Genomic DNA, 105,071 nt, shown 5'->3' with positions numbered 1-105,071 from the left:
AGGCCAAACAAGCATTTGATGGTCAGGCAAAACTGGATGGAGGCATCAGAGAACGTCTGGTTGCGCCCACGCTTGCCGCTCGCAGGAGCCAGCCACTGCATGTCTTTATCCAGCCAGATGCTCAAGTCGCCTCTAGCCTTCAGTGCTGCGTTGTACGCCTTCCAGTTTGTGGTGCGGTACTTGCGCCGACCCCAGTTCGTCTCACTCATCATCCGAGCCTACTACCGCTGCGGCCCGGATTTGTGCAACAAAGCCCTTTACAACGACTGCTGCTGTTTATGGTCGCATCGCAACTATCCTACTCTCTGCTGCGCCGGAGTGGGAGCAAGGTCTAGGCCTGCTTGGTGCCACGGTATTTTGGTGTGCGGGAGCTGGCGTATCGCGCAAGCTCTATCTACAGCCCTGGAACATATTAAAACGTTCAGGGCCATGCAGGCGAGCAAGCGAATGTCCGGAGTTGAAATCACTTCTTCGTCCTAGACCACCAAAACCGGCCAAAAGCCCTTGGCCATTGATCGACCTGTGGTGTCAAAGCCGCTACCTCTGGCAACCACCTTTGACAAAAACTTTACCTTATGAAATAGTTTCCAGCAATTAATTAACAAATCCAAGGTGTCTTCAGCTATCGCTGTGACATGAGGGGACAGATATATGCGCGCAAGAAAGGCCAGCCCAATTCGTGTTTTCCTCGATTGGGCGGTGCAGAAGACTAGCCAATCTATCAGCTTGTGGGCATTGCAGTTCCTGGCAATTGCCATTGCGATCTATGCATGCTTTCCCTCCCCTACGTTCGCACAAGCAACCGGAAGCCAGCGCTACACCTTGTATATCGATACGGATGGTGGCGCAAATAGCGGCACTACCGGCTGCTCTGCCACGGTTCAAGATGCCTCGGGCTCCCAAAGCCTCTCCGGTATCGACTACCAGGTCCATATCGACACCACCCAGGACACTACGGGCGCAACCGTTAACGCAGTTACCCTTGCCACCTGCAGCAACAATGCCTGGGGCAGCCCCGCTCCGGTAGAGTCCGGCGCCCGCAAGCTCGCCAGCACAACAGCTGCGGGAAAAATCACCGAGCACATTGAAGCGGCCATTCCCATGGCGCAACTGGGCGTCAAGCCAGGCCAGTACCTGACGCTCAACGTGGGTGCCTCGGGCGATTACCTCATCAGTCCGGTTAGTGGGCAGGGGAATGGCTCCATCGGTCTTACGGTACCAAACCCTCAAACCAGCAGCGCCACGCCAGTGCCACTGATGAGCGCAGCACTCATTGCTGCACTTGCCGCCGCCATGGCTGTGGCTGGATGGTGGGGCATCAAAACAGGCCGTATTAAAGGCAACGCCGTTGTGGCGATCTGCACCATCGTGCTGGCATCTTCTGCCTTGGTCACCGGCGTTGTCAGTGCGGCCAATGCACTCTCCAAACTCAGCATCCACGACACCAGCATTGCGGACTGGGCCGGTATATCGGCACTCGCCACTGACCCCGAAGGTGACAATGTTCTCAACACCCCGGATCTGATGGCCCTCTACGGCGCGATCAGCGATGGACAGCTCTTCATCCGAATTGACGCCAATGCAGGGCGCACCGATGGAGGACCTGTTGACCCCGTAAATCCCGATCCCCTGGGGCTCAAAAATCCCACATTGAGTGTTACCCATGCTCAGCAACTGGAAGTCGCAAAGCCGTGGAGTTTGCAGGTCGAAGCCAAAGATGCCGATGGCAAGCCGCTATCCGTCTCGGTGGTTCGCAGTTCTAAAACCCCTGGTGCTTTGACCGCTTCAGGCGGCAACCCAGCACAGTTGAATTGGACGCCTACATCCGTAGATGTTGGCGAACACCTGATCACATTGTCGGCTACCGACGGTCAAGGGCGTACCACCACCCAAAGCCTGCTGCTCTCGGTGACCAACCCAGCGGACATTCCTGCAGACCCTTCCAAAGAGGCGACAACGCTGCAACTGGGAACCCCGTTCGCACAATCGAGCGAATTTCTCTACAAAGGCCCCAATCCGACGCAAAAAGACATTGACCCTACAGTTATTTCTCCGGAAAAGGCGATCGTCTTGCGTGGCAAAGTCACAGACCGCAATGGCAACCCGCTCCCCGGTGTAACGGTGAGCGTTTGGGGTCATCCAGAATTTGGGCACACCCAAACGCGAAGCGACGGCTGGTTCGACATGGCGGCCAATGGACTGGGCATGATGGTGCTGGAATACAGCAAGCCCGGTTACATGAAAGCACAACGCAAGCTCGACACCAACTGGAGAGACTTCAACATTGCAGAAGAAGTAGCGCTGATTACTTTGGATAGCCGTGCCACTGCCATTGCTCTTGGCAGCGAGCAGTGGCAAGTAGGAATGGGCTCCACCACAAACGACATGCGTGGGCAGCGGACAGCATTGGCCCTTTTCCCACCCAACACCCAGGCCCAACTCAAACTGGCAGATGGAAGCGCGCAGCCATTGCCGCAACTGACTTTCCGGGCCACGGAATACACCATGGGCGAAACAGGCCCCAATGCCATGCCTGGCATGCTGCCTATCTCGGTGGGCTACACCTATGCGGTGGAGCTGTCTTCTGATGAAGCCATTGCTGCCGGCGCCAAGTCTGTGCAATTGAGCCAGCCCATACCGCTTTACCTGGAGAATTTTCTGGAATTCCCCATCGGAGAAACGGTTCCCTTGGGATGGTACGACTACGATCAGGCAACCTGGATTGGCTCCGAAAACGGCCGTGTCATCAGCATTTTGAGTATTGATGCAGGCAAAGCCACAGTTCAGGTAAGCAAAGAAGCCCGCCCAGCCACACCTGCTGAATTGAGTAGCTTGGGGCTCTCCGATCAGGAGCTGGCTGTGCTTGGACAAATCTATCCCGCAGGCAAGAAACTCTGGCGCACGCGAATCAGCCACTTTACGCCCTGGGACCTGAATCAGCCCTATGGCCCCCCCAACGATGCAGACGGCCCGCCCGAGCCTCCTGCTGATCCAGACGACGATACCTGCAAGTCTGGCCAGGATTGCTGCGCCAAGGCTGGTTGCGACATCTTCCAGGACCGCTCGCTCGGGCAAGGAATCGCCATTCCAGGCTCACCTTTCAACCTGTATTACGACAGTCGCAAAACCTCTGCTGCCAGCTATCGCGTGCCACTGCTTAAAAAAGACAAACCTGTGCCAGCGAGCCTGAAAAAGATCAAGGTCCGCGCCGATATTGCGGGCCAACGGTTGGAGCACACGGCTTACGGTCCCTTCCAGGAAGGCGCATTCTGGGATTTCGAATGGAACGGAAAAGATGCCTATGGCCGCTTCATGCCGCAAGGCGCAAAGGCGCAAATTGGTGTGCAGCATGTATACCCCTTGGTCTACTACGCATCAGGCGCAGGTGCAGGTTCGGCGTTTTCTGCGCTCTCTTCCCGCGCAGGTGGTGGTGTTGGCATGTCACGAGACTCTGGCAACACAGAGTTTTACGCCACGATGAGCTGGACCACATTTCTCAAAAACGACAGCCCCGACGTATTTGTCAGCAATGCTGGCGGCTGGGTTTTGACCGGATTGAAGTACTACGACAAATCGAATGGACGTCTTTACACCGGAGGGCAGCAGCCAGAAATTGCCAAGGTCAGCCTTCAGGATTTTGCAAAAGTAGCAAAACTAGAAAATCTCCAACCTGGGAATTATTTCTCTAAATTCATTGCCTCAAAAAGTGGTGGGTTCTATGGCATTGCTTCCAGTAATGGTGCAAATAATGATAATTTAATTTATAAAATTTCTACTAGTGGATCGTATGAGCTCATCGCAGGTATCGAAAATCAAATGGGCTATTCCGGTGACGGGGGCCTGGCTAAGAACGCACTTTTTAATCGTGTAAGGAATATTGTTGAGGGAATTGATGGCTCCATCTATCTTGCTGATCAAGATGGAACTGTGGTGAGAGTTATAGAGACATCTGGAACTGTTAGAACACTTAACATTAAGTATGCCACTTCAGGAAAGTTAGATATTCAAAAATTTGCAATCGATGCAGATAACAATATCTTTTATACAGATGTTAATTTAAAATTAAATCAGATAGCTTCGAATGGTGAACGTTCTAATTTGAATATTCAGGATCTTGGTTATATCTATGATGTGAAAAATGATAACCGTGGCGGTATCTGGATATTCTCAAATTCAAACGCTTATAAAATATCCTATATAAGCCCTGGTGGATCCATCAAACTGATGGCAGGTGGCGGTACTGGAGTGGACGATGGGCTTGGGGTTGGTCTGGAGATTAATTTTTCTGAGTCTATGGTTCCAGATAATGAAGGGGGTTTGTATTTTTATGACAATAAAAGAGGCTATTACCGCTACATAAATAGCTCCGGGGTGGTGGGCACCACTGGCATTAAAGATAAATTCTTCCTCAATTCGGCCAAAGAGCTCTGGCGAATTGATAACTATATTTATAAGCAAGCAGGAAAGTTGCCGGGCTATGCCAATGGCGACTCTTATGTTCTGCGCGATGACGGGCTGTTTGCCGATGTCTTTGACTTGAATGGCAAGATAAAGTCCACGGTCAATGCTTTCTCAGGTGCATCCATCATTGAATATGGCTATAACGGAGACCATATTGGGTCGGTAAAAACCGCCGATGGTGATACTGCGCTGATCAACCGCGATGGAGCAGGACGGATCACTTCCATCCGAGGCTTTGATGACCAAGCCACTACGTTTTCTTATGATGCCATGGGCATGTTGTCCAAGGTCAGCCTTCCTGGTGGGGGCGTGCACCAAATGGCATATGGAACTGATTTGGTGAGCCAGAAACGGCTGGCATCTTATACAGACCCGAATGGCCATACGGATAAATTCGGCTGGTCTGACGGTCGTCTTGCCTGGAATAAGGATGCGGCAGGAGGTGGTTGGTCGTTAGGAACCGCCGAGGAGAATTTTGCCGGGCAAAAGAGGAAATTCAACATCCTGACAAGTACTGAAGGCCGTGTATTCAAATACAGCCAACCGCTTCAGCAATACTATAGCTCAGAAAAGATCATCATCAATCCTGATGGATTGACGAAAAAATGGACGTCATCACCGTATTATTCTAATAATTTCTCGACCACGTATGAGAACGGTCTGCGACACAGCTTGAGTGATTACTCTTCAAGAGGATATGGTGCAGATGGATACAATTCCTCGTCCAACACCAAAGATGAGTATATTTATTTCACAGGCAGTTTTGATTCTATATACAATAGAGTTAATGTGTCTAGCAATGTTGGATCTGGGGTATGGAGTGCTTCATGGAATGAGAATGGGATATCAAGCAAGATAGATTATAGGAATGGTTATTTGGAGCTCACAGGGCCGTTGGGAGAGAAGGCCTACGCCTCTGTCGATGACCAAATGCGGCCAACATCCGTTACGCCAACGGATGGTGCAAGTGTTTCTATTGAGCGAGATGGCAAGGGACGGCCAACACGAATTCAAAGTGATGGCTATTCGTCAGTGCAAGACCAGACTCCTGTGTCTTCCACCCGTTTTGCGCAAATGGCCTACCACGCCACTGGCAACGGCAAAGGGCAGCTTGCGAGCATCACCAATGCATTGGGACAAGAGAGCAAGTTTGAATACGATGCCAAAGGCCAATTGACCAATTCCGCTGGGCCTGATGGCAGATCGGTTGAATACCGTTATGACCCGGTAGGCAACATGACCAGCCTGCGCACCCCTGCAGGCGTCGAGCATCGCTTTTCTTGGAACGCTATCAATAACCCTGCAAGCTACGACATCGCATCGAAGGCCACGACTTGGACCTACAACCTTGATCGGGAGTTGACGAAAATCACTCGCCCCGGAGGCCAGTCCATTGCCATCACCTACGACCTGGGTGGACGGCCATCTAGCATTCAGCATGGGCAGGGAACCACCAACATCACCTACGACAATGTTGGAGCACCCACATCCATCGCGCTTGGAAACAACAAGATCGCTATTGACTACACCAACGTCATCCCAAGTGGAACGCGTTGGTCCGGAGACATCAGCGGAAGTGTTCAGAGAACCCTGAACAGAAGCATTCTTGCAACCAAGATCGACATCACGGCGGGCTCATCTGCCTACTCACTGCCCTTTGAATACGACGCGCTTAAAAGGGCCTCCAAGTTTGGAGACCTGAGCATTGGCAGAAAAGCCGACGGCAGACTGAGTACCACTTCGTTCAAAAAATACGCGTCCACATACCACTACAACAGCTTCATGGAAGTGGGCCGGACATCGCATGTCGCACCTGGCTCGATTTTTATACCCAACAAGCAGGCGGACTTGGTCGCCCTTGCATCCAAGGCCAGCTTGTTGACTGCCGCGGTGTTGCCTGAAGTCATCAAGCAAGACAACTGTAGTTCCTCTGGTTGGTGGGACACCACGGACGGTATCCGCTGGGTTCCTGATGACAAGTACCTAGATGCTGATACCCGGAGTCAATACCTGACCCAATACGGCAGTCCCGTCACGCGAGAGCCTAACTATTGTGTGGAGCTGGTTAGGAATGAGCTAGAAAGCATCGAGGTATGGATTGCTCAAGATGGAGCATCGTTGGCTGGAATTCAACAAGCCCTCAGCAGCTTGGAGGGAAGGCTCAAAGGCGGCCCTTGCCTGATCACTGGGTGGGATTATCTGCCCTGTACCAGCTTCGTCAGCCCGGCAATACAGGTGATTTTTGATGAAATGAATGCATTGCTCAACGCAATGCTTGCAAATACATCCACCTATGGTTTTGCTGCCCAGTTTGACTATGAGCGCGACGACATTGGCCGCATCACTGCACAAAAGGAACAGCTCATAGGTGTGCAAAGCACCTACCAATACAGCTACGATAACTCTGGACGCCTTGTCTCTTACACCAAGGATGGTACGCAGACCACATGGTCGTTCGATGCCAATGGCAACCGCACCCATGAAAACGGTACCCCCATTGCCACCTATGACACAGAAGACCGACTGCTTACCTGGAAGGGCAACACCTACCAGTACAACGATGCTGGAGACCTGCTCTCTAAAACCACAGCAGCGGGCAAAACAGACTATGTGTATGACAGCTTGGGCAACCTGCGCAGCGTCAAGCTTGCAGACAACACCAGCATCGAGTACATCATTGATCCAGCGAATCGCCGCATAGGCAAACGAAAGAATGGAGTGCTGCAGTATGGCCTGCTGCACCTGGACAGCCTGCGGCCCATTGCCCAATTGGATGCAGCAGGGGCCATCAAGAGCGTCTTTCTGTATGGCGACAACCTCAACTCGCCATCGGGCATGCAGCGTGATGGAAAGCAGTACAAGTTCATCTCTGATCACCTGGGCAGCGTGCGGCTGGTGATTGATACACAGACAGGAGAAGTCAAACAGCGCCTGGACTACGACGCATGGGGCAATGTGACGGAAGACACCAACCCCAACTTCCAGCCCTTTGGGTTTGCTGGGGGGCTGTACGACCCTGATACGGGCCTGACGCGATTCGGGGCTCGGGATTACGATGCAGAGACGGGGAGATGGACTGCGAAGGATCCGATCCTATTCTATGGGGGAGATTCAAACTTATATGGATATGCACTTAACAATCCAATTCATTTCGTTGATCCAACTGGTGAATTTGGAATACCTGGCGCAATAGCTGGTGGCATTGTTGGTGCCATCAGTGGTGCCGTTGGCGCATCTATCAATGGAGGAAATGTGCTAACAGGTGCGTTAATTGGAGGTCTTGGCGGAGCAGTGGTGGGCGGGTTGGGACCATTGATTGGCCCAAGCCTAGCTGGCCAGGCATTCAGCCGGGCGCTTAGTGGTGCGCTTGGTAATGTTTTGGGTCAGAGTCAGAAAATAGGCTCTGAGAATTTTTGTGGATTCAATATTGGATCTATTATTGGTAGTTCAGTTGGCGGTGCGCTGTCTGCAATATTAGCTCCTGCAACTTATGGTGTGAGTTTCTCTTCTTTTGGCTCGACAATTAACCAAATAATACCTCGTGCAATATCAGGAATTCCTGGGGCATCAGTGAGTTTTACTGGGTCAATGGTTGGCACTCAAGCAGGTAAGAAATAATGCGTAATACTATTGTGGTGGGGCGCGGGAAAAAGCACTTTATTTTGTCGCTTGTTGGGGGGGTGGTATTTTTATATTTGTTGTATAGTTTTTTTTCCTTTCCTTCGAAAGGCAAATTTGATGCAACATGTATTATACTGGCAGTTTCTGGTTTTTTAATGTTGATATTTAGTTTAATCCATGCATTCTTGGCATATCTCATGATTTTTAGATATAACCCTTTGGTGAGAAATTCTGAGAATAATAGGGTGCTAAAGGTATTGAGTTATGAGGATGAGCCTAAAAAGTTATTTGTTGTCAGGTGCTCGGGTCGAACGATAATCGTCAGTGAAATATGAAATTTATTTCAAATGTACGATCTAATAATTACTCGCGGTTTTGTTGCAAAAATTCAGCTGTCCGTTGCGATAGGCTCACTTGATAAGTCAGAAGCGAGTTTGGCTCGTTGAAGAGGTCAATGGTCTAGTCAGTATTATTTCCCACACTGTTAACGACTGCGAATTTAGGTGCTTCAGCGGCTCCGGTGCCATGCCTCAATGATCACTTCGGGTATTGATGACGCTGCTGGTATTTTGGTTTGGTTTATTCCTTATTTCATGGGGGATACTGAGCAGATGATAGGCGACGGGTAACTGGTCAATATTGAATTGGAGCCCACCCAGGAATTAGGGGTTTATTTCTGCGTGGAAATCAATATATAAAAGCAACTATCGGCTAAGAAGCAATGTGACTAGAAGTATTTATTTTATTTGAATTTGCTTTGCAAAATACGTTGCGGCCTTTTTTAAAATGTCGCGCTCTTCGGTCACCCGCTTCAGTTCCTTTTTCAGGTAACGCAGTTCTGCGCTTTGTGAGAGCTGCGACTCCTCTTTCCCGAGAACCGTTCTTTGCACTTTGAGCCACTGGTAAAGGCTGTGCTGGCTGACCCCAAAATGATCTGAGACATCAGCCACAGTGCGGCCGTATTCGTTGATCTGTTTAATTGCTTCACTCTTGAATTCTTCTGAATATCGCTGCTTACTCATGATCGGTTCTATTAGGCATCTGGGTCTGGCGTCAGAGATCGTTCATCTGCCGCTCATGGCCGCCACTCAAGCAAATGCACCAACAGCCATGCGCTTGAGTAATGTTTCAACCTGAGCAAGACCCTCTTCAGTCAGCATGAGATCCGCCGGCTTTGCCATGTTCAAAGATGGCTGAGGCCTGTTCAGCCATTCATCCAGCCACTGCACCGCGTCGAATTGCGCTGCTTGTTCTGGATCTCCATATGTGGTGACAAGTTCGTGCACTACTTCAAATAGTCGTTCTCGTGCTGAGTCCATCCTGGCTGCACCTTTCTGGCATGGCACGAGCACATGCGAAGCCAGCACAGGAGTGCTGAATGTAGGGAGCGGTTAGTCCTCTGATTCGAAGTGATCAGAAGCTGCTCTTGTCATTGTTGCGCTTTTGCTGACGCTGGGACTGCAAGCCATCCCGCCAAGCCTTGGAGAAGCCACTGCTCATGTACCTCACTTGCATCTCGAAGCTCAGGTGGGGAGCGTCGAGTTCAATGATGGAATCAGGCGCAGAGAACTTCGCAAAGTTGTTGCCAACAAAGGGACGCTCCTTCTTGACCATCTTGTATTTGCCAGCCAAGACATCGAATATCTCATCGAATCGATGGTTCTGCATGGTCATCACCACAGCCGTCAATTTCTCATCAGGCGTGAAGATATAGAGCACTGAATTCAGCCCTTGGATTTCATAGCTGCTGCCTGGTACCTCCAGCGTTGGGCCTTCACTCCAGGTGTTGGTGCCGCCGTTTTTTACAGCACCGGAAGCAGCCGCCTGCTTGCGAACCTGCTCTAGCGTCGAGACACCAATTTCTACACCCAGCACTTTGAGGCCTGCGTGTGCAGGGAGTGCCAGGCTGCTCAAAACGAATGCAATGAAGAAGGAAAGCAGCGACAGCCACTTTTGAAACGGGGATGAGAAAGTGCGCATATCTCGATTGCCGGTGAATGAAAGATGACGGATGATCAGCTATTCCAACTATAGTTGGAAGACTGAATGGTAGCGGCTTGATTCAATTTCTCCAACTATTGTTGGAGTTTTGATTGGATCTGCCTCGGGCATTTGGAGATGTGTTGCGCATGTACCGCAAACAGGCGGGCATGACACAAGAACAGCTGGGATTTGAGGCTGGGGTGGAACGCAACTATGTATCCATGCTGGAGCTGGGGCAGCGGCAACCGACAGTAGGAACGCTCTTTAGTCTGGCCAAGGCACTGCAAGTGCGTCCATCTGTTCTGGTGGCCCTGTTGGAGGAGCGATTAGAAGAGTCTTCTGGCCCCTAGCGGGCAGGATAAGGATCAAGGCATGCGTCTGTTCGCTGTAGAGGGTGTAGTGGGGCAGATTCGGGCAGGCTGGTTGTCACCAAAGAAGTGGCTTCAGCCTCTACGCTGGATGACAGCCGTTGGCATGCTGCTTGTCTGCGGTGGTGCTTTTGCATATCAGATTGCTCCTTTAGGCTCGGCCTTTGAATCCGATTTGACCAATGAGAGTGACGCGACGCTTGCGAAGACTGCCGAGCTACTCGGAGTGCTGATCAAGGGCAGAGTGCACGAGGAGATCACGCAACTGGGCAAGGGATGCACGACGAAGGCTGCAGATTTGCTTTCTAACCGTCGTTGCGCTGAAAGAGACCCGCCGTTCGCATCTGTCTATGTCATCTATGGCGTGCGCTGGAACGACCTGCCTCCGTTCAAGCTATCTGAAGGCGAAGGCAATTGCACATACTTGAACAAATCATGTGTCGTGGGTCAGACCATCCGGTTCTCTACCCAGCCGCTGTGCTGGTACTGCCTGTTCAAGGACGCTGAGAAGAAAGCACAGACCAAGAAGATTGTTGGGTGTGGCAAGGACAAGGACTCGATCCATGGAAACCTGATGACCCGTTCCCATTTTGGAGATCTACAGTTCCTGCATGCGATGTCCGGCACAGAAGGGGTGCATCCAGGTGCAACGCGCGCGCAGGTGCTGGACTGGCTGGAATTTGCCTGGAAAGTATCTTCAGGGGAGATCAAAGCGGACACTTTCCTGCGCGACATCCCCATTGCCACCATCCAAGAGCACTTTGGGTGTTCGGGGTGGCGGGTGGTTGACCTGTACATCCTAGGCTATCAGGATACGCTCAGGAGGTATCTGCGTGAGATTGCCTTTGGGTCGGTGTTGCACACCGTACAGGACTCTTTTGCGGGTGCGCACGCCACGCGGGATCCAGTCGCGCCCGGAGGCACATGCGACGGTGCACCCTACGATCGTCCTCGCCGTGTGCAGGAGTTCCATACCTATGGCGCTCAGGATGGGGGACTGCATGATTCTCAGGATAGCCGGGATGCGATGACCCGGGTGAGTGCCGCTGATCGCTGGCCCGATGCTGTGGAGGCAAGTCGCAACCTGTTCCAGTATCACGATGAGGGTGCCCGTTGGAGCGAGGTCGAGCCCTATATGCATTGCCTTTTTGAACTGGCAGATGAGCGCAAGGATTCGTCACCCGGGGATGCGTACAGGCGGCATTGATAGTTGCTCGAAAGACCAGGCCTGCACTTGGCCTGACGCCTCTTATAGGTGTTTTGAGTGTTGCCGCCGACAGGATTCAGGAAGGAAACTGGCCTAGGCCAGACTGTATCAACCCTGATCAGGATGCACGCATGAGTTAGAGCGCACCGATGCAAGCCTAAGTGCTGCCACAGGAAGGCTTGGGCCCAAAAAGGCGAAAGCCAGATCAACGGATCTGGCTTTCAATTCGCATTCGGGAAAACGTATTCGCCCGGTGCTTACAAATCGGAGGCAGATCGCAAGACTGATAGTCCGTGATCCATTGGATCGATGGGCATCTCCGTTGCCCAAAGGGTTAGCCGCTGCCTAACCGTCCCACTATTTGCTCTTTACAAGCTGACCATGGGGAGTGCTACGCGGACCTCTTCATATGTTTAGAGAGCGGGGAGGTTCAAGCACGCTCAAGGCGAATGGTAACCGAAATGTCCATGGACATAAAGCTTGCAAGGCATGAAGAGCACTGTAGGGGTGATTTTTATGGCCTGTCTTATGCGCTTTGGCGCCGAAAGCGCCGGACGAAATACTGGCGGCAACCGTCTACGGTGGGCCCAGTCACAATCTCGTAACCATTCTTGCGGGCCCAGACAGGAGCTTGCTTTGCAGGAATATTGGCAGCTGCTGCCAGTGACCTCAAGCTGATGAAGCTCTCTTGAAAACGCTCAATCTCGTTGCGAAGGAAATATTGCGGTGCCCGTGATTTACGTTGCTTTTCCACAGGAGTGAGAAATCCATTGAAGACCAGAGATTTGATCACTTCGGGTTTGACATGAAGAAGCTTTGCTGCACTTGAGATGTCGAGCTTTAGAGCGGCTGCAAAGTTTGTCTTCCGGAGGGAGGTGAGCCATTCGAGCACCTGGGTTGTGCAGACCTGCAATTGATCTCCCAATGCCTGCGAGTCCCGCTCCGAACTACATGAAAGACTAATTTCCCGGTTCTTGATCGCCCGTACAAAATCAGCAGTCAATGAACGCGATACAAGGTATTTGAAGGCGGAGTTCAGCGATGTTGGTTGTTCCGGCTGCATGTTATCTGCTGTGCCCAGGGCGAGCATGCGCTCCTCAAATGCCTGAATCGATTTTAGGCTGACACCACGATCGAGTGGGGCTACCTCCTTCATGGCAAGTAATGCACGAACGCGCGCAGGGTGCAGCCCTAGCATTCGTGTGGCATGTTTGATCGACACCGCATCCGCTAGCTGCGCTGCAATCCGTTCCTCAATAACAGGAGCTATCACGTGTCTTTGCCGCCCGTCTGGTGTCACTCGCACTACGCCCTGCGCCGCCAGGCGTTTAAGACGGTCAACGGATATTTGGTGCTTACTGGCGATCGATTTTGCGTTGGTTGTGCATCTGACCTTCCTGGAAAGGAGAGCGTTGTCCTGTACTTGGGTACTGGTGATGTAGGCGAGGAACTCGCCCTCAATCTTCGATCGCCAGCCAGTGTCCCGTATGGCTCGGATTCTTTTGGCGAATGCCGGAAACGCACCGCTTGCCAGTGCAACAGACGTTCCACCCTTGACAACGCGGATGTGCGCAAGAAGAGTGTGAAATCCTAGTGGCCAGTGTGCAACGGCATGTGAGCCCAACTCCATGAACTCTGCAATTTCTTGGATACGTCTAGAGCTTGCGCGTTTGCCTGGCTTGCCTTGTAAGCCATACTTGCCAATGACCCCAGCCAGATCAAAATGTCGGAATTGACCTTTTCCGAGTACAGGGTGTTCCATACCAAGCAGCTCACAGGTCCATTCGAGTGTCTTTGATATGCATTGCCGCATTTGCATGCCAGAAACCGGCAGGTCACAAAACTGAACGGTTTGAGGCATGTATTGCAGGTGTCGCTGAGCCAACGCCGATGCTTGCGGCAAATTGGTGGATCGGAATGCCAGGAATCATGCCAATACGGGTATGGCTCATCGAGACACATTGGACAAACGCGCAGGCGCTGATGTTGCCCGACAATTGCTGCACCGAGCCATTTGGGATTGGCCAGGCCGTTGGCCTGGGCCGTGCGCAGAAGGAAGCCCAGGTCTGATTCCTCTGGGTACTTGATTGGGCGGATCAGCATGCTAGGCGGATGGCTCTGAGCTAATTTGGCGAGTGTGAGCTTCTAGATGGGTTTTGATTGAATGAGGTACCTTGATACCCCACAACCCCGGGCACTTGAGGTCATGCCAGACCAGTACCTGCCCCGTGCAGATGTCTGAGAGCAGCTGTGCAACTGCGTTGTCAGCGATTCCTTGATAGAGAGTCGGGTCGTTTAGCGAAAGTGCGCTTTGCCCTTCAAATGGACATGCGTGCCGCGTGAGCTTTTCCAGCATGCCTTCCATCTGGCTACGTAGATAAAATTGGTGCCGTCCGATTTGCCAGTTTCGCAACAAACCACTTCTACGCAGAACTTGTAGCATAGGTGGATAGACGCTGAGTTGAAGGTAATGAAGCGCTTCCTTTGGTATGCAGATGTCTGCTGCCACCATCTCAAGTGAAATAGCTCTATGAAGCTTGAATATGCGACCATGTTTTGGTCGCTCTCGTATTGCTTGAGCAACGGCGCCCTCAAAAATGTCCAATAGGAACTGCCTTTTTTCTGACGGAACGTCCAACTCATCTGTCCTCTGTCGCAACGACGCGCGCTCATAAGCACTCTGTCTGTATGGTGCTAGAGCATCGGAGCCTGTCGCCAGGAGCGATTGCAGCAGAGAAAGCCATCGCTGTAGAGGCAGCTCGCGCATGACCGACCGTTGGATCCTTTCGGCATCCACTACCTCATTGAGAAATCGATAGGCCGCAGCGCGGTGGAGCGAGCTTGGCAATCTCACCAGCAACGCATCGATACCGTATCTGGATGCGCAGATGTCCAGATCAATTGACTTAGCCCAACGGGCCACCTGCACAAGGAATGGTTGCCGCTGAGCAGTGTCTCCATTTTCCGCTCTGACATATGCCAAGCGCTGTAGCAATGTGGCGATGAGCGTGCTTGCAGCGAGAGCCTGCGATCCCACTTTCTGTGGGGCATTGATCCACGGCCAAATGGCTTGAAAGACACTCCATTCTTCCTCTCGGTAGTTGGCGTGACAGGTATTGTCCGAGCGAAATGTCGGATCATCAAGGCGTGAATAGATGGCATCAAAGTTACAGCGTTTGTTATCCAGGTCGTGCGCAGGTCTGAGCAACGTGTGATGCACGTGGCACACTTCCACGAGCTTGATCCTCCATGCCTGCTTGATGTAGCGGTTCTCCCATATGCAATGGATGCACGCGGAGGTGAAATACTCCTTTCCTCGGTACTTCCAAGCCCAAGCTGGTAGCGGATGACCGAACGCATGGGTGCAAACTTTTTGGCGTGGCAAGAGTGGTTCCAACTCTCGGCGTCTGATGCCATTTTGCGCTGCTACTCGTCCATGAAATCCAATGACGCACTCATCCCATTTCCGTGCTGGTCGCACCAGCAGCGCTGTCCCGGATTCAGGGTGCATTTTCTGCAAATCATCCACGTTGTGCCTCCTGGGCAAAGGGCTCCTTCGCGCGAGTAAGTGCGATCCCATTGAATTTGGGATGGAAAGGATTGCGCTCAGGGGTTGCTTCGCGGTAAATCACTTCCACAAAAGCTTGCGCCAGAGTCTCACCATCGATCTTTGGACTTGAATGCTGGGAGGCAATGGCGACGGCACGTCGTAGCAGGTGGCAAATTGACCTCAGGCGGCCATCTGTAGCAAATGCGACTTGACGTGTCACAGCGGCATCGCCCAGGTCGATGCATGGGAGCGGCAACAGCATCCTCTCAAAGCTCTTGAGAACCTTTGAAAATAGCTTGATGTCCTCGCCGTTCGCAGACAGAGCATGAACGAACATCTGCTCTCCGAATCTACTGCGCAGCTGAGCGTTTGTTGCGAGCAGTAGCTCTGCGCGCGGTATGCCCGCAAGCACAAGGACTGGTCCACCTGGACGGCACAGCTGCTTGATCCAATCTCCTACGTGATAGTGCGTTCTGACGCCTCCGCGATCCACCAGGTGATTGACCTCGTCGAAGATGATCATGCGGGTCTTACAAGCAATGATCAATGTTCGCAGCTGGATAGTCCGCTGAGCTTCGTCGCCTTTGTCCCAATATGGCGAGCCCATTTCGCGCAGAACAATGCCAGCCAAGGCTTTGATCGTTGTCCTGGGTGGAATCTCAACATAGACCACGGGTACTTCCGTCCATTCCTCATGAACTACGCTTGGGTGAAGCTTGGTGAAGTGGTTCAGTAGGGTGCTTTTGCCGGTACCCGGCAGCCCCGTAATCAGCAAGTGCTCCGGCTCACCTGGGGACAACGCTGATCGCAGCCTTTCGTCTAGCGTGTTCAACAGGCTTGTGACTTGGGGAAACTTGCCAAACGCGCTGGATACTTTTTGCGAAATTTGGCTGAAGTTAATTTGGCTGGTGTGCAGGGTGTTCACAGTTCAGCCTCCAGCTCAAGCATTTCGAAAACATCGAGGTCATTGCCGTGCCCTATATCGACATCAACTTGAAATTGAAGTGGAGGTACGGGGCCTTGCCGCGATGGCGAGCGCTTCGGAGCGCGGAAGGTACTGCTATTCATTCCAGCCAGACGGGAGCCTGCTTTGCGCTCCTTTAGTCTTTTTGACTTCCGTGCGTCATCCTGCATTTGATTGATAGTCGCGCTTGCGGTAGCTCGTATTGCCCGGTTTTCTGGGAGATCCTGGGCGTGGTGTTTGCGTACGGCCTTTGCTTGCTCAAGGCTGAGGCCGCTGAACTCAGACTCCGTGTTGAACGCCTTGATGGGGCGCTCATCGAGCGGATCCCAAACATAGATGTAGCCGACATCCCTGCGTGGCCACTTAACTTCCGCCTTCTGGTTCGCGGGCAGCATTCGGCGCAATTGCATAAGCTCTGTGGAGGTATATCTGAAAGTGTTGAGATCAATCCCATAGTGCTGCAGTGCCGATTCCTTCCGTTCCGCGAACTCGAAATCCACATGATCAACGTCGCACTTCAGCTTTGGGGGAAAAGCCTTTGCAGACTCGTTCCACAGTTGCAGCGGAGTCTTGTTTCTAAGGCCCCGGTGAGGGCGCGTATGGTATTTCTGCAGCAGCCAGACATGAAGAGCCATGTCGAGCTCTTCAAGGGTGAAGGCAGCTTCTTTTTCAGAGTTCACGCCCTGTCGCTGTTCATATTTCGCAAACGTGGTTCCCGGCAGTTGATGCACAAATGAATAGTTGATGGTTTTTAGCAAGCGCTCGACGAAAGGCTTGTCGTTAGGTTGCCGGGACTTGGCGAACTCGCCGACGATACCGAGATTGAGCAAGGCATCGGTTACCGCACGGGAGTGGAACTCTCTGCCGTTGTCCATCAGCAAGCGCTCAAACCAGCCAAAGCATGGCCAGGTCAGCATGAGCTCTGCAAACCTGCCTTCTCGAAGATAGGTCTTGGGCAACAGCGCGTGGCGCAATGCGGCGAAAACTGAGTGCGCGCCGTAACCATCAAGAGACAGATGAAAGCCCAATACAACCCTTGAGTACCGGTCAATAACCAGGGTAAGAACGGGCCGGCCAATGACGTTGCCGTTTTCATCGACGATTAGGATGTCCAGTAGCGTGTGGTCAATCTCAACGAGCTCCAGTATTCGCTTGGTGCGCCGTGCGACACCATGATTGGCAAACCTGCGCTCGGCTTCTTTAATTCCATACTTGGCTACGGCTACATCGAACTGCGGAAGCGATGCAAGCCTGCGCTGCAATGTGCGTATAGATGGAGCAGTCAGCCGATCGTGCTGAGTCAGGAATTTATTCCTGATGTTGATTTCTGCCCGGATGCTGTCCAAGATGGCCTCAGCGGTCCAGACGTGACTGCGATCGAGGGTCTCCTCGATCTTTTGATGAACGATCGCATCGACCTGAGCCGGTAGTCTGCTTTTGTTGGCACCTCCACAGTTTCCTATCCGACTCAGCAACCCAGAGATGCCATCGGCTCGATATTCCCCTAACCAGCGGTAGACAGTGGACGCGTGCGGCGGGGTTTGCTCGCCACGCTCATGAGCGATTTGATCAATGGCTTTTTGCAGCATTGCTCGGCTGCCGCAAGTGGCAAAGCGCTCATTGAGCTGGGTCACGTACGCGATGTGCCGGTCAGAATTGAACCGCCCAAACGGAGACATCTTGTCAGCACGCACAGCTGCGCCATGCTCTTCGCCATGTATACACATCTGCCTGACAGTAACGGCGAGCTTCAGATCTCCCGTAAGGTACTTCTGAACCAACTCTTGCGAGCCGATAATGACAGTGGCACCCGATTCCTGGTTTTGAAGCAGCACTTGGTCATCATTGGTCACACCCAGGAACTTACACGCTATGTCGTCGAGGTAGACCGTCTTCTTGTTGTCGAAGGGAAGTTCGTATTGCATGACTTCTCCTTAGGCAACTTGGGCGAGTGTTTCGTCAGGACCACGGCGCATCAAGCGCGATAGCAAGGCATCGCACTCCTCGCTTGCCTTACGCCAACGCTCTAAAAATTCTTCTGAGCACTCGTCCGCATCTAAGCCTGGTACGTCGGATGGAAGCTGCTTGCGTGTGCCATAACGCGGCCATGGTCGAGCTTTTAAAAGCTGCTGGACCTCGTCTTGTGTCGACCACTGTTCAATGTCTGAAGAGAGAATCGTTATGAAGGGGATACGCTGCCGTCGGAGTGCTTGGCATATAGACCGGTAACGTGTCTTGGATTTCTGGCTTTTGAGATAGGGAAGGCCTTTGATTTCAATGATTACTTTGCCATTTGCAGTTTCGATTTCTACGTCTGGTGTGTAGAACAGGTCTTTGGTATCTGCGCCGCCGGATAGCAGCAACACATAAGGATGAGTCCTCAGTTGTTTGACTGCTGAAGAGATTTCAAGAATTCCTAAGACGGAGGCCTCCAAATTCGACTCGAATTTCTCCTTGCGAGAATGCGATTTGAGGCTGGGAAAATATCCTCGAACATTTCGCCCGGAACGGGTTATGACCTTTCTTGGTGAACGAGAGGAAATGATTGCTTCAATGCGTTCCGATATTTGAGCTGCGGTAATAGGCCAGTTAATGAAAATAGTAGGCATGTAGATATCCTGCGCACTCATTTCTGAGCACGAATGTTTACTAAAGGACGAGTACATGCCTCCCCTGGCGAACGGGGGAAGTTGACGCTGGCGGCGGAATGAGGGAGACTTCAGGTGCTACCCGGTGAAGCTTCCAGCAAACCGTGACGGCGGCGGGCACTCGCGAGGGTTCTCGCCGTTTGTCATTTATGGGCTCATCTTTAGCTCCGATCGGGGGTTTTCGAGAAGGCTCTTGGCTGTGATGCACTCCTGGATCAATGATGTAATTTTCATCATCTCCCTCTCTGAGAGTGCTGCCTTCGCTTGAAGCACAAGCGATACTATCTCGGCGCTTTGCTCACCGTAACGCTGGGCAACCAAATCTACAATTTGGTCATGGGCCGCAAGTCCCTTGAGTTGTTCGATCTCTTCAGGTCCATTTGCAAGCACCTGGCCAAGACGCTCTACCTGTCCGAGACCTGCCACTCGTCTCCCGTTCTCAATTGCACACAACACTGATTGGGATACATCAGCCCGTTCGGCAACAGTTCGCTGACTTCGGCCTTTGCGGAGGCGAAGCTGACGAATTTTGTCGGGGATGAGCAACAGATTCTTGTACATGTGTCATCCAAGGATAGACCAACTGATGATCAAAATAAATCAAAATAATGCGTATGTTGCATGAGATTTAGCGATTTTAATTTTCTGCCAGAAAATCTGGTTGGCTGGTATTTGGTAAGTGTTTGAATTCTATTGCGACTATAAACCGACGCAACAAGATATTTTCATTATATGGTTGGATTTTGTTTCAATTATTTGTTGTTAATGAGCGTCATTCGATATGGTCTTAATGAGGTCTACGTCTTGCGTGGGGTTAAATCGCCTCGGGTGCGGAGACTGTTTGGTTTAAGTTAGCCCGCCATCGTCGTGGCGGGATGGCGAGTTACAGGTAGAAGTTTTCCTACACCTCTACAGGTTCGATGTAGCCGATGGATGACGTCTCCTCCGAATTACGGAGGTTTTAGAACTAGGGGTAGAGTTGCCTTCGTACATCGGCAATCGGCGCGAAGGATAAGCAATGAAGAGGCCGAAATTTTCTGAACAGCAAATTGCCTATGCGCCGAGCTTTGCTGAGGCGGGCACGTCCGTCGCCGATGTCTGTCGCCGGATCGGTGTGACGGAGGCAACGTATTGCACCTGAAAAAGAAATTCGGTGACTTGGGCGTTCTGAGCTCAAATTACGAAAGGTGCTTTAGGACGAGAATGGCATGTACAGCCAGCCTCGCAATTTGGGGACGTAGGTGAAGTCGCCGACCAGCGGTTGGGCCGCTCGGCACGGAACTCCGGTCCAGCGGGCATAAGGTCCTGGCATCGCTGATGGCGACCTTGCCATGCATCACGCCGCATAGCCCTATGAGGCCATCAGCCGCTCGACCGGACTACATAATCGATGTCTACAGCAGCTATAGGCTGGTTACGGACTTAGAGCGCAGCAGGAATCTTGGCCCGCTCTCGGACCAATAGCGGCCTTCCGGTAAACTGCACAGAATTGTGTCACCTTCGAAGGATCCAGCCATGTCTATCTCTGCCCGTGATGTGGTGCCGTTTACCCAGGCGCGCTCTAACCTTTCAGAGCTGGCCGACCAAGTGAAAGCGGGTGCCGAAAAGATCATCACCAAGAACGGTGAGAGCTATGAAGCACTGATCGATGCAGACAGGCTTGACGACTATCACCGACTGGAGCGCGAGCGCATCCACCTGCTGCTGATTGATGACGCCCGCAGAGGCTTGGAAGACATCGTTGCAGGGCACACCCAAGATGCTGATCAAGCCTTGGCGACCATTCAAAAGCGTCGTTCCCCCGCGCAGTCCGCAACCAAGCCTGTGAAGAGCCGTGGCTGAGGCTGTGTATCGCGTCGAGCTGACCGATGCTTCCTTGCGAGACTCGATTCCATCGAGGCCTTCCTGACGGAGGCCGATGCTGCGATTACCTATGACGACCTGCTGGCAGGCCTGCGCGCGACCGTGGCTCCGAACCTTGCACGCTTTCCGCGGATGGGGCGCCGCTACCTCGACCAGCCGCCGCAGTCGATCGAAGCGCTGGAACAGTTGAGTAAGTTGCCTGCTAGCACGGCAGACAGCCTGCGCGTGTATCTGCATGGCGAATACCTGATGCTTTATGCGGTGATGCATCAGGTGGTGTACCTGCTGTCCATCCGGCATCACCGGCAACTGTCATTCGATTTTTCCGGGCTGTGGCCGACATAAATAGAGAAAACGGGAGTGTTCAGGGATGACACCAGAAGCAAAAGCAAGGCAGACCATTGATGCGAGGCTGATCTCGGTAGGTTGGGTTGTGCAAGACATGAAGCAACTCAACCTGGGCGCGGCACGAGGTGTAGCCGTGCGCGAATACCCCACGGACACTGGGCCCGCCGACTATGTGCTGTTCGTTGACCGGGATGGGGCCAAGACCCGCTTTGTGCTGATCGACGCCGTGGGGGTTGAAAAAAGCCTCGAGACCGAAAGTCGCCCGCTGGAGAAGAAGCCCGGCATGCCCTTGAAGGACTTGCCGCAGGGTGTGGCCATGGGCAGCCGAGACAACGACACCGTGCTCAGCCTTGCCAACCGCCTAGTGCGCTTGGCCAAGCAATTGGACGACAAGGCAAAGGCGCGGATTGAGAAGGCCAGTGGCGGCATTCCCGTGGGGGAGCTGGGCAAGGCCTTGATCACGGCCTTGGATCCTGATGCCATCGTCCAGGCAGCCTTGGCCACAGCCAAAGCGAAAGGCATCACCCGCACGGAAGACGCCCTGCTGCCGCAAGAGATCGAATGGCTGCGCTTGATGAAGGATCACGCTGCCAGCAGTTGCAGCATCAGCCGCGACGACTTTGATTATGCGGTGCTGGCTGACAAGGGTGTGCTTGAGAAGGCGTGGGGCTTATTTGGCAAGGAGCTGGATACCGTGATGCGAGAAATGAATGAGGAGTTGGTTGCGTGAGCGTTGCAAACGAGCAGATTCCTGCCTTGCCAAACGGCTGGGAATGGGTGCCTATTGGTGAAACAGGTGAATACATCAACGGATTTGCTTTCAAGCCCAGCCACCGTGATTCCAGTGGCTTGCCGATTGTGCGCATCCAAAATCTAACAGACGAGTCAAAGGCGCTTAACACCACAAACATCGAAGTGCCAGCCAATTACAAGATCGACACAGGTGACATGCTCATGAGTTGGTCTGCAACTCTTGATGTGTTTGTGTGGCGGCGCGGACCTGCTTTGGTTAATCAACACATTTTTAAAGTTGTTCCGGATGAGCGAGTCATCCGCAAGGAACTGCTTTTCTATTGGCTGAAGCAGGCAATTCAACAGTTACAAAAAACAGAGCACCTGCATGGCAGCACAATGATGCATATAAACCGTGGGCCATTCATGGCGCACAAGGTGCCGCTGCCGCCTGTGGCAGAACAAGTTCGTATTATTTCCAAACTGGGAGAAGTGCTACCCGAGGTTGATGCAGGATTTGCCGAACTCAAGGCCGCTCAGAAAAAGCTGGCGCAGTACCGTCAATCGCTCTTGAAATCCGCGGTGGATGGCGCGCTCACCGCAGAGTGGCGAGCGGAACATTCACCGGATGAATCTGGCGCGCAACTACTCGAACGCATCCTGCAAGAACGCCGCGCCCGCTGGGAAGCCAAGCAACTTGCCAAGTTCGACGAACAAGGCAAGATGCCGCTAAAGGATTGGCAAAATAAATACCCGGTGCCGACACAGCCAGACGCCACCAATTTGCCGGATTTGCCGGTAGGCTGGGTGTGGGCGAGCTTGGACCAGGTTTCTGAGATTCAGGGGGGAATCCAGAAGCAACCGTCTCGTGCACCACTCGAAAATAAGTATCCGTTTCTCAGGGTGGCCAATGTCGCTCGGGGAAAGCTCAAGCTTGATGATGTGCATGAAATTGAGCTCTTTTCTGGCGAGCTTGAACGTTTGGCGTTGGTTGCGGGCGATGTGCTGATTGTTGAAGGAAATGGCAGTCTTACCGAGATAGGTCGCTGCGCCGTCTGGGATGGATCAATTCCGAATGCGGTTCATCAGAATCATTTGATTCGCGTGAGGCCTATTGGTGTTGTCAGTCGATTTGTTGAAACATGGCTTAACTCATTGGGTGGTATTGAAAAGCTGACAAAGCTGGCTGCGACCACAAGCGGGTTGTACACACTTAGCGTTGGGAAGATTTCAAAAATTCCAGTCCCAATCGCGCCCCGCTCAGAGCAAGAGGAGGCAATGCGGGTGCTTATTGAGAGCCTTTCAACGCTGGATTCTCAAGAGCAATCCCTAGAACTAGCTCTCAAACAGGCTACCGCGCAACGCCAAAACATCCTGCGAGCCGCCTTTGCTGGCCAACTGGTGCCGCAAGACCCAAACGACGAATCCGCAGGCGTACTGCTGGGACGTATTCGTGCTGAGCGGTCGGAACGCGGCAAGCAGCCTAAGGCTCGCAAAACCAAACAACAGAAGGAGATTGCCACCGTGGTGAGCAAATTGATCGACGTGCTCGCCGAGGCGGGCGACTGGGTGTCGGCGCAAGAGGCGTTCCGCCGCTGTGGTGTGGGCGATGGAGCGCAGACCGAGCGCGTTGAAGAGCTGTACGCTGAACTGCGTAAGCTGGACCATGACGGCAAGCTGGCGGTTGAGGCAGTCAACGATGAGGACGGCCGCAAGCTGTACGACAAGCTGAAATTGTTGGTGGGCTGAGCATGCGTCTGGACAAGCTCACCATCGGCAGCGCCAAGGACAGCCCGACTCATCGGTTCAAGAACCTCAAAGACGTCACGATTGACTTCGACCAAGATCATTGGGTCACGGTAGTTATCGGTTGGAACGGCACGGGCAAGTCAAATGCGCTCGAAGCACTGGCCATCCTTTTTCGTGACCTGATAGCCAAAGAGAGAAGGCCAGTTTTTGCATTCCAGCTTGCTTATCGCATGGGCGCAGGTGCGTCGCTGCGCCATATCCATATCGACGCGGATCCTGACAGAGTCAACGAACCCTACAAGGTTCATGTGGCGACCGATGACGAGGCGCGCGGTAAGAACTCATTACTGCCGATTCCGGAGGGCGGGCCGACGGTTTCGGCGCTCCGTGGAAGCGAGATCAGGTTCAGCGATCTGGCTGCTGATGGCTCGCCGTATCTGCCGCGCTACGTGTTCAGTTACTACTCGGGTGAAAGCCCGCGTATGCACGAAATCTTCAAGCCTTACTTGGAAAAGTTCGACGGCAAGCTCCGTAATGGAGAAGACCCCGGTCTGAAGCGACTCTTTTACGCCATGCCGGTCCATAGCCAGTTTGTGTTGCTGGCGTTTCTGATTCATCAGCCGGAGTTTGTTCGGAAGTTTCTTGATGAACATCTCGGTATCGATCCCGAGGAGGGGCTGGAATCAGTGCTCTTCGTGCTGAGGCAACCGCCGTGGAAATCTAAAGCACCGGATGGTGATCCCCGATTCTGGAATGCGCGAGGGGTGGTCAGCAGCTTTCTCGCTCGATTGCAAGAGGTGGCGCTGGCGCCCATCGAGCTCAGTCGCCGGGTTTCCACGTCTATCTGGAACGAGAAGACCTTGCAGTTCAAGTACCTCTACGTCAAGAACGTTGAGGCACTCCGCCAATTGGTTGGTAAGCAAGAGCCTGCGATGTTCTTTCGTGATCTGGAGAGCACGTATGTGTCTCAGCTGATCGACGAAGTCCGAATCCGGGTGCGCCTGAAAAAGAATGATGGCAGCGTGACGTTTCGTGAACTGAGCGAGGGCGAACAACAGTTGCTAACTGTCTTGGGTTTGCTACGCTTCACTGCCGAAGAGGAGAGTCTCTTCTTGTTGGACGAGCCTGACACCCACTTGAATCCCCGTTGGAGCGTCGATTACATCCACTACCTGAAACAGTTCATCACGGGCGGGACCAAGCGGGAGGAGACTAGTCACATACTGCTGACCACGCACAATCCTCTCGCAATTGCCGAGCTGGATCGTGAGCAGGTGCAAATTCTGCAGATGCACAAAACGGGGGAGCAGCGGCAAATTGTTTCATGCTTCCCGGAGATGGCGCCCAGGGGCATGGGCTATGCAGCCATTGTGACCAGCGACATGTTTGGCATCGCCTCGTCGCTCGATGGCTCAACGCAGCTTTTGCTAGAGCAACAAAGAGCGCTTTCAGTGGTCGAATCCTTGACTGCAGAGGAGCAAAAAGCCCTTGACAAAGTCAATTCAGAGCTGAATCGCTTGGGCTTCAGATTCTTCCATCCTGATGATGAGTTTTCTCGCTATCTCAGGCTTCGCAACGAAGCGCTACAGGCTATGTTCGGCGACGTCCAACCCATGGAGATTGCTTCGAAAGCCGTGGCGCTGAGTCGGCAAGAACGGGAAGACTTGGCGACGCAGCTGATTGAGCAATTGGTTGCTGAAGAGAAGGCTGAGCGGGGCCGGCAAGCGCAATGAGATACATAGACATAGACTCACTCTCCTTGCCGGACGGGTGGCCAGAGAAGGCCACGGCCGCGGCTAAAGCAGTTCAAGCCGGTGCAGATCTTGAGGATTTCAGCCAGATATGGCGAGACCTCAAGGATGCGTTAGCAACGCTATTCCCTGAGAAAAAGTGCTGGTACTGTGAATCTCTAGTGGATCGGTCGGATAACGCAGTGGATCACTTCAGGCCAAAGGGCAGAGTTAGTGATGCATCACAGCCGCACGCCGGATATCGATGGCTGGCATTTGATTGGCGCAACTATCGCTATGCCTGTACGTTTTGCAACAGCCGCCGCAAGGATGTATTGCATGGTACTGCCGGCGGTAAAGGGGATCGATTCCCACTGCTGGATGAGACGACACGGCTCTACGGACCAGGGCCTTTGGATCAGGAGTCTCCCAGGCTTCTTGACCCATGTGAGCTAAATGACTGGGAGTTGATCGGCTGTAAGCAGGAGAATGGTAAGCCTTGCCCGGCGACAGACGATCCGATCGCCAAAGATAGAGCAATAGATTCGATTGAGATTTATCACCTTGACTACGAGCCCACCTGCAAGCAGCGACATGCAGCGGCTGTGCAGTTGAAGGCAGATGTAGAACTGGCCAAGCTTTTCTTTGCCAAACCTGGAATGAATGCAGAGTTCAACGCGGTAGCGAAGAAAATCCGCCGCGCAATTGACCGCAAGGCGCCCTTCAGTGGCGACATGATTTTTCTACTTAGGGGGCAGCGCACAGATGACCACCCTTGGATTCAAAAGTTAATCGAAGTTTGAGATGAACAGTTCCACCCTGGTCCAGAAAGTCTGGAATTTCTGCAACACCCTCCGAGATGATGGAGTTGGGTATGGCGACTACTTGGAGCAACTTACCTACCTGCTATTTCTGAAGTTGGCGCACGAGTACGCTCAAGATCCCTACAACCGCGATACGCACATCCCGAAAGGTTATGACTGGGCAAGCCTCACTTCGAGGGTGGGCGAGCCGCTGGAAGCGCATTACCTGTCCACCTTGCACAAGCTGGGCGAGCAGTCAGGCATGCTGGGTGCCATCTTCTTCAACGCGCAAAACAAGATCCAGGATCCGGCAAAGCTCAGCCGTCTAGTCCAGATGATCGACGCCGAAAACTGGATCAGCCTCGAAGCCGACGCCAAAGGTGACCTGTACGAGGGCTTGTTACAGAAGAACGCCGAAGACACCAAGAGCGGTGCCGGACAGTACTTCACGCCTCGCGCCATCATTCAGGCCATGGTGGCCTGCCTTCGGCCGCAACCATTGAAGACCATTGCCGACCCCGCTTGCGGCACAGGTGGGTTCTTTCTGGTAGCCAATGAGTGGCTATCGGGCACCGGCAAATGGTTGGACGACAATGCTGTGTGGCTGGGCCGTGATCTGCCCAAGCTCAACCCCAAGCAAAAACGTTTCTTGCGCGATGAGACATTCGTCGGCAACGAGATTGTTCCGAACACCAGGCGCTTGTGCTTGATGAACTTGTTTCTGCACAACATCGGTGAGCTGGATGGCCAGCCTGCCATTGACCGCTCAGATGCACTGATCTCAGAGCCAAAACGCAAGGTCGATTACGTGCTGGCCAACCCGCCCTTCGGCAAGAAGAGCAGCATGACGATTACGAATGACGCGGGCGAGGAGGACAAAGGCTCCCTGACTTACGAGCGTCAAGACTTCTGGGAGACTACGTCCAACAAGCAGCTCAACTTCTTGCAGCACATCGTCAGCATGTTGAAGGTCGATGGCAAGGCTGCTGTGGTGTTGCCTGACAACGTATTGTTTGAGGGTGGCGCCGGAGAAAAGATCCGCCGCAAGCTGCTTGAGACCTGCGATGTGCACACCATCTTGCGCTTGCCCACCGGCATCTTCTATGCACAAGGTGTGAAGGCGAACGTGGTGTTCTTTGACAACGCGCGGAAAGATGGCCGTGTGCACACCAAAGGCATTTGGTTCTATGACCTGCGCACCAACAAGCACTTCACACTGAAGACACGCCAGTTGAAGCTGGACGACTTGCGTGATTTCGTCACCTGCTACAACGCGGCAGATCGCCAGGTACGCAAGGCGACGGACCGCTTCAAGTTCTTTAGCTACGAAGAACTCATTGCCCGCGACAAAGCCAGCCTGGATGTTTTCTGGCTTAAGGATGACAGTCTCGACAACCTCGATGATCTTCCGTCGCCAGATGTACTGCAGCAAGAGATCATTGAGCACCTGGAGGTAGCTCTAGCGGTCTTCCGAGATGTCGCTGCGAGCCTTCCAAGCTTCCCTCAGAAGGATGCTGCATGAGCGAGATCAATCTCTTTCGGCTGGTCGATGGTCGCGCAACAAAGCTGCACGGCCATCAGTCCGATTTGGAGCGACCGCTGCAAAAGCTGATTGAGGGAAACCTCGAAACCATGCTGGGGATCCGATTTCTCGCCTCCGAGTACCGCACGGGTCGGCTGCATGCAGGGCGTATCGATACGCTGGGCTTGGACGAGAACAATTGCCCTGTGATCCTCGAGTACAAGCGGGCAGCGCATGAAAATGTGATCAACCAAGGGCTGTTCTATCTGAATTGGCTCATGGACCACCAATCCGAGCCGTTGAGCTCTATATCAAGCTGGGCAAGCGCGTCAGACCCATCATCCGTCAGCTGGGCTACCCCAGCAAGAATGCATTGAAGGGCTGGCACCTTGAGTATCAGCAGCGCCAGGGCCTTGCGACCGGCTATGCAAGTCGAGAACCGAAGTTCTCTCAGGGGCAACGGTTTATAGATAGTTCACAAGCCACTGACTGCTGTTCACATGAAAGCAGCCATTGGAGGACTCCCCATGTGGCACTCGAGGTAACTGCTAATTGGCAAACGGTAGTCATTCATGCTGCGGACTCGGTAAGCATCAATCGCTGCAATCCCGCCATAACGGAATGTAAAAAAAGAGCTCGGAGGAATCCGAGCTCTTTTTTACTGGCTATGCCAAGACAGACTTACCATTTAACGGCTAAAGATAGGTCTGTCGCTTGGTTTGTGGCGTCCAGTCGCAAAATTGTGTCGTGAGTCGCAAACAATACGGCGCCCTACGACTCGACACAAAATCACACGTCGATATTGCCTGCTCGCAGGGCATTGGTTTCAATGAAATCGCGGCGGGGCTCCACCTCGTCGCCCATTAGCATGGTGAACACGCGGTCGGCTTCGATGACGTCGTTGACCTTCACCTGCAGCAGGCTGCGCACTTCGGGATCCATGGTGGTTTCCCAGAGCTGTTCGGGGTTCATTTCGCCCAAGCCTTTGTAGCGCTGGCGGGCGGTGGTGCGTTCGGCTTCGCTGATGAGCCATTGCATGGCCTGGCGGAAGTCGCTTACCTTTTCCATCTTGGCTTTTTCGCCTTCGCCACGGGTGACTTTGGCGCCTTCTGCGAGCAGGCCGTGGAAGTTCTGCGCTTCGGCAGCCAGGGCTGCGTAATCGTGGCCTTCCACAAACTCCTGCGTGATGATGGAGCTCTTGATGTTGCCGTGGTGGTGGCGGCTGATGCGCAGGATGGGTTTTTCGGTATGCGGATCGAGTTCGCCGCTCACTTCGGCGGGCACGCCGGTGGTGGTCAACTCGCGCAGCTTGGCTTCCAGCACCGGGGCGCAGTCCATGGCGTCCTGCAGGGTGTCGAGCTTGATCTGCACGCCATCGGCAATGGCGCGCAGCGCTTCGGCGTCCAGGTAGGACGAGAGGCGTTCGATCACGGTTTCTGCCGCCAGGTGCATGTTGGCCAGTTTGGCCAGTTCTTCGCCTTCAATGGTGCGTGGAGTGTCGCCACCGGTGGCGACATTGGCGCCTTGCAGCGCCACGCGCAGCAGGAACTGGTTCAGCGCCGGGCCGTCTTTCAGGTACAACTCTTCCTTGCCGTTTTTCACCTTGTACAGCGGCGGCTGGGCGATGTAGATGTGACCGGCCTCCACGAGGTCGGGCATCTGGCGATAGAAGAAGGTAAGCAGCAGGGTGCGGATGTGGGCGCCGTCCACGTCCGCATCGGTCATGATGATGATGCGGTGGTAGCGCAGCTTGGCCAGGTTGTAGTCGTCGCTGTTGCTTTTGCCCGAGTCTTCGCTGGCCTTGCCGATGCCGGTGCCCAGTGCGGTGATCAGGGTGACGATTTCGTTGCTGGACAGCAGTTTTTCGTAGCGGGCTTTTTCCACGTTCAGGATCTTGCCGCGCAGTGGCAGGATGGCCTGGAACTTGCGGTCACGCCCTTGTTTGGCCGAGCCGCCTGCGGAGTCACCCTCGACGATGTAGATTTCAGACAGGGCAGGGTCTTTTTCCTGGCAGTCGGCCAGTTTGCCGGGCAGGCCCATGCCGTCCAGCACGCCTTTGCGGCGCGTCATTTCGCGGGCCTTGCGGGCTGCTTCGCGGGCGCGGGCTGCGTCGATGATTTTGCCGCACAGGATTTTGGCGTCGTTCGGCTTTTCTTCCAGGTATTCGGCCAGGGTCTTTGCGACGATGTCTTCGACCGGCGCACGCACTTCGCTGGAGACGAGCTTGTCCTTGGTCTGGCTGCTGAACTTGGGCTCAGGCACCTTGACCGACAGCACGGCGCACAGGCCTTCGCGCATGTCGTCGCCCGTCACTTCCACCTTGGCCTTCTTGGCTAGCTCGTTCTGTTCGATGTACTTGCCGATAACACGGGTCATCGCGGCGCGCAGGCCGGTGAGGTGGGTGCCGCCGTCGCGTTGCGGGATGTTGTTGGTAAAGCAGAGAACGGATTCGTTGTAGCCGTCGTTCCACTGCATGGCCACTTCCACACCGATTTCGGTGCCGGGAATGCCGCCGTAGGATTCCGCCGGGCGCGAGCCGGTGGCGTAGAAGGGCGTAGGGTGCAGCACCTTCTTGTTGGCGTTGATGAAGTTGACGAAACCTTGCACGCCGCCAGCGCCGGAGAAGTCGTCTTCCTTGCCGTCGCGCTCGTCCTTGAGGCGGATGCGCACGCCGTTGTTCAGGAAGGAGAGTTCACGCAGGCGCTTGGCCAGGATTTCGTAGCGGAACTCGTAGTTTTCCTTGAAGATTTCCTGGTCGGGCAGAAAGTGCACTTCGGTGCCGCGTTTTTCGGTGGTGCCAACGATGCGCATGGGCGAGACTTCGACGCCATCGACGGTTTCGATCAGGCGGTTCTGTACATGGCCGCGCGAGAAGTCGATCTGGTGAACCTGGCCTTCGCGGCGCACGATGAGCTTGAGCTTGACCGACAGTGCGTTGACGCAGGACACGCCCACGCCGTGCAGGCCGCCCGAGACTTTGTAGCTGTTCTGGTTGAATTTGCCGCCCGCGTGCAGCTCGGTCAGGGCGATTTCGGCCGCCGAGCGCTTGGGCTCGTGCTTGTCGTCCATCTTCACGCCGGTAGGGATGCCGCGGCCGTTGTCTACCACCGACAGCGATCCGTCGGCATGGATGGTAACGAGGATGTCGTCGCAGTAACCGGCCAGCGCTTCGTCGATGGAGTTGTCCACCACCTCGAACACGAGATGGTGCAGGCCGGTGCCGTCGGAGGTATCGCCGATGTACATGCCGGGGCGTTTGCGCACCGCCTCCAGGCCTTCCAGAATCTGGATGGCGCCTTCGCCGTAGCCGCCTGCATCAGGGGTGCTTGGCGTGCTGGGAGATTGTTCCGGCTGGTTTTCTGCGGTCATGAAGCTGCCTTGGTACTGCAAAAACAGGAGCTAGAGGCACCTGTCTTGTCTTGAATTCAAATATCTAACTATCACAAAGAGAGTTGCAGAAAGCGCTGCAAGCTCTCTTTTCAGGAGCAATGCGCTTACATGCGCATGGGCATCACCACGTACTTGAAGCTGTCGTTCTCCGGATTGGTGATGAGGGCCGAGTTGTTGTTGTCGGCAAAGTCGATGCGCACCATGTCCTGGCTCATGTTGGAGAGCACGTCGATCAGATAGGTGACGTTGAAGCCGACTTCCACCGATGGACCGCCGTAGTCGATGTCGAGCTCGTCCATGGCCTCTTCCTGCTCGGCGTTGTTGGCTGCAATGCGCAGCGTGCCGGGCTCGATGGTCAGGCGCACGCCCTTGAACTTGTCGCTCGTCATGATGGCCGTGCGCTGCATGCTGGCCAGGAGCGGAGCGCGGCCCAGGGTCACGCTGTTGGGATGGTTGCGCGGAATGACGCGGTTGTAATCTGGGAACTTGCCTTCGACCAGCTTGGTGACGAATTCCATGCCTGCAAAGGTAAAGCGCGCCTGGTTGCTGGCAAACTGCATCTCGATCACGGGCTGGTTGTCGCCGCTCGCGTCGCTCAGGAGGCGCTGCAGCTCCAGCACGGTCTTGCGCGGCAGGATCACTTCCTGCTTGGGCACTTCCACATCCAGCGTGGCGCTGGAGAACGCCAGGCGGTGGCCGTCGGTCGCCACCAGGCTGAGGGTGTTGCCTTCGGCCACGAAGAGGATGCCATTGAGGTAGTAACGAATATCCTGCACCGCCATGGCGAAGGAGACCTGGCTCATCAGGTCCTTGAGCACCTTTTGCGGCACGCTGAACACGGGGCCGAACGAGGGTGCCTCTTGCACCAGCGGAAAGTCTTCGGCGGGCAAGGTCTGCAGGGTGAAGCGGCTCTTGCCACCCTTGAGAATCATCTTGGACTGCTGCGTCTCCAGGCTCACGGTCTGGTCGCCAGGCATGGTCTTCAAGATGTCGATCAGCTTGCGCGCGCCCACGGTGGTGGTGAAGTCGCCCATGTCGCCACCCAGCTCTGCGGTGGTGCGGATCTGGATTTCCAGGTCGCTGGTGGTCAGCTGCAGCGCGTTGCCGGTCTTGCGGATCAGCACGTTGGCCAGGATGGGCAGGGTATGGCGCCGCTCGACAATGCCGGCGACCGATTGCAGAACTGCGATGACTTTGTCTTGTGTGGCCTTGAGGATAATCATTTCAACCTCTTGTCAAATTGCGGAGTTGTTACGGACAGCAGCCATGCAAGGAGCCCCCTCTGCCCCTGTCCCATCTGCCATTGTGCCTGCGCCAAGCAGACGATTTGCGAAAACGATTGTTTCGGGTAAAGCGAAAGTTTCCATTGGTTAACCTTTCAGAGTCTGCTCCAGCACATGCAGTTGCTGGTTGAGCTCGGTCAGCTGCTGGCGTTCGCCACCAATCTTGCGCACGGCGTGCAGCACCGTGGTGTGGTCGCGGCCGCCAAACAGCTCGCCAATCTCAGGCAGGCTCTTTTGCGTCAGCTCCTTGGCCAGGTACATGGCAATCTGGCGCGGGCGGGCAATGCTGGCCGGGCGCTTCTTGCTGTACATGTCGGCCACCTTGATCTTGTAGTAATCGGCGACGGTTTTCTGGATGTTTTCGACGCTGATCTGGCGGTTCTGGATCGAGAGCAGGTCGCGCAGCGCTTCGCGCGCCAGCTGGATCGAGATCTCTTTCTGGTTGAAGCGCGAGTAGGCCAGGATCTTGCGCAACGCGCCTTCAAGTTCGCGGACGTTGGAGCGCACGTTTTTGGCAACGAAAAACGCCACTTCCTCGGGCATTTCGGTGCCTTCGGCGCGTGATTTGTTGATCAGAATCGCCACGCGCATTTCCAGCTCAGGCGGCTCGATGGCCACTGTCAGGCCCGAATCAAAGCGCGACACCAGACGCTCGTGGATGTTGGCCAGCCCCTTCGGATAGGTGTCGGAGGTCATCACGATGTGGCTCTTCTTGGCCAGCAGCGCTTCAAAGGCGTTGAAGAACTCTTCCTGGGTGCGGTCCTTGTTGGCAAAAAACTGCACGTCGTCGATCAGCAGCAGGTCGAGCGAGTGGTAGCGCTCCTTGAACTCGTCGAAGGTGCGGCGCTGGTAGGACTTGACCACATCCGAGACGAATTGTTCGGCATGGATGTAGAGAACCTTGGCGTCCGGGTTGTCGGCCAGCAGCTTGTTGCCCACGGCGTGCACCAGGTGGGTTTTACCCAAGCCCACGCCGCCATAGATGAACAGCGGGTTGTACAGGTGGCCGGGTGAAGCTGCCACATGCATGGCGGCCGAGCGCGCCATACGGTTGGCCGTACCTTCCACCAGGGTGTCGAAGGTGAGGGCGGGATTGAGCCGGTTGCGGAAGTTGCCGCTGCCGTTGATGCTATCGATTTCAGAGCTGTTACCGCTCGCCGCGGCAGGGGCAACCTCGTGCTGTGCCGCATGTTGTGCAGCATTGCCCCGAAAGCCGTCACCGCCATAATCTTGCGCATTTTGCTGGTAACCACCACCGCTGCGGCTGGCCGGGCCATAGGAGGGGCCCAGGCCCATGCCGGACGAGGTGCCGCTCGCGTAACCCGCCGCTGGCGCGCCGGTGCGTACCGGGCGCACCACGGTGCGCACGGCAGCATCGCGCTGGGCAATGGCCAACTCGATGGCGACGGGCTGGCCATAGGTTTCTTCCAGCATGGCGGCCAGGCGCCCGGCATACTGGGCGCGAATCCAGTCCAGCTTGAACCGGTTGGCGACATAGAGCGTGACCTTGGACAAGTCGTCTGACACGACAGCGGTCAGCGGCTTGATCCAGGTGTTGAACTGTTGCTCGGGCATTTCTTGGGCCAGTTGTTCTACAACTGCGCGCCACAGACCTTGGCCCAGGCTGGCTTCATCCATTGCGTATCTCGCGGAAATATTCTTCCCCACCCAATTTTGTTATTGTGGATAAGGGGGAATGTTGATCGACCGGCTATTGTAGCTTGTGCAAAAGTTATCCACATGACGGATGCATCCATGAAAACGCTGACCGCAAAGGCAGGAGGCGAATCGGGTCGTCATGTGGGAAACCCAGCCATATTACCGAAAAACCGCCTAAAAAGCCCAAGCAATTGCCAAGCTTGACAAACACTGCGATAATTTGCGGTTTCCCTGCATGCAGGGCGAATTTTTACGCGCGCGAAATTTGAAAAAGAGGCGGCAGCATGCCGATCTTTGTCAGGTGACGTGCACTATTTCACCGGTGTTGCGCTTGAGCAGGGCTTGAGCTTGGTCACTGTAGCGCCTCCCATACCTTTTGGATGTGGGTGAGCGGCTCGGTTGCCATCAAACCGGAACCAAGCCTCTCTAGGAATTGCATCATGAAACGTACTTACCAACCTTCCAAAGTCCGCCGCGCCCGTACCCACGGTTTCCTCGTCCGCATGAAGACCAAGGGTGGCCGTGCTGTGATCAACGCACGCCGCGCCAAGGGCCGTAAGCGTCTGGCCGTCTAAGCCTGATTGGGTGGCCTAGGCGCTCTGACGAAGGGCGCCAGGTAGTGCTCCGGTGCATCGCCTCAAGACACGACCCCAGTTTCAGGCCGCCATGGCGGGCGGAACCATTGCACGTACAGCGCATTTTGCGCTGCACCGGCTGGATCTGACCGTCGCATCCTCTGGCAGTGAAGCTGCCTCCCCATCAGGGCCTGGTGTCCTGCCTTCCAGTGAGGCAGCACCACAGGCCCTTTTTGCGTTGCCTGGCGTCTGGTTGGGTGCCATGGTGCCCAAGCGCTGGGCGCGCCGCGCCGTTACACGCAACACCATCAAGCGCCAGATCTATGCCGTCGCGGCCGAGCAAGCGCTGCAGCTGCCGGCCCACGCCCATGTGGTGCGTCTGCGCAGCACGTTTGACCGCAAGCAATTCATCAGCCCGAGCTCGGATGTCCTGAAAAAGGCGGTTCGTGCCGAGTTGCTGCAACTGTTTGCCCGGGCACAGAAAAACACACGCGATGCGCTCCCTGAGCGCGACGGCACTGCTACTGGGCAATAGCGTATGATGCAACGTTTGCTGATCGGACTGGTACGTGGCTACCGGCTGCTGCTGAGCCCCTGGCTGGGTTCTGCCTGCCGCTTCGAGCCCACATGCTCGGTCTACTCACTGCAAGCGCTGGAGCAGCATGGCGCCGCCATGGGAAGCTATCTGACCGTGCGCCGCCTGGCGCGCTGCCATCCGTGGTGCCAGGGCGGCCTGGATCCGGTTCCCTCGCACCCTCGTTGGTTCAGCCGTTTGGTAACTCCTGCTGATTCATCCTCTTCCCCCTCCGAGAAGTCTTCATGAACGACATTCGCCGCACCATTTTGTGGGTGATATTTGGTTTCTCACTCGTCCTGCTGTGGGACAAGTGGCAAATCCACAATGGCCGCAAACCCACTTTCTTCCCGACGCCCGAGGTGGCTGCGTCTGCCCCTGCGGATGCCGCCAAGACCGAGGCCGGCGTGCCCGCTGTGGCTCAGGCGGCGCCTGCTGACAGCAGCAATGTGCCTGCCACTGGCGACGCTGCGCCTGCTGCCGCTCAGCGCGAAAAGGTGACGGTGACGACCGATCTGTACCGCCTGACCTTTGATGGCGAAGGCGGCTCGCTGATCGGAGCCGAGCTGCTCAAGTATGCCGACCAGGACGACAAGACCAAGCCTGTGAAGCTGCTGGATGAAAGCGCTGCCCGCGTGTACGTGGCGCAGACCGGCTTGATCGGTGGCAACTTCCCCACCCACAAGACGGTGATGAAGCTGCAGCCAGGCCCGCGCGAGCTGGCAGAAGGCCAGGACAGCCTGAATGTGGTGTTCGAATCGCCTGAGCAGGGTGGCGTCAAGCTGGTCAAGACCTGGACCATCAAGCGCGGCGACTATGCCATCGGCCTGAAGCAGGATGTGGTCAACACCAGCGGCGCGGCAGTCAGCCCGCAGCTGTACCTGCAGCTCACGCGCGACGGCAACAAGCCTTCTGGCGAATCGATGTTCTATTCCACCTTCACCGGCCCTGCGGTCTATACCGAGGCCAAGAAGTTCCACAAGGTCGATTTCAAGGACATCGAAAACGGCAAGACCGACAGCCTGGACAAGCAGGCTGACAACGGCTACGTGGCCATGGTGCAGCACTACTTTGCCAGCGCCTGGCTGCTGCCGCAGGGCACGCAGCGCGACATCTACGCTCGCAAGGCTGGCAACAACCTGTACTCGGTGGGTGAGATTACCCAGTTGGGCCAGATCGCTCCGGGCCAGAGCAAGGCGGTGGAAGCGCGCCTCTTTGTCGGCCCGCAGGTCGAGAAGATGCTTGAATCCATGGCACCGGGCCTGGAGCTGGTCAAGGACTATGGCTGGCTGACGATTCTGGCCAAGCCGCTGTACTGGCTGCTGTCCAAGCTGCACACCTTCATTGGCAACTGGGGCTGGTCTATCGTGGCGCTGGTGGTGCTGCTGAAGATCGCCTTCTACTGGCTCAATGCCAAGGCCTACTCCTCGATGGCCAAGATGAAGGCCATCAATCCGCGCATCATGGAGATGCGCGAGCGCCTCAAGGACAAGCCGCAGCAGATGCAGCAGGAGATGATGCGTATCTACCGCGAGGAGAAAGTCAACCCGATGGGCGGGTGCTTTCCGATCATGATCCAGATCCCTGTGTTCATGGCGCTGTACTGGGTGCTGCAGTCGAGCGTGGAAATCCGCAACGCGCCGTGGATCGGCTGGATTCACGACCTGTCGGTCCCCGATCCGTTCTTCATCCTGCCGATCGTGATGACCCTGTCGTCGCTGCTGCAGACGGCGCTCAATCCTGCGCCGCCTGATCCGATGCAGGCCAAGATGATGTGGATCATGCCGTTGATGTTCAGTGTGATGTTCTTCTTCTTCCCAGCGGGCCTGGTGCTGTACTGGTGCACCAACAACATTCTGTCGATTGCCCAGCAGTGGATCATCAACAAGCGCATGGGTGTGCCGCCGCAGTTCAATCTGCCAAAGTTCAAGTAAGCGCTTTGTCAATGCAGGGATTGCCTAGGCGGGCATTCCCGCATCAGCCCCCAGGACGGCCGCATTTGCGGCCGTTTTTTCGTTAGCATGGTCTGTTCAGATCGTTGTTAAACAACATGGGGGTTGATGTATGGCAAAAGTTTCGGTTTTTCAACGCAGCGCCTTGGCGCTGGCAGTGCTGGTGTGCGCGGGTGCATCACAAGCGGCAACCCTGCGCTGGGCTGGCGCCAACGACATCCTGACCCTGGATCCCCATGCGCAGAACCACCAGACCACGCACGCTTTCCTGCAGCAGGTGTACGAGCCGCTGGTGCGCTATGGCAAGGATTTCCAGCTGGAGCCCGCGCTGGCTACCAAATGGACCGAAGTGAGCCCAACGCAATGGCGCTTTGAGCTGCGCAAGGGCGTCAAATTCCATGACGGCGCACCGTTCACGGCCGATGATGTGGTGTTTTCTCTGACCCGCATCATGACGCCACCATCGAACATGATGAGCTCCACCCAGAGCGTCAAGGAGGTCAAGAAGGTCGACGATTTCACCGTCGATCTGATCCTCAAGGGCCCCAACCCCATCCTGCTGCGCGAGCTGACCGAGGCGCGCATCATGAACAAGGCCTGGGCCGAGAAGAACAATTCCGTCAAGACCCAGGATTACGCAGGCAAGGAAGAATCCTTTGCCAGCCGCAACACCAACGGCACGGGCTCGTTCATTGCGACGGGCTGGCAGCCTGATGTGAAGCTGACCCTCAAGAAAAACCCCAACTGGTGGGACAAACCCACCGGCAACGTGGACGAAGTGGTTTTCACCCCGATCAAATCGGCCGCTACCCGCACTGCTGCGCTGATCTCGAACCAGGTCGATTTCATGGTTGACCCGCCACCGCAGGACCAGGATCGCATCAAGAAGACCCCAGAGCTCAAGCTCCTGGAAGGCACGGAAAACCGCACCATCTACCTGGGCCTGGATGTATTCCGCGACGAGCTGCCAGGCGCTGGCACGGCGGGCAAGAACCCGCTCAAGGACATCAAGGTGCGCAAGGCCATGTACATGGCGATCGACACCGAAGGCCTGCACAAGCGCACCATGCGTGGCATGTCCATCCCAGCGGGCACCATGATTGCACCCATGGTGCATGGCTGGAGCAAGGAGCTGGAGCAGCGTGCTGCCAAATACGACGTGGAAGGCGCCAAGAAGCTGCTGGCCGAAGCAGGCTACCCCAATGGCTTCAACCTGAAGCTGGAATGCCCGAACGACCGCTATGTGAACGACGAGGCGATCTGCCAGGCGGTGACCGCCATGTGGACCCGCATCGGCATCAAGACGAGCCTGCAGGCTACGCCGATGGCCCAGTACGTGACGCGTGTGATGAACTCCGACCCCAACGCCTACCTGTTCGGCTGGGGCGTGGCCACGTTTGACGCGCTCTACACGCTGGATGCGCTGGTCCACAGCAAGGGCAGCGCGGGCGGCGGCGTCTACAACGGCGGCCGCATTGCCGACAAGGAGCTGGATGCCAAGATCGACGCGATGAAGACCGAGACGGACCCGGCCAAGCGTGATGCGCTGATCAACGATGCGTTGAAGATGACCAAGGACAATTTCTACACCATCCCTGTGCACCACCAGATCTTCCCCTGGGCCATGCGCAAGGGCATCGACACCGTGTACCGCGCCGATGCGCGCCCGATTCCGGCCTGGACGACCATCAAGTAAGCAGGTTCAAGCCGCGTACGAAAACCAAATCCCAAAACCAAAGCCTGCGCGAGCAGGCTTTTTCTTTTTTCCTGCAACGGTGAACCTGCTGGGCAGCGCCACTGACCGTGCGCGCCGATAATCAGAGGCATTGAATCCGCTGTTTTGAATGAAAATGGCCTTTGACGCACAACCAACGTGCGCCAAAAGCTATTAAATCTGTAGTGTGCAGCCTTGCGCTGCAGCCTTTTGCCTGAATCTGCCCGAGAATCGCCCATGCTTGCCCGCCACCAAGACCCGATTGTTGCCATTGCCACCGCCCCCGGACGGGGGGCCGTGGGCATCGTGCGGGTGTCGGGCAAGGCCATTGCGCCGCTGGTGCAGTTGTTGTGCGGTAAGGCGCTCAAGCCGCGCGAGGCGAGCTATCTGCCCTTCAAGGCGGCAGACGGGCAGGCCATCGACCAGGGGCTGGCGCTGTATTTTCCGGCGCCGCACAGCTATACCGGCGAAGATGTGCTGGAGCTGCAGGCCCACGGCGGGCCGGTGGTGCTGCAGTTGCTGCTGGCGCGTTGCCTGGAAGCCGCGCAGACCCTTGCTGCCAATGGCCAGACGACCTTGCCGGGCCTGCGCCTGGCCGAGCCGGGCGAGTTCACCGAGCGCGCCTTTCTGAACGACAAGATCGACCTGGCCCAGGCCGAGGCGATTGCCGATCTGATCGATGCCAGCACCGAAGCGGCCGCGCGCAGCGCCAGCCGCTCGCTCACCGGCGCTTTTTCGCAGGAGATTCATCGCCTGCGCGATGCGCTCATCCACCTGCGCATGCTGGTGGAGGCGACGCTCGATTTTCCCGAGGAGGAGATCGACTTTCTGCAAAAGGCCGATGCCTACGGCCAGCTCGATCAGTTGCGTAGCACTCTCCAGGGCGTGATGCAGCGCACGCGCCAGGGCGCACTGCTGCGCGAAGGGATCAAGGTGGTGATCGCCGGGCAGCCCAATGCGGGCAAAAGCTCGCTGCTCAATGCGCTGGCGGGAGCGGAGCTTGCCATCGTCACACCGATTGCGGGCACCACGCGCGACAAAGTGGCGCAAACCATTCAGATCGAAGGCGTGCCCTTGCATGTGATCGATACCGCCGGCCTGCGCGAGAGCGATGACGAGGTAGAGCGCATCGGTATCGCCCGCGCCTGGGAAGAAATCGCCAGCGCCGATGCCGTGCTGTTTCTGCACGACCTCACGCGCATGCAGGAAGACGATTACCGCGCCGCCGATGCACAGATTGCAACCACCTTGCGTGGCCAATTGCCTTCCAGCGTGCCGGTGATGCAGGTGTGGAACAAGGCAGATGCGTTTTCAGCCACCAGCGCCCGCCAGATGAGTGCTGAGGCATCAAAAATTGTAGCTATTCATGCGCCTGCAGATACAGCAGGCGATGAGCCGCTGATTCTTTCGGCCAAGACCGGCGACGGGCTGAATGCATTGCGCAGGCAGCTACTGGCCATGGCTGGCTGGCAAGCGGCTGCCGAAGGCACCTATATTGCGCGCGCCCGCCATGTGCAGGCGCTGCAGCAGGTGCAGGAACACCTGGACAGTGCCCACGAGCAACTGCATGTGGACAGTCCCGCGCTCGATCTGCTGGCCGAGGAACTGCGCCTGGCACAGCAATCGCTCAACGCCATCACTGGCGAATTCACATCCGACGATCTGCTGGGCGTGATCTTTTCCAGCTTCTGCATCGGGAAATAGCCAACACAGCCGCCCTGGTTGCGCAGCGGACAGCGCCGCATTGCTGCCATGGATGGCAGAAAGCACAATGTGCGGATCGGCTGGATAGCCTTTGCATGCCCTTCCCCTCCCTTCTGATGACCACTGCTCCTTTCAACTCCCCGCAGGTTGCGGGCGTCGATCCGATTGCTGCTGCCATTGCGCGCCACCAGCAGGGCCTGGCTGCCGTGCCACAGGCAGCGGCCTTTCATGCATGGCTCGCACAGCACCGTGGCAGCTGGAGCGGCCTGATGCCGGGCCTGCAGCAGGCGCGCACGGGTTATGTCGACCTGCGCAGTGCGGATTCGCCCGTGGCGCGGGCCAGTGCCACCATGGACCGCGCGGGCGCGGTAGCCGCCTATGCGGCGCTGCAGCAGCAAGCCGGTTTTGCCATTGGCGTAGGCGACTGGATGGAGCAGCGCTGCGTCTACCAAAGTGACAACTACCGTTCGAGCCGGCTGGACGGCGTGATGCGCGATTGCCACCTGGGGCTGGACCTGTTTGCTCCTGCCGGCACGGCGCTGACCCTGCCGCTTGCTGCAGAAGTGGTGGTGGCCGAGGTGCGCGACGAGCGGCTCGATTACGGCGGCATGCTGGTGCTGCGCCACGATCCAGGCCAGGGTGATGACCGTTCCGCCTTCTACAGCATCTGGGGCCACCTGAGCCATCGCACGGCAAGGCGCTGGCGACCGGGCGATGCCATCGCGGCTGGTACGCAGTTTGCCAAGCTGGGCGATTTCGACGAAAACGGCTGGTGGCTCCCACACCTGCATCTACAGCTGTGCCTGCTGGCGCTGCCCGACTTCAGCGAAGCGCCCGGCGTAGGCGAGCTGGCATTCGCCCCGGTGTGGCGCGATATCTTTCCCGACCCGACGCCACTGCTGTTCACTGCGCCCTTGGGCAAGGACTGATGTACGCCCATCCAACTTCGTTCTTGACAAAGCTCAGCCGGGCATGCGGTAAGCCAGTACCTTCAGAGCCTTGTCGGGTGATACATCGGCAAACACAGCCGGGTTGGCGACCTGTTCGATGAATTCCAGCTCCGGCACGATCTGTGCCATCTGCTCTGTCAAAAAGGAAAGCGGCAACTCCGGCGCATTGAGGCAGAGCAGCGCATGGCCGCCAGGCACCAGCAGGTCGGGCAGGCGCTTGATCAGGCGGGCGTAGTCCTTGGTGGCGACAAAGCTGCCCTTCTGGTAGCTGGGCGGATCCATGATGACCAGCTGGTACGGCCCCGTGCGGGTGATCTTGCCCCAGCTGCTGAAAATATCGTGCGGCCAGAATTGTCCGCCTGCCAGTTGGTTGAGTCTGTGGTTCTGCTGGCCCGTGGCCAGCGCGCCCTTGCCCATGTCGATGTTGATCGCCTGGCCTGCACCTGCCTGCAGGGCCACCACCGAAAAGGCGCAGGTGTAAGCAAACAGGTTCAGCACCTTGCATTTGCCTGGATCGGGCTGGCGCGCGATGTACTGGCGCACCCACCTTCGGCCCGCGGCCATGTCCAGAAACAGGCCGTGGTTCTGGCCGCGCAGCACATGCACCAGATAGTGGGCGCCGTCTTCCTGCACGGTGTGCGGATCAGGCAGGTTGCCCTGCACCAGCCGGGTCTGTGCCGCGCCCAATGCACGGCACTGGTATACCCAGGTGAGCGGCTCGTCGGGGTGGATCTGTTGCCAGCGCGTCAGCAGCGCGTCGCCAATGGTCTGCAGATCGCTATCCTCCAGCGGGGCAAAGCTGGTCAATACGATGGCGGGCGGAAAGATGTCGAGAGACAGGTGCTCACAGCCGGGATACAGGCCGCCGCGGCCATGGAAGAGGCGCTGCGCATCCTTGCACACGGGCATGGTGGCGATGGCGTCGAACAAAGCATTCATGGGAGGTTGGCAGCCTGCCCCCGCGCGTGACAGGCAGGAGATTGCATGGGAGGTGGGCTGTAGAAGATAATTTTTTACAAACTGTTTCGCTGCTGCAAAAGAAAACATCAGCGAGTCGGTTAGATTGGATGTAACACAAAAATTGAAGCAGATCAGCGCCTTAGCGTGCCTGGATCTGGGAGGAGAGATTGCATGGTGAACACCCCAACCGATATCGGTAGCCTGATCGCTGCCATCAACAATTGCCAGGACGAAGAAAGCATGATCAACCCGCTGACCAATGCGCAGTGGGAGATTTTGGCACCATATCTGGCACCAACGAACCTTGCGGCCTCGCAGGTGCTGTTTCAGCAGGGGAGCCAGGAGCGCACCTTGTTTTTCGTCGAAAGCGGTAGCCTGAGTGTGCATTTTGAAGACGAGCAGCAGCGCATTCGCCTCGCCATCGTGGGGCCCGGCTCCATTGTGGGAGAGGGCGCTTTCTTCTCGCACCGCCCGCGCAACGCCACGGTGCAGGCGGTTTCGGCTACGCGCCTGTGGGGCCTGCCCAATATCCGATTTACAGAGCTGTGCAACCGCCAGCCTACCGTGGCAGTGGCATTGGCCATGGCTGCGGGCTCGGTACTTGCCAAGCGCCTGGGCAACAGAAAACGACGCGTTGCCACCACATAATTGCTGTTGTTGGTCAACGCACAGATAGATTTTTCCGTCATTGATCCAGCACAGGCCTCTACAATTGAAAACGTTTGTTGCGTTAAGAAGCAAACGATTGGGTCTCCATAAAAACAGATTTGGGTAGGGAATCGGCATGTCTCTTTTTGCCAGATGGTTTGGCAAATCCAGCAAGCTGCCTGTGCGGATTGATGCCGCGCAGCCGTCGGTGTTTGCGGAATCATTGCGTACTGCACAGCACGATCCGCAGGCAGCTGCCCCCTTGGGGCCCAAGCCTCTGGTTGCGCCGCATGCTGCAGACATGACCCATCGCCCGGGGGAGCGCTCTGCCCGGCGGGAAATGGTCTATTCGTCCGTGCGTGAATCGATGGTGCGCTCGGGCATTCTTTCTGCTGGCTACAAGTTCAAAGTGCTGGCGCTCGACAAGCGGGCGACGCAGTTCATCGTGATGATCGACCTGTCGGAGCAGTTTTCCGCCAGCCCAGACAAGCTCAGCCAGATCGAGGCGCTGATCGCTTATTCCGCCAAGACCCGATTTGAAATTCTGGTGACATCGGTCTATTGGCGCCTCAACGGCCAGCTGGGGTTGTCCAGTGGCAAGGCCAGGCAGGCATCTGCTTCTGCTGCCAGTACCGTGGGCGCCTTCGCTGGCAAAAACCCGGGTGCAGGATTGGCTGGAAATGCAGGCGCTGCTGGCAATGCAACGGTTCTGCCCGCGACGCACGGCATCGATCCCATCGAAGAGGCGGAAATCGAGGCTTTCAAGAAGGCGTTGCTCGATGCAGCCGTTCGCCCCGTGCCTGAGCTGGAAGGCGGAGCGCCTGTGGTGCCCTCAGCGCCTGCGGCCACACGCCCTGCACCCATCGTGCCGGCGCGTGCGAGTGCGGCCCAGCACGTGGAAAGTGCTCGCCGGGCGGCTCGGCAAGGAGGCGTTCCTGTCCCCACGCCAGATACCAATTTTGGCGGGCTCAGCAATACCCAGTACGGCGATTTGAACTGAGCTGGTCAAAAACATGGCTGGTTGCGCTCATCTGCATTGCCTTTCTGGCAGATTGGGGCGCGAAACCCATCGACAGTGACGCAATCAGCTATGGTTTTTTTGATATGGGGGGCGCGTACGCCACTGCCCTTCAGGGCCTCAATGGCTTGAAAAATCGACCAAGGTAAAGAGCGGCAGCCCCGCATCCCTGAGGCGCTGCGAGCCGCCTAGCTCGGGCAGATCGACAATGGCCGCGCCTTCCATCACGGTGGCACCCAGTTTTTCCAGCAGCTTTTTGCCTGCCATCATCGTGCCGCCGGTAGCAATCAGGTCGTCCACCACCAGCACCCGGTCGCCTGGCTTGACCGCGTCTGCATGCAGCTCGACGGTAGCGCTGCCGTATTCGAGCTCGTAGGTCTCTTCCACGGTGGTGAAGGGCAGCTTGCCCTTCTTGCGGATGGGAACGAACCCCACTTTTAACTGGTAGGCAATGACCGCGCCGATGATGAAACCGCGTGCATCCAGGCCTGCCACCACATCGGGCCGCATGTCGCGGCCCATGTAGCGGTGCACAAAGGCATCAACCAAGACGTGGAAGACCTGCGGATTCTGCAGCAGGGGCGTGATGTCGCGGAACTGCACGCCCGGCGCCGGCCAATCGGGTACGGTACGGATATGGTGGCGCAAAAAGGCGTTGACGTCTGGGGCTTGCATGGTGGGTGGTGGGGGAAGGCGATCCAAGCTGCCATGGTAGTGCAAACGGCTAGGTAGCCTGCCTTTGCGACGTTTGGGATTGGAACAAGTTGACGATTTCCCGACGGTTGCGCTGCAGTGGGGCGGCTCGCGGGCCGTGAACATGCGCTTACTCTGCAACCGGGCGGGGCGCTCCGATAAAATCACCCCAATGAGCACTCTACAAGCCACGCGCCCGGTCCAGGCGGCGCAGATCCTCCAGCTGGCTGTATCCACCTTTTCGATCGAGGCCGAGGCCATTCTTGCCATGGCGCAGCGTCTGGACGACGATTTTGTGCAAGTGGTGCAGCGCATGCTGGCGACCCGTGGCCGCGTGGTGGTCACCGGCATGGGCAAAAGCGGCCATGTGGGCCGCAAGATTGCGGCAACCCTGGCGTCGACCGGTACACCCGCTTTTTTTGTGCACCCGGGCGAGGCCAGCCACGGCGATCTGGGTATGGTGACCGCTGATGATGTGGTGCTTGCCATCTCCAACAGCGGCGAGAGCGCTGAAATTGCGGTGCTGCTGCCCGTGCTCAAGCGCCTGGGCGTACCCGTGGTGGCGATGACCGGCAACCGCGAATCCGCCATGGCACGCCATGCCGACTGGGTGCTGAACACCCATGTCGACAAGGAGGCCTGCCCGCTGAATCTCGCGCCCACGGCGAGTACCACGGCGCAGATGGCCATGGGCGATGCGCTGGCAGTGGCCTTGCTGGAAGCGCGCGGCTTCAAGGCAGAAGATTTCGCCCGCTCCCACCCGGGCGGTGCGTTGGGTCGCCGTCTGCTCACCCATGTGGCCGATGTGATGCGCGCTGGCGATGCAGTGCCCCGCGTGCTGCCGAATGCCACTTTCAGCGCGCTGATGCGCGAGATGAGCGCCAAAGGCATGGGCGCGGCGGCCATCGTGGACGCACAGGGCGTGCTGCAAGGCATCTTTACCGATGGCGACCTGCGCCGCCGCATCGAAGCGGGTGCCGACCTGCGCCATGTGACGGCAGGCGAGGTGATGTATGCCTCGCCCCGGCAGATCTCGCCCGATGCCCTGGCCGCAGATGCCGCTGCGATGATGGAGGCCCACCGCATCACCAGCGTGCTGGTGACCGATACCGACAAGCATCTGGTTGGCATCATTCATATTGGCGATCTGATGCGTGCGAAGGTGATTTGATGGTGACGATGATTTCCCCTGGCCCGATCACGCCTGCCCAGCAATGGCCTGCAGAGTTGTTGCTGCGCGCGCAAGGCATCAAGGTGGCTTTTTTCGATGTGGACGGAGTCCTTACCGACGGTGGCCTCTACATCAGCGAAGCGGGCGAAACGCTCAAGCGCTTTCATACGCTGGATGGCCATGGCATGAAGATGCTGCGCGAAGCGGGCATTACGCCCGCCGTCATCACCGGCCGGGATTCGCGCGCATTGCGGCACCGCCTGGCGGCGCTGGGCGTGGAACAGGTGCGCTATGGCACCGAAGACAAATTGCCTGCCGCGCAGGATATGCTGACCGAGCTGGGGCTGGACTGGCACCAGGCTGCTGCCATTGGTGATGACTGGCCCGACCTGCCTGTGCTGCGCCGCTGTCGGCTGGCATGTGCTCCAGCCAATGCCCATGCCGAGGCGCGTGGCGTGGCCCATTTCACCACCGTGCAGCGCGGCGGGGCAGGGGCTGCGCGCGAGTTCTGCGATGTGCTGCTGGCGGCCTCTGGCGCCTACATCAAACTGCTGGATCGGTACGGACAATGAATTTTCGCTTTCGACGCGTCTGGGACTGGATGTCCATCTACCTGCCCATTCTTCTGATGGGCCTGCTGGCGCTGGGAACCTGGTGGCTGGTGCGCAATGCGCCCAAGGCCCAGGTAGAGGCCGAGGTGGCGGTCAAAGGCCATGAGGTGGATTACTACATGCGGGATTTTTCCGTGCGCAGCTTTGACGACACCGGCACCTTGACCAGCGAAATCCGTGGCACCACGATGCGCCATTACATGGACACCGAGACCCTTGAGATCGACAAGGCCAATCTTCGCTCGGTGCGGCAGGACGGCTCCGAAACCGTGGCCACAGCGGATCGTGCGCTCTCCAACGCCGATGGCTCCGAAGTGCAGCTGTTCGGCAATGCACATGTGGTGCGCAAGGCTGCCAAGCCAGGCGTGCCCCCGATGGAATTCCGTGGCGACTTTCTGCACGCCTTTGTCAATGACGAGCGGGTCAGCTCCAACAAGCCCGTGGAAATCACCCGTGGCAATGACCGCTTCACCGCCGATGCCATGACCTACAACAATCTTTCACAGGTGGCCGAGCTCAAAGGCCGGGTGCGCGGCACCCTCGTGCCGTCCAAGTAAGCCATGGTTGCTCTGCAGCAAACTTCCCTTCCGGTGGCTGGCGCAGCTGCGCCACTGGTGCTGATCACGGGTGCTTCCAGCGGTATCGGCCAGGCCCTGGCGCTGCGCTACCACCAGACTGGCTGGCGGCTGGCACTGGTGGCGCGCCGGGTGGATGCAATCAAGCGATGGGCTGCTGACCATTCCATCAGTGCTGATAGCTATCAAATATATAGTGCAGATGTGGCAGACCGTGACCAAATCATTGCGGCCTGCGAGCAATGCCTCTCCAGCCAGGGCTTGCCTGATGTGGTGGTGGCCAATGCCGGGGTGAGCTTTGGCATCGACACGGCGGAGCGCGAAGACCTGGACGTGATGGCGCAGACCTACGCCACCAATGTGATCGGCATGGCGGCAACCTTTCACGCCTTTGTGCGACCCATGCAAGCGCGCGGCTCGGGTGCGCTGGTGGGTATTGCCAGTGTTGCCGGCATCCGCGGCCTGCCCGGCCATGGCGCCTATTGCGCCAGCAAGGCCGCCGTCATCAGCTATTGCGAAAGCCTGCGCGTGGAGCTGGCGCGCAGCGGTGTCCGGGTGTTGACCATCTGCCCTGGCTTTGTCGCCACGCCGCTTACCAGCCAGAACCGCTATGGCATGCCGTTTCTGATGCAGCCCGAGGCTTTTGCCGATCAGGCCTATGCAGTCATCGCCAAAGGCCGCAGCTACAGCGTGATTCCCTGGCAAATGGGCCTGGTGGCCAAGCTGCTGCGGCTGTTGCCCAATGCCGTCTATGACAGGGCTCTTGCCAACCGCCCGCGCAAACACCGGCATGCCGAGCGCACGGGGAAGCCGGGTGGTTAGAGCAGGTTCTTGGCGATCGCTGCTTGTCTTTAGGAAACCTCTGCAAAACCCTCGCCAGATGGGATGGACGCGGATCGGGATGAGCCGCAAGGCGTCTTTTGAAGGCAATAGCCGTAGCTATTAACGAAAAAGACAACGCAGCGGATCGCCCGAGACCACGTTCAGACCACGGCTGGGAGTTTTGCAGAGTTTCCTTAGCGCATTGAGGCAATAAAAAAGCCCCTTGCGGGGCTGAGAATCAGAGCCAGGGCACGCCATGTGGCGTGCCGGGCGCAGATCAATAGTCGTCGTTGTCGAAGCCTTGGTTACCGCCACGGTTGCGCGAACCATTGCCGTAAGGGCTGCGGAAGCCGCCATCGCGCTCACCGCCACGGTCGCCGCCGCCAAAGCCACGGTCATTGCCGCCACGGCCATAGCCGCCACCGCCTCCGCCATCACCACGGCCGCCACGGTCACCATAGCCGCCGCCACCAAAACCACCACCGCCGCCACCACCGTAGCCGCCGCGATCACCGCCGCCGAAGCCGCCACGGTCACCACCACCGCCAAAGCCGCCACGGTTGCCGCCGCCAAAGCCGCCACCACGTGGGCCGCCAAAGCCGCCACCACCGGTGCGGGGAGGACGTGGCTCCATGGGGCGTGCCTCGTTCACGACGAGGTTGCGGCCGCCCAGGGGCTGGCCGTTCATGCCGTTGATTGCGGCCTGGGCTTCTTCATCGCTGCCCATTTCCACAAAACCAAAACCTTTGGAGCGACCCGTGTCGCGTTCCATCATCACCTTGGCGCTGGTTACGCTGCCAAATTGGCCGAAGGCCTGTTCCAGATCATTGTCGCGCACTTGGTACGGCAAATTTCCGACGTAAAGCTTGTTGCCCATTGAGGGACTCCTGATAACTCTTAAATAACGCGATGGAGTCCCGTAAAACGCAATACCTGAATCATGTGATCATCCAATGCGTCACGACGAAACTGATCATTCACCGCAATAGCCCAGTGGAGGGGTACTCCATCCTTTATTTTCTGGCATAAAAATCCCCTTTGGTGTAGTCGATGCCCCTAGGTGTGGCGCAGAAGCTGCAACAAAACGCAAAAAAGGCCTCAAAGAGGCCTTTTATTCGGGAGATCCCGTTATTTGATCGCCAAAAACCGCAATTGGTTTCTGGCGCAATGATCAGTAGCTGCCGCCGCCGTAGCCGCCGCGGCCACCGCCGAAGCCACCACGATCACCGCCGCCGCCGAAGCCGCCGCGGTCACCACCGCCAAAGCCGCCACGGCCACCACCGAAACCACCGCTACGAGGAGGGCGGGCTTCCATGGGGCGGGCTTCGTTCACGACCAGATTGCGGCCGCCGAAGTTTTGACCGTTCACGCCTTCGATAGCAGCTTGTGCTTCAGCGTCCGAGCCCATTTCCACAAAGCCGAAGCCTTTGGAGCGGCCGGTGTCACGTTCCATCATGACCTTGGCGCTGGAGACAGAGCCGAACTGGCTGAAAGTGCTTTCCAGATCGCTGTCACGGAAAGAATATGGCAGGTTGCCAACGTAGAGTTTGTTGCCCATTTGAGGACTCCGAAAAAAACAATAAAAGCGATGGAGCCTGATGCAATCAACAAACCTGTGACAACTTCCAAGACGGATCACCGCGCGCGCCCCGTGTATCTGACGAGACACAGAGCTCGACCATTATGGGCGAATCAGCTTACGGTGTGTTGACAGTTCACGCAAGTGCACCCTGGTATTTTCCCTCGCGGCAGTATGTGTTGCGGCGCAACATCGGATTTGCGCGTATGATGCGCCCTGTCTTTGGGGAGTAGCCTGCCTGGCGCGCAATGCGCTGCGGAGTGTGCGCCAACAAACTTGGGCCTTCGGCCTATGGCGTACACGGCATCTATACAGATGCTTGGCGAGACCATTGACCACGTTGCGATCCAACAGCCGGAGTCGCGATGCGGTCAATGCTGTCTTGCAACCATCCGGCTACATAAAAGTACCCCACACCATGGAAGCTTTCTTCATCTCGACCGCTGTGGTCGCACTCGCCGAGATGGGCGACAAGACGCAACTGCTCTCGCTCGTACTCGCTGCCAAGTACCGCAAACCCTGGCCCATCGTGCTGGGCATTTTTGTCGCCACCATCGTGAACCACGCATTGGCGGGCGCCGTAGGTGCCTGGATCACCACTGTGCTGGGCCCCGATGTGCTGCGCTGGATTCTGGGCGTTTCCTTCATTTTGATGGCGGGGTGGATGCTGATTCCCGACAAGATCGATGAAGACGAGGCTGGCAAAAGCAGTGGTCGCTGGGGCGTGTTCGGCACGACCTTGCTGCTGTTCTTCCTGGCCGAGATGGGCGACAAGACGCAGTTGGCGACGGTGGGACTGGCTGCCAAGTACCCGGCGCAATACTACGGCGTGGTGGCAGGCACCACGATCGGCATGATGCTGGCCAATGCGCCCGTGGTCTGGTTTGGCGACAAGATTACCAAGAAGCTGCCGATCCAGTGGATCCACCGTGTCTGTGCCGTGATCTTTGCAGCGCTCGGTGTGCTGGCGCTGGTGGCCGGATAAGCAGTCTCTGCGCGATCCGGCACAGTGATGAGCTATGCCGGATTGCTATAGCTGATAGTGGGTGCCAGAGGTTGGCGCCGGGTGCAGCCATGCCGACAATGCTTTGCATAACAGGAGGCAAAGCGCATGGGCACCGTTCCCAACGCCCTCAAGGGCATTTCGTCGATGGCCACCCGGCAGCTGCTGGCGGAACTGGTGGCCAACTGGCACGCGCAAGGCGGCGAGCCGGTCGATATCGAATCGGTAGGCGGCGTCGATGCCGCGCAGCGCGTGCTGAATGGCGAGGCATTCGATGTCGTCATTCTGGCGTCAGATGCCATCACCAAGCTCGAAGCCGCTGGCCGGGTGCTGCCGGGCAGCCGGGTGGACCTGGTGCGCTCCAGCACGGCGGTCGCAGTATCTGCTGGTGCGGCTGCCCCCGATATTTCCTCTGAAGAGGCCGTGCGCGCCGCTGTGCTGGTGGCGCAAGGCATCGGATACTCCACGGGCCCCAGCGGCGTGGCGCTGCAGGCGCTGTTTGCGCGTTGGGGCATCACAGGGCAGATTCGCCCGCGCCTGGTGCAGGCCCGCCCCGGAGTGCCTGTGGCCTCCCTCGTGGCAAGTGGCGAGGTGGCCCTCGGCTTTCAGCAATTGAGCGAGTTGCTCCATGTGCCGGGGATCGCCATTGTCGGCACGTTGCCGCAAACCATTGCCATCGACACCGTCTTCTCCGCAGGCGTGGCGGCTGCTTCGGCACGGGCCGACGCAGCGCGCCGTTTGCTCGCCTTCTTGGCCGCGCCAGGCGCTGCCACGGCCAAACGCCGCCAGGGCATGGAGCCCGTGTGATGCGAGACCGACTGCTTTACCAGTGAATGGATGCCGGGAGCGCATACAGACCGCAGTGCGGCAGGCCTTCCCGGAGCGGATATGAAAAGCCCTGGTACCCGCTGCAGGACACGAATACAGAACCACCGAGAGAGACAACGGAGACAACGACATGATTTCGCCAACCCCTTCCGAGGCGCCGGATTCCGCGGTTGCCAATGTGCAGACCATCCTGAACGAGCATCCCTTCTCCGGGTTCCAATGGGTGATCTTCGCCCTGTGCTTTTTCGTCGTGCTGCTCGACGGCTTCGACACTGCAGCCATCGGCTACATCGCCCCCTCGCTGCTGGCAGAGTGGGGCGTGGCCAAGCCTGATCTGGCGCCCGTGCTCAGTGCTGCGCTGTTTGGCCTGGCAGGTGGCGCCATGTGCTCGGGGCCGCTGGCCGACCGCTTTGGCCGCAAGGCCGTGCTGGTGGGGTCGGTGCTGGTGTTTGCCATTGCCTGCCTGGCTTCGGGCTATGCGCATGACATCCGCACGTTGACGGTGCTGCGCTTCGTCACCGGCCTGGGCCTGGGCGCAGCCATGCCCAATGCCGTCACGCTGATGAGCGAATACTGCCCCGATTCGCGCCGCGCCATGCTCACCAATGCCATGTTCTGCGGCTTTCCGCTGGGCGCAGCGCTGGGTGGCTTTCTGGCGGCATGGATGATTCCGCACTTTGGGTGGCGCAGTGTGCTGCACCTGGGTGGTATTGCCCCGCTGTTGCTGGTGGCGCTGCTGGTGGTGCTGCTGCCAGAGTCTGTGCGCTACATGGTGGCCAAGGGGTATGCGGCAGACCGTATCCGCAAGCCGCTGGTGCGCATTGCAGGCAGTGCGGTGGCTGGCGTGCAGCGCTTTGTGATGACCGAGAACCGGGCGGCCGTTGATGGCAAGAGCGGCCTGGGCGTGGTGCTGTCGCGCCAGTACCGGGTGGGCTCGGCCATGCTGTGGCTGGCTTATTTCATGGGCCTGGTGATCTTTTACGCGCTGGTCAACTGGATGCCGGTGCTGTTCAAGGAAGGCGGCCTCAGCCCCAAAACGGCCACGCTGGTGGCGGCGCTGTTTCCGCTGGGCGGCGTGGGCGCCGTCTTCTTTGGCTGGCTGATGGATCGCTTCAATGCCAACCGCATCATTGCCGCCGGTTACGCACTGACCGCCGTGGCCATCTGGTGGATCGGGCAGGAGGCCGCAAGCCTGGGCTGGCTGGTGGTGTCGGTGTTCGTTGCGGGCACCATCATGAATACCGCCCAGTCTTCCATGCCGGCGCTGGCTGCGGCGTTCTATCCCACCAGCGGCCGTGCGACCGGCGTGGCCTGGATGCTGGGGGTGGGCCGCTTTGGCGGCATTGCGGGCTCATTCCTGGTGGCCGAGCTCACGGCGCGACAGCTGAGTTTCAGCCAGATCTTCACCGTGGTCGCCATCCCCGGTCTCATCGCCATGGCGGCCCTCATCGTCAAGCAGTGGGCCAGCCCCCAGGGCGGGGCCGAGCGGCAAAGCCCGTCTCAGGCCGCAGACGCAGGCATATCTGCAAGCCATTGAATTCATTCATTTTCAAAAAAGGTGTTCCCACCATGATCATCGACGTACACGGCCACTACACCACAGCACCCGCAGCACTGGGCGCCTGGCGCGAGTTGCAGATTGCGGGCCTGCAAAACCCGGCCCAGGCCCCCAAGGCCAGCCAACTGGAGATCAGCGACGATGAAATCCGCGAGACCATCGAGACCAACCAGCTCAAGCTGATGAAGCAGCGCGGCTCGGACCTCACCATCTTCAGCCCGCGCGCCAGCTTCATGGCCCACCACATTGGTGATTTCGAGACATCGAGCACGTGGGCCGCCATTTGCAATGAGCTGTGCTACCGCGTGAGCCAGCTGTTTCCCGATCACTTCATCCCTGCTGCGATGCTGCCGCAGTCGCCCGGCGTCGATCCCAGAACCTGCATTCCCGAACTGGTGAAGTGCGTGGAACAGTACGGCAACGTCGGCATCAACCTCAACCCCGATCCATCTGGCGGCCACTGGACTTCGCCGCCGCTGTCGGACCGGCACTGGTATCCCATCTATGAAAAGATGGTGGAGTACGACATCCCCGCGATGATCCACGTCTCCACCAGCTGCAACGCCTGCTTTCACACCACGGGCGCCCACTATCTGAACGCCGACACCACGGCCTTCATGCAGTGCCTGACCAGCGATCTGTTCAAGGACTTCCCGACGCTCAAGTTCCTCATCCCCCACGGCGGCGGCGCCGTGCCCTACCACTGGGGGCGCTTTCGCGGCCTGGCGCAGGAGCTGAAGAAGCCGCTGCTCGAAGAGCACCTGCTGAACAACATCTTCTTTGACACCTGCGTCTACCACCAGCCGGGCATCAACCTGCTGACCGAAGTGATTCCCACACGGAACATCCTCTTTGCCAGCGAGATGATCGGCGCCGTGCGCGGCATCGACCCGCAGACCGGCCACTATTACGACGATACCCGGCGCTACATCGACGCCACGCAGAACCTAACAGAGGAGGAGAAGCACATGGTCTACGAAAGCAATGCGCGCCGCGTGTTCACGCGCCTGGACGCGGCGCTCAAGGCCAAGGGCCTCTGATCAAAAAAGAGAGCAGCTGGCGCTTGTTGCTGGCTGCTTTCCATATAAAACCATCTGAATGCGATCCCAAAAAGAGCGAGCAGCACATTTTTTTGGGAAGCCATACCCGCGGAGATATTTCCATGTACGAACTCGGAGTCGTTTACCGTAACATCCAGCGCGCCGACCGTGCCGCCGCCGATGGGCTCGCAGCCCTCGGCTCAGCCACGGTGCACGAGGCCATGGGCCGCGTCGGCCTGCTCAAACCCTATATGCGCCCCATCTACCCGGGCCAGCAGGTTTCGGGCACGGCCGTCACCGTGCTGCTGCAGCCTGGCGACAACTGGATGATGCATGTAGCAGCCGAGCAGATTCAGCCCGGCGACATCGTGGTGGCCGCCGTCACCAGCGAATGCACCGACGGCTACTTTGGCGATCTGCTGGCCACCAGCTTCCAGGCCCGGGGCGCGCGCGCGCTCATCATCGACGCTGGCGTGCGCGATGTGCGGGTGCTGCAGGAGATGGGCTTTCCGGTGTGGAGCCGTGCCATCTCGTCCAAGGGAACGATCAAGGCAACGCTGGGCTCGGTCAACATTCCCGTGGTCTGCGCTGGCATGCTGGTGACGCCTGGCGACGTGATCGTGGCCGATGACGACGGCGTGGTCTGCGTGCCTGCGGCACGCGCCGTGCAAACCCTGGAAGCGGCGCAAAAGCGCGAGAGCTTTGAAGGCGAAAAGCGCGCCAAACTGGCCTCGGGCATCCTGGGGCTCGACATGTACAAGATGCGTGAACCACTGGAGAAAGCCGGCTTGCGGTATCTGGATTAACACCCTCTGAGCGGCTGCGCCGCTTCCCCTTCTCTCGCCGCGCAGGAGGGGGACGACAGCCTCGCTGCGGGGCGGCCCTTGCTTGCTGTCGCTTTCGTGGGTTACGCCAGTCTCATGGATGGCGAACAACATGCGGAGCATTGAAAAATTGTGGAGAACACCTATGAGCGCATTTGAGAAAACACCCGGCTGGCTGGACTGGTACGCCGGCCCCAGCAAACCCAGGTTCCAGCTGCCTGCGGGCGCCGTTGACGCGCACTGCCATGTATTTGGCCCTGGTGATGCCTTCCCCTTTGCGCCCGAGCGCAAGTACACGCCCTGCGATGCGAGCAAGGCCCAGCTGTTTGCACTGCGCGACCACCTGGGCTTTGCGCGCAACGTGATCGTGCAGGCGACCTGCCACGGGGCAGACAACCGCGCCATGGTCGATGCCTGCCAGTCGTCCGGCGGGCGCGCGCGCGGTGTGGCCACCGTCAGGCGCAGCATCAGCGACGCGGAATTGCAGGCCCTGCACGCCGCTGGTGTGCGCGGCGTGCGCTTCAATTTCGTCAAGCGCCTGGTGGATTTCACGCCCAAGGACGAGCTGATGGAGATCGCAGGCCGCATCGCCAGGCTCGGCTGGCATGTGGTGATTTACTTCGAGGCGGTGGATCTGCCCGAGTTGTGGGATTTCTTCACCGCGCTGCCCACCACCGTGGTGGTGGACCACATGGGCCGCCCCGACGTGGCCAAGGGCGTGGACAGCGCAGAGTTCGCGCTGTTTCTGAAGTTCATGCGTGAGCACCCGAATGTGTGGAGCAAGGTATCGTGCCCCGAGCGCCTTTCGCTGACCGGCCCCAAGGCGCTGGATGGAGAGCGCAATGCCTACCGCGACGTGGTGCCATTTGCGCGTCGCGTGGTCGAAGCGTTTCCCGACCGCGTGCTCTGGGGTACCGACTGGCCGCATCCCAACCTCAAGGACCACATGCCCGACGACGGCCTGCTGGTGGATTTCATCCCGCACATTGCGCCCACGGCCGAGCTGCAGCGCAAGCTGCTGGTGGACAATCCCATGCGCCTGTACTGGCCTGAGGAGGTGTGACCATGTCGCTTGAAAAACCGTATCTCGATGTGCCCGGCACCACCATCTTCGATGCCGATCAGAGCCGCAAGGGCTATTGGCTCAACCAGTTCTGCATGAGCCTGATGAAGGCCGAGAACCGCCAGCGCTTCAAGGCTGACGAAGACGCCTACCTGGCCGACTGGCCAATGACCGACGAGCAGAAGGCGGCGGTGCGCGCGCGCGATCTCAACTGGATGATGCGCACCGGCGGCAACATCTACTTTCTCTCCAAGCTTGGCGCCACCGACGGGCTTTCGTTCCAGCAGATGGCGGGCAGCATGACCGGTATGACTGAACAGCAGTACCGCGACATGATGATTGGTGGCGGGCGCAGCGCCGAGGGCAACCGCGTGGTGGGCGAAGGCGGCAACGCCCAGGGCGCACCGGTGCAGTCCGAAGCCTGGCGCAACTGGCAAAGCTGGCGCGAGAGCCAGGCGCAGGAGGCGCTGGCCGCGCAGATCGAGAACGCGCAGAACGCATCGAAAGCCCGGCCCGCCACAGGCTCCGCCAACCATGCGCGCATCACCGCATCGGTCTATTCCTCGCATGTGCCCGCCATTGGAGCGGCCATCGACCTGGGCAAGACCGGCGAGCCCTACTGGCAACCGCTGTTCGCGGGCTTCGAGCCCACCAAGCAGTGGATGCGCGAGAATCTGCCGGACGTGGTGTTTTTGGTCTACAACGACCACGCCACCAATTTCGATCTGAGCGTGATCCCGACCTTTGCCATCGGAACGGCGGCCGAGTTCGAGCCTGCCGACGAAGGCTACGGCCCGCGGCCTGTGCCCAAGGTCATGGGCCATCCCGAGCTGGCCTCGCACATCGCGCAGTCGGTGATCCAGCAGGATTTTGACTTGACCATCGTCAATGAACTCAAGGTGGACCATGGTCTCACCGTGCCGATGAATCTGATGTTCGGCAGCCCGGCCCAGTGGCCGTGCCGGGTGATTCCCTTGCATGTCAACGTGGTGCAGTACCCGGTGCCGTCGGGCGGCCGGTGTTTTGCGCTGGGGCAGGCCATCCGCCGCGCGATCGAGAGCTTTGACGAACCGCTCAAGGTACAGATATGGGGCACGGGCGGCATGAGCCACCAGCTGCAAGGGCCGCGCGCGGGCTTGATCAACCGCGAGTGGGACAACCGCTTTCTTGACCGGCTGATTGCAGACCCTGAGGATCTGGCCGAAATGCCGCACATCGAGTACGTGCGCGAAGCAGGCAGCGAAGGCATCGAGCTGGTGATGTGGCTGATTGCCCGCGGCGCGATGGCCGATGTGGCGGGGGGGCCCGCCCCCCGGCTTGCGCACCGCTTTTTTCATGTCCCTGCGTCCAACACGGCCGTGGGCCACCTCATTCTGGAGAACTGAAAATGACCATCAAAGTAGCCCTGGCGGGCGCCGGAGCCTTCGGTATCAAGCACCTGGACGGTATCCGCAACATCGACGGCGTGGAAGTCGTCTCGCTGGTCAGCCGCGATTTGGACAAGACCCGCGAAGTGGCTGCCCAATACGGCATCGGGCATGTGAGCACCGAGCTGGCCGACAGCCTGGCCCTGCCCGAGGTGGATGCCGTCATCCTGTGCACGCCCACGCAGATGCACGCGGCCCAGGCCATCCAGTGCATGCAGGCGGGCAAGCATGTGCAGGTGGAGATTCCGCTGGCAGACAGCCATGCGCAGGCGCAGCAAGTGCTTGATCTGCAACGGCAGACGGGCCTTGTAGCCATGGTGGGCCATACCCGCCGCTTCAACCCCAGCCACCAGTGGATCCACAAGAAGGTCGCGGCGGGCGAGTTCAACATCCAGCAGATGGATGTGCAGACCTATTTCTTCCGCCGCACCAACATGAACGCGCTGGGCCAGCCGCGCAGTTGGACGGATCACCTGCTGTGGCACCATGCCGCCCACACCGTGGATCTGTTTGCCTACCAGGCGGGCAGCCCGATCGTCAAGGCCAACGCGGTTCAGGGCCCGATCCACAAGGATCTGGGCATCGCCATGGACATGAGCATCCAGCTCAAGGCGGCCAATGGCGCCATCTGCACGCTCTCGCTGAGCTTCAACAACGAGGGCCCGCTGGGCACGTTCTTTCGCTACATCGGCGACACCGGCACCTATATCGCGCGTTACGACGATCTGGCGCAATCGACCAAGGAGGGCAAGGAGGAGAAGATCGACGTCTCCCACGTCGATGTGTCGATGAACGGCATCGAACTGCAGGACCGCGAGTTCTTCGCCGCCATCCGCGAGGGGCGCGAGCCCAATTCCAGCGTGCAGAAAGTGTTCAACTGCTATAAGGTGTTGCACGATCTGGAGCAGCAGCTCGATGCCGGCTGATTCAGGCATCTGCCTGGATTGACGAGCCACTGCCCCGCCAGCTGCACCCGCAGCGGCGGGCTTTTGCATTCAGACCCGCTAACACCAAAAGAGCCATGAAAAAACGCACTATCGGCCCCTTTACCGTGGCCAACGTAGCCCTGGGCTGCATGAATTTCTGCCACGCTTATGGCAATCCTGTCTCCACCGAGCAGGCCCATGCCGTGCTGCACGCCGCGCTGGAGGCGGGCGTGACCTTGTTCGACACGGCAGCGCTCTATGGTTTTGGCGCCAGCGAATCACTGATCGGCCCCGTGCTCAAGCCCCACCGCAACCACATCACCCTGGCCAGCAAGGGCGGCATGGCTGGCGTGCGCGGCGATGATGGCGTGATGCGCCGCGTGATCGACGGCCACCCCAGAACCCTGCGCAAGAACTGCGAAGACAGCCTGCAGCGCCTGGGCACGGACGTGATTGACCTGTATTACCTGCACCGCTGGGACCAGCGCGTGCCCATCGAGGAATCCGTGGGCGAGATGGCGCGCCTCCAGGAAGAGGGCAAGATTCGCGCGCTGGGCCTGTCCGAGGTGGGGGCTGACGCATTGCGCCGCGCGCACCGGGAGCACCCGATTGCCGCGCTGCAGAGCGAATATTCACTGTGGTCGCGCAATGCCGAGCTGGGCACGCTGGCGGCCTGCAAGGAGCTGGGCATTGCCTATGTCGCCTTCAGCCCCATGGGTCGGGCATTCCTGAGCGGCAAGTTGCAGCAGGTGGATGGCCTGGTGCAGGGCGATATCCGTGCCTCCATGCCGCGCTTCCAGCCCGAGGCCTATGCGCGCAACCTGCAGTTGCTCGCGCCCATGCAGGCCATCGCCGAGCGGGCGGGCTGCACCCTGGCCGAGCTGGCGATTGCCTGGGTGGTGAACCAGGGCGAGCATGTGATTGCGCTGCCGGGCACGACCAGCGTTGCACACCTGCACGAGAACCTGCGGGGCGGCGCCATTCAACTCGATGCGGCGCTGCTCGCCGAGTTGGACGACCTGTTCCGACCCGGAGGCATTGTGGGCGACCGCTACGCGCTGGCGGCGCAGCGCGAGGTGGATACCGAGAAGTATGCGTTTGAAGCGGTCTGAGATTGCTATCAATAGTGCAGCTATTGGCGCTTTATTTGTAAGCGCTCAATAGCTGTTTGATACTGAAATCTGGCTCAATCCAGCGACATGCCTGCCTGCCGGATCACGTCGCCAAAGCGTTTGCTCTCATTGGCGATGAACTGCTTGAACTCGGCAGGCGTGGGGGCGTAGGTTTCGTAGCCGAAGGCGGCGAACTTCTCGTCCACATCCTTGCCGGTCAGTGCCTGGCGTACGTCGGCGCGGATCTTGTCCTGCACCGCAACGGGTGTGCCGGGGCGCACGGCCAGCGCGTTCCAGCCGGTGACGGCATAGCCGGCCGGGCCGCCGGATTCGGAGACCGTGGGCACGTTCTCGAAACCCGCGATGCGCTGGGGCGCTGCCACCGCCAGAAAACGCAGCTTGCCGCCGCGCATCAGCGGCCCGGCCGTGCCCAGCGAGCCGAGCGCAAAGCTCAGCTGGCCGGTGGCCACGCCCTGGTAGAGCTGGCTGGTTTCCTTGTAGATCACGTGCTCCATCCGGGTGCCGGTCATGCTCTCAAGCAGGGCCGATCCCAGGTGCACGGGGTTGCCGACCGACCAGGAGCCGTAGTTGAGCTGGCCGGGCCGGGCCTTGGCATCGGCGATCAGGTCGCCCATCGTCTTGTAGGGGCTGTTCACCGGCACGCAGACGAAGAAGTAGTTGCGAAACAGCGGCATCAGGATGTCGAAATCCTTATCCAGGCTGTAGGGCAGCTTCTTGAAGAGGTGCGGATAGGCGGCGATGTGCACATTGTCCAGCTGGATCATGTCGGTGCCGTCGGTGGCGCCGCGCTTGAAGGCGTCAATGGCGATGAAACCGTTGCCGCCCGGGCGGTTTTCCACCACCACCGGCTGGCCCCAGGCGCGGCTGAGCTTGTCGGCTACCAGGCGCGAGAGCCCATCAGGGCCCCCGCCGACTGGAAAAGGGTTGATGATGCGAGAAGGCTTGGTGGGCCATTTGGCGTCGCTGCCTTGTCCTTGTGCCAGTGCGGGCCAGGCCGCCAGGGTGCCCAGACTGCCCAGAGCGAGGACTGCGCGGCGGCGGCTCAAAGGGATAGGTTCGTACATGTTTTGTCTCCTGGATCTCGTTGTAATGGCCGCATTGTGGAGAGGACGGCGCAAACCACCTATGTAGCATTGCTGCTAGCAGCTATAGCAAAATGGCATAAGAGCCGCTAACACATCCCTTGATACGTCGTTGCTTCGTCGGGGGCGCCCAGCTGGGGGCGCCTAGCCGGGGGCGCTCAGCCTTGTCGTACGTTTGTACTGCCTAAGGCTTCGCCTGACGCGACCCGGCGCTTCGTCTCAATCGCAAATCTGCGATTTGCTGGGTTGTATTAGCGGCTCTGAGAGCCCGTTCAAAGAATACAGAACCCAGTCCCGGGGAGGCAAGGCGGCAGCGATGAATCTTCAGCAGATCGAAACCTTTGTGCTTGTAGCCGAGACCGGCAGCTTCAGCAAGGCAGCCGTGTTGCTCGATACCGCGCAGCCCGCGCTCAGCCGCCAGGTGCGCGCGCTGGAGACCGAGCTGCGCGAGACGCTCCTGATCCGCACCGGCCGAGGCGTGACGCTGACCGATGCGGGCCGCCGGCTGCTGGAGCATGGCCACGCCATCATGCAGCGTGTGGCGCTGGCCCGTGAAGACCTGGGCGCCCAGCGCGGCGAGCCGGTCGGCCGCATCGTCGTGGGCCTGCCGCCTAGCCTGGCGCGGCGGCTGACCTTGCCACTCATCGACATTTTCAGCCGCGAGATGCCCAAGGCGCGGCTTGCGGTGGTGGAAGGCTTTTCCATGAACATTGCCGAGTGGCTGACCACCGGCCGCATGGATCTGGGCCTGGTCTATTCGCCCGAGCCGCAGCCGCACATCGAAGTCTCGCCGGTGCTGGAGGAACGCCTGTGCCTGGTCGGCCCCAAGGCCGAGCTGGGCGGCCGCGCGTCGGTGCGCTTTGAAGAGCTGGCAGGCTTTCCGCTCATCATGCCGCAGCATGGTCAGATCTTTCGCAAGCTCATGGAGGCCCAAGCCACCTTGTCGCAAGTCAAGCTCCAGGTGGTGTGGGAGGTGTCCAGCGTGCCTGTCATCCTCGATCTGGTGCGCGGTGGCTATGGTTACGCCGCGCTCACCCGCAGCGCGCTCCACAACCACGATGCGGACGCGCACCTGGCCGTGACACCCATCGAATCACCGCATGTGCCTATCACGCTGTGCCTGGCGCAATCGGCCAAGCGGAAGGCCACGCCACTGGTGCGCCGCACCTCCGAGGTGCTGCGCGAACTCAGCCTGCAGGTGTAGTGCTGCGCCATTGCTTCCAAAGGCATGGCTGTTTGCGCGTGATGACGGTGATTTTTAGATAAAAAAGCGCCTGAAAGGTAATGGAGGAAAGCGCAGGCAGCTCTCTGAATTGATGAGATTTTTACAGCAGCGGGCGCAATTCGCGCGCTGCCTCCTGCAGCAGCGGCAGCAGCTGCGCCAGCATGGTGGCAGGCTTCATGCGTTGGGGCGAAGTCACGAGGTTGAGCGCGGCCAGGGTCTGGCCGCCCATGTTGCGCAGCGGCACGGCGAGGGCCTGTACGCCCAGTTCATGCTCTTCGCGCGCCATGCAGTAATCCTGCTCGCGCACCTGCTGCAGCACTGCGCGCAGCGCGGCTGCGTCGGTGGCGGTATGGGCGGTGAGACGCGGCAGCTCGCGCGCGGCCAGCCACAGCTCCAGCTCGGCCGGGGGCAGGGCCGCCAGCAGCACCCGGCCGGTGGAGGTGGCGTGGGCCGGCAGGCGGCTGCCCAGGTGCAGGCCGTGGGCCAGCACGCGCTGGCCGCTTTCATGCACTGCGCTGCGCGCCACGATCACCACCTCGCCGCCATCGCGCACCACGCACGAAAACGACAGCCCCGCCTGCGCTGCCAGCCGGTGCAGCACGGGCTGCACGAGGCGCGGCAGCCGGGCCGTGGCGAGGTAGCTGCCCGAGAGGCGCAGCACCTTCGACGCCAGCCAGAACTGGCGGCCATCCGTCTCCAGATAGCCCAGGTGGGCCAGTGTCAGCAGGTGTCTGCGCGCTGCTGCGCGTGTGATGCCGGCCCGCTGCGCTGCCACCGTGGCATTGAGGCGCTGGCGCTCGGTGTCAAAGCTCTCCAGCACGGCCAGGCCCTTGGCCAGCCCGGCGATGAAATCTTCGGGCGCGATGGGAAAGGCAGGCTGGGGCATGGCGGGTGGAGAGAGTTTTGGGCGATTGTCGCGCAGATTGCGCGGTGATCGCGCAAATCGCGCGACAGCCTCTCGCTTTGATCGGGGTGCTTTCGTAGCCTGAGAGGCATTACCAACCAGGAGACAAACACCATGCGAACCCAAGTCGCCATCATCGGCGCTGGCCCGGCGGGCCTGCTGCTCGGCCAGTTGCTGCACAAGGCCGGTATCGACAACATCATTCTGGAGCAGCGCAGCGCCAGCTACGTGCTGGGCCGCATCCGCGCCGGTGTGCTGGAGCAGGTGACCGTGGATCTGCTGGAGCAGGCAGGCGCTGCCGTGCGTATGCGCGCTGAGGGCCTGCCGCACCAGGGGATCGAGCTGCTGTTTGGCGGCCAGCGCCATCGCATCGATCTGCATGGCTTGACCGGCGGCAAGAGCGTGGTGGTCTACGGCCAGACCGAGGTGACCCGCGACCTGATGGAGGTGCGCGCTGCCGAGGGCTTGACCACCATCTACGAGGCAGCCCAGGTGCAGCCGCTGGATTTTGATGGCCCCAGCCCCCGGGTGCGCTATGAAAAGGACGGCCAGGTGCACGAGATCGCGTGCGATTTCATCGCGGGCTGCGACGGCTTTCACGGCGTGTGCCGCGCCAGTGTGCCGGCCGAGCGCATCCGCACGTTCGAGAAGGTCTACCCCTTTGGCTGGTTGGGCCTGCTGGCAGATACGCCGCCGGTCTCTGATGAATTGATCTACGCCAACACCGAGCGCGGCTTTGCACTGTGCAGCCAAAGAAGCGCGCAGCGCAGCCGCTACTACCTGCAAGTGCCCCTGACCGAGAAGGCGCAAGACTGGAGCGACGAGGCTTTCTGGCAGGAGCTGCGCCTGCGCCTCGACCCTGAGGCGCGCGAGCGACTGGTGACCGGCCCTTCGCTCGAAAAAAGCATTGCACCGCTGCGCAGCTTTGTGACCGAGCCGATGCGCTTTGGCCGCATGTTTCTCGCGGGCGACGCCGCCCACATCGTGCCGCCTACGGGTGCCAAGGGGCTCAATCTGGCGGCGTCTGACGTGGGTTACCTGGCCCATGCGCTGGCGCAGCACTATGGCGAGCGCAGCGACGCTGGGCTGGACGGCTATTCCGGCCGGTGCCTTGCACGCATCTGGAAGGCCGAGCGCTTTTCGTGGTGGATGACCTCGCTGCTGCACCGCTTTCCCGAGGCGGGGGCTTTTGACGCCCGGGTGCAGCAGGCCGAGCTGGACTACATCGTCCGCTCCCAGGCAGCTTCCACCGCATTGGCGGAAAACTACGTGGGCCTGCCGCTCGCGTAATGCAGCAGGAGCGTAGGTTAGCCGAGCGTCATCAGGCTGGCGTTGCCGCCCGCAGCAGCCGTGTTGATGCTGACCGCATGCTCGGCAAGCAGGCGGAAGAGGGGAACGCTGCCGTCCATTGCCTGCGCCGTGATGGGAATGATGGCGCCGGGCCGCGCAGTCAGGCGGCTCCCGGTGGCCATCCAATCGCTGGCGGCATCGGCCACTAGGGCATCAAAGTCCTCGGATTGCAGCAACTCCTCGGTGTTGTGGCCTGCGAGCACCACATGGGCGCGCACATCGGCAGGCAACTGGCCAAGCAAGGCGGCGTTGGCGCTGGTCTGGGGCCAGACGGCGGTGGTGCCAACTGCCAGCACGGCTGCCAGCTGGGCCAGCAACTTGTCGGCGCTGCCCGCCACACAGGCAATGCGCTCGCGGCCACCCAGTACATACAGGTTGCGTTCGCCCGTGGGGCCGGGCAGCTCGGCGGCAAAGCCGTTGCCGGTATGCGCGCCATAGGCAAGGCACAGGCTGGCGAGCTGGGTTTGGCCCTGCTGCTGGGCCCAGGCCTGCAGCGCTGCCAGTGCCGGGGCGGGTGCGGCATCTGCCAGCTCCAGCCCGTGGGCATTGCCGCGTTTGCCTGCAGCGGGCGTGGCGGCTGCGGCGCGGGCTTCACTGCCTCTCATGCGGGGCAGGTGGGCCAGGGCATCTGCAGTGGCAGTGGCGGGCATGCGGGCGAGCAGGCGCAGCATGTACAGGGGGCCGCCTGCCTTGGGGCCGGTGCCCGAGAGGCCTTCGCCGCCAAAGGGCTGCACGCCGACCACCGCACCCACGATATTGCGGTTGACGTAGATGTTGCCTGCATTGGCAGCATTCACCACCTGGGCAATGGTTTCGTCGATGCGGGTGTGCAGCCCCAGGGTGAGGGCGTAGCCGGTGGCGTTGATGTCGGCCACCAGCTGGGCCAGGTTTTCACGTTTGTAGCGCAGGATGTGCAGTACCGGGCCGAACACTTCGCGTTGCAGCTCCGACAGCTTGTGGATGGCGATCACGGTGGGGGGCACGAACGTGCCCTGTGCGGTGCCTTGCGCTGCGCTGCCGACGCTGCCGGGGCGCGCAGCGGTCTGCCATACCTGGTGGCCATTGGCTTTCATCCTGGCAATGTGGCGGTCGATGATGCCTTGCGCCTCTGCGTCGATCACCGGGCCCACATCGGTGTGGAGCTGCGCCGGGTTGCCCACGTTCAGCTCCTGCATGGCGCCGCGCAGCATGGCAAAGAGCCGGTCTGCAGCCTCTTCCTGCACGCACAGCACGCGCAGGGCAGAGCAGCGCTGGCCGGCCGAATCGAAGGCGGACGACAGCACATCGACCACGACCTGCTCGGCCAGGGCCGACGAATCCACGATCATCGCGTTCTGGCCGCCGGTTTCGGCCACCAGGGTGACGGGCTGGCCGTGGGCGTCCAGGCGCTGGGCCAGGGTTTTTTGCAGGATGCGGGCCACTTCGGTCGATCCGGTGAACATCACGCCCTGCACGCGGCTGTCGGCGGTCAGACGGGCGCCCACAGTCTCGCCGGTGCCCGGCAGCAGCTGCAGCACATCGCTGGGCACGCCCGCCTGCCATAGCGCCTGCACGGCAGCGGCGGCGATCAGCGGGGTCTGCTCGGCGGGCTTGGCCAGCACGGTGTTGCCTGCGGCCAGCGCTGCGGCCACCTGGCCGGTGAAGATGGCGAGCGGAAAGTTCCACGGGCTGATGCAGACCACCGGCCCCAGGGCCTGGTAGCCAGACGGGTCTGCGGCATGGCCCCAGCTGCGCACCTGGGCGGCGTAGAAGCGCAGAAAATCCACGGCTTCGCGCACCTCGGCAATCGCGTTGGAGCAGGTCTTGCCTGCTTCGCGCACCAAAACGCCCATCAGCGTGGGCATTTGGGCTTCCAGCAGGTCACCGGCATGCTCCAGGCAGTTGGCGCGTTCGGCCACGGGCGTGGCCTGCCAGCGGGCAGCGGCGGCCTGGGCCGCATCCAGGGCGAATTCAACCTGCTCGGCCGAGGCGTTCGTCACCTGGCCGACCGTGTCGCGGTGATCGGCCGGGTTGACGACGGCTTGTGGCGCGATGGTGGACGCTGGCGCGCCGCTTGTCAGCATGGGCGCGGCGTGCCACGCCATGGCTGCACTGGCCCGCAAATCATGTTGCAGCTGGCGCAGGCGGTCGTCATTGGCCAGATCCAGCCCGGCGGAATTGGCGCGGCTGTCGCCATACAGATCACGCGGCTGGGCAATGTGCGGGTTGGGCAGGCCCAGCTGGCCTTCGCTCTGCGCCCATTGCTGCACGGTGGCGACGGGGTTTTCCACCAGTTTGGAGAGCGGAATGTCCTGGTCGGCGATGCGATTGACGAAGCTGGTGTTGGCGCCGTTTTCGAGCAAGCGGCGCACCAGGTAGGCCAGCAGCGTTTCGTGCGTGCCGACCGGCGCATAGATGCGGCAGGGGCGGCCCAGGTTTTCGGCGGCATTGCGGCCTACCACCTGCTCGTACAGCGGCTCGCCCATGCCGTGCAGGCACTGGAATTCATACTGGCCCGGCTGGTAGGTGGCAGGGTCGGCCAGGTGGTAGATGGTGGCCAGTGTGTGCGCGTTGTGGGTGGCAAACTGGGGGTAGACCGCATCGGGTGCGGCCAGGAGCTTGCGCGCATTGGCGATGTACGACACATCGGTATAGGCCTTGCGGGTGTAGACCGGGTAGCCTTCAAGGCCTTCGACCTGCGCGCGCTTGATCTCGCTGTCCCAGTACGCGCCCTTGACGAGGCGCACCATCAGGCGGTGCTGGCTGCGGCGCGCCAGATCGATGACGAAGTCGAGCACATACGGGCAGCGCTTCTGGTAGGCCTGTACCACAAAGCCGATGCCTGCAAAGCCCGCCAGCTCGGGCGCAAAGCACAGTTTTTCCAGCAGGTCGAGCGACAGCTCCAGGCGGTCGGCCTCTTCGGCGTCGATATTGAGGCCAATGTTGTACTGGCGGGCCAGCTGGGTGAGCTGCAGCACCACGGGGTAGAGTTCGGCCATCACGCGGTCGTGCTGCGCGCGGCTGTAGCGCGGGTGCAGGGCGCTCAGCTTGATCGAGATGCCCGGGCCTTCGTACACGCCACGGCCATTGCTGGCCTTGCCGATGGCGTGGATGGCGTTTTCGTAATCGCGCAGGTAGCGTTTGGCGTCGTCAGCCGTCATCGCCGCTTCGCCCAGCATGTCGTATGAATAGCGGAAGCCCTTGTCCTCCAGGCGTTCGGCGTTCTGCAGCGCCTCGCCAATGGTCTCGCCAGTTACGAACTGCTCGCCCATCATGCGCATGGCCATATCCACGCCCTTGCGGATCAGCGGCTCGCCGCCACGGCCGATCAGGCGCGTGAGCGACTGGCCCAGCGACCCTTCGCTGTGCGTGGCCACCAGCTTGCCGGTGAGCACGAGGCCCCAGGCTGCGGCGTTGACGAACATCGACGGGCTCTTGCCCACGTGGGCCTTCCACTCGCCGTGGGCGATCTTGTCGCGGATCAGCACATCGCGCGTCGCTGCGTCGGGGATGCGCAGCAGGGCCTCGGCCAGGCACATCAGTGCAATGCCTTCCTGTGACGACAGTGCAAACTCCTGCAGCAGCCCCTGCACCAGGCCCGCGCGGCCAGCGTCCGCCTTGCGCTCGCGCAGCTTTTTGGCCAGCGCCAGCGCCAGCGTGTCCCCCGCCTGCGCGACGGCGGCGGGCGGCGTGGCCTGGGGCAGCAACTCGGCCAGCGCATCAGGCTCGGGCTTGCGGTAGGCCGCGGTGATGGCAGCGCGTAGCAGCGTGGCTGGCTGCAATGCCGGGGTGAAATCATCAAAAATAGTAGCTGTCTGCGCTTGGCGGTTAAGCGTTTCGGCCGTATTTTGCTCAGAATCAATGGAGCGAACAGCAGACAGGGTAGGTGCGGTCATGGCGGCCTCTGGGAATACTGGGGTAGTGAATATCGCCAGTGTGCGAGTTTGTGCGATGAATTTCTCTCCATAATTGCTCTATTTCATAGAGAAAGATTCTGCATCCAGGCCGCGTATGACCGATATGATCGCCCCGCCCGAAGACCTCGACCGCATGGATCTGCGCATCCTCGCCGTGCTGCAGCGCGATGGCCGCATCTCCAACCTGAAGTTGGCAGAAGCGGTGGCGCTCTCGCCCACCGCCGTGCTGGCGCGGGTGCAGCGCCTGACCAAGGATGGCTACATCGCCGGTTATGAAGCGCGGCTGAACCCGCAAAAGCTGGGCGCGGCCATGCTGGTGTTCATCGAAATCCTGCTCGATCGCACTACCCCGAATGTGTTCGAGGAGTTCAAGGCCGCCGTGCAGGTGCGGCCCGAAATCATGGAATGCCACATGGTGGCGGGCGGCTTTGACTATCTGGTGAAGATCCGCGTGGCCGACATGAATCATTACCGAACCTTTGCCGGTGAAGTGCTGTGGCAGTTGCCCGGCGTGCGCGAGACGCGGACGTATGCGGTGATGGAAGAGGTAAAAAGCTCCAACCGGCTGTACCTGGGCGGGTTTTGACAGGTGCCGCTTGCGAGCGATTGGTAGTACACTTTGCGCTTCACGGCGCCGATTTGCTTCAGCTTGCGGGCGCTTTATAAATCCAGCTAAAGACTCGGTAGGCGACAGAAAAGCATCGACCCGGCCTCGTTTTTAGCGTTGCCGGGTTTTCTTATGTCATTTGTTGCGACACCTCAATCAATGCATTTCCCGGAGGCGCTCTCTCTCAAAAGTGGCGCTTCCATCCATGATTACCACCTGGCTTTCGAGACCTATGGCGAGCTCAATGCCGACAGGTCCAACGCCATTCTGGTGTGCCATGCGCTCAACGCATCGCACCATGTGGCCGGCAGCTACGAAGGCCAGCCCAAGAGCGAGGGCTGGTGGGACAACATGATCGGGCCGGGCAAGGCGGTCGATACCAACAAGTTCTTTGTCATCGGCGTCAACAACCTCGGCTCCTGCTTTGGCTCGACCGGGCCCATGCACATGAACCCCGATACCGGCAAGGTGTACGGGGCAGACTTTCCGGTGATGACAGTGGAGGACTGGGTCAACGCCCAGGCGCGCCTGCTCGATCGCCTGGGCATCACGCAACTGGCGGCCGTGCTGGGCGGCAGCCTGGGCGGCATGCAGGCGCTGTCGTGGACGCTGCAGCACCCTGATCGCATGCGCCATGCGGTGGTGGTGGCAAGTGCGCCCTGCCTGAGCGCCGAGAATATTGCCTTCAACGAAGTGGCGCGCCGCGCCATCGTGACCGACCCGGATTTTCACGGCGGCCACTTCTACGAGCACCGCGTGGTGCCCAAGCGCGGCCTGCGCATTGCCCGCATGATCGGCCACATCACGTATCTGAGCGACGACGTGATGAACCAGAAGTTTGGTCGCCAGCTGCGCGAGGGCATGGACCTGAAGTACAGCACGCAGGACGTGGAATTCCAGATCGAGAGCTACCTGCGCTACCAGGGTGACAAGTTCAGCGACTACTTCGACGCCAACACCTACCTGCTGATCACCCGCGCGCTCGATTATTTCGACCCCGCCAAGGCCGATGGCGGCGACCTGACCCAGTCTCTCGCCAAGGCCAAGGCCAAGTTCATGCTGGTGAGCTTTACGACGGATTGGCGCTTCTCGCCAGCGCGCAGCCGCGAAATCGTCAAAGCCCTGCTCGACAACCGCCGCACCGTGAGCTACGCCGAGATCGACGCACCGCACGGTCACGACGCATTTTTGCTTGATGATGCCCGCTACATGGGTGTAATGCGCTCCTATTTTGAGAACATTGCCAGCGAACTGAACACCGCCCCAGCCACCAAGGAGGCCGCATGACCGAAAAATCCACCCTGCGCGCCATCGCCTCGCTGGTTCCCCCGGGCTCGCGCGTGCTGGACCTGGGCTGCGGCGACGGCAGTCTGCTGGCCCATCTGCAGGCAGAGCGCGGTTGCACCGGCTACGGCATTGAGTACGACGATGCCAATGTGCTGGCCTGCGTGCGCCGTGGCGTCAATGTGCTGCAGCTCAATCTGGAAGACGGCTTGGCCATCTTTGAGGACAACAGCTTTGATGTGGTGCTGCAGATCGACACCTTGCAACACTTGCGCAATGCTGAGGTGATGCTGCGCGAGACCGCCCGCATCGGCAAGCAGGGCGTGGTGGCCTTTCCCAACTTTGCGCACTGGCCCAACCGCCTCTCGATTCTGCAGGGCCGCATGCCGGTGACCAAGCGCCTGCCTTACCAGTGGTACGACACGCCCAATATCCGCGTCGGCACCTTCAAGGACTTCGAGGTGCTGGCCATCAAGAACAAACTGCGCATTCTGGACAGCTTCGGTCTGCAGAATGGCCATGTGCGGCGCGTATTGCCCAATGCGCTGGCAAGCACGGCGGTGTTCCACTTCGAGCACGCCTGAAGGGCGGTAATGCTGGGTGGAGTGCGAGGGGGAATGTGCGAGAGGCCCTCTCGTGCCGCGCCGCTTGGTGTTCGCGGCGCGTCTTTGGCGCGGTCTGGTGCGCCGTCAGGCGCTCTATCGCACCGGCGGCGCTGAAGTAAAAACGATCTACGAGGGAAAAGGTGCGTTTGGGCACCTTTTATCACTTTTGGTGGTTATTCCACGAACACGGTAAAAGCGTGAGGCTGTGGGCAATGCCACAGTAAATTATTAATAGCTACAATTTATTGATAACAACAATTATTTGTTCATATTTATGGAATGGGGCTTGGTGAGCGTTGCGCTGATGTGGCTGATGGTGGGAATGACCGCCTTGTCGGCGGTCACCTCCATTGCCGTGCTGGGGCGCAAAGGCTGGCGCAAGGGGCTGGGCGCGGTGGCATTGGCCATGTTGCTGGTCGCAGTGCTGGCCGCAGTACAGATGCTGTCGCCACCGGCAGCGCGCTGGAGTGGCGTGCTCACCAGCTGCCTGTTCAGCGTGGCACTGAGCTGCCTCGCAATGGCGCTGCGCCAGTTTCGCCAACTCGATACCGATTGGCGTTGGCTGATGCTTGCGCCTGCCGCTGCTTTGTTGCTTGGCAGTCTGGCGTCGGGCTCCGAGCGGGCAACCCTTCTTCTGTATGCCCTGCATGCCATCTTTGCTTTCCAGCTGGGCTGGCTCGCGCTGGAGTTGTGGCACATGCGCGTACTGCGGCTGGGCACTGGCTATCGCATGCTGTGCGCGGCGCTGGGCGGGTTCCTGCTGGGCATGCCGTATCTGCAATGCGGGTGGGGCCAGGGGTTGGCACAGGAGATGGTGCTGGTAGAGCCGCAGATGCCGTGGTACTGGGCGCGCACGGCGCTGGTGGTGGCGGTGCTGCTGCTGCTGACTCTGGGCTTCATGCGCATGGTGCAGGACCGGCGCGAGGCACGCAGCCGTCGCGCTGCGCTGCGCGATCCCCTCACCCGCATGCTCAACCGCCGTGCACTGGTGAAGGCGCTGGAGCATTGCATTCGGGATGCCAGCCGCCAGGTGCACCCGCTGGCTCTGTTGCTGATCGACGTGGACCACTTCAAGCGGGTGAACGATACACATGGCCATATCTCGGGGGACAAGGTGCTGCGGCATGTGAGCCGGGTGCTGGCCAGCAATGTGCGCTCGGACGTATACCTGGGGCGCTTCGGCGGTGAAGAATTTGTGATCGTCTGTCCCGGCATGGGCATGGAGGAGGCGCAGATCCTGGCCGAAAGGCTGATTCTGGCCGTGCGCTCATCGAGCGTGCACATCAAGGGCCAGGCCTTGCAGGTGACGGTGAGCATTGGCGGTTTTGCGGGCCCCGTGGGCGCGCATACGCAGTGGGAAACTCTGCTGGAAGCCGCGGACAGCGCGATGTACCGCGCCAAGGAGTCCGGGCGCAACCGTGTGGTCATGCATCGCCAGTTGCCCGCCTCATCGACAGAGAGCAGCATGCCGCTTTGGCGGGAAAGCAGCGCCTAGAACGTGAGCACGCCCTGTGATCCACCGCCTGACTGAGACTGGCGAAGGCGCTCCCGTTTGCTTGCTTCCGAAGCAGGGGTTTGGGGGCGGAAAGCGATATTTTCCCGCCGGGGCTGGTACCCTTGAGGCCTTCATGCGCCAGCAGGCGCAGCACGATCAGGAGACCACCCCATGAATGCCCGTATTGACGCTTCCAACCTGCAGGCCGATCCCGCGCTCAGCCACATCAGCGAGCAGTGGGACAAGGATATTCTGCGCCAGCTGACCGATTACATCGCCATCCCGGCCAAATCGCCCGGTTTTGATGGCGATTGGGAAAGGCACGGCTTCATCGATACCGTGGTGCGCAACGCCGCCACCTGGGTGGAGGCACAGAAGGTAGAAGGCCTGAAGCTGGAAGTGGTTCGCATACCGGGCCGCACGCCGGTGTTGTTTTTCGAGGTGCCGGCCACGCTGGCGAACAGCCAGCAGACGGTGCTGATGTACGGCCACCTGGACAAGCAGCCGGAATTCTCGGGCTGGCGCAGCGATTTGGGCCCCTGGACGCCGAAGTATGAAGACGGCAAGCTGTACGGCCGCGGTGGCGCCGACGATGGCTATGCCACCTACGCCAGCATTGCAGCGGTGCAAGAACTCAAGCGCCAGAACGTGCCGCACCCGCGTATCGTCGGCTTGATCGAGACCTGTGAAGAAAGTGGCTCGGGCGATCTGCCGGCCTATATCGACATGCTCAAACCGCGCCTGGGCGATGTGGGCCTGGTGATCTGCCTGGACAGCGGCGCTGGAAATTACGACCAGTTGTGGCTCACCACCAGCCTGCGCGGCATGGTGGCCGGCACCCTGAAGGTCGAGATTTTGACCGAGGGCGTGCACTCGGGCGATGCCTCGGGCGTGGTGCCCTCGTCGTTCCGCATCATGCGCCAGGTGCTCGACCGCCTGGAAGACAGCAAGACCGGGCGCCTGCTGCCTGAGAGCTTCCATTGCCAGGTGCCAGCCGAGCGTCTGGCCCAGGCGCAGGCCACGGCGGCCATTCTGGGCGATGAGCTGTACAAGCGCTTTCCCTGGGCACACTTCGATTGCAATGGCTCCAGCCTGTTTGCGCTGCCCACCACAACCGATCCCACGCAGGCACTGCTCAAGCGCACCTGGGAGCCCACGCTGTCCGTGACCGGTGCTGAAGGACTGCCTGCGCTGCAGGACGCAGGCAATGTGCTGCGTCCTTACACCGCATTCAAGCTCAGCCTGCGCCTGCCTCCGCTGGTGGATGCAGTGCAGTGCATGCAGGAGTTGAAGGGCCTGCTGGAAGACAATGCGCCCTACCAGGCCAAGGTCACCTGGGAAGGCGCCAGCGGTGCCAACGGCTGGAATGCGCCCAGCACCGATGAATGGTTCCTGAACGCGCTCAACCGCTCCAGCCGGGCCTACTTTGGCGCTGACTGCGGCTTCATCGGCCAGGGCGGCTCCATTCCGCTGATGGGCATGCTGAGCGCAGGCTTTCCCAAGGCGCAGATGATGGTGTGCGGGGTGCTGGGCCCCAAGAGCAATGCACATGGCCCCAATGAGTTCCTGCATGTGCCCTATGCCAAAAAGCTGACGGCCGCAGTGGCGCAGGTGATTGCCAGCATGCCTGCGTAATTCTTGCAAAATGCTGGATGGAAATCTCTACCTGGTGCAACTGCGTGTGTACCAGGAGTTTTGCGTTGATTGCCAATAGCCTTGGCCGCCCTAAATAGCTGAATGCACTCTGTCTCCGCAATGCCTGCGAATCCATGCGTATGCCCTTACTGCAACGTTTCCCTGGAAGGGCGCGCGTTGGAACGCAAACCATTACCGGGGCAGCGGAAATGGCTTCCGATGCATGCAGCTCCAGTTTGCCCGGACTGCAGTGGTTTTTTGCAACAACGCGGCGGCGAGCATCCAATGGATCGGTTGGTTCGCTGGTTTCCACTCACCATTGTGTGGATGCAAATCCCGCGTCTGTGGCCTGCGGTCCATGACGGGTTTGTCGTCGTATCAGGCATCGCCCTGGCGGGACTGGCAGTCGCAATGGTTTATCTGTTCATCAAATACAAACGTAGCCCCATTTATTACGAGCGCCATGTCCGAGCCTCACATCCTTTTTGAAACTACCGACCCCATTGGCAACAGCGCCGATTTGGTGGACAACGGAAAACCCATCCTTTTCCAACTGCCCAATGGGCAGAAGGCCTTCGTCATTCGTTGGCAAGGCGGCTTGCATGGCTGGATCAACGAATGCCAGCATGCCAGTGTCCCCATGGATTTTGATGGCGATGTGCTCGAAAGTGGTCGCCAGTTCATCCTCTGCCCCTACCATGGCGCCATCTACCAGCCCGACACCGGCGCCTGCGTGGGCGGGCCATGCCGTGGCTCGCACCTCGATGCCGTGGCGGTGGAGGAGCGGGGAGGGCAGATCTGGCTGAAGGCAGCAGATGGGGCAGAGCGATGAAATCTTCAATCCGTGTGGTGGATGTGGACCGGCTGGAGACCTGGAGCAAGTACAAGCCCGGCATGTGCGACAGCTGCGCGGCCAATTGCTGCACCATGCCGCTGGAAGTGCAACTGCCAGACTTGGTGCGGCTGGAGCTGGTGGATCCGTTCGAGGTGGACAACGTCGACCACAAGCTGATTGCCAAGCGCCTGCTCAAGGCCAGGCTGATCGACCATTACAACCCCAAGCACAATATTTTCACGATGGCACGGCGGGCAGGGGGCGACTGCAACTTCCTCCACCCCACCACACGCATGTGCACGGTGTATGAAAAACGCCCGGAAACCTGCCGCCTGCACCCCAAGAAGGGCCCCAAGCCGGGTTTTTGCGCATACGGTAACAAAAATCTGGGCTAGGACTGTGTTTGCATGCGGGTCGCCTGGATGCAAGGCGCGCGCAGAAGTCCTCTAAAATGGCTTGAAAGCACATGGTGGTGCTGGTTCAAACTGCCCCAGGGCTTGCTCATGGGGCATTTTCTTAGCCGTATCGACGATGCAAAAAACAAAACTGTTCTGGTTTCTAGGAATCGTGGCGAGTCTCCTGGCCGTGGGCGTCATCTATGGGGTCGGACTCCATAACGGCCTGGTATTTGACGACAACCGCTTCACCGACGGCACCATCTTTGGCTCCTATGGCAATCTGGCGCAGCTGAAAGTGCGCATGCTCTCCTATGGCAGCTTTGTGTGGGTGCAGGCGCTGTTCGGAGACAGTTTCGTCGTGCAGCGCGTGGTCAATGTGCTGCTGCACCTGGCAAGCTGCTACGCGATCTGGCTGCTGGTGACCGAGCTGTTCAAGCACGTTCGCTTTTCTGAGGAAACGCTGGCGGAACCTGGTTTTGATACCAATCGCCGGATTGCCATCTTTGCGGCGGTAGCCTTGTTTGCAGTGCACCCCATGGCCGTCTACGCTGTGGGCTACCTGGTTCAGCGCAGCATGGTGATGATGACCTTGTTTGCCGCGTTGGCCTGTTGGACATTTGTCAGGGCGCTTGCTGGCGGAGGCGTCAAATGGGCCCTGCTGGCGTTGCTATGCACCGTGTTTGCACTGCTTAGCAAGGAGCATGCCGTGGTGTTGCCCGCCCTGGCCCTGCCGCTCTATATTTTTGTGAAGCGACCCTCCTGGAAAGTGATCGCGGGTACCGTGGTCGCCATCGCCGTAGTGATGGGCGTGTTCACGGTAGTTCTGTGGCCGCGACTGGGCGCCTTTGTGGGCGCAGTGGCAACCGATGACACATCGTGGGCCTATGTGCATCTGCTGGAAAAGCTGTACCCCGGTATCACGCCATCCATCTATCCCCTGAGCCTGATGAACCAGGCAACGCTCTTCTTCAATTACGGGCTGCTGTGGCTGCTGCCCAATGTGCAGTGGATGGCAATTGATCTGCGGCCGGTGTTCCCGCTTGGCTATTCCAGCTGGCCCCATTGGCTGGGGGCGGTGGGTTATCTGGCTGTGCTGGTTGGTAGTCTGTGCTTGCTGCTGCGCCGCCGTGATGGCTGGGGCCTGGAGGGCCTGGTGCTGCTGTGCACCGCGATTCTGTTCAGCACCGAATTCGTCACCGCCTGGCTGCAGGATCCATTTGTTCTGTATCGCAGCTACATCTGGGCGATGTTCCTGCCAGCCTTGCTGGCGCTGGTGCTGCTGCATCTCCCGCGCAAGGCCATGGTGGCCGTGGCCTTTGTCGTGGGCATGGGCCTGACGGGCCTCGCGGTGGAGCGCAACCTCACCTTCAAGAATGCCTATACCGCCTGGACGGATGCAGCGCAGAAAGTGGACATGCAGGCGCCGTTCAACGCTTTTGGTCGCTGGCGTCCGTTCAACAACCGGGGTGCGTATCTGCTGGAAAACCTGAACTACGAGCAGTCGCTGCAGGATTTCGAGAAGGCCGTCGCACTCAAGGAGCCGCTGGGTTCTGCGCAGTTCAACCGCGGCATGGCTCTGGAGCTGCTCAAGCGCTATCCGGAAGCGCTGCAGGCATTTGCCGAGGCCGAGAAGCAAGGCTTTCAAAACGCAGCGCTGGCCTACCACCAGGCAACGGCTTACAAGCAGACGCAGCAACTGGAGCAAGCCTACCAAAGCTATGCCAAGGCACTGAGCCTGCAGCCTGAATCTGCACTGCTTCCCCAGATCTGGCTGGAGCAAGCCGAGGTGGCCATTCCCACCGGGCACTATGACGCAGCGATTGCGAACTACCAGCAGTTGCTCAAGGGCGCGCCAGACAACACCCGCTTTGAAGTGGGCTTGGGGATTGCCTTGATCGGTAAAAAAGATTTCGCGGCTGCCATGCAGATCTTCGATGCCTCTTTGGCACGGCGCCCCAATCCGCCTGCGTTCTATGGCAAGGCGCTGGCATACAGGGAGCAAGGCGATGCCGCCAAGGCATACGCAGCCATGCAGCGTGCCAGCGAGATGGATCCGGCCAACCCGGTCTACAGAAATCTGCTTGCCCAGATGAAGGCAAAGGCCGGCCAATAACATGCTGCACCGATGGCTGCGAGGGAAAAACCGCAACACTCCTGACAAGAGTGAACAGACGCCCCTGCGCGTTCTGCATGTAGGCAAGTACTACCCACCCTATCGCGGAGGAATGGAGTCCTTCCTGGCAGACCTGATCGAGCAGCAGCGCGCCGGTGGTATCGACGCGCGCACGGTGGTGCACGGTGATCCGCTGCCTGATGATCCCGAGTGGCTGATCCGTGTGCCGGTACAGGTGACGCTTGTTTTCGCGCCCATCGCACTGGGCTTTCCGTTTGCGTTGTGGAAGGCCATTCAGCGCTTCAAGCCCGATGTTCTGCATTTGCACATGCCCAACAATGCAGCGTTCTGGCCGCTGATCATTCCAAGCGCACGCCGCATTCCCTGGGTGGTGCATTGGCACTCGGATGTCCTGGTTTCGGAGTGGGATACGGTGCTGAAGGCCTGCTACCAGCTCTACAAACCGTTTGAGACCAAGCTGCTGCAGCACAGCGAAGCGATTCTGGCCACATCGCCGCCCTACATGGCTGCAAGTGCGCCGCTCCAGCGCTGGCTGTACAAGACCGTGGCGATCCCGCTGGGACTCAAGCCCCTCGATACCGAAACACTCCAACAGGCAGAGGAGGAAGATGTCTCGGAATGGGGCGATGCGCAGTTGCGCATTCTCTCGGTAGGGCGCCTGACCTATTACAAAGGCTTCGATACACTGATATCCGCAGTCGCGGGGTTTGCAGAGGTACAGCTTCTGATCGCCGGCGAAGGAGAGCAACGCAAGGAGCTGGAGGCCCTGATCGAGCGCGAGCGTTCTCACCACGGCTGCGCCAGGGTGAAGTTGCTTGGTCAGGTGAGTGAAGCGAGAAAGTATGCGTTGTTCAACTCCTGCGATATTTTTGCGCTGGCATCGCGCGAGCGTACCGAAGCTTTCGGGCTGGTGCTGATCGAAGCCATGCAGCATGGCAAGCCCTGCATTGCTTCAGACCTGGATGGCTCGGGCATGTCCTGGGTGGTGGGGCAATCTGGAGCCGGGCAGTGCTACGCGCCTGACCAGGTACAGGCTTGGAAAGAGGCCATCCGCCAGGCCTTGAATACCAAGGCGCAACTGGCCTTGCGCGGACAGGTAGCGCTGCGCGCAGCAGATGCGCAATTCACCATCGCTCAGTGCGAGGCGCGTATTCGTGAAATCTACCAAAGCTGCTCGTCGCGTGCCGCGATGCCTGGCACGGAACAGTTGAGCACTCAGCAACTGCTGGTTGCGGTGCTGTACGACATTCGAGATGTAGACCGGCTGGCGCAGTGGCGGCCTGCATTACCGGGCCAGCAACTGGTATGCGTGGACGCCACGGGCGATCCAGATGCTGCTTCCATGCTCCAACAAGCCTCCATTGCCTCCCTGGCACTGCATCATCTGGGTTGGGAAGATACGCTGGCGGTGCTGCAGCGCCTTGTCAGCGAGCAGGCTTATACGGGTTTGGCTCTCATGCCCGCCCACCGGATTCTGGAGCAGGCAGGGGCAGAAGAGGACCGCAGGCCAGGCTGGTGGCAGCGCATGCTGGCGGGCTTGGGGGTTCAGTACCACCACCTGGGCAGGGACACGTGGGTATTGCGAGGCGCCGCTCTCACAGACTGGACACTTGCGGCGCATGGGGCCTTCGGCGCGCGGGTGTGGAGCATCAAAAAATAGAGCAGCTGGCGTGGGCGGGTGTTGGTGCTTCTAGTTTTATGCTGAAGGCCGCATCAGGCCATATGCCGCATACCTTGTGGCCCGGTCAGCAGCCCAGCAATTGCGGTGGGCGGACGACTGCCAGAATACTGGCCACCATGCCCACGCCCAGCAGTGTATACATGGCTACGCGTGGCCAGGTTTTGGTGGCGTTGGCAATGCCAATGGCGGTCACGATGGCTGCAAAGAAAATGCCGTAGTTCAGTACGCGCAAAAACCAATTGGTGTCCAACAGCCACCAAGATGCGGCAATGCTCAGCAATGCAAGCGTGGCGAAGGCAATCAATACCCAGATCAGCAACCGTCCCATGAGGGGGTTGTAGCGTTTGGCGTGCAGCCCGTCGATCAGGCCATAGATTCCGACCACAAAGAAAACGGCGAACATCACGTTGCCCAGCTGAAAAGCCAGAAAACGCAACATCGATCCCCCATAGGGCAACCATGCCTGGGCGGGTAGCAAATAGGCTTGTATCGCCAGGGCAGTAAATACGATGCACAGCAACCCCAAACCTGTTGCAGTGCGCCTGCGCTCCAGGCCGGTAGCCACGGCTTCGGTCCAGCTGGGCCGCCAATGCCACTTGCGCTGTACCCCCATGAGCGCCATGCCGGCAACCAAGGGCAGCGCCGCGAGATAAGGGCCCGCCTGGAGCAGGCGCTGCATCTGGACCTGCTCCAGATCAGCCAGCATGGCCGCGTAGGGGCCGTGAGGCCAGGCATAGACGCCCATGCTGGCAACCACTACCAGCAACAGGCTGAAGTGCCGCCACGTCAAGGGCCGTTTTTCCAGAAAATCGGCAATCACCAGCATGCCGCATAAAAAGACCAGGATGGCGTGGCTCAGTATGTGCGTTACCGCGATGCAGGGAACGATCAGAAAAAATGCCCAGCCGCCTTGGCGGTGCAGCCACAGCCAGGCGCAGATCACGCCCAGAAACACCAGCATCTGCCCCCATTGCTGGGGGCGGGACTCCATCAGCGGTGCCCAGAAATAGCTGGACAACGCCAGCCCGGCCAGAATGGCGGCAGAGCCCGCCAGCGCCAGCTTGCGATAGCCCCATAGCAACAAGAGCATGGAGACGAAGACACCGCCAATGCCCACCATGGATATGGACTGGGTATGGCTGAATTGCAACTGCTCGGAGAGCGCGCGAACCGTGTGGATGAATGCGGGGCCGGAGACGGGCCAGTGCACGCCTGCGTCGAGTTGATGGGCAATGGAGACCCAGTTGACTTCGTCGTTGTGGCAGATGGGGTAGCTGCCCGAGCTCCGCAGTGCCCAGGCCAGCAGCGCAAATGCCAGGGCAGCGGCAGCGCTGCCATACCAGCTTCGCCAGCTGCGGGAGCCCGGGCTCATGCCAGCTGCCTGTAGACGGCCACGGTTTCTTCCACACAGCGATCCCACGACAGGCTGGCCGCTCGGGCCAACCCTTTGGCTCTGGCGTCTGCCTGCCATGCCTCGTTGCCCAGACACTCTTGCAGCGCCTGGGCCATGTCCTCCACATCCAGCGGGTTCACCAGCTTGGCAGCACCGCCTGCAACCTCGGGCATGCACGAGGTGTTGGAAGTCAGCACTGGCGTGCCACTGGCCATGGCTTCGACGATCGGCAGGCCAAAGCCTTCGTAGAGCGACGGGTAGGCCATGAGCCGTGCACCGGCATACAGCGCAGGAAGCCAGCGCTGGTCCACGAACGATACATAGCGCAGCCAGCCTTCGGCTTGTGCCTTTGCCATGCGGGCGTGGACGGCTTCCGAGTTCCAGCCCTTGCCACCGGCGATGACCAGAGGGCACTCGCGGCGCATGTCTTGCGGCAGCAGTTCATAGGCCTGGATCAGCCGCTCCACATTCTTGCGAGGCTCCACGGTACCCACAAACAGGCAGTATTTCCCCGCGCGCAAGCCCAAGGCCTGCATGGCGGGGTCCAGCATTTGGGGGGTATGGGGACGGAACGCTGCATCTGCCGCTTCCAAAATGGCGGTAATGCGATCTGGCGGCATCAGCCGCCGCTCGATCATCTCCTGGCGAACTGCCTCGGACACGGTGATCACATGGCTGGTGCGTGCCAGGCTGGGGCCGAGGGTCAGGTTCAGGTAATCCACCCGTGCGCGTGGGTGGAACTGGGGGTACAGGATGTGCGAGAGGTCATGCACGGTGCTGACCGCTCGCCCCTCGAACGGTGGGACGATGTAATTGGGGGCATGGTAAATCGACTGCCGATTGCCGCGCAGGCGCCAGCCAAAATACATGGGTGTCAAGGCGCAGTACACGCGCACTGCCATGCGGCTCGTTGCCAAGCGGGTACGCAGGGTCGCCCGCTCTCGGGGCGAGGGACCAGGGGCGGCGGGGCTACCATTTTCAGATGGCGGCTTTTCCAGTGCCGCCAGCGGGTCGTCCAGCCATTGCCCCATCGAGAAATAGCGCAGTCGCGCCACCTCCTCATGCCGGGTAAGTCGCCTGGCCACCTCGAAGGTATAGCGGCCAATGCCGGTGAGCGGTGGGCGCAAGGCATCAGCCGCAAGTATGATGTCCAGCTTCATCGTATGGGTTTGTGGATACAAGAAATTAACTGTTTTTGGGTGACGTCCACTATCGTTTTGCCTTTGGCAGCGCTTTGGAAGTCAGGGCAGCCATGCATACAGGCTTGCGCGTCGCCTGCATGCCTTTCATCTGCTCTTTGAAAGAGTCTCGGACACGACCCGTGTGCGAATGAACCTGTTTCATCATATCGGACTTGTTCTCCATGATGCAGGCAACCAGCTGCAGATATTGTGGATGGTGCACAGCCCCCTATGCGCAATTTTTTGATTGAATGGGTTTTTGTCAAGGCCAAAGATGCAGTTGCCATTCTCACCCTGGTCTTGGGTATGCAAACGGCTTGGCTGTGCCCCGCGTTATGACGGCTCAGGCTCAATCTGGTGGTTTGGCCCTTGTAGCCCTCCGTTCTGGTAAAGCTTTCTGACATTTTTGGGCCCCTTTTCCTGCTTGCACCAGTTAGCGTGCAGGTAAAATTTAATATTTTATAAAAGCAAAAATGGTTGTTAAATCGAGTGCAAGAGCAATACCATTAGATATTCTGCGTGTGTTCGCGGCGTTATGGGTACTTGTGCATCACTGGATCAGCCGGGATGGCTTGGCCCGTAACTTGCAGCAGCCTTACGATGTGTCTTGGGTTCCCGGCTGGATCGTTGCTGCTGCCGCGCCCGGGTTTCTGGGAGTGGATCTCTTTTTTATTCTCAGCGGTATCGTTATCAGCCGATCAGCCATCGGGCGGTCCTGGTCGGAGTTCGCGGTAGCCCGATTTTGTCGCCTGTATCCTGCTTACGCAGTTGCTATTGCGCTTGCGATTCTGTTTGCGCCAATCACGCTGATCAACTACCCTCCATTATCCCAATCCATATTAGGCATCACTGGGCTGCAGTGGTTTGTTGGAGCACCGACCATAGTAGGCCCTGCATGGACGCTTTTTCTTGAAGTACAGTTTTATCTGCTGATTACTATACTCTTATTGGTTTTTGGGAAATTGACAAGCCAGCAGTTACGTAATGCAGCGAAGGTATGGTGCTTGGTGCTTCTTCTGGCTCCCAGCTTGCAACTGCCTTGGTTGAATTTTCTTGCGATTTCTGAATTTGGCCCTTACTTTGCACTCGGTATGCTACTGGGGCTGTGTAATTCAAAGGAAGAACTGCGCTCCGATCTGCCAGCAATTCTTGTTTTATTGGCACTCTCGTGTGTAAGAATCGTAGCCAGGCTCTCGGAGGCCAGTTCTGTTCCTCAGCATGAATTGTTTGCCATTTTCATGCTGCTGGGAGTGCTATATATTGTATATCTATGTGCCAAGGCTGATTTTTTTGGCAGATTTCGGAATATCGTGAATCCCTCGGCCTTGATGTCATATCCCATCTACCTATTGCACGAGCCTTTGGGGATGCCCGCTATTGGCGCTTTGGTGGCCTATGGGTTTTCGCCGAAGACATCTTTTCTGATTGCGGGAGGTGTTTTATTTTTCGTGTGCTGGCTTTGTGTTAAATACTATGAGCCTATGGCAAGACGGCTCTTGTCGGAAAAATTATTCAAGAAATCCGAAACCGGGCAATTAAATTAAAAATAAATCGCTAAAATCATGGAGCGTTTCAGTTTTGTGAAGCGCTCCATCAACGGCTTTCATTGTTCCGGATTCTTCAGGCTTACGCGCTGAGGCATCCAAGCAATCCTGCATAACGCATGTATTCAGAGAGAGCATCTTGCCATGGGCGAAGTGGTAGACGCCCTTCATATCGCATTCGATAGGACAAGGCTGCTTCATTTCCTGAAACATCGGCACGACGGTTGAAAGCACTTGAATCAATGGGGCGAACCTCAATGGGTGAGCCTGACAACTCAGCAATCTTCTTTACATAATCGAACCGGCTGGCAACACCTTCATTGACGACATTGTAGATACCCTCACAATCGTCGAGAGTCAGCTCTAGAATGCGGCGTGCACAATCTACCACATAGGTGGGGGAGCCGATTTGTACAAAGTTGGCAGATATAAACCCGGTAGAAGCACGAATTTCATTTATTCTATTTGCAATGAAATTCTTTTTGTTGCTCAACTGTCCACCGAATAGCCAGCCTGTTCGAATGACGAGTGTATTGGGGCAACTAAGCACTGCTTCTTCTGACAACAGTTTTGAACGATGATGAACGGTCGTTGGTTGTACAGAATCATATTCATGGTACGGTTCTGACTTTCCACGCCCATATATGCCTGTGCTTGATATGAAAACGAACTTTTTTTGTCGACGATGGGCATGCCAGAACAGTTGTTCTGTGAGGAACGTATTGTCGAAATAACAGATTTCCGGATCAACTTCGCATTGCTCGACATTGGTATTGGCGGCTGCATGAATAATAATTTCATGGCCGTTGAGCATTGAGGATTGCTCCTTTCTCCCTGCGGCCAGGAAGGCCGTGCGATCGAGCGCAGTTCCCTCGTGCCCCATTTCTGCAAGCCCGCGCAAAAGCTCTGAGCCGAGCATGCCAGTTCCGCCAGTCACTAGCACTTTCATCGGCTGAACTCCCTGGTTACTGACTCTGTGGGGTCATGTTCAATGCTTGCAATATTCAACAATAGATTGGTTGACTGGCCAACTCCCTCAAACGCCATCCAGACTCCAGGAGGAACAAATAGCCGTTGGTAATGGTTTTCTCCTAGCACCACTTTCTCCGCCGATGAGCCGTCTTCGGCTTCAAGGTGAAAACAAATGGAGCCGATAGGCACGAGCAGGTTCATCGACATTCGCAGATGCTTTTTCCAGCCTTTGACCTCGCCACAAGAGACCATCGAGAAATAGGCTTCCCCAAAGTCAATATAGCCCGGAGAGCTCCGTTTGAGTCCATGAAGAATATTCCCCTTGGCGTGGGGAATGACCTTCGATGGGTAGACGATTGCGCCGCAGCTTAGGAGGAGTGGGTCCATCGGTTGCCTCGCTCCGTTGCCAATTGCATGTATTGCTCAATCTGTTGCTCGGTGAGCGTCTGCACATCACGATCCTGGATGTAGAAGCCGGCATACCATTCGCCGACCATGCGCACACACTCCTGATAAAACAGAGTAGGTTCCCAGCGAAGATGAAACAACGCCTTGTCGCAGTTGAGCTTGAGCAGCCCTGCTTCGTGGAAGGGGACATTTCCTGTAATCTGGTAGCAGTCGAAGTCCTTGTTCCAGTACTCGAAAACATCTGCGATCAATTCGATCACACGCCGGTTCTGTTCCGCACGTGGTCCGAAGTTGAAGGACTCACCATTCAATTTTTCGTTGGTGGCAAGATTGGCTCCCAGCCATAGATAGCCAGATAGCGGCTCAAGTACATGCTGCCACGGACGAGTTGCTTCGGGGGAGCGGATCTGTACAGGCTTGTGATCATTCCAACTGAGTACCGAGTCCACAATGATCCGATCCTTGGCCCAGTCGCCACCGCCGATCACATTACCCGCTCGCGCGCTGGCGATGCGAATATCGGGTCGGTGCTTGAGGAACGAGTGGAAATAGGCATGGAAGATCACTTCGGCTGCGCCCTTTGACGCGCTATAAATGTCTTTGCCTCCCAGATGATCAGTTTCGCGGTACCCCCATTCCCACTCCACATTCTCATAGCACTTGTCGGACGTGATGATCACGGCAACGCAAGGCTTGGAGAGCTGTCGAATGGCATCGAGGACGTTGGCGGTTCCAAGCACATTTGTCGAAATCGTGCCCAAGGGATCCATATAGGATGTTGAGACAATGGCTTGCGCAGCCAGATGGAACACGAAATCGGGCTCAAATCCGTGGATCGCCTGGGCTAAGGCGGCGGCATCCCGTATGTCGATAACCCGATGGTGGATCTTTTGTTCCAGGCCCAAGATTTCGAACATCGACGGGGTTGTCGGAATTCCATCCGAAATGCCCATGACCTCGGCTCCAAGCATGGTGAGCCAGCGAGTTAACCAAGTCCCTTTGAAGCCAGTGTGTCCAGTGACAATGACTTTTTTGTCTTTGTATACGTTATTGAACATCACCACACCTTCCAGGGCGCCTGGTTTTTGGCCCAGAGTGATTCGAGCTGCTGCTTGTCGCGCAGAGCGTCCATGGGTTTCCAGAAACCTGTATGCCGGAACGCATTCATCTGGCCATCTTCTGCCAGCCGTCGCAAGGGATCTTGCTCAAACACGAGATCGTCGCCTTCAGGCAGGTAGTCAAAAACGGATTGTTCGCAGACAAAAAAGCCTCCGTTGATCCAGTTTCCATCGCCTTTGGGTTTTTCTGCGAACCGCACAATTTCATTGGATTCATTGATGTCGAGGGCTCCGAAACGGCCTTCGGGTTGAACACTGGTCATCGTAATGGCTTTACCGGATTGGCGATGGGCTTCTGCCAATGCGCGAATGTTGACATCCGCTACGCCATCGCCATAGGTGAGCATGAATGGCTTGCCCTCGGTATAGGCTTTTGCTTTGCGGACTCGAGCCCCAGTCATGGCCAATTCGCCAGTGTCGATCAATGTGATTCGCCATTTCTCAGAGCGATTGTTGTGGACGATAGTTCGATTCTCTGCCAAATCAATGGTGACATCGCTCGTGTGTAAATAGTAATTCGAGAAATACTCTTTAATGACGTATCCCTTATAGCCAAGCAAGATAATGAAATCATTGAACCCGTGCGATTCATAGATCTTCATGATATGCCATAACATCGGCATGCCGCCAATTTCAACCATGGGCTTTGGGCGCACACTCGTTTCTTCTGCGAGGCGCGTGCCAAGACCGCCTGCCAGAATCATTACCTTCATTTTCTACTCCTTAGGCGTTTTTGATGATTTCTTTAAGTTTGGCTGGAATTTGCCCAAAAAGTGATAAAAGCTGACGCATTACTCGCAGCAGTTTGGGCTTTTTGTTGCGAGAATCAAGGGTGCCCGCTAGCTGCACTTTTTCATTCAGCATCAATAGATTTAAATCTCTCCCCTTGAGGTAGGGGGAGTCGGCTTCATGCCAGGAACACGAAAAATGATGGCAAATTGAAGTATTTTCAGTATAGGCATCGATTTCGAATCCGCCTCGATTATTTCGCATAACTGGCGTGAGCGGTGAAAAATATTCTTGAGGATAAATCTTAACCCCATGCTGGATTACTGGCAGATCTAAATGGGGGGTGGTCCCCATTCCATCTACATTATGGCCATTGTGCGCAAAGTAGAGAGATGTCAGTTGTGGTGACATGAAATAGAAGATTTTCCGGCGCCACAGCGAAACTGGACCAAGCCCCTCGTAGACCTCACACATAAAACGGGACAGTGGACTGCCGGCATGGGTTGCCATTGAATGGCCTGTATACCATCCGCCTGCCTTATTATCGATACCTAAAAATGAGTGATGTTTATCACTGACTTCCAGCTCTTCTACGAGATTGCGAAATATAGTGCCGTTAACGATTTCTATATCCGCATCTAAGTAGACGCCGCCGTGCTCGCGAAGAACCCACCAGCGAAAGTAGTCACTCAGAAACGCATGATCGCGTAACTCATACATCATTCTCGAAAAATGACATGCGGCAATGGGCAGATTATCTGCATTCCAGTGTCGGATTTCAAAATCGGGAAGTTTCTCTTGCCAGGTTTTCAGGTATCCAATATAAGGATCCGGCTTTCCATCAAAACCAAAATAGATCCGATGCAGGATCTTCAGAGAGGAATTACTTGCTTTTTGCATAGTCCCAGATTTTCTTCATCATGCCGGTAGGGTCTTTCAGACCATGATTGATGATCTTGCCATAGTCGAAACCACCATTGCTGCGCCGGTAGCCTACAGTTTCTGGGGTCGAGGGTGCTCGTCGACTGGCTAAATCTTCAAGGTACTTGCAATAGTCACTGAAAAGCATCGGCTCTCGACGATGTTTTTCTGCTTCAGGGTCTACTTCCTTTACATTCAGGTTTGCAAAAAGATGATAGATGCAGGTATTTTCAGTGATATTGAGTTTTTTTCCCGTGGTTGTGAACTTTGGTGAAAAATACTCCTGTGGATAAATTTTGACCCGACCAACTATCACCGGCTTTTTCAATTTTGGAAAAAAGCCGTTGTCAGTCTGGTAGCCCTTGTCACGGAAGTACAGGCTCATGAGCTGAGGGCCGATGAGGAGTCGCTCTGCCCTCCAATGCCACAATCCACTGGAAAGCCTGTTCTGGTACATGTCGTACATGAAATCGACAATTTCCGCCCCTTTCTTGGCCGCAATGGTTTGCGCTGTGGGGTACCCATTCTCGAAATCCTCGACACCCACGAAAGCATCGTATTCATCCGACGCCATGAGTTCGTCCACCAGCTGATCGAAAACCTTGCCATTGAGCACTTCGCAATCGCTGTCAAGATATGCTCCACCATATTCCTTGAGTGCAGTCCAGCGCACAAATTCACTCAAGAAGACGGGGTCATTGGCCTCAGCGGAACGCTTCATCCAATCATTGACAGTGACATCAACATTGTCTTTTCCCCATCTCATTACCTTGTAATGAGGAAGCTCCCTGTACCAAGTTTCCAAATAATGGAGAAAAGGATCCTTGAAAGGGCGATAATTCTCGAAATAGACGCGGTGTAGAATTTTTTCCATTACTGAGTCTTCGTTCTGTTCGTGGGTTTAAAGATATATTAATTGGATTGGCTTGTGTCTTCGGGCTCACTATCGATCTTTGCTGATAGTTCACGCACTTTTTGTGCCAAATTTTCCATGCGATTGTCCAAACGTTTGATCAAATCGTCAATACCAATTCCAGTTTCGTAACGAAGAGGATGATCAACTGCTTGGATCAAGCCTTCGGCACCACCAGGGTTCTGAGCGATGAGTCCATAGTCTTTGCTCACACCATAGAAGAGATCTCGAAACGTTATATCCTCTTTGTGATAAAGATTTTTTTCTTCTTGAAGACGTATTATGGAATATTTTTGATAACCAAAATATCGTGCAAGATTGATCATTTGCAGGATTGGAATGGGCCGGATATGGGTATGGTCCAGGTAAAAATTACTTGTTATTACAAATAAATTTTCTGGATTAGGCGTTTCTGCAATGAGTACCCCCCCTGGAATGAGTACTCGCTGGCTTTGCTGAAAGAATTCAATAATCTTGTCGAACGGCAAATGCTCAAGGACGTGGAAGGCAGAGAGTACGGCTATGCTTTGATCAGGAATTTGCTTGAGAAATTCGGACGCATCACCCAGCTGAACATCGAGTCCCTTCTGTTGCGCTGAATTGAGCATGCCTTGGTCAATGTCAAAGCCTTTGGTCCGAAAACCCAATTCACGAAGCATGTCAAGCCACTCTCCGCGCCCGCAGCCAAAGTCGAATGCCAGTGGCGATTCAACAAAGTCCAAAATGGGTTTGACATAGCTTATATAGATGGAACGATATTCTCGAACCTGGTCTTCTGAAGCGTAATTGACGCCTTCGAAGAATTCATAAAAATTGTCAGTCATGCGAAATTTCCAAATGTGGCTCTATCCACGCTACGCCTATAAATTGCTTTTGGGATAGATTGACGACCTTGAAGATGGTTGCCATATCCCGCCATTCGTAGTTCTCGGAAAGATGGCTTTCTGTCTTATGCAGGGCAACGGCTATCGAGTAACTCCCTGGGCCAATGTCGGCCTTGAAGTGATAGCGATAGGTTAGATGGCTCCCGTCACCGAGATCACTCACGACTTGGTCATGGTGGTACGAATTGGTCCCAAAAACTTCCTGTCCAAGGCGGTCCTTGATCAGAAAGCCGGCAACAAGAGTGCTGAGATGCGAGAGTACCTCGACCTGAATCTCCAACGTCAATTCGGCCCCAACACCCACAACCTCGACTTCACGACCAGACGCGTCGCGAAGCGCGACATCGACAATCCGGCTCTTGCCGGTACCAGATATGGTTTGTGCTACGCCGTCTTCGTTGACGGTCTGCGAGATACGGCTGTTCGCATCGTCGACGATCGCCGCATTGTAGTAGTCGAGCACGGCCTCCGGCCGGCCTTCCAGCAGCTTTTGCCCCTTTGACAGCAGAATGGCGCGGTCACAGATGGACTGGATAGCGCCCTTGTCGTGGCTGACAATGAGCAGTGTGGTGCCTAGCCTTCTGAGCTCGCGGATGCGCTCAAAGCTCTTGTGCTGAAAGTAGGCGTCACCCACTGAAAGTGCTTCATCGACGATCAGGATGTCCGGCCGTACGACAGTTGCTACGCTGAAAGCGAGCCGCACCTGCATGCCGCTGCTGTACACGCGCACGGGCTGATCGATATAGTCGCCAATCTCTGCAAAAGCTTCAATGGAGGGCATGCATGCAGCGATTTCATCCTGACGAAGGCCCAGCAACTGCCCGGCCATGAAGACGTTTTGGCGGCCAGTGAAATCGGGGTGAAAGCCCATACCCAGCTCCAGCAGCGCAGCCACACGTCCTTGGCTGCTTACCTGGCCTTGGGTCGGCTGGGTCGTACCGGTGATGATCTTGAGCAGCGTGCTCTTGCCTGCGCCGTTGACACCAACAATGCCCACGGCCTCGCCGGGCTGTACGGTGAAGCTGATATCACGCAGCACCCAGGTTTTCTCATGGGTGGTTCGGCGGGTGATCCATTCCCACGCACGAGCCCATTTGCTGGGGTAGCGCTTGTAGGCCTTGCCTATATTGGTAACAGTCAGCGCGCTCATTACAGTTCGTCCACCAGTTCGCCCACGCGGGCCAGGAAAAAGCCTGCACCGAGCAGCAGGAAGATGACGGTCAAGATGGCAAGCGGCAGCAGCGGACCAAAGGCGGGCAGGGTCTTGTCCAGAAAGATCTGCTGGTAAGCGGCCATCAATGGCTGCATGGGGTTCAGCGCCATGAGGCCGCGTGCTTTTTCAGGCAGTGCGGGCAGGGTGTAGACAATGGGGGTGAGCCAGAACCAGAACTGCAGCACCACGCCGGTGAGTTGGCCTACGTCGCGAAAGAACACATTGAGTGTGCCCAGAAAAATACCCAATCCCAGCGTGAACAGGATCTGCAGCGCCAGCAACGGCACCAGCGCGAGGAGTGCCACGCCCGGCCAATGGCCGATGATGGCCAGAAAGAGCAGGTACAACGTAAAAATGATGCCGAAGTTGATCAGTGCGGACAGTGTGACGATGGCTGGCAGGCAAATGCGCGGAAAGTTCGATTTCTTGATGAGGTTGCCGTGCTCCAGAAACACCCCATTCAGCCGTCCCAACATTTCGGAAAAAAGCCCCCATGTGATGACGCCGGCGCACAGGTAGATGCTGAAGGCAAATGGCGTTTGCTCGTGCCCAGGCAGGGTAGAGCGCATGAGCTGGCCGAACACCACGGTGTAGATGACAATCATGGTCAGCGGGTTCGCCACCGACCAGAAAGCGCCGAGCAGCGATTCGCGGTACTTGCCATGGAACTCGCGCAGCACGCTGCTCCAGATGAAACCGCGGTATGCCCATAGGGCGCGAAGCATAGGTAATCCGGGCATGGTGCTCACTTGGCGGTTTGCACTACTGGCGCGCGGCCGTAGGTGTCTTCAAAGCGGACGATGTCATCTTCACCCAGGTAGCTGCCCGATTGGACCTCGATGATTTCCAGTGGCACCTTGCCAGGGTTGGCCAGGCGATGGGCGTGTCCCAGAGGGATGAAGGTGGATTCGTTCTCGCCCAACAGAAAGGTTTCGTCGCCGTTGGTGACCTCGGCGGTGCCCTTCACGACGATCCAGTGTTCGGCCCGGTGGTGGTGCATCTGCAGGCTGAGCTTGGCGCCGGGGTTGACTACGATGCGTTTGACCTGGAAGCGTTCGCCGCTGTCGATGCTGTCATACCAGCCCCAGGGGCGGTGCACCTTGCGGTGGGTGGATGCCATGCTGCGCTTTTGGGCTTTGAGCTCGGCCACGACCTTTTTCACGTCCTGCGTGCGGCGTTTGTCGGCCACCAGCACGGCATCGGCAGTTTCCACGATGACGACGTTTTCCAGGCCGACGGTGGCGATCAGGCGGCTTTCAGAGAACAGCAGGCTGTTGCGCGTGTCAACGGCGAGTGTTTCGCCGGAGCCGGTGTTACCGTGCGCGTCTTTCGGCAGAACGTCCCACAGTGCATCCCAGGCACCGAGGTCCGACCAGCCGGCATCCAGCGGCACAACGCGCGCAGGCACACCCAGCTCGGGCGTGACGGGCAGCTTTTCCATGACGGCATAGTCAATGGAGTCCGATGGGCAGGCTCCGAAAATTTCGGCGTGCGGGCGGATGAAGTCCATGTCCGTGGTGCTTTGGACCATGGATTGCTGACAGGCTTGCAGCATGGCCGGTTGCAGGGCCGCCATGGCTTTGAGCCACTGGTCGGCGCGCACCATGAAGAGGCCGCTGTTCCACAGGTATTGACCGCTGGCAAGGTATTGCTCGGCCACCTGTGCAGATGGCTTTTCGGCAAAGCTTTGGATGAAAAATGCGCCGTTGTTGTCCGCTGGGCCTTTCTGGATGTAGCCATACCCGGTTTCCGGCCGGTCGGCAACGATTCCAAAAGTCACCATGGCGCCGTCCTGGGCCAGTGCCCAGCCGGTTTCCGCTGCCTGATGCAGTTGCTCGGGGCGTGTCATGACATGGTCGGCAGGCATGGCCAGCAGCACGGCATCGGGTTCTGCCACCAAGGCGGCCAAGGTCAGAGCGGGGGCCGTATTGCGGCCAATGGGCTCCAGCACCAGCTTGGCGCCGGCAATGCCTTGCTCCTGCAGTTGCTGGGCTGCCAGAAAACGGTGTTCTGCGTTGCAGACGAGGATGGGGCCAGTTTGCTGGATGCTGGAATTGAGCCCACTGAGGCGCGATGCGGTGTTTTGCAGCATCGATTTGCCATCGGCGCTCAGGCTCAGGAACTGCTTGGGATAGTGTTCGCGCGATAAAGGCCACAAACGGGTTCCACTGCCACCACACATGATGACCGGCGTAAGCTTTGACATTGGAATGACTTGCTGAAGTTGATGGAGTGAGTGTTCAGGACTTTTCGCTGGCGGCTTGCTGGCTCTTGATATGTAGCAGTGCCAGGCTTTGGTTGAGTCGGCGCACTTGCCGCTCAATCCGCGTATTGACCATGTCGGCGTGCAATGCCTTGATGAATAAGACGGCCACGGCACATACCAACAGCAGTGTGGGCGAGTAGCGGATGCCCAGCTGATCGGCCACTTGATCGAGCATGCGCGGCCATACACCCAGCAACACGGCAAGCATCGCCAACGCAAACCAGAACAAGCCCAACCTCAAATAAAGGCGGTCACCACGGATCAGGTACAGGATGACTGCGGCAAAAAGCACGCCCAGTACCGTGGTAGTAATTTGATAAGTTGCCATTTCAGCCTTGATTCACAGCGACCGTACGCGCCTGGCAGGCATTTGCCCTATGCGTGGTTGCACTGCATGCTTTCCGTGCCGGAAACATGCAGTCTTTTTACCCTGATGAAAAATGGCATCCAATGTGCCCCAAGCGATTCTACTGTGTGGCACGGGTGGCGGGGTATTGCGAAATGTCACGGCTGCCAGGGAGAAAGGGTCGCAGCATCAGCTTGGGTTGAGGGTGTATTTTTTACATTTGTTTGATAAAACCGCTCACACCGCCATTGATACGTCGTTGCCCAGCCGGGGGGGGCAGCCGGGGGCGCCGAGCCGGGGGCACCGAGCCTTGTCGTAGGTTTGTACTGTCTGTGGCTTGGCCTGGCGCGGCCCGGTGCCTCGTCCTGATCCGCGTCCGTCCCATTTGGCGAGAGTTGCGCAGAGGGACCCTAGCGGCTCCAAGTACCGCATAAAACCCCAGTGCTGCCTGCGTGCACCCAAACCATGCCACACTCCCCGGCTATGTCTTCTTCTGAATGGGCGCGCAACGCCGTTTCTGCCTTTGACCGCATGGTGAATGCCGATGGCGGCTTTCGCTCGCGGCCCGGACAGCGCCTCATGGCGGAGAAGGTTGCCGAGACTTTTGCCGCGGCGCAACTGGGCAAGCTGGAAGAAGGCGAAGAGCCGCAACGCGCCATTGCGGTGATCCAGGCGGGCACAGGTGTTGGCAAGTCTCTGGCATATGCGGTGCCTGCCATTGCGATGGCGCTGGAGCGTGGCACCCGCGTGCTGATTTCCACGGCAACGGTGGCGCTGCAGGAGCAATTGGTGAACAAGGATTTGCCAGCGCTGGCGCAGCAGATGCCGCAGCCCTTCAAATATGCGCTGGCCAAGGGGCGCGGCCGCTACGTATGCAAGCTCAAGCTAGAACGCCTGGCGGGCGCGGCCCAGGGTGATGCAGCCGATGGGGGCGAGCCCATCGACGACGATTTCTTTCCGGAAGAGGCAGCGCAAGCGCGCAATGCCCAGCGCAGCCCGCAGGAGCACGCGGCACGCCTGCAGTTCTACACCAGCATGGCCGATGCCCTTGCCACCAGGCGCTGGGATGGCGACCGCGACGCCCTGGATACACCGCCAGAACCCGAGGTCTGGAGCCCTGTAGCTGCGGAAGGTGCATCGTGCACCGGCAAGCATTGCCCGTTGTTTGGCAGCTGTACCTATTACGAACGCCGCAAGGAGCTGGTGCAGGCCCAGGTACTGGTGGCCAACCACGATCTGCTGTTGTCTTCGCTGGGCGCGCGCCTGTTGCCGGAGCTGGACAACTGCCTACTGATTCTGGACGAGGCCCACCACCTGCCCGGCACGGCGCTGGATCAGTTTGCCTGCGAGATGAACCTGAGCCAACTGACATGGATCGACAAGCTCGCAAGCCGTGCGCAGCGCGTGGGAGCGTTAGTGGAGGTTTCGGAGATCGCCGATATTCCCCGCCATTCGTCGCAGTTGCGCCAACATCTGCAGGACATGGCGCGCCTGATCATGGACGAATATGGCGAAGGCATGCGCCAACAGTTGCAAGGCGGCAGCCGGGGCCCGGCGCGCGTACGTCTGCCGCGTGGAGAGCTTCCGCCCGCATTGGTAGAGCCACTGGCACAGGCGGCGCACCACGCAGGGGCCTTTCTGGAGGCATTGCAAGCCATCTCCAAGGCACTGCGCGCCCAGATGCGCGATCAACCCGATGAGGCCAAACGCCTGTCCACCTTGTACGCGCAGGTCGGTACTCTGGCGCCGCGGCTGGAAGCAGTGCACAACACCACACAATTGTTGCTGCAGGATGCACCTGCGGGGAGCGTGCCTGCGGCCAAGTGGTTCACGCTGGATGTGGTGGGCGAGTTTGTTGCCATCAAGGCCTATGCCAGCCCGGTGATCCCCGGATCCACTTTGCGGCACCACTTGTGGAGCCAGGTGCGCGGCGCGGTGCTCACGTCAGCCACGCTTACCAGCGGCGGCCAGTTTGATTTCTTTCTGCGAGAAGCGGGGTTGAACAACGATGCGGCTGTCAGCACGCTCGAAGTGGCCAGCCCCTTCAACTATGCCGAGCAGGGCAGTCTGGTGGTGACCGAAACCCAGGCAGACCCACGCACGCCCGCCCAATACACCAACGAAATGGTAGACGCCCTGCTGGAAGACCTGGCACAGGTACAGGCGGGGGGCCTCGTGCTGTTCACATCGCGCGAGCAGATGCGTCTGGCGGTGGATGCATTGCCTACGGCCATGCGTCAGCATGTGCTGGTGCAGAACACCTTGCCACGCGGTCAGTTGCTGCAGCAGCACCGCGAGCGCGTGGCAGCCGGCCTGCCGTCGATCATCTTTGGCATGCAGAGTTTTGGCGAAGGGCTGGATCTGCCGGGGGCGTTGTGCGAATCGCTGTTCATCACCAAGCTGCCATTTGCCCCCCCTGACGATCCGGTGGACGAGGCGCGTGCCGAGTGGCTGAAGAATTCGGGCCGCGATCCCTTCAGCGAAATTGTGGTGCCAGCTACTGCCATCCGCCTGGCGCAGTGGGTCGGCCGCGCCATCCGTACCGAGGCCGACCAGGCCCATGTGTATTGCTACGACAAGCGCCTGGTGCGCACCGGCTACGGTCAGCGTCTGCTTGCCAGCCTGCCGCCGTTCACGCTGCACCGCCGAACGGCTGCGGCCTGACACTTAAATAAGCCGGGCCGTGCGCAGCCAAAGACCATCAGTAAAGTGTGAATTGCTATATAAATAATAGCATTGGCAGTTGCGATGAATGATCCGTGGGTGGTGCCTACCGCTGGCGCAAATGCACACCATCCAGCGTCGGGGCCGTTAGAGGTGGCAGCGGCGAGGCCACCGCTTCGCCAAAGCCGATGCCTTGGTTCCAGTTGGCCAGAAAGCCTTCGATCTCTTCCTGGCTCTGACCGACAAAATTCCACCAGATCAGCACGCCTCCCTCGTAAGGCTCGCCACCCAGCAGAATGAAGCGACTGTTTGCGCCGCATTGCACATCGACCGTACTGCCGCCTTCGGGCAGGTAGATCAGCTCGTTGGCCGCCGCAGTCTGGCCGTTTACCTGCAGGTCGCCATACAGGCAAAGCACTCCATATTCAAAATCGGGGCGCAGCGCCAGGGTGGCAGAGGCGGGCTGGCCAGCCTCCATGTCAACAGCCACCAGCGGGCTGTGTACCTCGGTCGGCGCACGCTGGCCTTCCCATTCGCCTGCCAGTACGGTCATCTGCAAGCCTTGGCGGCTGAACCGGGGTAGCACCGGGTAGTGCTGAAAGCGCGGGGGCATGAAGCGCTGCTCCTTGGGCAGCGCAATCCACAGCTGCACAGCATGGAAGTCAGGCTTGCCCAGGCTTTCCTCTGAATGCGCAATGCCTTTGCCTGCTGTCATCAGGTTGACCTGACCTGGTCTGATCGGTTGCTCGCTGCCCAGGCTGTCGCGGTGCAGCACTTCGCCTTCGATCATCCAGGTGAAAGTCTGCAGGCAGGTATGCGGGTGTGGGCCCACCTGCATGCCGGGGCCTTCGTCAAAGTGCGAGGGGCCTGCATGGTCCAGAAAGCACCAGGCACCCACCATGCGGCGGGCGCGGTTAGGCAGGGCGCGCAGCACCGGCACGCCTCCCACGTCGGCAACGCGACCGGGGTAGCGGTTCAAGGGGGTGGAATCCATGGTGCCTCTCCTCGTCAGCGAGCCGGAACGAGCAGGCCGCGCTGCACGGCAGGGCGCTGCAGCCACTGGCTGAGCACGCGGCTTACCTCGGGGTACTGGCCCCAGCCGATCAGCTCTTCGGCGTTGTAGCGAACGATCATGTTGCGGATCCACGGGAAGATGGCCATGTCGGCAATCGTATATTCGCTCCCTGCCACCCAATCCTTGCCTACCAGGTGCTTGTCCAGCACAGTGAGCAATCGCTTCGATTCGTTCACATAGCGCATGAGCGGGCGCTTGTCCTCGAAATCCTTGCCGCCATAGATGTTGAAGAAACCTACTTGGCCGAACATGGGGCCGATGCCGCCCATCTGGAACATCAGCCACTGCAAGGTGGTGTAGCGCAGCCCCAGATCCTGCGGGAGGAACTGGTTGTACTTTTCGGCCAGGTACAGCAGGATGGCGCCTGACTCGAACAGCGCGATCGGCTCGCCGCCCGGGCCATTGGGATCCAGGATGGCCGGAATCTTGTTGTTGGGGAAGGTGCCGACGAACTCCGGCGTCAGCTGGTCATTGCTGTCAAAGCTGATGTGGTGCACTTCATAAGGCACGCCCAGCTCTTCCAGCATGATCGACACCTTCACGCCGTTGGGCGTGGCCAGGGAATACAGTTGCAGCAGATCAGGCCGCGTGGCGGGCCATTTGCGGGTGACGCTGAAATCGTCCAGGGAAGGCATGCGGTGGTCTCCATTCCGTGCGCGAGGTGCGCACAATGACCGCAGCATAAATCAATTGAACTCAGTTTGCTGCCTTGGACTTTTGGTCGAAATCAATGCGCAGGCCACTCTTTGTGACCGTGAATGAGGCAGGCAGGCGGTCGGCCTTGTCGAGTTTGGCCAGGTCTTCGTCGCGCAAGGTGTGGACGATCACATCATCCATGGCCTGTTCGGCAGCGCGCGGCGCATAGGCATGCAGCATGCTGGCCAGGCCATCGGGCAGGCCGGTCATCATCAGCGAATTCACATGCACCTGGGTGGCTCGCAAGGTGTGGTCCCTCGGTTCGTAGCGCAGCGCAAAGTCCAGATCCATTGCGCCATCAAAGCTATGGGGCAGCACCTTGCCGTTGAGCTGGGCGGTCATTGTGGCGTTGATGCGGTTGATTTCGGGTTTGAGCCCCAGGGCAGGCGCATTGACGTTGAGAGTCACCAGCCCCAGGAGCGGGTATTGGCGTGGAAAAGCCTTGGCCACCATGGTCTGCAGTTCGTCCTGCGACAAGGTATAGCTGCGGGGCGCCAGAGAGCAGCCCGCAAGTCCGACGGCCATGCATAAAGTAGAGCAAAGAAGTAAGCGGCGACGCATGATGGAGCGATTTTAGATAGTTTGGATCGGGATGGTGGGCCTCATGGATGAGACCTGTGCTCCGTACCGATTTCTTTCAAGTGCTGTCAGTTGGGCAGGGCGATGGGGGCCATTTGCGCGGGCCGCTTCGCATGCCAGGGGATCGCATTGTTGCGCAGCCTGCACAACATCGTTCCGCACACGCATAAAGTGCTTGTTTTCATGGGGTAAATGCCCAGTAAACGGGCTTTGTGCGGCGCCGGGTGGTTGTAATTTCCGTGTAAGAATGTGCCGACTTTTTACCGCAGCGGTGCAAGGCGGGCGTGCGCTTGCCATGGCCTTTCTGCGCAGGCGCCTGTAACCGGTGCCAGAAAACGGGTGCCGCAGTGGTGCCTCATACATCTTGAAGGCAGATATGACTTTCCCTCTGAACAAGCGCGCGCTGGCGCTGGCCGCTGGCGTGCTCATGGGTGCTGCAAACGCGCAGACGCTGACCATCGCCCTGGCTTCCGAGCCCACCGCGGCAGATCCTCACTACCACAAGATGACGACGAACGACTCGTTCTCGGCCCATGTCTATGACTCCCTGGTAGGGCGTACCGCCAATATGGAGCTGGTGCCATCGTTGGCCCTGTCGTGGAAGAACCTGGACGACCTGACCTGGGAGTTCAAGCTGCGCAAGGACGTGAAGTTCTCCAATGGCGCGCCCTTCACCTCGCAGGATGTGCTGTTCACCATCTGCCGCACACTGAACAACGAGACCAACGTGTCGCAGTCGTATATGGACACGACCAAGCTGATCACCGATGTGCAGACGCCCGATGACCTGACCGTGATCGTCAAGACGGCCGAGCCCGTGCCGCTGATCCCGGCCGAGTTTGCGCGCAACCTGCCCATCATCTCCAGCAGCATCGTCAAGCACGACAAGCTCAAGTTTGCGCCCAAGGAAGGCTGTGGCTACAAGGGCCCTTGGCCAACGGTGGCTGATTTCAACAGCGGCAAGATGGCGATCGGCACCGGCCCGTTCAAGCTCAAGTCCTATATCAAGGGCACGGGCATCACCCTGGAGCGCAACGACAGCTATTGGGGCGCCAAGCCGCACTGGCAGACCGTGAAGATGGTATCCGTGCCCAACGCCGGCCCGCGCCTGACGGGCCTGATGTCGGGCGATTACGACCTGATTGAAAACCCCGCCGCGCGCGACCTGGCGCGCATCAAGGAAGACAAGAAGCTGGCTTTTGTGGCCACGCCTTCCACGCGCCTGGTGTTCTTTCAGCCCGACGTTGGCCGCGACAAGTCGCCATTCGTGACTGCGCCGGACGGCAAGAACCCGCTGCAGGACCTGCGCGTGCGCAAGGCCATCAACATGGCGATTGACCGCAAGGCCATCGTGCAGCGCCTGATGGACGGCATGGCAACACCGGCCTACCAGTACATGCCCGATGGCATGTTCGGCGGCCTGGCCAAGGCGCCCGAGATCAAGTTCGACCCCGAGGGTGCCAAGAAGCTGCTGGCCGAAGCGGGCTACCCCAACGGCTTCGAGCTGACACTGTCGTCTACCAACGACCGCTACATGAACGACGCGCAGATTGCGCAGGCCGTGGCCCAGTACCTCACGCGCGTGGGCATCAAGACCAAGGTGGATGCCATGACGGCATCGATCTACTTCCCCAAGCGCGCCAAGCGCGAATACAGCTTTGCCATGGGCGGCTGGCCTTCGGAGAACGGCGAGGCCTCGGGCCTGTTCCAGCTGTGGGTGGCATCGACCGATTCGCCCAAGGGCCTGGGCACCAGCAACTACGGCGGTTTCAGCAGTGCCGAATTCGACAAGGTCTACATCCCTGCGGCCAAGACCGTGGATGCGGCCAAGCGCAAGCCCATGCTGGAGCAGGCAACCAAGATCGCGCTGGACAACGTGCCCCTGATTCCGCTGCACTTTGAAAGCAGCATCTGGGCATTCAAGAAGGATCTGAGCTACGAAGGCCGCCGCGACCAGTACACGCTGGCAACTTCGGTCAAACCTGCCAAGTAGTCGCCGGCATTGCCAACGGATGGGACAGGTTGCGGAAGTCACCTATGGTGCTTTTGTTCCCTTCCCTTCAGCATACGGATCAATCGCTATCGTCCACGTGCCGCAGAGCCGTGCTGTAGCTGGCTTTTAACCAAGGAGGAACGACCTGTGTCTATGAAGAAGATCTCTCGCCGCGCTACCTTGTCGCTGGCAAGCGTTGCAGCATTGGGCCTGCCCGCTGGTATGGTTGCGGCGCAATCGCTCACCATTGGTCTTGCATCCGAGCCGACGGCGGCCGATCCGCATTACCACAAGGTGACGACGAATGATTCGTTCTCAGCCCATATCTTCGAGTCGCTCATCAACCGCAATGCGAAGATGGAGCTGATTGCGGGCCTCGCGGAATCGTGGAAGCCAGTCGATGACAACACCTGGGAGCTCAAGCTGCGCAAGGGCGTGAAGTTCTCCAACGGCGAGCCGTTCACATCGAAGGATGTGCTGTTCACCATCTGCCGTGTGCTGAACAACGAGACCAACGTGTCGCGTTCGTACATGGAGCCCATGCAGAACTTCACCGATGTGCAGACGCCTGATGAATACACCGTCATCATCAAAAGCGACCGGCCCATCCCCACCATGCCCAATGAGCTGGCGCGCTCCCTGCCCATCATCTGGAGTGGTATTGCCAAGTTCGACAAGCTCAGGTTCGCACCCAAGGAAGGTTGCGGCGTAACCTCGCCCTGGCCCACGGTGGCCGAGTTCAACACTGGCAGGCTGTCGATAGGCACGGGCCCGTACAAGCTCAAGTCCTATGTCAAGGGCACAGGCATCGAGATGGAGCGCAACGAAGGCTACTGGGGAGCCAAGCCGCACTGGAAAACCGTGAAGATGGTGCCCGTGCCCAATGCTGGCCCACGCCTCACCGGCCTCATGTCGGGCGACTACGATGTGATCGAAAGCCCTGCTGCGCGCGATCTGCCGCGCATCAAGGAAAACAGCAAGCTCGACTTCGTGGCGACGCCGTCCACACGGCTCATCTTCTTCCAGCCGGATTCGGGCCGCGCACAAAGCCCGTTTGTCAAAGCGGCCGATGGCAAGAACCCGTTGCAGGACCTGCGCGTGCGCCAGGCCATCAGCATGGCGATCGACCGCAAGGCCATCGTGCAGCGTCTGATGGACGGCATGGCTACGGTGGCCAACCAGTACATGCCTGCAGGCATGTTTGGCAGCCTCGACAAGCCCGCAGAAATCAAGTTCGACCCCGAAGCTGCGAAGAAACTGCTGGCCGAAGCGGGCTACCCCAACGGCTTCGAGCTGACACTGACGACCACGAATGACCGCTACATCAACGATGGCCAGATTGCACAGGCCGTAGCGCAGTACCTGACCCGCATCGGCATCAAGACCACGGTCGATGCACAGGCGGCGGCTATCTATTTCCCCAAGCGCGCCAAGCGCGAATTCAGCTTTGCGATAGGCGGCTGGCCTTCGGAAAACGGCGAGGCGTCGGGGCTGTTCCAGTACTGGGTTGCCTCCACGAACAAGGACCAGGGCCTGGGCACCAGCAACTACGGCGGCTTCAGCAATGCCGCGTTTGACAAGGTGTTCGTGCCAGCGATGGCTCTGATGGATTCCGCGCAGCGCAAGGCGGAGTACCAGAAGGCCACGCAGATTGCGCTCGACAACGTGCCGCTGATTCCGCTGCACTTTGAGAGCAGCATCTGGGCGTACAAGAAAGGATTGAGCTATGAGGGCCGACGCGACCAGTACACGCTGGCCATGTCGGTCAAACCGACCAAGTAAGGCCGGTGCACCGGGCAGGTTCGGCCTGGTGCATGGCATGCCCGCATGGGCCCCGGCGGCGGGGCATGCGGGCATTGTGATTTTTCATTGCCGGGCCAGCCCCTTGTGGGTGCAACAACCTCACGGAGTGGGGGAAGCGCGGGGCTTTTGTTGAATAGGGACGCAACGTGATCGTCTATATCCTGCGCCGATTGGTGCAAAGTTTTCTGGTGCTGCTGGCGGTGTCGCTGGTGGTGTTCATGGCAGTCTATGCCGTGGGCGACCCCATCGAGCTGCTGGTGAGCGCCGAGGCCAGCGATGCTGACCGCGAGGCCATGATCAAGCGGCTGGGGCTGGATCTGCCAGTGTGGCTGCAGTACTGGAGCTTTCTGAGCCGTGCCTTCCAGGGCGACCTGGGCACCTCGTTCGTGCATGGCATTCCGGCCATTGAATTGATCGTGCAGCGTTTTCCTGCCACCTTCGAGCTGGTGGTGGTGGCCATCGGCCTGACCTGCCTGATCGGCATTCCGCTGGGTCTGGTCGCCGGGCTCTTCAACGACAAGCCGCTGGGCCGCAGCCTGATGGGCGGCTCGGTGCTGGGCTTTTCGCTGCCCAATTTCTGGCAGGGCATGATGCTGATCCTGATGTTTGCCGTCTGGCTGCAGTGGCTGCCATCGTCCGGCCGGGGCGACACGGTCAGCATTTTTGGAGTGCCGTTTTCTCTCTTTACCGCTGATGGATGGCGCCATGTGATGCTGCCTGCGATCAATCTGGCACTGGGCAATATTGCCCTGGTGCTGCGCCTGACGGCGACCGGCGTGATGGAGGCCAAGACGCAGGAGTACGTCAAGTTTGCGCGCGCCAAGGGCATCAGCGAGCGCCGCATCCTGACGCGCCACATCCTGCGCAACATTCTCATCCCGGTCGTTACCGTGATCGGCATGGAGTTCGGCACATTGATTGCGTATTCGACCATCACCGAAACCGTGTTTGCATGGCCGGGCATGGGCAAGCTGCTGATCGACAGCATCTACAAGCTCGATCGCCCGGTGGTGGTGGCTTATGTGATGCTGGTGACCTTCATCTTCGTGATGATCAACCTGGTGGTGGATCTGCTGTATGCGGTGCTGGACCCACGGGTGCAGCTGCAGGAGGCGCAATGATGCAGCCCGAAAAGAACATGATGAAAATTGACAGCACCCAGCGCGCGCAGCCTCTGCAGGAAACGCCACAACGCGCTGCAATCCTGAAAAAACTGCACAGCAAGCCCACAGTGAAGGGTGCGGTGATTGCACTGGTGGTGCTGCTCGCCGTCGTGCTGCTGTCGCCGTTTCTGTCGCCCCAGAACCCGTACGACCTGGGGGCACTCGATCTGATGGATGGCCGCCTCAAGCCCATGTCCGAGGCAGCATCGGGCATGACCTATTGGCTGGGCACCGATGACCAGGGCCGTGACATGCTCTCGGCGATTCTGCACGGCCTGCGCATCAGCCTGATGGTGGGCCTGAGCGCGGTGGTGCTCGCCACCATCATTGGCAGTCTTGTGGGGCTGATTGCCGCCTATATGGGGGGCTGGGTCGATACCGTGCTGATGCGCATTGTCGACTTTATTCTGGGCTTCCCAACGATTCTGGTGGCATTGGTGCTGCTGGCGATCATGGGGCGCGGGGTGGACAAGGTGGTGATCGCCATCGTGCTGGTGCAATGGGCGCACTACGCGCGCATCATGCGTGGCCGGGCACTGCAGGAGCGCAAGAAGGAGTACATCGAGGCGGCCAAGAACCTGGGCTTTCCCGCCTGGCGCATCATGACGCGCCACCTGCTGCCCAATTGCATGGGCCCCGTGATGGTATTTGCCACCATCCAGATCGCCAACGCCATCGTGCTGGAGGCGACGCTGTCCTTCCTGGGTGTTGGCGTGCCCATCACCGAGCCGTCGCTCGGCCTTTTGATTGCCAACGGCTTTCAGTACCTAATGTCTGGCGACTACTGGATCAGCATGTTCCCCGGCCTGGCACTGCTGGCCCTCATTCTGTCGATCAATCTGATCGGCGACCGACTGCGCGAAGCCCTGGATCCGAGGAAGTAATGACTACCCCTTTGCTTGACGTAAAGAACCTGCAGACGGTGTTTCACACCGAAGAGGGCGCATGGCCCGCGGTCAGTGATATCCATATCAGTCTGCAGCCCGGAGAAATTCTTGGTCTCGTTGGAGAGTCGGGATCGGGTAAATCGGTGACCGGCTTTTCTATCTTCGGCATGATCGACGCACCCGGCGAAGTCACGCAAGGCCAGGTGCTGTTCAAGGGCCAGGACCTGCGCGCACTCCCGCAAGAAGCTATGCGCAAATTGCGTGGCGACCGCATCGCAATGATTTTTCAGGATCCGCTGATGACCCTGAACCCGGTGCTGCGGATCGAGGAGCAGATGCTGGAGGCGATTGATGCGCACCAGAAGATGCCCAAGGCTGAAGCCATTCAGCGCTGTGTGGAAGCGCTGGCCATGGTGGGCATTCCCGCGCCGGAGAAGCGCTTGCGCAGCTATCCGCATGAATTTTCGGGCGGTATGCGCCAGCGTGTGGCCATTGCCATTGCCATGCTCAACAAGCCCGACCTGATCATCTGCGACGAGCCGACAACGGCGCTGGATGTCACGATCCAGGGCCAGATCCTCTACCGCATGCAGAAAATCTGCCAGGAGCATGGAACGGCACTGATCTGGATCACCCACGATCTGGGCGTGATTGCCGAGCTGGCTGACCGTGTGGCTGTGATGTATGCAGGCCGCATCGTCGAGACCGGTGCCGTGGCCGAAGTGCTGGATGCGCCACGCCATCCGTACACACAAGGCCTGCTCAATTCTCTGCCGGCGCAGGCAACGCCCGGTGCGCGCCTGTCGCAGATCAACGGCATGGCGCCCAGCCTGTCGGGCCGTGTGCCTGGCTGCGCATTTGCGCCGCGCTGCACCCGGGCTACGCCGCAGTGTGTGGCAGAGCAGCCCGCCGTCACCACCATTCCCGGCCGCGAATTTCGCTGCTTTGTTCCGCTGGAGGCGCACGCCGCATGACCGCGATGAATACCCCTGTGATTGAGTTGCGCGATGTGCACAAGCGCTTTGTCAGCACACCCGATCTGCTGCAGAAAATGGTAGGTGCGGTGGCTGGGCAGCCCGCGCAAACCCGCACGGTGCACGCCGTCAACGGCGTTAACCTGCAGATTGGCAAAGGCGAAGTGCTGGGCCTGGTCGGTGAATCGGGCTGCGGCAAATCGACCCTGGGCCGTGTGGTGGCGGGCCTGCACCCTGCAACTGAAGGGCAGCTGCTCTACCAGGGCCGGGATGTGAGCGGGCTGGCAGGCAAGGACCGGCTGGCCTACACCCTGGGTGTGCAGATGGTGTTTCAGGATCCGCAGGCATCGCTGAACCCGCGTCAGAAACTGCACCAGATCCTGGGCGAGGCGCTGCACGTGCACAAGCTGGCACCCAGCGGCGATGTGCCGGGCCGCGTTGATGCTGCGCTCGCCGAAGTGGGCCTTGCCACGGAGTACCGCAACCGCTTGCCGCACCAGATATCCGGCGGCCAGCGCCAGCGCATCGGCATTGCCCGCGCGCTGATGGTGACGCCCGATTTTCTGGTGTGTGACGAGCCGGTGGCCGCACTGGATGTGTCCATCCAGGCACAGGTGATCAACCTGTTCATGGACCTGCGCGCGCAGCGGGGCCTGACGTACATGTTCATCAGCCACGATCTGGGGGTGGTGCGCCATATCTCCGACCGCGTGGCCATCATGTACCTGGGCAAAATTGTGGAGATGGCGCCGACTGCCGAGATATTTGGCAAGGCCCAGCACCCCTACACCCAGGCCTTGCTGGCCGAGGTGCCCGATGTGGCACGGCGCAAGCGTGCCTTCGTGCCGATCAAGGGCGAAATTCCTTCGCCGTTGAATCCGCCTTCGGGTTGCACCTTCCACCCACGGTGCCCGCATGCGATGGAGCGCTGCAAGGCCGAGGCGCCTGTACTGCGCGAAACAGCGCCCGGCCACGTCACGGCCTGCCAC

The 105,071-nt window shown here is 58.6% G+C and carries 91 protein-coding genes, 1 pseudogene and 1 riboswitch (1 of these 93 running past the window's edge); of the genes and pseudogenes, 56 read left to right on the top strand and 36 right to left on the bottom strand.

Annotated features, from left to right (window positions below; genetic code table 11):
* Positions 1–209, bottom strand: a 209-nt coding sequence (locus HNP33_RS02005; RefSeq protein ID WP_184704696.1) for a transposase, incomplete at its 3' end; no start/stop codon positions are given.
* A gap of 442 nt (positions 210–651) precedes the next feature.
* On the opposite strand from HNP33_RS02005, the gene HNP33_RS02000 reads away from it, so the two are divergent.
* Positions 652–8,079 carry an RHS repeat-associated core domain-containing protein gene (locus HNP33_RS02000; RefSeq protein ID WP_184704695.1) on the top strand — a complete coding sequence of 2,476 codons (7,428 nt, stop codon included), beginning with the start codon at positions 652–654 and terminating at the stop codon, positions 8,077–8,079.
* A gap of 740 nt (positions 8,080–8,819) precedes the next feature.
* On the opposite strand, the gene HNP33_RS01995 is transcribed toward HNP33_RS02000, so the two are convergent.
* The 3 genes from HNP33_RS01995 to HNP33_RS01985 all read right to left on the bottom strand — a co-directional run bounded on the left by HNP33_RS01995 (position 8,820) and on the right by HNP33_RS01985 (position 9,957).
* Positions 8,820–9,104 (bottom strand): transposase, encoded by a 285-nt coding sequence (locus HNP33_RS01995; RefSeq protein WP_184704693.1) that lies wholly within the window; start codon positions 9,102–9,104, stop codon positions 8,820–8,822.
* A 66-nt stretch (positions 9,105–9,170) separates the two neighbouring features.
* Positions 9,171–9,368 (bottom strand): antitoxin Xre/MbcA/ParS toxin-binding domain-containing protein, encoded by a 198-nt coding sequence (locus HNP33_RS21165; protein ID WP_184704691.1) that lies wholly within the window; start codon positions 9,366–9,368, stop codon positions 9,171–9,173.
* Positions 9,369–9,495: 127 nt separating this feature from the next.
* The gene (locus tag HNP33_RS01985) at positions 9,496–9,957 is read right to left on the bottom strand and encodes a hypothetical protein (protein ID WP_184704689.1); all 462 of its coding nucleotides are present in this window, start codon (positions 9,955–9,957) and stop codon (positions 9,496–9,498) included.
* Positions 9,958–10,202: 245 nt separating this feature from the next.
* Here HNP33_RS01985 and HNP33_RS01980 point away from each other — a divergent pair, with 245 nt between their 5' ends.
* Together HNP33_RS01980 and HNP33_RS01975 are read left to right on the top strand one after the other, a co-directional pair.
* On the top strand, positions 10,203–10,415 hold the full coding sequence (locus HNP33_RS01980; protein WP_325064897.1) for a helix-turn-helix transcriptional regulator: 213 nt from the start codon (positions 10,203–10,205) through the stop codon (positions 10,413–10,415).
* 22 nt (positions 10,416–10,437) lie between these two features.
* Positions 10,438–11,640: a hypothetical protein gene (locus tag HNP33_RS01975; RefSeq protein WP_233464216.1), complete on the top strand. Its 1,203-nt coding sequence runs from the start codon at positions 10,438–10,440 to the stop codon at positions 11,638–11,640.
* Positions 11,641–12,166: 526 nt separating this feature from the next.
* Here HNP33_RS01975 and HNP33_RS01970 read toward each other — a convergent pair.
* The gene (locus tag HNP33_RS01970) at positions 12,167–13,501 is read right to left on the bottom strand and encodes a hypothetical protein (protein ID WP_184704685.1); all 1,335 of its coding nucleotides are present in this window, start codon (positions 13,499–13,501) and stop codon (positions 12,167–12,169) included.
* A 68-nt stretch (positions 13,502–13,569) separates the two neighbouring features.
* Between HNP33_RS01970 and HNP33_RS01965 the strand changes: the two genes are divergently transcribed.
* Entirely contained in the window at positions 13,570–13,710 is a 141-nt protein-coding gene (locus tag HNP33_RS01965) for a hypothetical protein (protein WP_184704683.1), read from the top strand.
* Between the two features lie 34 nt (positions 13,711–13,744).
* Here the strand turns inward: HNP33_RS01965 and HNP33_RS01960 are convergent, their stop codons facing one another.
* The 5 genes from HNP33_RS01960 to HNP33_RS01940 form a co-directional block, all read right to left on the bottom strand.
* Positions 13,745–15,169 carry a hypothetical protein gene (locus tag HNP33_RS01960; RefSeq protein ID WP_184704681.1) on the bottom strand — a complete coding sequence of 475 codons (1,425 nt, stop codon included), beginning with the start codon at positions 15,167–15,169 and terminating at the stop codon, positions 13,745–13,747.
* Positions 15,162–16,115, bottom strand: coding sequence for a TniB family NTP-binding protein (locus HNP33_RS01955; RefSeq protein WP_184704679.1), 954 nt, complete (start codon positions 16,113–16,115; stop codon positions 15,162–15,164). Before HNP33_RS01955 ends, HNP33_RS01960 begins: the two co-directional genes overlap by 8 nt.
* Entirely contained in the window at positions 16,112–18,079 is a 1,968-nt protein-coding gene (locus tag HNP33_RS01950; protein WP_184704677.1) for a Mu transposase C-terminal domain-containing protein, read from the bottom strand. Before HNP33_RS01950 ends, HNP33_RS01955 begins: the two co-directional genes overlap by 4 nt.
* A 9-nt stretch (positions 18,080–18,088) precedes the next feature.
* Positions 18,089–18,763 carry a hypothetical protein gene (locus HNP33_RS01945; RefSeq protein ID WP_184704675.1) on the bottom strand — a complete coding sequence of 225 codons (675 nt, stop codon included), beginning with the start codon at positions 18,761–18,763 and terminating at the stop codon, positions 18,089–18,091.
* Between the two features lie 186 nt (positions 18,764–18,949).
* The gene (locus HNP33_RS01940; protein ID WP_184704673.1) at positions 18,950–19,363 is read right to left on the bottom strand and encodes a helix-turn-helix domain-containing protein; all 414 of its coding nucleotides are present in this window, start codon (positions 19,361–19,363) and stop codon (positions 18,950–18,952) included.
* A gap of 457 nt (positions 19,364–19,820) precedes the next feature.
* On the opposite strand from HNP33_RS01940, the gene HNP33_RS21315 reads away from it, so the two are divergent.
* The 9 genes from HNP33_RS21315 (at position 19,821) to HNP33_RS01895 (ending at position 27,926) form a co-directional block, all read left to right on the top strand.
* Entirely contained in the window at positions 19,821–19,943 is a 123-nt protein-coding gene (locus HNP33_RS21315; protein WP_184704671.1) for a transposase, read from the top strand.
* Between the two features lie 374 nt (positions 19,944–20,317).
* Positions 20,318–20,644: a type II toxin-antitoxin system Phd/YefM family antitoxin gene (locus tag HNP33_RS01930; RefSeq protein WP_184704669.1), complete on the top strand. Its 327-nt coding sequence runs from the start codon at positions 20,318–20,320 to the stop codon at positions 20,642–20,644.
* A gap of 51 nt (positions 20,645–20,695) precedes the next feature.
* Positions 20,696–21,010 (top strand): type II toxin-antitoxin system RelE/ParE family toxin, encoded by a 315-nt coding sequence (locus tag HNP33_RS01925; protein WP_325064896.1) that lies wholly within the window; start codon positions 20,696–20,698, stop codon positions 21,008–21,010.
* Positions 21,011–21,107: 97 nt separating this feature from the next.
* Positions 21,108–21,743: a type I restriction-modification enzyme R subunit C-terminal domain-containing protein gene (locus HNP33_RS01920; RefSeq protein WP_221451959.1), complete on the top strand. Its 636-nt coding sequence runs from the start codon at positions 21,108–21,110 to the stop codon at positions 21,741–21,743.
* Positions 21,740–23,494, top strand: a complete 1,755-nt coding sequence (locus tag HNP33_RS01915; protein WP_184704667.1) for a restriction endonuclease subunit S — start codon at positions 21,740–21,742, stop codon at positions 23,492–23,494. The genes HNP33_RS01920 and HNP33_RS01915 overlap by 4 nt, the downstream gene beginning before the upstream one ends.
* Before the next feature lie 2 nt (positions 23,495–23,496).
* The gene (locus HNP33_RS01910; protein ID WP_184704664.1) at positions 23,497–25,227 is read left to right on the top strand and encodes an AAA family ATPase; all 1,731 of its coding nucleotides are present in this window, start codon (positions 23,497–23,499) and stop codon (positions 25,225–25,227) included.
* Entirely contained in the window at positions 25,224–26,027 is an 804-nt protein-coding gene (locus HNP33_RS01905) for a hypothetical protein (RefSeq protein ID WP_184704662.1), read from the top strand. The genes HNP33_RS01910 and HNP33_RS01905 overlap by 4 nt, the downstream gene beginning before the upstream one ends.
* A 1-nt stretch (position 26,028) precedes the next feature.
* Positions 26,029–27,549, top strand: a complete 1,521-nt coding sequence (locus HNP33_RS01900; RefSeq protein WP_184704660.1) for an HsdM family class I SAM-dependent methyltransferase — start codon at positions 26,029–26,031, stop codon at positions 27,547–27,549.
* The gene (locus HNP33_RS01895; RefSeq protein WP_221451958.1) at positions 27,546–27,926 is read left to right on the top strand and encodes a hypothetical protein; all 381 of its coding nucleotides are present in this window, start codon (positions 27,546–27,548) and stop codon (positions 27,924–27,926) included. The genes HNP33_RS01900 and HNP33_RS01895 overlap by 4 nt, the downstream gene beginning before the upstream one ends.
* A gap of 412 nt (positions 27,927–28,338) precedes the next feature.
* On the opposite strand, the gene gyrB is transcribed toward HNP33_RS01895, so the two are convergent.
* The 3 genes from gyrB to dnaA all read right to left on the bottom strand — a co-directional run bounded on the left by gyrB (position 28,339) and on the right by dnaA (position 33,860).
* Positions 28,339–30,918 (bottom strand): DNA topoisomerase (ATP-hydrolyzing) subunit B, encoded by a 2,580-nt coding sequence (gene gyrB / locus HNP33_RS01885; protein ID WP_184704658.1) that lies wholly within the window; start codon positions 30,916–30,918, stop codon positions 28,339–28,341.
* Between the two features lie 125 nt (positions 30,919–31,043).
* Positions 31,044–32,162, bottom strand: a complete 1,119-nt coding sequence (dnaN, locus tag HNP33_RS01880; protein WP_184704656.1) for a DNA polymerase III subunit beta — start codon at positions 32,160–32,162, stop codon at positions 31,044–31,046.
* A gap of 147 nt (positions 32,163–32,309) precedes the next feature.
* The gene (gene dnaA / locus HNP33_RS01875; protein WP_184704654.1) at positions 32,310–33,860 is read right to left on the bottom strand and encodes a chromosomal replication initiator protein DnaA; all 1,551 of its coding nucleotides are present in this window, start codon (positions 33,858–33,860) and stop codon (positions 32,310–32,312) included.
* 461 nt (positions 33,861–34,321) lie between these two features.
* Here dnaA and rpmH point away from each other — a divergent pair, with 461 nt between their 5' ends.
* From rpmH to HNP33_RS01840, 7 genes are all read left to right on the top strand, one after another.
* Positions 34,322–34,456, top strand: a complete 135-nt coding sequence (rpmH, locus tag HNP33_RS01870) for a 50S ribosomal protein L34 (protein WP_184704652.1) — start codon at positions 34,322–34,324, stop codon at positions 34,454–34,456.
* Between the two features lie 52 nt (positions 34,457–34,508).
* The gene (locus HNP33_RS01865) at positions 34,509–34,991 is read left to right on the top strand and encodes a ribonuclease P protein component (protein WP_184704650.1); all 483 of its coding nucleotides are present in this window, start codon (positions 34,509–34,511) and stop codon (positions 34,989–34,991) included.
* A gap of 3 nt (positions 34,992–34,994) precedes the next feature.
* Positions 34,995–35,279 carry a membrane protein insertion efficiency factor YidD gene (yidD, locus tag HNP33_RS01860; protein ID WP_184704648.1) on the top strand — a complete coding sequence of 95 codons (285 nt, stop codon included), beginning with the start codon at positions 34,995–34,997 and terminating at the stop codon, positions 35,277–35,279.
* Positions 35,276–36,964 (top strand): membrane protein insertase YidC, encoded by a 1,689-nt coding sequence (gene yidC, locus HNP33_RS01855; RefSeq protein WP_184704646.1) that lies wholly within the window; start codon positions 35,276–35,278, stop codon positions 36,962–36,964. The genes yidD and yidC overlap by 4 nt, the downstream gene beginning before the upstream one ends.
* Positions 36,965–37,094: 130 nt before the next feature.
* Positions 37,095–38,678 carry an ABC transporter substrate-binding protein gene (locus HNP33_RS01850; RefSeq protein WP_184704644.1) on the top strand — a complete coding sequence of 528 codons (1,584 nt, stop codon included), beginning with the start codon at positions 37,095–37,097 and terminating at the stop codon, positions 38,676–38,678.
* 255 nt (positions 38,679–38,933) lie between these two features.
* On the top strand, positions 38,934–40,400 hold the full coding sequence (gene mnmE / locus HNP33_RS01845) for a tRNA uridine-5-carboxymethylaminomethyl(34) synthesis GTPase MnmE (RefSeq protein ID WP_184704642.1): 1,467 nt from the start codon (positions 38,934–38,936) through the stop codon (positions 40,398–40,400).
* A gap of 95 nt (positions 40,401–40,495) precedes the next feature.
* Positions 40,496–41,329 (top strand): peptidoglycan DD-metalloendopeptidase family protein, encoded by an 834-nt coding sequence (locus HNP33_RS01840; RefSeq protein ID WP_184704640.1) that lies wholly within the window; start codon positions 40,496–40,498, stop codon positions 41,327–41,329.
* A gap of 33 nt (positions 41,330–41,362) precedes the next feature.
* On the opposite strand, the gene HNP33_RS01835 is transcribed toward HNP33_RS01840, so the two are convergent.
* A complete protein-coding gene (locus tag HNP33_RS01835; RefSeq protein WP_184704638.1) occupies positions 41,363–42,289 on the bottom strand; it encodes a class I SAM-dependent methyltransferase in 927 nt (308 codons plus the stop codon).
* A gap of 192 nt (positions 42,290–42,481) precedes the next feature.
* On the opposite strand from HNP33_RS01835, the gene HNP33_RS01830 reads away from it, so the two are divergent.
* Together HNP33_RS01830 and HNP33_RS01825 are read left to right on the top strand one after the other, a co-directional pair.
* Positions 42,482–42,958 (top strand): Crp/Fnr family transcriptional regulator, encoded by a 477-nt coding sequence (locus HNP33_RS01830; RefSeq protein ID WP_184704636.1) that lies wholly within the window; start codon positions 42,482–42,484, stop codon positions 42,956–42,958.
* Between the two features lie 136 nt (positions 42,959–43,094).
* Positions 43,095–43,958 carry a hypothetical protein gene (locus HNP33_RS01825; RefSeq protein WP_184704634.1) on the top strand — a complete coding sequence of 288 codons (864 nt, stop codon included), beginning with the start codon at positions 43,095–43,097 and terminating at the stop codon, positions 43,956–43,958.
* A gap of 138 nt (positions 43,959–44,096) precedes the next feature.
* Here HNP33_RS01825 and HNP33_RS01820 read toward each other — a convergent pair whose 3' ends face one another.
* Complete coding sequence (locus tag HNP33_RS01820; RefSeq protein WP_184704632.1) at positions 44,097–44,651, bottom strand: adenine phosphoribosyltransferase; 555 nt, start codon at positions 44,649–44,651, stop codon at positions 44,097–44,099.
* A 190-nt stretch (positions 44,652–44,841) separates the two neighbouring features.
* On the opposite strand from HNP33_RS01820, the gene HNP33_RS01815 reads away from it, so the two are divergent.
* The 4 genes from HNP33_RS01815 to HNP33_RS01800 are packed head-to-tail and all read left to right on the top strand — an operon-like array spanning position 44,842 to position 47,848.
* The gene (locus HNP33_RS01815) at positions 44,842–45,840 is read left to right on the top strand and encodes a KpsF/GutQ family sugar-phosphate isomerase (RefSeq protein ID WP_184704631.1); all 999 of its coding nucleotides are present in this window, start codon (positions 44,842–44,844) and stop codon (positions 45,838–45,840) included.
* Positions 45,840–46,412 (top strand): KdsC family phosphatase, encoded by a 573-nt coding sequence (locus tag HNP33_RS01810; RefSeq protein ID WP_184704629.1) that lies wholly within the window; start codon positions 45,840–45,842, stop codon positions 46,410–46,412. The genes HNP33_RS01815 and HNP33_RS01810 overlap by 1 nt, the downstream gene beginning before the upstream one ends.
* Positions 46,409–47,008 carry an LPS export ABC transporter periplasmic protein LptC gene (gene lptC / locus HNP33_RS01805; protein ID WP_184704627.1) on the top strand — a complete coding sequence of 200 codons (600 nt, stop codon included), beginning with the start codon at positions 46,409–46,411 and terminating at the stop codon, positions 47,006–47,008. Before HNP33_RS01810 ends, lptC begins: the two co-directional genes overlap by 4 nt.
* A gap of 3 nt (positions 47,009–47,011) precedes the next feature.
* Positions 47,012–47,848: an SDR family oxidoreductase gene (locus tag HNP33_RS01800; RefSeq protein WP_184704625.1), complete on the top strand. Its 837-nt coding sequence runs from the start codon at positions 47,012–47,014 to the stop codon at positions 47,846–47,848.
* Positions 47,849–48,125: 277 nt separating this feature from the next.
* On the opposite strand, the gene HNP33_RS01795 is transcribed toward HNP33_RS01800, so the two are convergent.
* Both HNP33_RS01795 and HNP33_RS01790 read right to left on the bottom strand, forming a co-directional pair.
* Entirely contained in the window at positions 48,126–48,725 is a 600-nt protein-coding gene (locus tag HNP33_RS01795; protein ID WP_184704623.1) for an RNA recognition motif domain-containing protein, read from the bottom strand.
* Between the two features lie 294 nt (positions 48,726–49,019).
* Positions 49,020–49,406, bottom strand: a complete 387-nt coding sequence (locus HNP33_RS01790; RefSeq protein ID WP_184704621.1) for an RNA recognition motif domain-containing protein — start codon at positions 49,404–49,406, stop codon at positions 49,020–49,022.
* Between the two features lie 233 nt (positions 49,407–49,639).
* Positions 49,640–49,747, top strand: a riboswitch (yybP-ykoY riboswitch).
* A 98-nt stretch (positions 49,748–49,845) separates the two neighbouring features.
* Between HNP33_RS01790 and HNP33_RS01785 the strand changes: the two genes are divergently transcribed.
* From HNP33_RS01785 to HNP33_RS01745, 10 genes and pseudogenes are all read left to right on the top strand, one after another.
* On the top strand, positions 49,846–50,412 hold the full coding sequence (locus HNP33_RS01785) for a TMEM165/GDT1 family protein (RefSeq protein ID WP_184704619.1): 567 nt from the start codon (positions 49,846–49,848) through the stop codon (positions 50,410–50,412).
* A 126-nt stretch (positions 50,413–50,538) separates the two neighbouring features.
* Positions 50,539–51,237, top strand: coding sequence for a substrate-binding domain-containing protein (locus HNP33_RS01780; RefSeq protein ID WP_233464214.1), 699 nt, complete (start codon positions 50,539–50,541; stop codon positions 51,235–51,237).
* 151 nt (positions 51,238–51,388) lie between these two features.
* Entirely contained in the window at positions 51,389–52,795 is a 1,407-nt protein-coding gene (locus HNP33_RS01775) for an MFS transporter (RefSeq protein WP_184704617.1), read from the top strand.
* Between the two features lie 32 nt (positions 52,796–52,827).
* Positions 52,828–53,856, top strand: coding sequence for an amidohydrolase family protein (locus HNP33_RS01770; RefSeq protein ID WP_184704615.1), 1,029 nt, complete (start codon positions 52,828–52,830; stop codon positions 53,854–53,856).
* A 122-nt stretch (positions 53,857–53,978) separates the two neighbouring features.
* Positions 53,979–54,662: a 4-carboxy-4-hydroxy-2-oxoadipate aldolase/oxaloacetate decarboxylase gene (ligK, locus tag HNP33_RS01765; RefSeq protein ID WP_184704613.1), complete on the top strand. Its 684-nt coding sequence runs from the start codon at positions 53,979–53,981 to the stop codon at positions 54,660–54,662.
* A gap of 163 nt (positions 54,663–54,825) precedes the next feature.
* Positions 54,826–55,743 carry an amidohydrolase family protein gene (locus HNP33_RS01760; RefSeq protein WP_184704611.1) on the top strand — a complete coding sequence of 306 codons (918 nt, stop codon included), beginning with the start codon at positions 54,826–54,828 and terminating at the stop codon, positions 55,741–55,743.
* Between the two features lie 2 nt (positions 55,744–55,745).
* Positions 55,746–56,066 (top strand): annotated as a pseudogene (gene ligA / locus HNP33_RS20955) (protocatechuate 4,5-dioxygenase subunit alpha); the annotation flags it as partial.
* Positions 56,067–56,222: 156 nt separating this feature from the next.
* Entirely contained in the window at positions 56,223–57,128 is a 906-nt protein-coding gene (locus tag HNP33_RS20950) for a class III extradiol dioxygenase subunit beta (RefSeq protein ID WP_325064895.1), read from the top strand.
* Between the two features lie 2 nt (positions 57,129–57,130).
* Positions 57,131–58,096 carry a Gfo/Idh/MocA family oxidoreductase gene (locus HNP33_RS01750; protein WP_221451957.1) on the top strand — a complete coding sequence of 322 codons (966 nt, stop codon included), beginning with the start codon at positions 57,131–57,133 and terminating at the stop codon, positions 58,094–58,096.
* Between the two features lie 95 nt (positions 58,097–58,191).
* Positions 58,192–59,208, top strand: coding sequence for an aldo/keto reductase (locus HNP33_RS01745; RefSeq protein WP_184704607.1), 1,017 nt, complete (start codon positions 58,192–58,194; stop codon positions 59,206–59,208).
* A 74-nt stretch (positions 59,209–59,282) separates the two neighbouring features.
* Here HNP33_RS01745 and HNP33_RS01740 read toward each other — a convergent pair whose 3' ends face one another.
* Positions 59,283–60,293, bottom strand: coding sequence for a Bug family tripartite tricarboxylate transporter substrate binding protein (locus tag HNP33_RS01740; RefSeq protein WP_184704605.1), 1,011 nt, complete (start codon positions 60,291–60,293; stop codon positions 59,283–59,285).
* Between the two features lie 334 nt (positions 60,294–60,627).
* Between HNP33_RS01740 and HNP33_RS01735 the strand changes: the two genes are divergently transcribed.
* Positions 60,628–61,515 (top strand): LysR family transcriptional regulator, encoded by an 888-nt coding sequence (locus HNP33_RS01735; RefSeq protein ID WP_184704603.1) that lies wholly within the window; start codon positions 60,628–60,630, stop codon positions 61,513–61,515.
* A 121-nt stretch (positions 61,516–61,636) separates the two neighbouring features.
* Here the strand turns inward: HNP33_RS01735 and HNP33_RS01730 are convergent, their stop codons facing one another.
* On the bottom strand, positions 61,637–62,422 hold the full coding sequence (locus HNP33_RS01730) for an IclR family transcriptional regulator domain-containing protein (protein ID WP_184704601.1): 786 nt from the start codon (positions 62,420–62,422) through the stop codon (positions 61,637–61,639).
* A 132-nt stretch (positions 62,423–62,554) separates the two neighbouring features.
* Here HNP33_RS01730 and pobA point away from each other — a divergent pair, with 132 nt between their 5' ends.
* Complete coding sequence (gene pobA / locus HNP33_RS01725; protein WP_184704599.1) at positions 62,555–63,730, top strand: 4-hydroxybenzoate 3-monooxygenase; 1,176 nt, start codon at positions 62,555–62,557, stop codon at positions 63,728–63,730.
* A 17-nt stretch (positions 63,731–63,747) separates the two neighbouring features.
* On the opposite strand, the gene putA is transcribed toward pobA, so the two are convergent.
* On the bottom strand, positions 63,748–67,665 hold the full coding sequence (gene putA, locus HNP33_RS01720) for a trifunctional transcriptional regulator/proline dehydrogenase/L-glutamate gamma-semialdehyde dehydrogenase (protein ID WP_184704597.1): 3,918 nt from the start codon (positions 67,663–67,665) through the stop codon (positions 63,748–63,750).
* 115 nt (positions 67,666–67,780) lie between these two features.
* Between putA and HNP33_RS01715 the strand changes: the two genes are divergently transcribed.
* The 10 genes from HNP33_RS01715 (at position 67,781) to HNP33_RS01670 (ending at position 78,339) form a co-directional block, all read left to right on the top strand.
* A complete protein-coding gene (locus tag HNP33_RS01715; protein ID WP_377780093.1) occupies positions 67,781–68,272 on the top strand; it encodes an Lrp/AsnC ligand binding domain-containing protein in 492 nt (163 codons plus the stop codon).
* Between the two features lie 153 nt (positions 68,273–68,425).
* Positions 68,426–69,580, top strand: coding sequence for a homoserine O-succinyltransferase MetX (gene metX / locus HNP33_RS01710; protein ID WP_184704595.1), 1,155 nt, complete (start codon positions 68,426–68,428; stop codon positions 69,578–69,580).
* Positions 69,577–70,161 carry a methionine biosynthesis protein MetW gene (metW, locus tag HNP33_RS01705; RefSeq protein ID WP_184704593.1) on the top strand — a complete coding sequence of 195 codons (585 nt, stop codon included), beginning with the start codon at positions 69,577–69,579 and terminating at the stop codon, positions 70,159–70,161. Before metX ends, metW begins: the two co-directional genes overlap by 4 nt.
* 295 nt (positions 70,162–70,456) lie before the next feature.
* Complete coding sequence (locus HNP33_RS01700; protein ID WP_184704591.1) at positions 70,457–71,677, top strand: sensor domain-containing diguanylate cyclase; 1,221 nt, start codon at positions 70,457–70,459, stop codon at positions 71,675–71,677.
* A gap of 171 nt (positions 71,678–71,848) precedes the next feature.
* Positions 71,849–73,312: a M20 family metallopeptidase gene (locus tag HNP33_RS01695; RefSeq protein ID WP_184704589.1), complete on the top strand. Its 1,464-nt coding sequence runs from the start codon at positions 71,849–71,851 to the stop codon at positions 73,310–73,312.
* Between the two features lie 177 nt (positions 73,313–73,489).
* Complete coding sequence (locus HNP33_RS01690) at positions 73,490–73,801, top strand: hypothetical protein (protein WP_184704587.1); 312 nt, start codon at positions 73,490–73,492, stop codon at positions 73,799–73,801.
* Complete coding sequence (locus tag HNP33_RS01685) at positions 73,776–74,144, top strand: Rieske (2Fe-2S) protein (protein ID WP_184704585.1); 369 nt, start codon at positions 73,776–73,778, stop codon at positions 74,142–74,144. Before HNP33_RS01690 ends, HNP33_RS01685 begins: the two co-directional genes overlap by 26 nt.
* Positions 74,141–74,542: a YkgJ family cysteine cluster protein gene (locus HNP33_RS01680; RefSeq protein WP_184704582.1), complete on the top strand. Its 402-nt coding sequence runs from the start codon at positions 74,141–74,143 to the stop codon at positions 74,540–74,542. Before HNP33_RS01685 ends, HNP33_RS01680 begins: the two co-directional genes overlap by 4 nt.
* Positions 74,543–74,714: 172 nt before the next feature.
* Positions 74,715–76,658, top strand: a complete 1,944-nt coding sequence (locus HNP33_RS21260; RefSeq protein ID WP_184704580.1) for a tetratricopeptide repeat protein — start codon at positions 74,715–74,717, stop codon at positions 76,656–76,658.
* A gap of 1 nt (position 76,659) precedes the next feature.
* Positions 76,660–78,339 (top strand): glycosyltransferase, encoded by a 1,680-nt coding sequence (locus HNP33_RS01670; protein WP_184704578.1) that lies wholly within the window; start codon positions 76,660–76,662, stop codon positions 78,337–78,339.
* A gap of 85 nt (positions 78,340–78,424) precedes the next feature.
* On the opposite strand, the gene HNP33_RS01665 is transcribed toward HNP33_RS01670, so the two are convergent.
* Both HNP33_RS01665 and HNP33_RS01660 read right to left on the bottom strand, forming a co-directional pair.
* Positions 78,425–79,732, bottom strand: coding sequence for a hypothetical protein (locus tag HNP33_RS01665; RefSeq protein WP_184704576.1), 1,308 nt, complete (start codon positions 79,730–79,732; stop codon positions 78,425–78,427).
* Positions 79,729–80,913 carry a glycosyltransferase family 4 protein gene (locus HNP33_RS01660; RefSeq protein ID WP_184704574.1) on the bottom strand — a complete coding sequence of 395 codons (1,185 nt, stop codon included), beginning with the start codon at positions 80,911–80,913 and terminating at the stop codon, positions 79,729–79,731. Before HNP33_RS01660 ends, HNP33_RS01665 begins: the two co-directional genes overlap by 4 nt.
* Before the next feature lie 494 nt (positions 80,914–81,407).
* Here HNP33_RS01660 and HNP33_RS01655 point away from each other — a divergent pair, with 494 nt between their 5' ends.
* The gene (locus HNP33_RS01655) at positions 81,408–82,478 is read left to right on the top strand and encodes an acyltransferase family protein (RefSeq protein WP_184704572.1); all 1,071 of its coding nucleotides are present in this window, start codon (positions 81,408–81,410) and stop codon (positions 82,476–82,478) included.
* A gap of 82 nt (positions 82,479–82,560) precedes the next feature.
* On the opposite strand, the gene HNP33_RS01650 is transcribed toward HNP33_RS01655, so the two are convergent.
* Genes HNP33_RS01650 through HNP33_RS01600 form a run of 11 tightly spaced genes read right to left on the bottom strand, consistent with a single transcriptional unit; the run spans position 82,561 to position 92,230 of the window.
* Entirely contained in the window at positions 82,561–83,427 is an 867-nt protein-coding gene (locus HNP33_RS01650; RefSeq protein ID WP_184704570.1) for an SDR family oxidoreductase, read from the bottom strand.
* Positions 83,424–83,837 carry a WxcM-like domain-containing protein gene (locus HNP33_RS01645; protein ID WP_184704568.1) on the bottom strand — a complete coding sequence of 138 codons (414 nt, stop codon included), beginning with the start codon at positions 83,835–83,837 and terminating at the stop codon, positions 83,424–83,426. The genes HNP33_RS01650 and HNP33_RS01645 overlap by 4 nt, the downstream gene beginning before the upstream one ends.
* Positions 83,819–84,916: a CDP-glucose 4,6-dehydratase gene (gene rfbG, locus HNP33_RS01640; protein WP_184704566.1), complete on the bottom strand. Its 1,098-nt coding sequence runs from the start codon at positions 84,914–84,916 to the stop codon at positions 83,819–83,821. Before rfbG ends, HNP33_RS01645 begins: the two co-directional genes overlap by 19 nt.
* Positions 84,916–85,689: a glucose-1-phosphate cytidylyltransferase gene (gene rfbF, locus HNP33_RS01635; RefSeq protein ID WP_184704564.1), complete on the bottom strand. Its 774-nt coding sequence runs from the start codon at positions 85,687–85,689 to the stop codon at positions 84,916–84,918. The genes rfbG and rfbF overlap by 1 nt, the downstream gene beginning before the upstream one ends.
* A 10-nt stretch (positions 85,690–85,699) precedes the next feature.
* Positions 85,700–86,605, bottom strand: a complete 906-nt coding sequence (locus HNP33_RS01630; protein ID WP_184704562.1) for a glycosyltransferase family 32 protein — start codon at positions 86,603–86,605, stop codon at positions 85,700–85,702.
* A complete protein-coding gene (locus HNP33_RS01625) occupies positions 86,589–87,500 on the bottom strand; it encodes a glycosyltransferase (protein WP_184704560.1) in 912 nt (303 codons plus the stop codon). Before HNP33_RS01625 ends, HNP33_RS01630 begins: the two co-directional genes overlap by 17 nt.
* 38 nt (positions 87,501–87,538) lie before the next feature.
* Positions 87,539–88,363 carry a class I SAM-dependent methyltransferase gene (locus HNP33_RS01620; protein WP_184704558.1) on the bottom strand — a complete coding sequence of 275 codons (825 nt, stop codon included), beginning with the start codon at positions 88,361–88,363 and terminating at the stop codon, positions 87,539–87,541.
* Complete coding sequence (locus HNP33_RS01615) at positions 88,356–89,573, bottom strand: ABC transporter ATP-binding protein (RefSeq protein ID WP_184704556.1); 1,218 nt, start codon at positions 89,571–89,573, stop codon at positions 88,356–88,358. Before HNP33_RS01615 ends, HNP33_RS01620 begins: the two co-directional genes overlap by 8 nt.
* On the bottom strand, positions 89,573–90,376 hold the full coding sequence (locus HNP33_RS01610) for an ABC transporter permease (RefSeq protein WP_184704554.1): 804 nt from the start codon (positions 90,374–90,376) through the stop codon (positions 89,573–89,575). The genes HNP33_RS01615 and HNP33_RS01610 overlap by 1 nt, the downstream gene beginning before the upstream one ends.
* A 5-nt stretch (positions 90,377–90,381) precedes the next feature.
* Positions 90,382–91,842, bottom strand: coding sequence for a mannose-1-phosphate guanylyltransferase/mannose-6-phosphate isomerase (locus tag HNP33_RS01605; protein ID WP_184704552.1), 1,461 nt, complete (start codon positions 91,840–91,842; stop codon positions 90,382–90,384).
* 34 nt (positions 91,843–91,876) lie between these two features.
* Complete coding sequence (locus HNP33_RS01600; protein ID WP_184704550.1) at positions 91,877–92,230, bottom strand: DUF2304 domain-containing protein; 354 nt, start codon at positions 92,228–92,230, stop codon at positions 91,877–91,879.
* A 501-nt stretch (positions 92,231–92,731) separates the two neighbouring features.
* Here HNP33_RS01600 and dinG point away from each other — a divergent pair.
* On the top strand, positions 92,732–94,912 hold the full coding sequence (dinG, locus tag HNP33_RS01595) for an ATP-dependent DNA helicase DinG (protein ID WP_184704548.1): 2,181 nt from the start codon (positions 92,732–92,734) through the stop codon (positions 94,910–94,912).
* Between the two features lie 106 nt (positions 94,913–95,018).
* Here the strand turns inward: dinG and HNP33_RS01590 are convergent, their stop codons facing one another.
* The 3 genes from HNP33_RS01590 to HNP33_RS01580 form a co-directional block, all read right to left on the bottom strand.
* Positions 95,019–95,906 (bottom strand): pirin family protein, encoded by an 888-nt coding sequence (locus HNP33_RS01590; RefSeq protein ID WP_184704546.1) that lies wholly within the window; start codon positions 95,904–95,906, stop codon positions 95,019–95,021.
* A gap of 14 nt (positions 95,907–95,920) precedes the next feature.
* Positions 95,921–96,622, bottom strand: coding sequence for a glutathione S-transferase N-terminal domain-containing protein (locus tag HNP33_RS01585; protein WP_184704544.1), 702 nt, complete (start codon positions 96,620–96,622; stop codon positions 95,921–95,923).
* Between the two features lie 61 nt (positions 96,623–96,683).
* Entirely contained in the window at positions 96,684–97,208 is a 525-nt protein-coding gene (locus HNP33_RS01580; RefSeq protein ID WP_184704543.1) for a DUF1439 domain-containing protein, read from the bottom strand.
* A 430-nt stretch (positions 97,209–97,638) separates the two neighbouring features.
* Between HNP33_RS01580 and HNP33_RS01575 the strand changes: the two genes are divergently transcribed.
* The 6 genes from HNP33_RS01575 to HNP33_RS01550 all read left to right on the top strand — a co-directional run.
* The gene (locus tag HNP33_RS01575) at positions 97,639–99,255 is read left to right on the top strand and encodes an ABC transporter substrate-binding protein (protein WP_184704541.1); all 1,617 of its coding nucleotides are present in this window, start codon (positions 97,639–97,641) and stop codon (positions 99,253–99,255) included.
* 162 nt (positions 99,256–99,417) lie between these two features.
* Entirely contained in the window at positions 99,418–101,037 is a 1,620-nt protein-coding gene (locus HNP33_RS01570; protein ID WP_184704756.1) for an ABC transporter substrate-binding protein, read from the top strand.
* A gap of 167 nt (positions 101,038–101,204) precedes the next feature.
* Positions 101,205–102,179 carry an ABC transporter permease gene (locus HNP33_RS01565; protein ID WP_184704539.1) on the top strand — a complete coding sequence of 325 codons (975 nt, stop codon included), beginning with the start codon at positions 101,205–101,207 and terminating at the stop codon, positions 102,177–102,179.
* Positions 102,179–103,105, top strand: coding sequence for an ABC transporter permease (locus HNP33_RS01560; protein WP_233464251.1), 927 nt, complete (start codon positions 102,179–102,181; stop codon positions 103,103–103,105). Before HNP33_RS01565 ends, HNP33_RS01560 begins: the two co-directional genes overlap by 1 nt.
* Entirely contained in the window at positions 103,105–104,082 is a 978-nt protein-coding gene (locus tag HNP33_RS01555) for an ABC transporter ATP-binding protein (RefSeq protein WP_184704537.1), read from the top strand. The genes HNP33_RS01560 and HNP33_RS01555 overlap by 1 nt, the downstream gene beginning before the upstream one ends.
* Positions 104,079–105,071, top strand: the 5' portion of a protein-coding gene (locus HNP33_RS01550; protein WP_184704535.1) for an ABC transporter ATP-binding protein. 18 nt of this gene lie beyond the right edge of the window; the window shows 993 of its 1,011 coding nt (coding positions 1–993); its start codon is at positions 104,079–104,081; its stop codon lies off the right edge, out of view. The genes HNP33_RS01555 and HNP33_RS01550 overlap by 4 nt, the downstream gene beginning before the upstream one ends.

The organism is Comamonas odontotermitis (assembly GCF_014207855.1).
Classification (GTDB): Bacteria; Pseudomonadota; Gammaproteobacteria; order Burkholderiales; family Burkholderiaceae_C; genus Comamonas; species Comamonas odontotermitis_A.
Note: the sequence above shows the minus strand (reverse complement) of the source record. Positions and strands in the feature narration are given on the sequence as shown.

What these genes read in the sequence shown, in the direction of transcription:
- HNP33_RS01905 (WP_184704662.1), top strand. Translation starts at nt 25,224, where the DNA reads ATGAGATACATAGACATAGACTCACTCTCCTTGCCGGACGGGTGGCCA.
- HNP33_RS01820 (WP_184704632.1), bottom strand. Translation starts at nt 44,651, where the DNA reads ATGCAAGCCCCAGACGTCAACGCCTTTTTGCGCCACCATATCCGTACC.
- dinG (WP_184704548.1), top strand. Translation starts at nt 92,732, where the DNA reads ATGTCTTCTTCTGAATGGGCGCGCAACGCCGTTTCTGCCTTTGACCGC.
- HNP33_RS01945 (WP_184704675.1), bottom strand. Translation starts at nt 18,763, where the DNA reads ATGCCTACTATTTTCATTAACTGGCCTATTACCGCAGCTCAAATATCG.
- HNP33_RS01590 (WP_184704546.1), bottom strand. Translation starts at nt 95,906, where the DNA reads ATGGATTCCACCCCCTTGAACCGCTACCCCGGTCGCGTTGCCGACGTG.
- HNP33_RS01910 (WP_184704664.1), top strand. Translation starts at nt 23,497, where the DNA reads ATGCGTCTGGACAAGCTCACCATCGGCAGCGCCAAGGACAGCCCGACT.
- HNP33_RS01715 (WP_377780093.1), top strand. Translation starts at nt 67,781, where the DNA reads ATGACCGATATGATCGCCCCGCCCGAAGACCTCGACCGCATGGATCTG.
- HNP33_RS01610 (WP_184704554.1), bottom strand. Translation starts at nt 90,376, where the DNA reads ATGCCCGGATTACCTATGCTTCGCGCCCTATGGGCATACCGCGGTTTC.
- yidD (WP_184704648.1), top strand. Translation starts at nt 34,995, where the DNA reads ATGATGCAACGTTTGCTGATCGGACTGGTACGTGGCTACCGGCTGCTG.
- HNP33_RS01950 (WP_184704677.1), bottom strand. Translation starts at nt 18,079, where the DNA reads ATGCAATACGAACTTCCCTTCGACAACAAGAAGACGGTCTACCTCGAC.
- metW (WP_184704593.1), top strand. Translation starts at nt 69,577, where the DNA reads ATGACCGAAAAATCCACCCTGCGCGCCATCGCCTCGCTGGTTCCCCCG.
- ligK (WP_184704613.1), top strand. Translation starts at nt 53,979, where the DNA reads ATGTACGAACTCGGAGTCGTTTACCGTAACATCCAGCGCGCCGACCGT.
- HNP33_RS01835 (WP_184704638.1), bottom strand. Translation starts at nt 42,289, where the DNA reads ATGAATGCTTTGTTCGACGCCATCGCCACCATGCCCGTGTGCAAGGAT.
- rfbG (WP_184704566.1), bottom strand. Translation starts at nt 84,916, where the DNA reads ATGTTCAATAACGTATACAAAGACAAAAAAGTCATTGTCACTGGACAC.
- HNP33_RS01800 (WP_184704625.1), top strand. Translation starts at nt 47,012, where the DNA reads ATGGTTGCTCTGCAGCAAACTTCCCTTCCGGTGGCTGGCGCAGCTGCG.
- HNP33_RS02000 (WP_184704695.1), top strand. Translation starts at nt 652, where the DNA reads ATGCGCGCAAGAAAGGCCAGCCCAATTCGTGTTTTCCTCGATTGGGCG.
- HNP33_RS01650 (WP_184704570.1), bottom strand. Translation starts at nt 83,427, where the DNA reads ATGAAAGTGCTAGTGACTGGCGGAACTGGCATGCTCGGCTCAGAGCTT.
- yidC (WP_184704646.1), top strand. Translation starts at nt 35,276, where the DNA reads ATGAACGACATTCGCCGCACCATTTTGTGGGTGATATTTGGTTTCTCA.
- HNP33_RS01920 (WP_221451959.1), top strand. Translation starts at nt 21,108, where the DNA reads ATGAAGCAACTCAACCTGGGCGCGGCACGAGGTGTAGCCGTGCGCGAA.
- HNP33_RS01830 (WP_184704636.1), top strand. Translation starts at nt 42,482, where the DNA reads ATGGTGAACACCCCAACCGATATCGGTAGCCTGATCGCTGCCATCAAC.
- dnaA (WP_184704654.1), bottom strand. Translation starts at nt 33,860, where the DNA reads ATGGATGAAGCCAGCCTGGGCCAAGGTCTGTGGCGCGCAGTTGTAGAA.
- HNP33_RS01585 (WP_184704544.1), bottom strand. Translation starts at nt 96,622, where the DNA reads ATGCCTTCCCTGGACGATTTCAGCGTCACCCGCAAATGGCCCGCCACG.
- HNP33_RS01740 (WP_184704605.1), bottom strand. Translation starts at nt 60,293, where the DNA reads ATGTACGAACCTATCCCTTTGAGCCGCCGCCGCGCAGTCCTCGCTCTG.
- HNP33_RS01655 (WP_184704572.1), top strand. Translation starts at nt 81,408, where the DNA reads ATGGTTGTTAAATCGAGTGCAAGAGCAATACCATTAGATATTCTGCGT.
- pobA (WP_184704599.1), top strand. Translation starts at nt 62,555, where the DNA reads ATGCGAACCCAAGTCGCCATCATCGGCGCTGGCCCGGCGGGCCTGCTG.
- gyrB (WP_184704658.1), bottom strand. Translation starts at nt 30,918, where the DNA reads ATGACCGCAGAAAACCAGCCGGAACAATCTCCCAGCACGCCAAGCACC.
- HNP33_RS01580 (WP_184704543.1), bottom strand. Translation starts at nt 97,208, where the DNA reads ATGGCCGTCGGACTTGCGGGCTGCTCTCTGGCGCCCCGCAGCTATACC.
- HNP33_RS01750 (WP_221451957.1), top strand. Translation starts at nt 57,131, where the DNA reads ATGACCATCAAAGTAGCCCTGGCGGGCGCCGGAGCCTTCGGTATCAAG.
- HNP33_RS01770 (WP_184704615.1), top strand. Translation starts at nt 52,828, where the DNA reads ATGATCATCGACGTACACGGCCACTACACCACAGCACCCGCAGCACTG.
- rpmH (WP_184704652.1), top strand. Translation starts at nt 34,322, where the DNA reads ATGAAACGTACTTACCAACCTTCCAAAGTCCGCCGCGCCCGTACCCAC.
- lptC (WP_184704627.1), top strand. Translation starts at nt 46,409, where the DNA reads ATGAATTTTCGCTTTCGACGCGTCTGGGACTGGATGTCCATCTACCTG.
- HNP33_RS01780 (WP_233464214.1), top strand. Translation starts at nt 50,539, where the DNA reads ATGGGCACCGTTCCCAACGCCCTCAAGGGCATTTCGTCGATGGCCACC.
- rfbF (WP_184704564.1), bottom strand. Translation starts at nt 85,689, where the DNA reads ATGAAGGTAATGATTCTGGCAGGCGGTCTTGGCACGCGCCTCGCAGAA.
- HNP33_RS01680 (WP_184704582.1), top strand. Translation starts at nt 74,141, where the DNA reads ATGAAATCTTCAATCCGTGTGGTGGATGTGGACCGGCTGGAGACCTGG.
- HNP33_RS01840 (WP_184704640.1), top strand. Translation starts at nt 40,496, where the DNA reads ATGCCCTTCCCCTCCCTTCTGATGACCACTGCTCCTTTCAACTCCCCG.
- HNP33_RS01760 (WP_184704611.1), top strand. Translation starts at nt 54,826, where the DNA reads ATGAGCGCATTTGAGAAAACACCCGGCTGGCTGGACTGGTACGCCGGC.
- HNP33_RS01930 (WP_184704669.1), top strand. Translation starts at nt 20,318, where the DNA reads ATGTCTATCTCTGCCCGTGATGTGGTGCCGTTTACCCAGGCGCGCTCT.
- dnaN (WP_184704656.1), bottom strand. Translation starts at nt 32,162, where the DNA reads ATGATTATCCTCAAGGCCACACAAGACAAAGTCATCGCAGTTCTGCAA.
- HNP33_RS01695 (WP_184704589.1), top strand. Translation starts at nt 71,849, where the DNA reads ATGAATGCCCGTATTGACGCTTCCAACCTGCAGGCCGATCCCGCGCTC.
- HNP33_RS01795 (WP_184704623.1), bottom strand. Translation starts at nt 48,725, where the DNA reads ATGGGCAACAAGCTTTACGTCGGAAATTTGCCGTACCAAGTGCGCGAC.
- HNP33_RS01700 (WP_184704591.1), top strand. Translation starts at nt 70,457, where the DNA reads ATGGAATGGGGCTTGGTGAGCGTTGCGCTGATGTGGCTGATGGTGGGA.
- HNP33_RS01850 (WP_184704644.1), top strand. Translation starts at nt 37,095, where the DNA reads ATGGCAAAAGTTTCGGTTTTTCAACGCAGCGCCTTGGCGCTGGCAGTG.
- HNP33_RS01970 (WP_184704685.1), bottom strand. Translation starts at nt 13,501, where the DNA reads ATGCCTCAAACCGTTCAGTTTTGTGACCTGCCGGTTTCTGGCATGCAA.
- HNP33_RS01600 (WP_184704550.1), bottom strand. Translation starts at nt 92,230, where the DNA reads ATGGCAACTTATCAAATTACTACCACGGTACTGGGCGTGCTTTTTGCC.
- HNP33_RS01625 (WP_184704560.1), bottom strand. Translation starts at nt 87,500, where the DNA reads ATGGAAAAAATTCTACACCGCGTCTATTTCGAGAATTATCGCCCTTTC.
- HNP33_RS01735 (WP_184704603.1), top strand. Translation starts at nt 60,628, where the DNA reads ATGAATCTTCAGCAGATCGAAACCTTTGTGCTTGTAGCCGAGACCGGC.
- HNP33_RS01615 (WP_184704556.1), bottom strand. Translation starts at nt 89,573, where the DNA reads ATGAGCGCGCTGACTGTTACCAATATAGGCAAGGCCTACAAGCGCTAC.
- metX (WP_184704595.1), top strand. Translation starts at nt 68,426, where the DNA reads ATGTCATTTGTTGCGACACCTCAATCAATGCATTTCCCGGAGGCGCTC.
- HNP33_RS01575 (WP_184704541.1), top strand. Translation starts at nt 97,639, where the DNA reads ATGACTTTCCCTCTGAACAAGCGCGCGCTGGCGCTGGCCGCTGGCGTG.
- HNP33_RS01895 (WP_221451958.1), top strand. Translation starts at nt 27,546, where the DNA reads ATGAGCGAGATCAATCTCTTTCGGCTGGTCGATGGTCGCGCAACAAAG.
- HNP33_RS21315 (WP_184704671.1), top strand. Translation starts at nt 19,821, where the DNA reads ATGAAGAGGCCGAAATTTTCTGAACAGCAAATTGCCTATGCGCCGAGC.
- HNP33_RS01965 (WP_184704683.1), top strand. Translation starts at nt 13,570, where the DNA reads ATGCCAATACGGGTATGGCTCATCGAGACACATTGGACAAACGCGCAG.
- HNP33_RS01975 (WP_233464216.1), top strand. Translation starts at nt 10,438, where the DNA reads ATGCGTCTGTTCGCTGTAGAGGGTGTAGTGGGGCAGATTCGGGCAGGC.
- HNP33_RS01560 (WP_233464251.1), top strand. Translation starts at nt 102,179, where the DNA reads ATGCAGCCCGAAAAGAACATGATGAAAATTGACAGCACCCAGCGCGCG.
- HNP33_RS01815 (WP_184704631.1), top strand. Translation starts at nt 44,842, where the DNA reads ATGAGCACTCTACAAGCCACGCGCCCGGTCCAGGCGGCGCAGATCCTC.
- HNP33_RS01645 (WP_184704568.1), bottom strand. Translation starts at nt 83,837, where the DNA reads ATGGACCCACTCCTCCTAAGCTGCGGCGCAATCGTCTACCCATCGAAG.
- HNP33_RS01745 (WP_184704607.1), top strand. Translation starts at nt 58,192, where the DNA reads ATGAAAAAACGCACTATCGGCCCCTTTACCGTGGCCAACGTAGCCCTG.
- HNP33_RS01790 (WP_184704621.1), bottom strand. Translation starts at nt 49,406, where the DNA reads ATGGGCAACAAACTCTACGTTGGCAACCTGCCATATTCTTTCCGTGAC.
- HNP33_RS01605 (WP_184704552.1), bottom strand. Translation starts at nt 91,842, where the DNA reads ATGTCAAAGCTTACGCCGGTCATCATGTGTGGTGGCAGTGGAACCCGT.
- HNP33_RS01900 (WP_184704660.1), top strand. Translation starts at nt 26,029, where the DNA reads ATGAACAGTTCCACCCTGGTCCAGAAAGTCTGGAATTTCTGCAACACC.
- HNP33_RS01630 (WP_184704562.1), bottom strand. Translation starts at nt 86,605, where the DNA reads ATGCAAAAAGCAAGTAATTCCTCTCTGAAGATCCTGCATCGGATCTAT.
- HNP33_RS01810 (WP_184704629.1), top strand. Translation starts at nt 45,840, where the DNA reads ATGGTGACGATGATTTCCCCTGGCCCGATCACGCCTGCCCAGCAATGG.
- HNP33_RS01940 (WP_184704673.1), bottom strand. Translation starts at nt 19,363, where the DNA reads ATGTACAAGAATCTGTTGCTCATCCCCGACAAAATTCGTCAGCTTCGC.
- HNP33_RS01685 (WP_184704585.1), top strand. Translation starts at nt 73,776, where the DNA reads ATGTCCGAGCCTCACATCCTTTTTGAAACTACCGACCCCATTGGCAAC.
- HNP33_RS01665 (WP_184704576.1), bottom strand. Translation starts at nt 79,732, where the DNA reads ATGAGCCCGGGCTCCCGCAGCTGGCGAAGCTGGTATGGCAGCGCTGCC.
- HNP33_RS01670 (WP_184704578.1), top strand. Translation starts at nt 76,660, where the DNA reads ATGCTGCACCGATGGCTGCGAGGGAAAAACCGCAACACTCCTGACAAG.
- HNP33_RS01825 (WP_184704634.1), top strand. Translation starts at nt 43,095, where the DNA reads ATGTCTCTTTTTGCCAGATGGTTTGGCAAATCCAGCAAGCTGCCTGTG.
- HNP33_RS01555 (WP_184704537.1), top strand. Translation starts at nt 103,105, where the DNA reads ATGACTACCCCTTTGCTTGACGTAAAGAACCTGCAGACGGTGTTTCAC.
- HNP33_RS01785 (WP_184704619.1), top strand. Translation starts at nt 49,846, where the DNA reads ATGGAAGCTTTCTTCATCTCGACCGCTGTGGTCGCACTCGCCGAGATG.
- mnmE (WP_184704642.1), top strand. Translation starts at nt 38,934, where the DNA reads ATGCTTGCCCGCCACCAAGACCCGATTGTTGCCATTGCCACCGCCCCC.
- HNP33_RS01620 (WP_184704558.1), bottom strand. Translation starts at nt 88,363, where the DNA reads ATGACTGACAATTTTTATGAATTCTTCGAAGGCGTCAATTACGCTTCA.
- HNP33_RS01995 (WP_184704693.1), bottom strand. Translation starts at nt 9,104, where the DNA reads ATGAGTAAGCAGCGATATTCAGAAGAATTCAAGAGTGAAGCAATTAAA.
- putA (WP_184704597.1), bottom strand. Translation starts at nt 67,665, where the DNA reads ATGACCGCACCTACCCTGTCTGCTGTTCGCTCCATTGATTCTGAGCAA.
- HNP33_RS01660 (WP_184704574.1), bottom strand. Translation starts at nt 80,913, where the DNA reads ATGAAGCTGGACATCATACTTGCGGCTGATGCCTTGCGCCCACCGCTC.
- HNP33_RS01775 (WP_184704617.1), top strand. Translation starts at nt 51,389, where the DNA reads ATGATTTCGCCAACCCCTTCCGAGGCGCCGGATTCCGCGGTTGCCAAT.
- HNP33_RS01730 (WP_184704601.1), bottom strand. Translation starts at nt 62,422, where the DNA reads ATGCCCCAGCCTGCCTTTCCCATCGCGCCCGAAGATTTCATCGCCGGG.